109 protein-coding genes, 1 tRNA gene and 5 pseudogenes (2 of these 115 only partly in view) are annotated in these 115,343 nt (G+C 38.8%); 89 read left to right on the forward strand and 26 right to left on the reverse strand.

Annotation, left to right across the window (positions count from 1 at the left end; all coding sequences use genetic code 11):
* Window positions 1-268 carry the 3' portion of a hypothetical protein gene (locus LG369_RS01120; protein ID WP_225749986.1) on the forward strand. It extends 209 nt beyond the left edge of the window, so the window shows 268 of its 477 coding nt (coding positions 210-477); the start codon falls outside the window, past its left edge; it ends in the stop codon at window positions 266-268.
* Between the two features lie 38 nt (window positions 269-306).
* Here the strand turns inward: LG369_RS01120 and LG369_RS01125 are convergent, their stop codons facing one another.
* Window positions 307-840: a hypothetical protein gene (locus LG369_RS01125; protein WP_225749987.1), complete on the reverse strand. Its 534-nt coding sequence runs from the start codon at window positions 838-840 to the stop codon at window positions 307-309.
* 237 nt (window positions 841-1,077) lie between these two features.
* Between LG369_RS01125 and LG369_RS01130 the strand changes: the two are divergent.
* The 3 genes and pseudogenes from LG369_RS01130 to LG369_RS01140 all read left to right on the forward strand — a co-directional run bounded on the left by LG369_RS01130 (window position 1,078) and on the right by LG369_RS01140 (window position 4,771).
* Window positions 1,078-1,737 (forward strand): annotated as a pseudogene (locus LG369_RS01130) (hypothetical protein).
* A gap of 646 nt (window positions 1,738-2,383) precedes the next feature.
* The gene (locus tag LG369_RS01135; protein WP_225749988.1) at window positions 2,384-3,673 is read left to right on the forward strand and encodes a DUF308 domain-containing protein; all 1,290 of its coding nucleotides are present in this window, start codon (window positions 2,384-2,386) and stop codon (window positions 3,671-3,673) included.
* Between the two features lie 9 nt (window positions 3,674-3,682).
* The gene (locus tag LG369_RS01140; protein WP_006150832.1) at window positions 3,683-4,771 is read left to right on the forward strand and encodes an AI-2E family transporter; all 1,089 of its coding nucleotides are present in this window, start codon (window positions 3,683-3,685) and stop codon (window positions 4,769-4,771) included.
* Between the two features lie 662 nt (window positions 4,772-5,433).
* Here the strand turns inward: LG369_RS01140 and LG369_RS01145 are convergent.
* Window positions 5,434-6,579: a low temperature requirement protein A gene (locus LG369_RS01145; RefSeq protein WP_225749989.1), complete on the reverse strand. Its 1,146-nt coding sequence runs from the start codon at window positions 6,577-6,579 to the stop codon at window positions 5,434-5,436.
* 163 nt (window positions 6,580-6,742) lie between these two features.
* Window positions 6,743-7,585 (reverse strand): aldo/keto reductase, encoded by an 843-nt coding sequence (locus LG369_RS01150; protein ID WP_070888836.1) that lies wholly within the window; start codon window positions 7,583-7,585, stop codon window positions 6,743-6,745.
* Window positions 7,586-7,687: 102 nt separating this feature from the next.
* Between LG369_RS01150 and LG369_RS01155 the strand changes: the two are divergent.
* Window positions 7,688-8,029 (forward strand): annotated as a pseudogene (locus LG369_RS01155) (T6SS immunity protein Tdi1 domain-containing protein); the annotation flags it as partial.
* A 531-nt stretch (window positions 8,030-8,560) separates the two neighbouring features.
* Here LG369_RS01155 and LG369_RS01160 read toward each other — a convergent pair.
* The 4 genes from LG369_RS01160 to LG369_RS01175 all read right to left on the reverse strand — a co-directional run bounded on the left by LG369_RS01160 (window position 8,561) and on the right by LG369_RS01175 (window position 11,413).
* Window positions 8,561-9,076, reverse strand: coding sequence for an HdeD family acid-resistance protein (locus tag LG369_RS01160; protein ID WP_003004261.1), 516 nt, complete (start codon window positions 9,074-9,076; stop codon window positions 8,561-8,563).
* Window positions 9,077-9,294: 218 nt separating this feature from the next.
* Window positions 9,295-9,711, reverse strand: coding sequence for a helix-turn-helix domain-containing protein (locus LG369_RS01165; protein WP_225750479.1), 417 nt, complete (start codon window positions 9,709-9,711; stop codon window positions 9,295-9,297).
* A gap of 95 nt (window positions 9,712-9,806) precedes the next feature.
* A tRNA-Lys gene (locus LG369_RS01170) sits at window positions 9,807-9,879 on the reverse strand.
* A gap of 262 nt (window positions 9,880-10,141) precedes the next feature.
* The gene (locus tag LG369_RS01175) at window positions 10,142-11,413 is read right to left on the reverse strand and encodes a replication-associated recombination protein A (RefSeq protein ID WP_225750480.1); all 1,272 of its coding nucleotides are present in this window, start codon (window positions 11,411-11,413) and stop codon (window positions 10,142-10,144) included.
* Between the two features lie 115 nt (window positions 11,414-11,528).
* Here LG369_RS01175 and LG369_RS01180 point away from each other — a divergent pair, with 115 nt between their 5' ends.
* The 7 genes from LG369_RS01180 (at window position 11,529) to LG369_RS01210 (ending at window position 17,475) form a co-directional block, all read left to right on the forward strand.
* Window positions 11,529-11,999, forward strand: coding sequence for a DUF3013 family protein (locus tag LG369_RS01180; protein WP_225749990.1), 471 nt, complete (start codon window positions 11,529-11,531; stop codon window positions 11,997-11,999).
* A gap of 9 nt (window positions 12,000-12,008) precedes the next feature.
* Window positions 12,009-12,437, forward strand: a complete 429-nt coding sequence (locus LG369_RS01185) for an NUDIX hydrolase (RefSeq protein ID WP_225749991.1) — start codon at window positions 12,009-12,011, stop codon at window positions 12,435-12,437.
* Complete coding sequence (locus LG369_RS01190; RefSeq protein ID WP_225749992.1) at window positions 12,438-13,337, forward strand: GIY-YIG nuclease family protein; 900 nt, start codon at window positions 12,438-12,440, stop codon at window positions 13,335-13,337.
* 10 nt (window positions 13,338-13,347) lie between these two features.
* Complete coding sequence (prmA, locus tag LG369_RS01195; protein ID WP_225749993.1) at window positions 13,348-14,298, forward strand: 50S ribosomal protein L11 methyltransferase; 951 nt, start codon at window positions 13,348-13,350, stop codon at window positions 14,296-14,298.
* Between the two features lies 1 nt (window position 14,299).
* The gene (locus LG369_RS01200) at window positions 14,300-15,043 is read left to right on the forward strand and encodes a 16S rRNA (uracil(1498)-N(3))-methyltransferase (RefSeq protein WP_225749994.1); all 744 of its coding nucleotides are present in this window, start codon (window positions 14,300-14,302) and stop codon (window positions 15,041-15,043) included.
* 10 nt (window positions 15,044-15,053) lie between these two features.
* Complete coding sequence (gene pepF, locus LG369_RS01205; RefSeq protein ID WP_225749995.1) at window positions 15,054-16,850, forward strand: oligoendopeptidase F; 1,797 nt, start codon at window positions 15,054-15,056, stop codon at window positions 16,848-16,850.
* 175 nt (window positions 16,851-17,025) lie between these two features.
* A complete protein-coding gene (locus LG369_RS01210) occupies window positions 17,026-17,475 on the forward strand; it encodes a thioredoxin domain-containing protein (protein ID WP_225749996.1) in 450 nt (149 codons plus the stop codon).
* 101 nt (window positions 17,476-17,576) lie between these two features.
* On the opposite strand, the gene LG369_RS01215 is transcribed toward LG369_RS01210, so the two are convergent.
* A complete protein-coding gene (locus LG369_RS01215) occupies window positions 17,577-18,341 on the reverse strand; it encodes a (S)-acetoin forming diacetyl reductase (RefSeq protein WP_225749997.1) in 765 nt (254 codons plus the stop codon).
* 179 nt (window positions 18,342-18,520) lie between these two features.
* On the opposite strand from LG369_RS01215, the pseudogene LG369_RS01220 reads away from it, so the two are divergent.
* Window positions 18,521-18,703, forward strand: a pseudogene (locus LG369_RS01220) (oligoendopeptidase F); the annotation flags it as partial.
* A 41-nt stretch (window positions 18,704-18,744) separates the two neighbouring features.
* Here LG369_RS01220 and LG369_RS01225 read toward each other — a convergent pair.
* Window positions 18,745-19,134: a nuclear transport factor 2 family protein gene (locus tag LG369_RS01225; protein ID WP_225749998.1), complete on the reverse strand. Its 390-nt coding sequence runs from the start codon at window positions 19,132-19,134 to the stop codon at window positions 18,745-18,747.
* Between the two features lie 151 nt (window positions 19,135-19,285).
* Here LG369_RS01225 and LG369_RS01230 point away from each other — a divergent pair, with 151 nt between their 5' ends.
* Entirely contained in the window at window positions 19,286-19,633 is a 348-nt protein-coding gene (locus LG369_RS01230) for a winged helix-turn-helix transcriptional regulator (protein WP_225749999.1), read from the forward strand.
* Window positions 19,634-19,778: 145 nt separating this feature from the next.
* Window positions 19,779-20,447, forward strand: coding sequence for an MIP/aquaporin family protein (locus LG369_RS01235; protein WP_049503253.1), 669 nt, complete (start codon window positions 19,779-19,781; stop codon window positions 20,445-20,447).
* Window positions 20,448-20,536: 89 nt separating this feature from the next.
* On the opposite strand, the gene trxA is transcribed toward LG369_RS01235, so the two are convergent.
* From trxA to LG369_RS01250, 3 genes are all read right to left on the reverse strand, one after another.
* Window positions 20,537-20,851, reverse strand: a complete 315-nt coding sequence (gene trxA, locus LG369_RS01240) for a thioredoxin (RefSeq protein ID WP_001029584.1) — start codon at window positions 20,849-20,851, stop codon at window positions 20,537-20,539.
* A gap of 14 nt (window positions 20,852-20,865) precedes the next feature.
* Window positions 20,866-21,087, reverse strand: a complete 222-nt coding sequence (locus LG369_RS01245; RefSeq protein WP_225750000.1) for a DUF4649 family protein — start codon at window positions 21,085-21,087, stop codon at window positions 20,866-20,868.
* A 101-nt stretch (window positions 21,088-21,188) separates the two neighbouring features.
* Window positions 21,189-21,563, reverse strand: coding sequence for a MarR family winged helix-turn-helix transcriptional regulator (locus LG369_RS01250; protein ID WP_225750001.1), 375 nt, complete (start codon window positions 21,561-21,563; stop codon window positions 21,189-21,191).
* Window positions 21,564-21,742: 179 nt separating this feature from the next.
* Here LG369_RS01250 and LG369_RS01255 point away from each other — a divergent pair, with 179 nt between their 5' ends.
* The gene (locus LG369_RS01255) at window positions 21,743-22,117 is read left to right on the forward strand and encodes a CidA/LrgA family protein (protein WP_004250774.1); all 375 of its coding nucleotides are present in this window, start codon (window positions 21,743-21,745) and stop codon (window positions 22,115-22,117) included.
* Window positions 22,114-22,809 (forward strand): LrgB family protein, encoded by a 696-nt coding sequence (locus LG369_RS01260; RefSeq protein WP_225750002.1) that lies wholly within the window; start codon window positions 22,114-22,116, stop codon window positions 22,807-22,809. The genes LG369_RS01255 and LG369_RS01260 overlap by 4 nt, the downstream gene beginning before the upstream one ends.
* 69 nt (window positions 22,810-22,878) lie before the next feature.
* On the opposite strand, the gene LG369_RS01265 is transcribed toward LG369_RS01260, so the two are convergent.
* The 3 genes from LG369_RS01265 to LG369_RS01275 are packed head-to-tail and all read right to left on the reverse strand — an operon-like array spanning window position 22,879 to window position 24,690.
* On the reverse strand, window positions 22,879-23,610 hold the full coding sequence (locus LG369_RS01265) for a hypothetical protein (RefSeq protein ID WP_225750003.1): 732 nt from the start codon (window positions 23,608-23,610) through the stop codon (window positions 22,879-22,881).
* 15 nt (window positions 23,611-23,625) lie between these two features.
* A complete protein-coding gene (locus LG369_RS01270) occupies window positions 23,626-24,321 on the reverse strand; it encodes an ABC transporter ATP-binding protein (protein ID WP_225750004.1) in 696 nt (231 codons plus the stop codon).
* 3 nt (window positions 24,322-24,324) lie between these two features.
* Window positions 24,325-24,690: a GntR family transcriptional regulator gene (locus LG369_RS01275; protein ID WP_006149409.1), complete on the reverse strand. Its 366-nt coding sequence runs from the start codon at window positions 24,688-24,690 to the stop codon at window positions 24,325-24,327.
* Window positions 24,691-24,832: 142 nt separating this feature from the next.
* Between LG369_RS01275 and nrdR the strand changes: the two genes are divergently transcribed.
* From nrdR to LG369_RS01395, 24 genes and pseudogenes are all read left to right on the forward strand, one after another.
* Window positions 24,833-25,306, forward strand: coding sequence for a transcriptional regulator NrdR (nrdR, locus tag LG369_RS01280; protein WP_004250782.1), 474 nt, complete (start codon window positions 24,833-24,835; stop codon window positions 25,304-25,306).
* Window positions 25,307-26,476 (forward strand): DnaD domain protein, encoded by a 1,170-nt coding sequence (locus LG369_RS01285; RefSeq protein ID WP_225750005.1) that lies wholly within the window; start codon window positions 25,307-25,309, stop codon window positions 26,474-26,476. It abuts the gene before it with no gap.
* Window positions 26,477-27,373 carry a primosomal protein DnaI gene (dnaI, locus tag LG369_RS01290; RefSeq protein WP_070678776.1) on the forward strand — a complete coding sequence of 299 codons (897 nt, stop codon included), beginning with the start codon at window positions 26,477-26,479 and terminating at the stop codon, window positions 27,371-27,373.
* A pseudogene (locus LG369_RS01295) lies at window positions 27,370-28,082 on the forward strand (nitroreductase family protein). Before dnaI ends, LG369_RS01295 begins: the two are co-directional and overlap by 4 nt.
* 13 nt (window positions 28,083-28,095) lie before the next feature.
* Window positions 28,096-29,406 carry a ribosome biogenesis GTPase Der gene (der, locus tag LG369_RS01300; protein ID WP_004250788.1) on the forward strand — a complete coding sequence of 437 codons (1,311 nt, stop codon included), beginning with the start codon at window positions 28,096-28,098 and terminating at the stop codon, window positions 29,404-29,406.
* 192 nt (window positions 29,407-29,598) lie between these two features.
* Entirely contained in the window at window positions 29,599-30,438 is an 840-nt protein-coding gene (locus LG369_RS01305) for a TPM domain-containing protein (RefSeq protein WP_070678782.1), read from the forward strand.
* Between the two features lie 38 nt (window positions 30,439-30,476).
* Window positions 30,477-31,070 (forward strand): LemA family protein, encoded by a 594-nt coding sequence (locus LG369_RS01310; protein ID WP_070678788.1) that lies wholly within the window; start codon window positions 30,477-30,479, stop codon window positions 31,068-31,070.
* A gap of 179 nt (window positions 31,071-31,249) precedes the next feature.
* Window positions 31,250-33,763: a preprotein translocase subunit SecA gene (gene secA / locus LG369_RS01315; RefSeq protein WP_070678790.1), complete on the forward strand. Its 2,514-nt coding sequence runs from the start codon at window positions 31,250-31,252 to the stop codon at window positions 33,761-33,763.
* An 80-nt stretch (window positions 33,764-33,843) separates the two neighbouring features.
* Window positions 33,844-34,875 (forward strand): 3-deoxy-7-phosphoheptulonate synthase, encoded by a 1,032-nt coding sequence (locus LG369_RS01320; protein ID WP_004250795.1) that lies wholly within the window; start codon window positions 33,844-33,846, stop codon window positions 34,873-34,875.
* 1 nt (window position 34,876) lies between these two features.
* Window positions 34,877-35,908: a 3-deoxy-7-phosphoheptulonate synthase gene (locus tag LG369_RS01325; protein ID WP_070678792.1), complete on the forward strand. Its 1,032-nt coding sequence runs from the start codon at window positions 34,877-34,879 to the stop codon at window positions 35,906-35,908.
* Window positions 35,909-35,953: 45 nt separating this feature from the next.
* On the forward strand, window positions 35,954-36,316 hold the full coding sequence (gene acpS, locus LG369_RS01330; protein WP_025170401.1) for a holo-ACP synthase: 363 nt from the start codon (window positions 35,954-35,956) through the stop codon (window positions 36,314-36,316).
* Window positions 36,306-37,409, forward strand: a complete 1,104-nt coding sequence (alr, locus tag LG369_RS01335; RefSeq protein WP_225750006.1) for an alanine racemase — start codon at window positions 36,306-36,308, stop codon at window positions 37,407-37,409. The genes acpS and alr overlap by 11 nt, the downstream gene beginning before the upstream one ends.
* Window positions 37,410-37,433: 24 nt before the next feature.
* Window positions 37,434-39,449, forward strand: a complete 2,016-nt coding sequence (gene recG / locus LG369_RS01340; RefSeq protein ID WP_225750007.1) for an ATP-dependent DNA helicase RecG — start codon at window positions 37,434-37,436, stop codon at window positions 39,447-39,449.
* Window positions 39,450-39,758: 309 nt separating this feature from the next.
* Window positions 39,759-40,742, forward strand: a complete 984-nt coding sequence (locus tag LG369_RS01345; protein ID WP_225750008.1) for an acetylxylan esterase — start codon at window positions 39,759-39,761, stop codon at window positions 40,740-40,742.
* A 353-nt stretch (window positions 40,743-41,095) separates the two neighbouring features.
* Window positions 41,096-44,884: an SIALI-17 repeat-containing surface protein gene (locus LG369_RS01350; RefSeq protein WP_225750009.1), complete on the forward strand. Its 3,789-nt coding sequence runs from the start codon at window positions 41,096-41,098 to the stop codon at window positions 44,882-44,884.
* Window positions 44,885-45,175: 291 nt separating this feature from the next.
* The gene (locus LG369_RS01355) at window positions 45,176-45,874 is read left to right on the forward strand and encodes an N-acetylmannosamine-6-phosphate 2-epimerase (RefSeq protein ID WP_006152943.1); all 699 of its coding nucleotides are present in this window, start codon (window positions 45,176-45,178) and stop codon (window positions 45,872-45,874) included.
* A gap of 116 nt (window positions 45,875-45,990) precedes the next feature.
* Complete coding sequence (locus LG369_RS01360) at window positions 45,991-47,307, forward strand: ABC transporter substrate-binding protein (protein WP_049494260.1); 1,317 nt, start codon at window positions 45,991-45,993, stop codon at window positions 47,305-47,307.
* Between the two features lie 237 nt (window positions 47,308-47,544).
* On the forward strand, window positions 47,545-48,411 hold the full coding sequence (locus LG369_RS01365; RefSeq protein ID WP_033630848.1) for a carbohydrate ABC transporter permease: 867 nt from the start codon (window positions 47,545-47,547) through the stop codon (window positions 48,409-48,411).
* A gap of 16 nt (window positions 48,412-48,427) precedes the next feature.
* Window positions 48,428-49,267: a carbohydrate ABC transporter permease gene (locus tag LG369_RS01370; RefSeq protein WP_004250812.1), complete on the forward strand. Its 840-nt coding sequence runs from the start codon at window positions 48,428-48,430 to the stop codon at window positions 49,265-49,267.
* Window positions 49,268-49,523: 256 nt separating this feature from the next.
* Window positions 49,524-49,976, forward strand: coding sequence for a YhcH/YjgK/YiaL family protein (locus LG369_RS01375; protein ID WP_225750010.1), 453 nt, complete (start codon window positions 49,524-49,526; stop codon window positions 49,974-49,976).
* Between the two features lie 20 nt (window positions 49,977-49,996).
* Window positions 49,997-50,647: a YesL family protein gene (locus LG369_RS01380; RefSeq protein WP_225750011.1), complete on the forward strand. Its 651-nt coding sequence runs from the start codon at window positions 49,997-49,999 to the stop codon at window positions 50,645-50,647.
* Between the two features lie 163 nt (window positions 50,648-50,810).
* Window positions 50,811-51,728 (forward strand): dihydrodipicolinate synthase family protein, encoded by a 918-nt coding sequence (locus tag LG369_RS01385; RefSeq protein ID WP_006149428.1) that lies wholly within the window; start codon window positions 50,811-50,813, stop codon window positions 51,726-51,728.
* 15 nt (window positions 51,729-51,743) lie between these two features.
* A complete protein-coding gene (locus LG369_RS01390; protein ID WP_004250819.1) occupies window positions 51,744-52,628 on the forward strand; it encodes an ROK family protein in 885 nt (294 codons plus the stop codon).
* 194 nt (window positions 52,629-52,822) lie between these two features.
* Window positions 52,823-54,955 (forward strand): annotated as a pseudogene (locus LG369_RS01395) (alpha-L-fucosidase); the annotation flags it as partial.
* 94 nt (window positions 54,956-55,049) lie between these two features.
* Here LG369_RS01395 and LG369_RS01400 read toward each other — a convergent pair.
* Window positions 55,050-55,901, reverse strand: coding sequence for a MurR/RpiR family transcriptional regulator (locus LG369_RS01400; RefSeq protein ID WP_004250821.1), 852 nt, complete (start codon window positions 55,899-55,901; stop codon window positions 55,050-55,052).
* A gap of 192 nt (window positions 55,902-56,093) precedes the next feature.
* Between LG369_RS01400 and pbp2b the strand changes: the two genes are divergently transcribed.
* From pbp2b to rpsI, 8 genes are all read left to right on the forward strand, one after another.
* Window positions 56,094-58,136, forward strand: coding sequence for a penicillin-binding protein PBP2B (gene pbp2b, locus LG369_RS01405; protein ID WP_318779989.1), 2,043 nt, complete (start codon window positions 56,094-56,096; stop codon window positions 58,134-58,136).
* 10 nt (window positions 58,137-58,146) lie between these two features.
* Window positions 58,147-58,743 (forward strand): recombination mediator RecR, encoded by a 597-nt coding sequence (gene recR, locus LG369_RS01410; RefSeq protein ID WP_006152788.1) that lies wholly within the window; start codon window positions 58,147-58,149, stop codon window positions 58,741-58,743.
* 165 nt (window positions 58,744-58,908) lie between these two features.
* Window positions 58,909-59,952 carry a D-alanine--D-alanine ligase gene (locus LG369_RS01415; protein WP_225750013.1) on the forward strand — a complete coding sequence of 348 codons (1,044 nt, stop codon included), beginning with the start codon at window positions 58,909-58,911 and terminating at the stop codon, window positions 59,950-59,952.
* Between the two features lie 53 nt (window positions 59,953-60,005).
* The gene (locus tag LG369_RS01420; RefSeq protein WP_225750014.1) at window positions 60,006-61,379 is read left to right on the forward strand and encodes a UDP-N-acetylmuramoyl-tripeptide--D-alanyl-D-alanine ligase; all 1,374 of its coding nucleotides are present in this window, start codon (window positions 60,006-60,008) and stop codon (window positions 61,377-61,379) included.
* Window positions 61,366-61,977: an NUDIX hydrolase gene (locus LG369_RS01425; RefSeq protein WP_225750015.1), complete on the forward strand. Its 612-nt coding sequence runs from the start codon at window positions 61,366-61,368 to the stop codon at window positions 61,975-61,977. Before LG369_RS01420 ends, LG369_RS01425 begins: the two co-directional genes overlap by 14 nt.
* Before the next feature lie 122 nt (window positions 61,978-62,099).
* Window positions 62,100-62,807 carry a TIGR02206 family membrane protein gene (locus LG369_RS01430; protein WP_070460365.1) on the forward strand — a complete coding sequence of 236 codons (708 nt, stop codon included), beginning with the start codon at window positions 62,100-62,102 and terminating at the stop codon, window positions 62,805-62,807.
* Window positions 62,808-62,965: 158 nt separating this feature from the next.
* Complete coding sequence (gene rplM / locus LG369_RS01435; protein WP_001044622.1) at window positions 62,966-63,412, forward strand: 50S ribosomal protein L13; 447 nt, start codon at window positions 62,966-62,968, stop codon at window positions 63,410-63,412.
* An 18-nt stretch (window positions 63,413-63,430) separates the two neighbouring features.
* Window positions 63,431-63,823, forward strand: coding sequence for a 30S ribosomal protein S9 (gene rpsI, locus LG369_RS01440; RefSeq protein ID WP_000075969.1), 393 nt, complete (start codon window positions 63,431-63,433; stop codon window positions 63,821-63,823).
* Window positions 63,824-63,929: 106 nt separating this feature from the next.
* Here rpsI and xerC read toward each other — a convergent pair whose 3' ends face one another.
* The 7 genes from xerC to LG369_RS01475 all read right to left on the reverse strand — a co-directional run bounded on the left by xerC (window position 63,930) and on the right by LG369_RS01475 (window position 68,887).
* Window positions 63,930-65,147: a tyrosine recombinase XerC gene (gene xerC / locus LG369_RS01445; RefSeq protein WP_225750016.1), complete on the reverse strand. Its 1,218-nt coding sequence runs from the start codon at window positions 65,145-65,147 to the stop codon at window positions 63,930-63,932.
* A 66-nt stretch (window positions 65,148-65,213) separates the two neighbouring features.
* On the reverse strand, window positions 65,214-65,477 hold the full coding sequence (locus tag LG369_RS01450; protein WP_061418099.1) for a helix-turn-helix domain-containing protein: 264 nt from the start codon (window positions 65,475-65,477) through the stop codon (window positions 65,214-65,216).
* Window positions 65,478-65,490: 13 nt separating this feature from the next.
* Window positions 65,491-66,144, reverse strand: coding sequence for a replication protein (locus tag LG369_RS01455; protein WP_225750017.1), 654 nt, complete (start codon window positions 66,142-66,144; stop codon window positions 65,491-65,493).
* A gap of 203 nt (window positions 66,145-66,347) precedes the next feature.
* A complete protein-coding gene (locus tag LG369_RS01460; RefSeq protein WP_225750018.1) occupies window positions 66,348-66,878 on the reverse strand; it encodes a hypothetical protein in 531 nt (176 codons plus the stop codon).
* 72 nt (window positions 66,879-66,950) lie between these two features.
* Window positions 66,951-68,039, reverse strand: a complete 1,089-nt coding sequence (locus tag LG369_RS01465) for a cell division protein FtsK (protein ID WP_225750019.1) — start codon at window positions 68,037-68,039, stop codon at window positions 66,951-66,953.
* Complete coding sequence (locus tag LG369_RS01470; protein WP_225750482.1) at window positions 68,039-68,353, reverse strand: hypothetical protein; 315 nt, start codon at window positions 68,351-68,353, stop codon at window positions 68,039-68,041. The genes LG369_RS01465 and LG369_RS01470 overlap by 1 nt, the downstream gene beginning before the upstream one ends.
* Before the next feature lie 87 nt (window positions 68,354-68,440).
* Window positions 68,441-68,887, reverse strand: coding sequence for a sigma factor-like helix-turn-helix DNA-binding protein (locus LG369_RS01475; protein WP_225750020.1), 447 nt, complete (start codon window positions 68,885-68,887; stop codon window positions 68,441-68,443).
* A 437-nt stretch (window positions 68,888-69,324) separates the two neighbouring features.
* On the opposite strand from LG369_RS01475, the gene LG369_RS01480 reads away from it, so the two are divergent.
* The 6 genes from LG369_RS01480 (at window position 69,325) to LG369_RS01505 (ending at window position 75,287) form a co-directional block, all read left to right on the forward strand.
* Window positions 69,325-69,711, forward strand: a complete 387-nt coding sequence (locus LG369_RS01480; RefSeq protein ID WP_061455664.1) for a hypothetical protein — start codon at window positions 69,325-69,327, stop codon at window positions 69,709-69,711.
* 614 nt (window positions 69,712-70,325) lie between these two features.
* Window positions 70,326-71,216: a helix-turn-helix domain-containing protein gene (locus LG369_RS01485; protein WP_061455663.1), complete on the forward strand. Its 891-nt coding sequence runs from the start codon at window positions 70,326-70,328 to the stop codon at window positions 71,214-71,216.
* Window positions 71,217-71,661: 445 nt separating this feature from the next.
* Complete coding sequence (locus LG369_RS01490; protein WP_061455662.1) at window positions 71,662-72,495, forward strand: ABC transporter ATP-binding protein; 834 nt, start codon at window positions 71,662-71,664, stop codon at window positions 72,493-72,495.
* The gene (locus LG369_RS01495) at window positions 72,488-73,225 is read left to right on the forward strand and encodes an ABC transporter (protein ID WP_225750021.1); all 738 of its coding nucleotides are present in this window, start codon (window positions 72,488-72,490) and stop codon (window positions 73,223-73,225) included. Before LG369_RS01490 ends, LG369_RS01495 begins: the two co-directional genes overlap by 8 nt.
* Before the next feature lie 854 nt (window positions 73,226-74,079).
* The gene (locus LG369_RS01500; protein ID WP_128861608.1) at window positions 74,080-74,277 is read left to right on the forward strand and encodes a hypothetical protein; all 198 of its coding nucleotides are present in this window, start codon (window positions 74,080-74,082) and stop codon (window positions 74,275-74,277) included.
* Between the two features lie 512 nt (window positions 74,278-74,789).
* Window positions 74,790-75,287, forward strand: coding sequence for a DUF6287 domain-containing protein (locus LG369_RS01505; protein WP_225750022.1), 498 nt, complete (start codon window positions 74,790-74,792; stop codon window positions 75,285-75,287).
* Between the two features lie 40 nt (window positions 75,288-75,327).
* On the opposite strand, the gene LG369_RS08480 is transcribed toward LG369_RS01505, so the two are convergent.
* A complete protein-coding gene (locus LG369_RS08480) occupies window positions 75,328-75,459 on the reverse strand; it encodes a hypothetical protein (protein ID WP_261674156.1) in 132 nt (43 codons plus the stop codon).
* A gap of 125 nt (window positions 75,460-75,584) precedes the next feature.
* Between LG369_RS08480 and LG369_RS01510 the strand changes: the two genes are divergently transcribed.
* The 7 genes from LG369_RS01510 (at window position 75,585) to LG369_RS01540 (ending at window position 81,677) form a co-directional block, all read left to right on the forward strand.
* Window positions 75,585-76,097 carry a GNAT family N-acetyltransferase gene (locus LG369_RS01510; RefSeq protein ID WP_225750023.1) on the forward strand — a complete coding sequence of 171 codons (513 nt, stop codon included), beginning with the start codon at window positions 75,585-75,587 and terminating at the stop codon, window positions 76,095-76,097.
* Between the two features lie 143 nt (window positions 76,098-76,240).
* On the forward strand, window positions 76,241-76,927 hold the full coding sequence (locus LG369_RS01515; protein ID WP_225750024.1) for an XRE family transcriptional regulator: 687 nt from the start codon (window positions 76,241-76,243) through the stop codon (window positions 76,925-76,927).
* Window positions 76,928-76,930: 3 nt separating this feature from the next.
* Window positions 76,931-78,346, forward strand: coding sequence for a Y-family DNA polymerase (locus LG369_RS01520; RefSeq protein ID WP_225750025.1), 1,416 nt, complete (start codon window positions 76,931-76,933; stop codon window positions 78,344-78,346).
* Complete coding sequence (locus LG369_RS01525) at window positions 78,343-78,705, forward strand: hypothetical protein (RefSeq protein WP_225750026.1); 363 nt, start codon at window positions 78,343-78,345, stop codon at window positions 78,703-78,705. The genes LG369_RS01520 and LG369_RS01525 overlap by 4 nt, the downstream gene beginning before the upstream one ends.
* Window positions 78,698-78,988, forward strand: a complete 291-nt coding sequence (locus LG369_RS01530) for a DUF5960 family protein (RefSeq protein WP_225750027.1) — start codon at window positions 78,698-78,700, stop codon at window positions 78,986-78,988. The genes LG369_RS01525 and LG369_RS01530 overlap by 8 nt, the downstream gene beginning before the upstream one ends.
* 248 nt (window positions 78,989-79,236) lie before the next feature.
* Window positions 79,237-81,045 (forward strand): glutamine--fructose-6-phosphate transaminase (isomerizing), encoded by a 1,809-nt coding sequence (gene glmS, locus LG369_RS01535; protein ID WP_225750028.1) that lies wholly within the window; start codon window positions 79,237-79,239, stop codon window positions 81,043-81,045.
* A gap of 104 nt (window positions 81,046-81,149) precedes the next feature.
* Complete coding sequence (locus tag LG369_RS01540) at window positions 81,150-81,677, forward strand: hypothetical protein (RefSeq protein ID WP_070678996.1); 528 nt, start codon at window positions 81,150-81,152, stop codon at window positions 81,675-81,677.
* Between the two features lie 77 nt (window positions 81,678-81,754).
* Here the strand turns inward: LG369_RS01540 and LG369_RS01545 are convergent, their stop codons facing one another.
* Together LG369_RS01545 and LG369_RS01550 are read right to left on the reverse strand one after the other, a co-directional pair.
* Window positions 81,755-83,230: a M protein trans-acting positive regulator PRD domain-containing protein gene (locus tag LG369_RS01545; protein WP_225750029.1), complete on the reverse strand. Its 1,476-nt coding sequence runs from the start codon at window positions 83,228-83,230 to the stop codon at window positions 81,755-81,757.
* Between the two features lie 157 nt (window positions 83,231-83,387).
* Window positions 83,388-84,872 carry a DUF1846 domain-containing protein gene (locus tag LG369_RS01550; RefSeq protein ID WP_074324987.1) on the reverse strand — a complete coding sequence of 495 codons (1,485 nt, stop codon included), beginning with the start codon at window positions 84,870-84,872 and terminating at the stop codon, window positions 83,388-83,390.
* Between the two features lie 148 nt (window positions 84,873-85,020).
* On the opposite strand from LG369_RS01550, the gene LG369_RS01555 reads away from it, so the two are divergent.
* The 27 genes from LG369_RS01555 to LG369_RS01685 all read left to right on the forward strand — a co-directional run.
* Window positions 85,021-86,631, forward strand: coding sequence for a glycoside hydrolase family 13 protein (locus tag LG369_RS01555; RefSeq protein ID WP_225750030.1), 1,611 nt, complete (start codon window positions 85,021-85,023; stop codon window positions 86,629-86,631).
* Window positions 86,632-86,799: 168 nt separating this feature from the next.
* Window positions 86,800-88,767 (forward strand): peptide ABC transporter substrate-binding protein, encoded by a 1,968-nt coding sequence (locus LG369_RS01560; protein WP_049496038.1) that lies wholly within the window; start codon window positions 86,800-86,802, stop codon window positions 88,765-88,767.
* 161 nt (window positions 88,768-88,928) lie between these two features.
* Window positions 88,929-90,887, forward strand: coding sequence for a peptide ABC transporter substrate-binding protein (locus LG369_RS01565; RefSeq protein WP_225750031.1), 1,959 nt, complete (start codon window positions 88,929-88,931; stop codon window positions 90,885-90,887).
* A gap of 192 nt (window positions 90,888-91,079) precedes the next feature.
* On the forward strand, window positions 91,080-92,528 hold the full coding sequence (locus tag LG369_RS01570; protein WP_225750032.1) for an LCP family protein: 1,449 nt from the start codon (window positions 91,080-91,082) through the stop codon (window positions 92,526-92,528).
* Window position 92,529: 1 nt separating this feature from the next.
* Window positions 92,530-93,261, forward strand: a complete 732-nt coding sequence (gene cps4B / locus LG369_RS01575) for a capsular polysaccharide biosynthesis protein Cps4B (RefSeq protein WP_225750033.1) — start codon at window positions 92,530-92,532, stop codon at window positions 93,259-93,261.
* Between the two features lie 8 nt (window positions 93,262-93,269).
* Window positions 93,270-93,962: a CspC family polysaccharide chain length determinant protein gene (locus LG369_RS01580; RefSeq protein ID WP_225750034.1), complete on the forward strand. Its 693-nt coding sequence runs from the start codon at window positions 93,270-93,272 to the stop codon at window positions 93,960-93,962.
* A gap of 10 nt (window positions 93,963-93,972) precedes the next feature.
* Window positions 93,973-94,674, forward strand: a complete 702-nt coding sequence (locus tag LG369_RS01585; RefSeq protein ID WP_070679010.1) for a tyrosine-protein kinase — start codon at window positions 93,973-93,975, stop codon at window positions 94,672-94,674.
* 15 nt (window positions 94,675-94,689) lie between these two features.
* The gene (locus LG369_RS01590) at window positions 94,690-96,060 is read left to right on the forward strand and encodes a sugar transferase (RefSeq protein WP_225750035.1); all 1,371 of its coding nucleotides are present in this window, start codon (window positions 94,690-94,692) and stop codon (window positions 96,058-96,060) included.
* Between the two features lie 4 nt (window positions 96,061-96,064).
* Window positions 96,065-96,850, forward strand: coding sequence for a LicD family protein (locus tag LG369_RS01595; protein ID WP_225750036.1), 786 nt, complete (start codon window positions 96,065-96,067; stop codon window positions 96,848-96,850).
* A gap of 19 nt (window positions 96,851-96,869) precedes the next feature.
* Window positions 96,870-97,592: a WecB/TagA/CpsF family glycosyltransferase gene (locus tag LG369_RS01600; protein WP_225750483.1), complete on the forward strand. Its 723-nt coding sequence runs from the start codon at window positions 96,870-96,872 to the stop codon at window positions 97,590-97,592.
* Window positions 97,567-98,652, forward strand: coding sequence for a glycosyltransferase family 4 protein (locus tag LG369_RS01605; RefSeq protein WP_225750037.1), 1,086 nt, complete (start codon window positions 97,567-97,569; stop codon window positions 98,650-98,652). The genes LG369_RS01600 and LG369_RS01605 overlap by 26 nt, the downstream gene beginning before the upstream one ends.
* Complete coding sequence (gene wecB, locus LG369_RS01610) at window positions 98,649-99,743, forward strand: non-hydrolyzing UDP-N-acetylglucosamine 2-epimerase (protein WP_225750038.1); 1,095 nt, start codon at window positions 98,649-98,651, stop codon at window positions 99,741-99,743. Before LG369_RS01605 ends, wecB begins: the two co-directional genes overlap by 4 nt.
* A complete protein-coding gene (locus tag LG369_RS01615; protein WP_225750039.1) occupies window positions 99,743-100,708 on the forward strand; it encodes a glycosyltransferase family 2 protein in 966 nt (321 codons plus the stop codon). The genes wecB and LG369_RS01615 overlap by 1 nt, the downstream gene beginning before the upstream one ends.
* Window positions 100,709-100,714: 6 nt before the next feature.
* Window positions 100,715-102,130, forward strand: a complete 1,416-nt coding sequence (locus LG369_RS01620; RefSeq protein ID WP_225750040.1) for a flippase — start codon at window positions 100,715-100,717, stop codon at window positions 102,128-102,130.
* Window positions 102,131-102,347: 217 nt separating this feature from the next.
* Window positions 102,348-103,496, forward strand: coding sequence for a polysaccharide polymerase (locus LG369_RS01625; RefSeq protein ID WP_225750041.1), 1,149 nt, complete (start codon window positions 102,348-102,350; stop codon window positions 103,494-103,496).
* A 129-nt stretch (window positions 103,497-103,625) separates the two neighbouring features.
* Window positions 103,626-104,723, forward strand: coding sequence for a UDP-galactopyranose mutase (gene glf / locus LG369_RS01630; protein WP_225750042.1), 1,098 nt, complete (start codon window positions 103,626-103,628; stop codon window positions 104,721-104,723).
* 15 nt (window positions 104,724-104,738) lie between these two features.
* Window positions 104,739-105,794 (forward strand): galactofuranosyltransferase, encoded by a 1,056-nt coding sequence (locus LG369_RS01635; protein WP_225750043.1) that lies wholly within the window; start codon window positions 104,739-104,741, stop codon window positions 105,792-105,794.
* 392 nt (window positions 105,795-106,186) lie between these two features.
* The gene (gene ftsA / locus LG369_RS01640) at window positions 106,187-107,554 is read left to right on the forward strand and encodes a cell division protein FtsA (RefSeq protein WP_070679027.1); all 1,368 of its coding nucleotides are present in this window, start codon (window positions 106,187-106,189) and stop codon (window positions 107,552-107,554) included.
* A gap of 16 nt (window positions 107,555-107,570) precedes the next feature.
* A complete protein-coding gene (gene ftsZ, locus LG369_RS01645) occupies window positions 107,571-108,824 on the forward strand; it encodes a cell division protein FtsZ (protein ID WP_004254133.1) in 1,254 nt (417 codons plus the stop codon).
* A 5-nt stretch (window positions 108,825-108,829) separates the two neighbouring features.
* A complete protein-coding gene (locus tag LG369_RS01650) occupies window positions 108,830-109,501 on the forward strand; it encodes a YggS family pyridoxal phosphate-dependent enzyme (RefSeq protein ID WP_004254131.1) in 672 nt (223 codons plus the stop codon).
* A 9-nt stretch (window positions 109,502-109,510) separates the two neighbouring features.
* The gene (locus tag LG369_RS01655) at window positions 109,511-110,059 is read left to right on the forward strand and encodes a cell division protein SepF (protein ID WP_006149540.1); all 549 of its coding nucleotides are present in this window, start codon (window positions 109,511-109,513) and stop codon (window positions 110,057-110,059) included.
* Window positions 110,059-110,319 (forward strand): YggT family protein, encoded by a 261-nt coding sequence (locus LG369_RS01660; protein ID WP_004254129.1) that lies wholly within the window; start codon window positions 110,059-110,061, stop codon window positions 110,317-110,319. The genes LG369_RS01655 and LG369_RS01660 overlap by 1 nt, the downstream gene beginning before the upstream one ends.
* Window positions 110,316-111,101, forward strand: a complete 786-nt coding sequence (locus tag LG369_RS01665) for an RNA-binding protein (RefSeq protein ID WP_225750044.1) — start codon at window positions 110,316-110,318, stop codon at window positions 111,099-111,101. Before LG369_RS01660 ends, LG369_RS01665 begins: the two co-directional genes overlap by 4 nt.
* 6 nt (window positions 111,102-111,107) lie before the next feature.
* Window positions 111,108-111,362 carry a DivIVA domain-containing protein gene (locus LG369_RS01670; protein WP_178894633.1) on the forward strand — a complete coding sequence of 85 codons (255 nt, stop codon included), beginning with the start codon at window positions 111,108-111,110 and terminating at the stop codon, window positions 111,360-111,362.
* Between the two features lie 16 nt (window positions 111,363-111,378).
* On the forward strand, window positions 111,379-112,191 hold the full coding sequence (locus LG369_RS01675; RefSeq protein WP_178894634.1) for a DivIVA domain-containing protein: 813 nt from the start codon (window positions 111,379-111,381) through the stop codon (window positions 112,189-112,191).
* Between the two features lie 256 nt (window positions 112,192-112,447).
* Window positions 112,448-115,240: an isoleucine--tRNA ligase gene (gene ileS / locus LG369_RS01680; protein WP_225750045.1), complete on the forward strand. Its 2,793-nt coding sequence runs from the start codon at window positions 112,448-112,450 to the stop codon at window positions 115,238-115,240.
* Between the two features lie 101 nt (window positions 115,241-115,341).
* A protein-coding gene (locus tag LG369_RS01685; protein ID WP_225750046.1) for a hypothetical protein crosses the window boundary here: on the forward strand, window positions 115,342-115,343 show a 2-nt sliver of it. 367 nt of this gene lie beyond the right edge of the window; just 2 of its 369 coding nucleotides fall inside the window; its start codon straddles the right edge of the window (only 2 of its three bases are visible, at window positions 115,342-115,343); its stop codon lies beyond the right edge, outside the window.

Consider the following 115,343-nt stretch of genomic DNA (forward strand, 5'->3'; position numbering starts at 1 on the left):
AAAAATCAAATTATCTGGAAGAAATGTTTGGTCTGAACAATTCAGTGGCCTGTATTTTGAAGTAACAGAAAATAAAATCATCCAGTTAGGAAATGATACTGAGCTTCCCAACAATCAACAGGATATTCAGTTGGTAGAAGATGGGATTGTGGTCACCTATCTAGGTGAAAAAGTTTTTGATGTAACCAAAAGCAAGCCCTACACCATTACCGTAACAAATGTAGATGACAAACCAGCCCACTTTGAAGCGCAAGTGGTGAATCGCTAACAACACAAAAAGCCCTACATCAGGACTTTTTTAACTTGCTAATATAAGAAATCAATGCCGTAGTTTTCTTTTAGATAGGTCGCTAACTCGGCTTTTTCTTCCTCTCTAAATCGACAAAGGCTAAGGGCGAGACGTAATTTCAAGGAGGTTGTATCGATGATGACGTTTGATTTAGAAATATCTTCTAGCTGGGTCACCTCTCTCAGATCGAAGTCTAAATAGTAAGCCTTGCTGTTAACGTGGTCGGGGTCACTGACATCCACTTCAACATAAGATGCTCGCAACAATTCTTCTTTTGGGATGAAGATTTCCTTGGAAAAGAAGAGTCCGGGATAGACATAAATACCTTCAAAGGTGAATTCAAAGGAGAGTCTGTGGCTAGAAAGTCTTTTGATGCCTGCAATCGTTGAATAGATAGCAGCGAAAAAGAGAATGGTTGGGACCACTGTGAGAAGATTCAGTTGAGAAAAGTCGATCAATCCATGTGCGAGAAAAAAGAAAAATTGAAAGAATACACCCGTCGCAAAAACTAGATAGCCGACACCGACAAATTTTGAATAATAGATTTTCATAGAAACCTCCATCTATAGAATTGAACTCGCCAACGCTTTTTCAGTAGAAGGCGTATAGGTCGTGCAGAGTTAAAATTCTAGGTATTCCCATCATATCCTATGGAGCGAAGTTCTGTCAACCTTTTAGCAAGTTGCCAATCTTAGTCGTAGTATGATGGAGCAGTTGGTTTGTGGTATAATGGGATTTAGGCATTCCAAACTTTGAGAACTTATTTTCACAAATAGAAAGAGGTCAATATGTTTTTTCTTAGACGACGTCGTGTCTTTATCGGCGAATGTGATGGACAAGCTGTTTATTATGACTAAAAGACGAGAGAGGCTTTAGCCGCTCCAAAGAGTAAGCTGCTCAATACTGAAGGTGCTGGTGACACGAATTCCTTTATTCCAGGATGGGTGATTCTCCTACTGGCAGGTGGACCTGCAATTTCGGGCTTCTTTTCCCTCAAGTTTATTGGGCTCTATAATTGGTTTAGTCTAGCTTGTATTTTTCTGTTTTGGTTGATGCAGTTTTTCTCGTTGGTTGCTTTACTCGAACGAGCTCTCTATAAAAATGTTCGCAAGGCACAGCCGACGACAGAGAAAGTCTTTTACTATGCAGCATCTCATAATTTGTTTGTGAAAAACCAGTTTGATCCCAGACAACTGGGTACTCTAGTTTTTCGATTTGCCCGCTTTGTAGTAAATATAGTGTCTATCTATTACTTTTTGTATTTCTTGATTCTTCCTCTAAAATTTGGCCAACCGATTGGTGATGAAGGCTATGGTTTGTGGTTTGCTGGCTTGTTATTCTTTTCAGTATTTCTTTTGTATAACCAAAACAATCCAGTTCGCTTTGTGAAGATTATGAGATTATACAGCCAAGGAAAAGTACGATTTAAGGAAGAAGTGGAACATTGAGAAACTATCTTGGGATTCTGCTAAATATCTAGAGAAAATCTTTTAGAAAAACAAAAAAGCCTTGTAAATCAAGGCTTTTTCCTGTTGTTTAGATGCCCCCTGCAGGCTCTTTGAAAGAAACTTAGAAAAATCTAAAATGAAATTATTTCAAAATGGGGTAAAAGCAAAATTTCCCTCCCTACTTTCTCAATTATTCCTAATTTTAGTTCCAAAAAGCTTCAATTCATAATCTAATTATAATATGGGTAATGGGTACTATCTTATTACATTCAGATTTTTGTTCTCTTCAAAGAGTTATGTAGGCTTTATGGTTTTAAATAGGTAAAAAGTTGAATTATAGTGAGTATTGTGTCACAATAGGTAATATATAAATAATTAATGGAATGGATATAATTCTTTCCTACCTTTACAAGAAGGATTGGTTGCACCTTTTTTATCTAGCAATTATGGTTAGCTTTCAAGTTTAGCTAGTTTTTAAAAGCTCTGATTTCGACTCAATAAAACAAATTTCAGAAGTGCAAAAGACAAGATGGTGACATTGCTACAGTCAGTCGCCATGTCTTGCTGGCACAGGCTGTTTGTGCCGTCAGCTATTTACCAGTCAATTTGATCAAAGGGCTTAATTATTATTTTTGAAAGGTCTTTTATGGAAAAAATTCTTTCTTTAGGTCTGACAGGTAAGAAATTACTTGTTCAGGGTTTCTTGTTTGTTCTGCTAGGTCTTATCTTGATGGTCACGGGAACTTGGTTGCCAGTGACGGTTATTCGACTGGTTCTGTTTTTAGCTTGGATAGCAACGGTCTTAGATTTAGTATTACGTATTTTCAAAAAAAGTCAGTCAACGGACACCTTGGGAGTTGCACTGGTTAAATTGTTAGTGATGGGATATTTGCTAGGCTCGAATCTTGCTACTGATGTGCCAATTTATATTTTGGCTCTTGTGATTGGAATTTCTCAGATTTTTCATGCTAGTATCAACCTTGTCACCTATGTTCTCTACCGCAAAAACAAAATTCGACCTCGTTTTCGTTTCTTACTAGATGGTCTCGTACTAGTTTTTCTTGGTGGGACTAGTCTTTTGTCCTCTACGGGAAATTCTGTCTTTCAACTCTTTGTTTTAGGGGCTTATTTTTGCCTTTATGGTGTGTCCAATATCCGTGACGGTTTCTTATTTGAAAAGGAAATTGGGAAAAACCATCTCAAACGTCGTGTCAGAATGAGCTTACCTATTGCCCTAGCCGCTCTCATCCCTGCAAGTACTTTAGCAAAAATCAATAAATTCATGCAGGAAAATGCTGATGAGGAAGAGGAAATCTATCTTGGAATGGTGAAGTTTGGTAAGACAGCAGATCTTGAAATTTTCGTTCATACAGCGGAGACTTCTCTATTTTCAGCTATTGGTCATGTGGACCTTTGTTATCAAGGACGTGTGATTTCTTATGGAAACTATGATCCGTCATCTGAGACCTTATTTGGTATGGTTGGAGATGGTGTTTTATATTTTTGCGACCGTGATAAGTACATTGACTTATGTAAACGGGAGAGTCAAAAAACGCTATTTGGTTACGGAATAGATTTGACACCGGAAATGGAAGAAGCGGTTCAGGAAAAATTAGCTGAATTAAAACAACTAACGATTCCTTGGGAGCCAAGCGCAGATAAAATTAAAACGGAAGATGGTAAGGAAGACTACACCTACGCTTATAAAATCAGACATGAGACGGATGGGGAACTTTATAAATTTATCAAATCTAAGTTTAAATCCTACTTTGTCTTGTCCACAAACTGTGTGCTCTTGGCTGATACCATAGTCGGTCAAGCTGGAACAGATATCCTCTCACCAAAAGGATTTATCGCTCCAGGAACTTACCAAGCCTACCTTGATCGAGAGTTTGAAAAACCAAATAGTATAGTCGTATCTAAACATGTTTATTAAGGAGAATTTATGAACTTAGTTAAAAAATATACCCCGTTAATCCTTTTTATAGGGCTGGTTGCTCTTGTAATTCTGAATGCATCGAGCTTTATATCAGGAGCAATCTCTCTCTTTGATGTAACATCAACCTTGATTTATGGTGCTGTTATTGCTTTTGTGCTTAATGTTCCTATGAAAAAAATTGAACAGTACTTAGTTAAATTGAAGGTAAAGGCAGAGTTGCGTCGTCCGATTGCCATGGTACTTGTTTTCCTAGCTCTTATCTTAATCGTGATTGCTCTTTTGGTTTTGGTGCTGCCAACCCTAGCTCAGACTATTAGTCAGCTGGGAACAGTCCTTTCAACAGTCCTTACTCAACTTGGGAAATTGCTAGGCAGCTCGGAATTTGTAACCAAAGACATGTTGTCAACTATCGTATCAGGCATACAGGGACAATCTAGTTCTATTAGCCAAGCTTTGATAGGTTTTTTATCAGGTCTGACTAGTAATATCGGCAATATTTTTTCAAGTTTGATGAATGCCTTTTTGATTATAGTCTTCACCTTTTTATTTTTATCCAGTAAGGAACATTTGGCAGCGATGACGAGTCGACTTCTAAAAGTTTTTCTTCCAGAGAAGGTGGTGATAAAGTTGACTTACATTGGACAAGTAGCACTAGAGACTTATGACCAATTTTTGATGAGTCAGCTGATTGAAGCAGTTATCATAGGAGTTATGATAGCGGTTGGTTACAGCCTGTTTGGGATACCCTATGGAGTAATGACAGGTATATTTGCAGGAGTGCTATCGTTCATTCCTTATGTAGGGCCTATGATTGCTTGTGTTGTGGGAGCGATTTTTATCTTCACAGTGAGTCCTACTCAAGCCTTACTTTCTCTTCTTCTATATCAAGTTATACAGCTGATTGAAGGAAACCTTATTTATCCAAAAGTTGTAGGTCAGTCTATTGGTTTACCAGCTATTTTCACGCTTGCGGCTGCTAGTATTGGAGGCAATCTCTTTGGCTTACTTGGGATGATATTCTTTACCCCCGTATTTGCTGTTATCTATCGACTGGTTAAAGAATTTGTCGTTGCAAAGGAAAATCAGGTAGATTAAGAAAAACTAAATTTAATAAGATATACTGAGAAGAGAGTGAGAGATTCTCTTCTCTTTTATTTCTAAATGACTTGCTCTTGTTCTGTTGCGAAAATTTATGAATTCATAATAGCCCATTTTAATCTCTATGCGGATTGGCCATGTAATATGGGCACAAATTAGTATAGTTTAGTTAATTATAGACTAGCTCTGTACTGTAAAAAACAGTTGGTCTTATCAAATATTGCTAGCAATTGATTGAGAATAAATGATAAGTTTGATAAGGTTGGAAAACCTTTATAATGATTTGCTACAAAAAGTTATTTGACATCAAAAAAGCCTTGAAATCAAGGCTTTTTCCTGTTGTTTAGATGCCCCCTGCATGAATTTGTAAGAACTTTTCATATTGAAAATAAACAAAAGTGTTGAAATATAGCTGATTTTAGGGAAATACTTTTAGGTGTTTTCAATGTCAGGATTTAAAAATGGGGCAAAAGTGGGGCAAAAACGAATGACTCACATTTGGTTTGAAAACCTATAATACCTAATGATTATGCCATACTAGATATATAGTGTTGTTATAAATAAATGTCAGTGCGAGTTCAAATCGGAGGATAAAATGGAAAAACAAATTAATGAAAAAAAAGCCTTGGTTCCCAAAGCTTTTTAATGTTATAAACTCATTAAAATATCCCCCAGTTAGATTTGGAATATTTTTTATTCTGTGTCATATAAAAATAAATAAAATGAATGGTTATAGCTAGAGCTAAAATGGTTGTTATACTCACTACTATTATAGGATTAGAAGCAAAGATTAAAGAGAGAATCAAGGCAGCCAGATAGAGTGTCGCTTGGACACAGTAGTAACTTTTCGAATAGCGAAGATAGTGTTTGTTATGGGGCCCATTTACTAGGACAGCAGCTTGAAAGAGGCCAAATCCGATATAAGAGAAGCTGGTTGCAAAGAGACGATTAGCTTCAGGATTCAGAAGAAAACTCATCGATACAGTCATCATCATAAGCCCAATGAAAATAGGATAGTGACTGTAAATTAGAAATAGCCCCTTTTGATTAGATTTTTCATCAATAGCATGGTCGAATTGACCAAAATAAAACAAGAACAGAGAAATCATAATAATGAAATAAAGAACCGAATAAATCGAGAAATTCTCGATTGTAAAGAAGTTAGCTAGCTCCGTAATCATCTCTCCAAACATAATAATGACAAGAAGGGAGATGCGCTCGATTAAATGGGGGAGATTTACCTGGTAATGCTTATCTTTATTAAGCAAGATACTTGGCATAATAAATGTTAGCAGAATACTAGCAAATAAGACAGAGACTCCAACGTAAATAGGAAGAAGAGCTGCTAAATAGACTCCTAAACTTCCTAGACCTGTTATCCATAGAAAACCTTTGATACTTTCCCGATGAACATCATCGGTTGATTTTCTAAAAAATTCAACCAAATATTGAAAAAATAAGGTAAGGGTTAATGTACCAATAGCCCAACAGAGATAATGAAAATATTGTTGCCAATCAGGTCCAATCATATTGGCTATAAAGAGTAAAATTCCCATTTTGATAAACATGATTACTATGTTAAATAAAGAGTTCTTTCCATAGCGATTGGTATAATCGGTTTGAATCATCCAGGAATCGATGAGAAGCAAAGAAGCAATGAAAAAATCAAGGAAAGAATTCCAAGTCAAAATACCGTTATGAAGATGGTCAATTAAAGTAGTTACTTTTGAAATTGCAAAAACAAAAACTAAGTCATAAAAAAGTTCTGAAAATTCTACACGTTTATGCTTAATAAGAGTTGTCATATTAATACCTTTCTACTTTAGAAATACAATACATTATAACAGAAAATGGTAATGAAAGAAAAGGATATGCTTAAATAATTTCATGTGGCGCGAATTGTCAAAACCTTGACTTCTTTTGTCATTTACTTGAAAAAGCAACCCTGACGAGTTGCTTAAAATCCTATTAAAAATTAACTGTGTCAGGATCATTCTGAGTTTTGATGCCTTGAATCTTATCCAAGACTGCCATATCTTCCTCTGATAAGTCGAAGTCGAAGATATCCAAGTTGGCTTCAATATTTTTAGGTGTCACAGACTTAGGTAGTGGCAAGAAACCTTTTTGAAGGCTCCAACGCAGAGCAACTTGTGCTACAGATTTACCGTTACGTTCAGCCACTGCTTCAACATCTTCATTTCCAAAAATGCTACCTGTACCTAGTGGACTATAGGCTTCAAGAAGGATATCGCGCTCTTGGCAATAGGCAACTAAGTCTTTTTGGTCACAACCTGGAGCCAAGAGGATTTGATTGACATGTGGCACAATTTCAGCCGTTTCAAGAAGAGCTTCTAGGTGATGTTGCATAAAGTTAGACACACCGATAGCACGCACCTTACCTTCTTTGTAGGCTTCTTCCATTGCCTTCCAAGCGCCTGCATTACCAGACTTCCAAGCATCATTCTCACGAAGTGCCTTTGGATTTGGCCAATGGATAAGCAAAAGATCCAAATAATCCACACCGAGTCTTTCGAGAGACTCATCGATAGAAGTCTTAGCCAACTCGTAATCGTGCTTATCATTCCAAAGTTTGGTAGTTAGGAAAATATCCTCACGTGCCAAATTACTATCAGCAATCGCCTTACCTACAGAAACCTCGTTACCGTAAATTTGTGCGGTATCAATATGTGTGTAACCAGCCTTAAGTGCGAAGCTAACGCTGTTATAGGCTTCTTCGCCTTCAGCAATTTGCCAAGTTCCAAAACCAATTTTAGGAATAGCAACCCCATTTGCAAGCGTATATGTTTCCATGATTTTCACCTTTTCTTTTTTTAATAGTACTATCTTAAATAAGATAAGGCAAAAATGCAAAGATTTGCTACGGCTATTATTATGAATAGTTCCTTACTTCTTTTTCCGATGTTCGTAACAGCCTTTGGAGATATTATTACTTGGGAAGAGAATGAATTTGTTGGTATTGTAAAATACAATCTTCAAAACTGCGACATTATTATCAAGAGCTTGAAATATTTTCTTCAGTATTTAGATAACTCATATGTGACTGATAACTTTGAACTGGATTTATATAGACAGGCTGTGTTAAAAGATGGTCCCTTGTCTTATAACCAATGTTTCGGTTTTGTTCCTTTACTAGCATTAGGTGCCTTTAAAGATGTGGAACATATGGATAAGCTAAAAACCTTGGAGCACATTTATCTCATGTACCAACTTACAGGCGGAGTAATGGACGATTGATAATAAGTAATCACCGTGAGGTGTTTTTTTCTATTAAATCGAGGTGTTAGATAAATAGCGAGTCTTTGATGAGAGTCGCTTATTTTGTGAATATAAACTTTTTGGTACAAAAAACAAAATGACAAGCAAAAAAGCCTTATAAATCAAGGCTTTTTCCTGTTGTTTAGATGCCCCCTACATGGATTTGTAAGAACTTTTCATATTGAAAATAAACAAAAATGTTGAAATATAGCTGATTTTAGGGAAATACTTTTAGGTATTTTCAATGTCAGGATTTAAAAATGGGGCAAAAGTGGGGCAAAAACGAATGACTCGTATTTTGTTTGAAAACCTATAATACCTAATGATTATGCTATTCTAGATATATAGTTTTGTTATAAATAAATGTCAGTGCGAGATCAAATTGGAGAATAAAATGGAAAAACAAATTTCTACGTAGAATGGAATGCGAAAAAGTGATAATTAAAGAGACGAAAAAGCTGAGAATATGATTTCCCAGCTTTTTTGAATGCGATAGAAATAGCAACTAGACTATTTACGAAAGGCCTCAATAATGTAGGTGAAGCCAGTAACTAAAAATGAAAAGGCAATGACATAAACGACAAAGACACCTGTAGCCACTGGATTGAACAGAATCACTAGACCTAGTAAAAATTCAAGCAAGGCTACCCACATGATATTGCTACCAATAATAGGGAAAATCAATCTTAGACGATTGCCTTTAAAGAAAGCAATAATGGCTTCTACAATTAACCAAATTCCTACAATGGTCGGAATGACGACCGGCAGGGTCACAAAGCCATAAGCAACGAGGTAAAGAGCTAAGAGAAGACTAACAAATCCTTGGAAAAGATAAACAGGTGAGCGAAGCTCTTTTGGTGCAGAGAAATAGCCTAAAATAGCTGCTATAGAAGAAACCAGTAAACCAAATGAAATCCACCAGCTGTAAGCAACAAGATTAGCTACTGGGTTTGTAAATAGGAAAAGTCCTAAAAGGACAAAAACAACTCCTGCAAGGAATAGCAGTAAACGATTAGAAAATTTCATTTCAATACCCCCTATATAGTATAGTTTGCTAATAAAACTATTATACTTATTTTTATAGAAAATGTCAATAAAATAAATAAACAATTTGGAAGTTTCAGTCTGACTTACAAAAAGAAAAGGAGTTTTCACTCCTTTTCACAGATTGAAGACAAAGTCCTTATAAAAGTGTCTTCTAAAGATTTTAACTTCAATCTGAAGCGAGGTTATCCTCGCTTTTTCTATTTATCAAACAATTCCTTATTTTCAATTAAGAGTTCTAGTGGAGATTTATCCCTTGCTTCAATAAAACCAGGTTCATATTGGGTATGAAGTGTTCTTTTCTGAGAAGTTGGATCAATATACAACTCATCTCCATCTTCTGTGTATAGTTGGTTGCCTCTTGTTAGGTAAAGTAAATCCTCTAAGTACTGTCCATCAGTATGTAGGAAATGCTCGATGTATTTGACAGCTTTTAAGATTTCACTTACTTTATCAGAGTATTCATTAGATTCAAGAACACTCTTTTCTAACTCAATCTCTTTACTCGTTCCAAAGAGTTGGGTTGGAGTTGCATTAAAATATTCTGCTATCTTATCCAAATTTGCAAAGGTAGGATAGCTTTTTTGTTTTTCGTAATCAGAGATGTCTGGAAAGATTGCTCATAAAAAAATGTGGGGCAAATGATGGGGCAAATCAGTTATAGACAAGCAAAAAAGCCTTATAAATCAAGGCTTTTTCCTGTTGATTTAGATGCCCCCTACAGGGCTCGAACCTGTGACCCATAGATTAAGAGTCTACTGCTCTACCAACTGAGCTAAGGAGGCAAATAAAAAGCTGTATTGGTGCCGAAACTTCACGGTTTGTATTGAACCCGCGCAATTAAGCAGGTGGGCAACTCGCTCTAACTGAAGCTGTTTCCGTGTGAGACGGCCTACATGCTGTTAGAAGACTTTTGTTTCCCTAATAATACAAAAAATAGTCGGTCAACACTTAAATGTGAAGTCGTACACCACAGCGTTTCTATGATTATATGATACCACTTTTTCAAAAAAAATCAAGGGAAAATTAAAAATTTTGAAAAGGATTTCATAAGTTTCGTAATTTATCAATGGTTTCCTTGCGTTGAGCCAGGGCACGTTCGTATTTTCCACTATCTTCTGGTGAGAAGTAGCTATGGTTGCGGATTTTTTCTGGCAAGTACTCTTGTTTGACCCAGTGACCTGGGTAGTTGTGTGGATAGAGGTAGTTTTGGGCATTGCCTAGTTCCTTGCTACCACTATAGTGACCATCACGCAAGTGACGTGGGATTGGTAGGTGACCGGATGATTTAAGATCAGCCAGAGCCTTATCCATAGCCACATAGGCTGAGTTGGATTTTGGAGAAAGGGCCAAATCAATCACAACATTGGCAATGAGGATGCGGGCTTCGGGGAATCCAATCCTCTGTGCTGCATCCAAAGCAGTTACAGTATGAATCTGGGCTTCAGGATTGGCTAAGCCAATATCTTCATAAGCAATCACAGTCAAACGACGAGCTAGGCTAGGAAGGTCACCGGCCTCTATCAAGCGAGCAGCATAGTGAAGACTGGCATCCACATCCGAGCCACGGATGGACTTTTGAAGGGCAGATAGAACATCATAGTGTCCATCTCCATCCTTGTCCATAGTGATATAGCTTCTCTGGAGACTATTTTCCATGATATTCAGCGTGATATGACGGATACCGTCATTATTTTCTGGAGTGGAGAGAACTGCCAAGTCCAGTGAGTTAAAGGCAGAACGGAGGTCTCCGTTGGTAGATGTTGCGATAAAATCAAGGGCATCATCATCTAACTCGACAGGGAAATCAAAGCCTCGTTCAGGGTCAGTCAGGGCGATTTGAATGGCCTCTTTGACATCTTGGTTAGACAAGGGTTCCAACTCAAAAATCTGAACACGGCTACGAATGGCTGGCGTGACAGAAAAGAAAGGATTTTCAGTCGTCGCTCCAATCATAATGACCAGTCCACTTTCCAAGAGAGGCAAGAGGAAGTCTTGTTTAGTCTTGTCAAGACGATGAATCTCGTCCAGTAGCAGTACAAGGCCACCTGAGAATTTAGCTTCTTCAGCAATTTCTTGGAGACGTTTTTTACTATCAACTGTCGCATTAAAGGTCCGAAAGGCATACTTGGTCGTTCCAGCGATGGCTGAAGCGATACTGGTTTTTCCGATGCCTGGAGGTCCGTAGAGTATCATAGAGGATAGGCGATTGGCTTCCACCATACGGCGGATAATCTTGCCAGGTCCAACTAGATGCTCCTGACCGATGACCTGGTCGATGGTTTTGGGGCGCATACGAAGCGCGAGATTGTCTGGCATAGCAGTCCTTTCTAACATGGATTTTCTGATACGAATGTGGTAAGATGGTAGTATCTATTTTAGCATATTTCCGAGTATTCGGGGCGATTGAAGAGTCGTATAGAAAGAGGACAAAATGGCAACATATGGATTTTTAGATGTTTTACAAGAAGAGTTGAACAAGAACTTTCCTTTTGATTATGAGATTAGCTGGGACAAGCGCAATCATGCGGTTGAAGTGAGTTTTCTATTAGAGGCACAAAATGCTGCAGGGGTGGAGATGTTAGATGAAGACGGAGAGGTTTCGTCAGATGATATCCTTTTTGAAGAAGCGGTACTTTTTTACAACCCTGCCAAGTCAACAGTTAATGCAGAAGACTATCTCACAGTCATCCCTTACCTACCGAAGAAAGGTTTTTCTCGTGAATTTTTAGCTTATTTTGCGCTATTCCTTAAAGATACTGCAGAGGTTGGACTAGATGCCCTCATGGACTTTTTGGAAGACCCAGAAGCAGAAGAATTCGTCATGGAATGGAACCAAGAAGTCTTTGAAGAAGGGAAAGTTGGCTTGGAAGAGGGAGAATTTTACCCTTATCCTAGATACTAGGAGCTTGTAGTGGACGTAGATATTTTAGATTTCACAGGCTGCAAAATTGCTCTATTTTGCGGAGATAAGCTACTAACCATCTTGCGTGATGACAAGGAAAATATTCCTTGGCCCAATATGTGGGAGTTGCCGGGTGGTGGTCGTGAAGGGGACGAAAGTCCTTTTGAGTGCGTGGCGCGTGAAGTTTATGAGGAACTAGGCATTCACTTGACCGAAGATTGCCTGCTCTGGAGCAAGATCTATCCCAGCATGCTCTATGAAGGCAGACAGTCAGTATTTATGGTCGGTCAGTTAAGTCAGGATCAGTTTGACAGTATCACCTTTGGAGATGAAGGGCAAGCCTATCAACTGATGAGCATTGAGGAATTTCTCAATTCTAAACAAGCAGTGCCTCAGCTACAGGGGAGATTGAGGGATTATTTGGAGGAAGTAAGGTAGATGCCAAATCGTAGTAAGAATATCAATATGTTTCTCATGGATGGAGAAGTTACTGGGATAATTAAATGTACCTTGTCGAATTGGACAGGGGTGATTTATAAAATTCCTCGAATTCAATTGGCAGATTTAAAATCACGTGATGAAATGAAGCAAAGCGGCATTTATTTCCTATTTGGTCGTAATGAGGATAAGCAAAAGGATGTTACCTACATCGGGCAGGCGACGAATCGCAAAAATGGTGAAGGTGTCTTTTTACGTGTTCAGGAACATACTCGTGACAACCATGCAGATTATTTTAATGATGTCATTATTTTGACGACGCAGAATAACTCCTTTGGACCCACGGAAATTAGTTACTTAGAAAATAAATTTACACAACTAGCAAAGGACGCGGGGCGCTTCATTGTAAAAAATGGGAATGAGCCCAATTCTGGGAATGTAACAGAAGAAAAGCAATCTGAGTTGGATGAGGTTGTAGAAAATACTTTGATGATTGTAGGAACCTTAGGGTATCGACTGTTTGTTCCTATGACCAAGAAAACAGGTCAGAATGTTTCTGATGAAAATTCAACTTATCTCTATTTGAAGCGAAAAACCAAGAAATCAAATCGAATGATTGAAGCCATCTGTGAACAGACTTCGGAAGGTTTTGTTGTTTTAGAAGGTAGTCAAGTGGATGTGGTCGATTCACCCGCAATACCTGCAAGTCTAAAAGAATTGCGTAAGGAATTAATCAAATCAAATGTGATTAAAGATGGTGTTTTACAAGAAAAACAACTGTTCTCCAGTCCATCTTATGCAGCTGCTTTTGTGCTAGGAATGAATACGAATGGACGAACTGATTGGAAAAATAAGGACGGCAAGACTTTAAAAGAATTAGAAGAAACAATGGATTGTTAAGGAGAACCAGATGGAAACATGGCAAGAGTTAAAAGTAACAGTGAAACGTGAGGGGGAGGAATTAGTTTCCAATCTTTTGATTGAACTAGGCGCCCAAGGTGTTGCGATTGAAGACAGTATGGACTATGTAGGGAATGTGGATCGTTTTGGTGAAATTTTCCCAGAGGTTGAGCAACAGGAAGATATCGTGGTGACGGCCTACTACCCGGACACGGTTGATGTAGCCGTTGTTGAAGCGGATTTGCAGGCGCGTCTAGCAGAATTGACGGACTTTATGGATTTGGGTGAAGTCAAGTTTGGCACCACTGCCTTAGCTGAGGAAGATTGGGCAGATAATTGGAAGAAATACTATGAACCAGCTCGTATCACCCATGACTTGACCATCGTACCGTCATGGACAGACTATGAGGCGACTGCTGGCGAGAAGATTATCAAGCTGGATCCAGGGATGGCCTTTGGGACAGGAACCCACCCAACAACCAAGATGAGTCTCTTTGCCTTGGAGCAGGTTCTTCGCGGTGGGGAAACGGTGCTAGATGTGGGGACAGGTTCAGGCGTCCTTTCTATTGCTAGCTCGCTTTTGGGTGCCAAGGAAATCTTCGCCTATGACTTGGATGATGTGGCAGTTCGGGTGGCTCAGGAAAATATTGAACTCAATCCGGGCATGGAGAACATCCATGTAGCCCCAGGAGATTTGCTTAAGGGTGTGGAGATTGAAGCAGATGTCATCGTGGCTAACATCTTGGCGGATATTCTCATCCATCTGACAGATGATGCTTATCGTTTGGTTAAGGACGAAGGCTATCTCATCATGAGTGGTATTATCAAGGACAAGTGGGACATGGTGCGTGAGTCAGCAGAAGCGGCTGGATTCTTTCTTGAAACCCACATGATTCAAGGGGAATGGAATGCCTGCGTCTTCAAGAAGACCAAGGATATTTCTGGTGTGATTGGAGGCTAGCATGCAACAGTATTTTGTAAAAGGTTTGGCTAGCTCACCTGTCACTATCGAGGATAAGGAGACCAGCAAGCACATGTTTCAGGTCATGCGTTTGAAAGAAGAGGACGAGGTTACCTTAGTTTTTGATGATGGGATTAAGCGCTTGGCGCGCGTGGTCAATGTGGAAGCACGTCGATTGGAGCTGGTTGAGGAATTGGCTGACAATGTGGAACTGCCAGTCCAAGCGACCATCGCATCAGGCTTCCCTAAGGGAGACAAGCTCGAGTTTATCACCCAGAAAGTAACTGAACTTGGCGCTAACCAGATTTGGGCCTTTCCTGCAGACTGGTCAGTCGCCAAATGGGACGGCAAGAAATTGGGCAAAAAGGTTGAGAAGCTAGAAAAAATCGCCCTTGGAGCAGCAGAACAAAGCAAGCGGAATTTGGTACCGAGCATTACCCTTTTTGAAAAAAAAGCAGACTTTCTAGCTCAGTTCGACCAGTTTGACCGCATCGTGGTAGCTTACGAAGAGTCAGCTAAAGAAGGAGAATCAGCAGCGCTCCTACAAGCAGTCTCTAATCTTGAAAAAGGAGCTAAACTTCTCTTTATCTTTGGACCAGAAGGTGGCCTTTCACCTACGGAAATCGAATCTTTTGAAGCTAAAGGAGCTGTTCTAGCAGGACTTGGCCCTCGCATCCTACGAGCTGAAACAGCGCCACTTTATGCCCTGTCAGCCCTTAGTGTTTTATTAGAATTAGAGAAATAAGAGGAGAAAGATGGAACAAAAACACCGTTCAGAATTTCCTGAAAAGGAGCTTTGGGATTTGACAGCCCTATACCAAGATCGCGAGGATTTCTTGCGTGCGATTGAGAAGGCGCGTGAAGATATCAATCAATTTAGTCGTGACTATAAGGGCAATCTTCACACTTTTGAAGATTTCGAGAAAGCTTTTGCGGAATTGGAGCAAATCTACATCCAGATGAGTCATATCGGTAATTACGCCTTTATGCCTCAGACGACAGACTATGCTAATGAAGATTTTGCCAATATCGCCCAAGCTGGAATGGACTTTGAGACAGATGCCAGTGTCGCCTTAACCTTCTTTAATGATGCCTTAGTGGCTGCAGATGAGGAAGTCTTGGACCGTTTGGGTAACTTACCACATTTGACGTCGGCTATTCGTCAGGCAAAAATCAAAAAAGTCCACTATCTTGGGGCTGATGTGGAGAAGGCCTTGACTAATCTGGGTGAAGTTTTCTATAGTCCACAGGATATCTATACTAAAATGCGAGCTGGCGACTTTGAAATGGCTGACTTTGAAGCCCATGGGAAGACTTACAAAAATAGCTTTGTGACCTATGAAAACTTCTACCAAAATCACGAGGATGCTGAAGTCCGTGAAAAATCTTTCCGTTCCTTCTCAGAAGGACTTCGTAAACACCAAAATACGGCAGCCGCAGCTTATTTAGCCCAAGTAAAGTCTGAAAAACTCTTGGCAGACATGAAGGGATATGACTCAGTATTTGACTATCTTTTAGCTGAGCAAGAAGTAGATCGTTCCATGTTTGATCGTCAGATTGACCTCATCATGAAGGACTTTGCGCCAGTTGCTCAGAGATATCTCAAGCATGTTGCCAAGGTGAATGGTCTTGAGAGGATGACCTTTGCTGATTGGAAATTGGATTTGGATAGTGCGTTGAATCCAGAGGTTAGCATTGATGATGCCTACGATTTGGTCATGAAGTCAGTAGAACCTTTGGGACAAGAATATTGTCAGGAAGTTGCTCGCTATCAAGAAGAGCGTTGGGTGGACTTCGCTGCCAATAGTGGCAAGGATTCTGGCGGTTATGCGGCGGATCCATATCGCGTGCACCCTTATGTCCTTATGAGCTGGACAGGCCGTTTGAGCGACGTCTATACCTTGATTCATGAAATTGGTCACTCTGGTCAATTTATTTTTTCTGACAATCACCAAAGTTACTTCAATGCCCATATGTCGACTTACTACGTCGAAGCGCCGTCAACCTTCAATGAATTGCTTTTAAGTGATTATTTGGAACATCAGTCTGACGACCCTCGTCAAAAACGCTTTGCCCTTGCACATCGTTTGACAGACACCTACTTCCATAACTTTATTACCCACCTCTTGGAAGCAGCCTTCCAGCGTAAGGTTTATAAATTGATTGAAGAAGGAGAAACCTTCGGAGCAAGCAAACTTAACAGCATTATGAAGGAAGTCTTGACGGATTTCTGGGGAGATGCCATTGAAATTGACGACGATGCGGCTTTGACTTGGATGCGTCAAGCTCACTACTATATGGGCTTGTATAGTTACACCTACTCAGCTGGACTAGTCATCTCGACAGCGGGTTACCTTCATCTGAAACATTCAGAAACTGGAGCTGAAGATTGGCTCAATCTCCTCAAATCAGGTGGTAGCAAGACACCACTTGAATCAGCCATGATTATCGGAGCGGATATCTCAACGGATAAACCACTCTGTGATACCATCCAGTTCTTGTCTGATACAGTTGATCAGATTATAGCTTACAGTGCCCAGTTGGAAGAATAAAATCATAAAAGTGCAACAATAGAGTTATATTGTTGAGATTTTAGAATGACATTTATTTAATAAAGTTTACTGAAGACTTTGTCTTCAGAATGTGCGTTATTATAGGTCTATCGGTTGGATTTTATATCTTGTCGTGGGCGATTAGACTAGGGAAAATACTTAGAAAAGGACGGAGATGATAGTGCGTTTCAATAAAAAACTTAGCTTGCTTATCATTGGAATTGCTATGCCGATTTTGTTTATGATTTGGAAATTCAGTCAGCCTGTTCTTCCAAAAACTTATCAGGAAGCTGTTCAGTACACGAAAGCAATCAATATGAAAGAAATGCGCTCCAAACTTGCAAATGGCGACGAGTTTGTCGTCTACATTGGAAGAGAATCCTGTCCCTACTGTCAAAAGTTTGTGCCCAATTTGGCTCTAGCGATTCAAAAAAGTCACCAGACGGTCTATTATTTGGATAGTGATTCTGATGAAAAGGATGAGATTACAGCCTTTGCAAAAGAAATGGATATCCAAACTGTTCCGAATCTTTCAGTCTATCAAAATGGTAGTAAATCACGTTATTTAGAGCAAGGAAGTTCCGCTAGTCTTGAAGAAATCCTTTCATTTCTGAAGCATGAATAGGACAGAAAGATTATTTTAAATGACAAAAAACGACTCCGAAAATTGGAATCGTGGAGATGATAAAAGAGGTTGGATCATTTTCCAACCTCTTTTTATGTATCTTAATGGAATTGCATACCACCATCAACGATAATGGTTTGCCCTGTAATGTAGTTTGAATCTGGTCCAGCAAGGAAGCTAACCGCTGCAGCGACATCTTCTGGTTCAGATAGGCGTTTCAATGTAATATCTTTTGCGAATGTTTGCATACCCCATTCGTCGTCTTTTCCTGCATTTTTCCCAACTTCGTGAGCGATATCATACATCATTGGTGTTTTAACGATACCTGGAGCATAAGCGTTAACAGTGATGCCTGAGTCAGCTAAATCACGCGCCAATGTTTGAGTAATACCACGAACAGCGAATTTTGTACCACCATAAACAGTCAAGTTTGGATTTCCAACAACACCTGCTTGAGAAGTAGCGTTGATGATTTTACCACCGTGACCAAGTGCTTTGAATTGAGCTTGAGCAGCTTGTGCTCCCCAGATTACCCCACCGACGTTAATAGCAAAGGTACGATTGAACTGTTCTTCTGTAATCGTATCTAGAGGTGTAGTCGGAGCGACACCAGCGTTGTTTACCACAACGTTCAAGTCTCCGAAATGGTCTACAACTTTTTGGAAAGCTGCAGCAACCTCCGCTTGTTTAGACACATCAGCCACAATAGCAAAAGCCTTGCCTGCTGACAATTCAGCAACTGCTTTTTCAGCTGTTTCAGCATTATAGTCTAATACCCCAACCTTAAAACCATCTTGGACCAAGCGTTTTGCGATTGCAAAACCGATTCCTTGACCTGCACCTGTAACAATAGCTACTTTAGACATATGACTCCTCCTTTGGTATCCGTGATACCATTCAAACGTTCATAAAAGAACAGCAAAGGGTTATAAGTGAGTTGTGATAGATTCTAAAAGAAGTCCTATCACTTTTTAGTATATACCTTTGTGAAATTTGTGTCAAACAAAGACTGGTTTTTGGGGAAATTAACCCTCTAAGAGTGAAAAAACTATCTGAGACTGGAGCTGAAGACTGGCTCAACCTCCTCAAATCAGGTGGTAGCAAGACACCACTTGAGTCTGCTATGATTATCGGAGCAGATATCTCAACTGACAAACCACTTCGCGATACGATTCAGTTCTTGTCTGATACGGTTGATCAGATTATCGCTTATAGTGCAGAGTTATGAGTATAAGCAAAAACAGATTGGATTTTTCCAATCTGTTTTGCTTATCCCCAAAAGCTATCTTCTTCAGCTTGATCTGAAGAGAAGAGCCAAACTTCTTTGATTTTCCCGTCTTCAATACGGAAGAGGTCAATCCCGTTCATATTGAGTTCAGTACCATCAGCACGTGTTCCAAGAAAAGTAACATTGGCTGCGATTAAATCCTTATTGTCAGAAACCCAATTTGTTATCACCTTAAAGGTTCCATTAGTTTTCTCAGCAAATGTAGCTAGGTGAGATCCTAGTTGGTCCTTACCAACAACTGTACCAGATATACTATGAGTACCAGGTTGATGCCAGACAATATCGTCTGCCATCGTTTCAAAGACACCAGGAAAGTCACCAGCAATTAAAGCTTGGTTATAAGCATTGAAAATTTCTAAGTTTGTTGACATATATTTTCTCCATTTCTTTTTTATGATATAATTGTAACAGTTACAATCAAAAAAACAAGTAGATACTTTTTCGATAGCTGGTATCAAAAGTAGTACTATTGTTGATACTAAAAGATAAAATTTTTTTAAAAAAATAGAAAGAAGGTATTTTATGCCCAATAAAGTGAGTGAGTATGGTATTTGTCCATTCGCGACAACGCAGAGGGTTTTAACGGGGAAATGGGCACTGGTAATCATTTATCAGTTGAGTACGGGTACTAAACGATTTAAAGAATTGCAGAGATTATTGCCTGGGATTACTCAAACTATTTTGACACGTCATCTCCGTCAATTAGAAAAGGATAAGATTATTCAACGAAAGGTCTATGCGGAAGTTCCCCCACGAGTTGAGTACAGCTTAACCGAAATGGGGCAGGAATTCAAAGTTGTATTAGATGCTGTCGAGAAATGGGGTCTGGATTATATCAAGTTGCTAAATGCTAGTGAGATAAGCGACTGATAAGCTCTATAGAGGAAATGTATTTTTCTGTTTAATTCCTCAATTAAAAGATAGTAAGGCAAACCATTATTTTCCAAGCACTTTTCTTGAAACCCTTTCCTTCTTCTGATAGACTAATACATAGTTTGAAAAAAGGAGACTTAACATGAAAAAATTTGTTGCTGAATTGATCGGTACTTTTATGCTTGTGTTCATCGGAACAGGAGCTGTTGTTTTTGGAAATGGTGTTGAAGGTCTTGGACACCTTGGAATTGCTCTTGCCTTTGGTTTGGCAATCGTAGTCGCAGCTTTCTCAATCGGAACTGTTTCAGGTGCCCACTTGAACCCAGCTGTTTCTATCGCTATGTTTGTGAACAAACGTTTGTCATCTTCAGAACTTGTAAACTACATCCTTGGTCAAGTAGTCGGTGCTTTCCTTGCATCAGGATCTGTGTTCTTCCTCTTGGCAAATTCAGGTATGTCAACTGCAAGTCTTGGTGAAAATGCCTTGGCAAACGGTGTAACTGTCTTTGGTGGTTTCTTGTTTGAAACAATCGCAACATTCTTGTTTGTTTTGGTGATCATGACTGTAACATCAGCAAGCAAAGGAAATGGCGCAATTGCTGGTTTGGTGATCGGTTTGTCATTGACAGCTTTGATCCTTGTGGGATTGAACATCACTGGACTTTCAGTAAACCCAGCTCGTAGCTTGGCTCCTGCTGTATTGGTAGGTGGCGCAGCTCTTCAACAAGTTTGGATTTTCATCCTTGCACCAATCGTTGGTGGAGTTCTTGCAGCTCTTGTTGCTAAAAACTTCCTTGGAACTGAAGAATAATTGAAACGCAAAAAGCCTACTCTTCACATTGGAGAGTAGTTTTTTTGTATATTAAAATCCCCCATGATAAGAGGTGGGGGATTTTATAATTAACTCAATTCAGCAACGATGGCTTTGATTTGTTCTGCAGTGTGGACACCTGCAACTTGTTTGACGACTTGTCCATCTTTCTTGAAAAGAAGAGTAGGGATAGACATGATACCAAATGAACGAGCTGTATTTGGATTTTCATCAACGTCCATTTTAACGATTTTCAAAACATCTTCTGAAAGTTCTTCAGACAATTTGTCCAAAATTGGACCTTGCATACGACATGGACCACACCAAGTTGCCCAGAAGTCTACTAAGACCAATCCGTCTTTAGTTTCTTGTTCAAATGTTGCATCTGTAATTGCTTTTGCCATAGTATTTCTCCTTTTTAGTTATATTGGCTTAAATCTTGTTTCATGAGATAGAAGAAAACATCCCCATAAGTCCCATGGTAGTCCAGAACATGACCATTGTAGGTTAGTTTTTGGACAGGGTAGTAGTCTGCGACACCAATCAGGCAGGCATGTTGAGAACGTTCAAATTCTTCGTATGACTCGAAGCTCATGGTTCTCTCTTGCTTGCTGGCATCAAGATAAGTGATTTCAATCATAGGATTCTCCTTTGTTAAATCATGTTTTCATTTTACTCCTTGGAAAAAGGAATGTCAAGAAAATTGATTGCGCACGCAAGTTTTTTTGTAAAAAATTAAAATTACCAGTCTGTATTTGTAGACAGGCTTTCTTCTACAGCCTTTTGTAGATAGGCAAGAGTTGTCTGACCCTCCTTAGTGAGGCAGATAAAACTAGCTCGCTTATCCTGGTCACAACATCTCCGACTGAGTAAACCGCAGTTTTTGGCTTCTAGGCGTGCCACCATTCGTGATACAGCACTTGGACTTAGATGGAGTTTGTCAGGCAGGTCAATCTGTCTCAAAGATTTTTCTTGAGCCTGATTTAAAAAGTGCAAGAGGTAAAATTCTTTGAGCGTTAGACTTTGTTCGCTTTGCTCAGCGATCGTTTGCTCTAAAATAGCTTCTAGCTCTACTTGTCGGCGGTTGAAGTCAAACCATTTTTCTAAGTAAGTCATATCAATCTCCTTTCTATATGTAGTTATAAACAGATTTGCCTATCTGAGATGCTTGCGCACGCAATTAGTATACAACTTTTTAGATTAGATAGCAAGAAGGAAGTTTCTTGTGTATTTCCTTGAAATTTTCTGAAAAAAGAGTAAACTGGTATGCAGAAAGTCTATTTGTGGAGTAAACGATGAAGTTATATGTACAATTAATGATTCTCTTTGTCATTTCACTGATTGGTGAGGGAATCTCTAGCTTTTTCCATTTGCCTATTCCTGGAAGCATTATCGGTTTGATTATTTTATTTTTAGCCTTGCAGTTCAAGTGGTTGCGGGTACGTCATGTAAACATGGTTGGGAATTTTCTCCTAGCTAATATGACTATCCTCTTTCTACCTCCTGCAGTTGGGATTATGGAGAAATTTGATGTGATTGCTCCCTATTTATTGCCCATTGTCTTGATTGTCTTTTTTGCAGCAGTTATCAATATTATCTTGATTGCGCTTGTAGTTCAGTTTATCAAAAAGCGTTATGAAGGAGATTACGAAGAAAGAGGTGCCAAATGAGCGAATTTGTATCTAATCCACTTTTTGGGATAGCCTTGTCTATTTTGGCTTATCTTGGAGGCATGATTATCTTTAGACGGTATCCTCATCCTCTGACCACTCCCTTGCTGCTAGCAACTTTATTTATCATTGTTTTTCTAAAACTGACTGGTATTTCTTATGTTGCCTATTATCAAGGCGGGGTCTACCTCAATAACTTGATTGTTCCCTCAACGGTAGCTTTAGGAATTCCTCTTTATAAGAGTTTTCACCTCATGAAACACCATGTTAGAAGTATTCTACTCAGTAGTTTCCTTGCTGTTGTTGTAAATACAGTTTTTACAGCTTTAGTTGCAAAATTTTTCGGTATGGATTTCTTCTTGGCGATTTCGCTTTTCCCAAAGTCTGTAACGACGGCCATGGCAGTTGGAATTACGGATAAGCTACAAGGGATAGCGACGATCACCTTGGTAGTTGTGGTAGCAACTGGTATTTTGACTAGCGTTATTGGACCAACACTTTTAAAATGGCTCAAGATTGACGACCCAGTAGCTGTTGGTCTTGCTCTTGGAGGAACTGGTCACGCAGTTGGGACTGGAACAGCTTTTAGCTATGGACCAGTTGCAGGTGCTATGGGAGGACTAGCCATCGGTGTCACCGGTATTCTCTATGTATTTGTAAGTCCCATCGTAGCAGGTTTGATATTGAGTTAAAAAATAAGAATGTTATATTTCTTTGTGTAAAAAGAAGCCCCTAGCTTTATTTGCTAGGGGCTTCATTCATTATTGTAAGTTTACTTTGTTCTTTAAAATATAGTAGGTTCCGAGATAGAAGCCGACGCTAAGGATTATGTCTTTGAAAATTTCAAAGGATAATACCCAATTGTAGTCGAAATCGATGCGAAGATTGAGGGTGATAAATCCAAGAACAACTTGGATGGCGATGTAGGCGACGACCGCAAGAGCTGTACGGTATTCATTAAAGAGTTGGCCGATAGAGATAGACAAGTAGATACAAAGAATACCTGCAAGAGTGTTAAAAATATAGGAAATCAAGGCTAACCAGAAATTATCTGTATAATTTTTTAGCATATACTCGGCAAAACTAGATAGGAAGGCGTCTGGTTGAATCATGGAAATGATAATATAAAGGCTAAAAAGGAAGACCACTGTACTTGCCAAAGACCAAACAAAGGCTCCAAGAAGTTTAGCGGAGAGGATCTGGTGTTCAGATACTGGCAGGGTGAGTGTTAGATAGCCACGACGATAATAAACACTTCCCTTAAATCGTTGAATAATCAAAATCAAGGTTGAGATACTCAAAGTAATAACCAGACCACCAAAAACCAGAGATAGAAATACTAACATGACAACGCCCTTATCTTGATAATAGGTGCTTGAGAGGCTACTGCCCTGAATACCGATGATGACAGATAAGGATAGTACAGCTGCATAGAGGGCTAAAAACCATTTGTTGACATTTTTAAATTCATAACGAACTAAATTCCAAAACATAACAATCTCCTTTAACTAGGCTTTGAATTCGTGACGGAAGAGCTGGTCGATAGACTCTCCAGATTCATAGCGAATATCATCCACATTTCCTTGACGGATGACTTTTCCGTCCTTGAGGAAGACAATCTCATCCAAGATTGGTTCGATGTCCGAAATCAAGTGAGTTGAAATCAAGACAGTCGAAGTTGGAGAGTAATTGTTGATGATGGTGTTCAAGATGTAGTCACGAGCTGCGGGATCGACACCACCGATTGGTTCGTCAAGGACGTATAGACGAGCGTCACGACTCATGACAAGAATCAACTGAACTTTTTCTTTGTTTCCTTTTGAGAGTTTCTTGAAACGGCTATTCTCGTCGATACCAAGGTCACGAAGAAGACCTTGAGCACGTTCCAGATTAAAATCTTTATAGAAGGTCTTGAAAAAGGTAAGAGCTTCTTTGACCTTCATCTGTTCGTTGAGATAGGTCGTATCAGGTAGATAAGAAACGATAGCCTTAGTTGCAGGACTTGGTTCCATGCCATTGATGAGGATACGCCCTTGCTCTGGTTGGAGTAAACCGTTGATTAGTTTAATCAGGGTTGTTTTTCCGGAACCGTTTGGGCCAAGGAGACCCACAATCTTTCCTGCCGGGATTTCAAGGGAAACATTTTGAAGAGCAGGGCTTGCTCCATAGAATTTTGAAACATTTTCAAACGTTAACAAGGTCATAGTCTAAACTCCTTCAATATAATCTCTCAAAACAGTTGGTAGTTCTTCTTTTTCATATCCAAATTCTACCATGCCTGTTACAAACTGCTGCAACTGTTCTTCTGATAGTTGCTTCCGGGATTGGAGGATTAGGTCCAAATCCTCGGTGACAAAACGCCCTGCAGTCCGCTTTGTGTATACGAAGCCTTCTCTTTCTAGGTCTGATAGGGCACGTTGGATGGTATTAGGATTGACGCCAGCCTCACTAGCCAGTTCTCTAACAGTCGGGAGTTGTTGGTTGGGTTCGAGTTTATGGGAAACGATTTGCAGTTTGATCTTATCCATGATCTGCAAATAAATGGGTTTGTTGTTATCAAATGTCCAGGACATCACGGTCTCCTTTCAACAACTTCTTTTTGTGTCACTTAAATAATACAACTAAACAAAAAACTTGTCAAGCTAAAAGGAGAATTATTTTGGGAATTGCTTAAAAAATGGTATAATGAAAAGAAAACGACAAGGAGGGGAAGGCATGCGTTGTCCAAAATGTGGCGCTACTAAATCAAGTGTTATCGATAGCCGTCAGGCTGAAGAAGGAAATACGATTAGAAGAAGACGTGAGTGTGAAGAATGTCAGCATCGTTTTACGACCTATGAACGTGTAGAAGAAAGAACGCTGGTTGTAGTCAAGAAGGATGGCACACGGGAGCAGTTCTCCAGAGATAAAATCTTTAACGGGATTATTCGTTCGGCTCAAAAACGTCCGGTGTCTAGTGATGAGATTGGCATGGTGGTCAATCGTATCGAACAAAAACTCCTCAGTCGTAATGATAATGAAATTCAAAGTGAAGATATTGGTTCTCTGGTCATGGAAGAATTGGCTGAACTGGATGAAATCACTTACGTTCGTTTCGCCAGCGTCTATCGTAGCTTTAAAGACGTGAGTGAGCTCGAAAATCTACTCAAACAAATTACGCAATCTTCAAAGAAGAAAAAGGAAAAATAAATGAAGCCTAATGATCGTTTTTCTTTTCTAAAGAATAATCGGGTGTCGCAAGATCCCACAACTTTGGTGCAGTGCTACCTCCCGATTATCGGTCAGGATGCGCTGAGTCTTTATCTTTATACCTTATCTTTTTGGGATGATGGACAAAAAGAACACCTGTTTGCAGCTATCCTCAATCATCTCAATTTTGGGATGGACAGGCTGTTAAAGGCTTTTAAAATCTTATCAGCCTTCAATTTAGTTACCCTCTATCAAAAGAGTGACGGCTATGAACTTGCTATTCATCCAACGCTTTCTAGCTCAGATTTCTTGCGTCATATAGTTTATCGTACCTTATTGGAGAAAAAAATCGGTGAGCCAGCAGTTTCTGATTTGCGCCAAGAACAGGCAGGCGGAGAGCCTTTGACTGTTCCTTTGAGTCAGGCCTTTCCAGAGATAGAAGAATTGGCTAGTCATGATGAGACACCAGTAAAAGCTGATTTTAAAAATGATTTTGATTTGGAGCATTTTCGTCAGCTCATGGCGAGAGATAATCTCCGTTTCCAAGATGAACAGTCAGATGTCTTGGAGTTATTTAAAATTGCTGATGAGAAAAAATGGACCTGGTTTGAAACCTATCAATTAGCTAAAGGAACAGCTGTTTCGCAAGTAATTTCTGTCAAGCGTATGCGTGAAAAATTAGCGCAAGAGTCTGTTTCATCGGACTTTAGTCCCCAAGAAGCGGCCATTATTCGAGAAGCTAAAAGTAAAACTGCCTTGCAATTTTTAGCGGGGATCAAACAAACCCTAAATGCTGGAATTATCCAATCTGAACGCGATTTGCTAAAACAGATGGCAGACTTGGGCTTGCTTGATGAAGTCATTAATGTTGTTATACTTTTGACCTTCAACAAGGTTGATTCGGCCAATCTCAATGAAAAGTATGCCATGAAAGTGGCTAATGATTACTCTTATAACAAGATTCGTTCTGCTGAGGAAGCTGTACTTCGAATCAGAGAGAAGAATCAAAAGGGGCAAGAACAAAAATCAGCGAAGCCAAGCCAAGCCAAAAGCAATGTCCCGAAATGGAGTAATCCAGAATATAAAAATGAAACCAGCGAAGAAACTCGTTTGGAGTTAGAACGTAAGAAAAAAGAAATGTTAGATCGATTAGGAAAAGGAGGAGACTAGATGGAAAGTGTAGGAGATGTGCTTAAGGGTCATCCCAGTCGTTTTCAATACCAGGACCTGGTCCAGCAGATTGTAAAAGATCCTGATGTTGCGGCTTTTATCCAGAAGGAATCTCTCAGTCAAGAGGAATTGAATCGTAGTATCTCTAAGTTTAACCAATACATCACCGAGCGAGATAAGTTCCTTCGTGGAGATACCGACTATATCGCGCGTGGCTATAAGCCAATTCTAGTTATGAATCATGGTTACGCAGATGTATCCTATGAGGAAACTCCGGAACTGATTGCGGCTGAAAAAGAAGCAGCTATCAAGAACCGTCTCAAACTGATTAATCTTCCAGCTAGTCTTAAAAAAGCTAGTTTGGCTCAAGTTGATTTGGATGATTTGGGACGTTTGCCAGTTTTTGAAAAGCTCTTTACCTTTGTTGAGCAATATCCAGAAGTCCGTAAAGGTCTCTATCTCTATGGAGACTTTGGAGTTGGAAAGAGCTTTATGGTGGCTGCCCTTGCCCATGATTTGTCAGAAAAACGTGGGGTTTCATCAACCCTTCTTCACTATCCTAGCTTTGTTATTGATGTCAAAAATGCTATCGGAGATGGGAATGTTAAGAATTTGGTGGATGAAATCAAGCAAGCTGAAGTCTTGATTTTGGATGATATTGGTGCGGAGCAATCAACGCCTTGGGTGCGTGATGAAGTCTTGCAAGTCATTCTCCAATATCGTATGCAGGAAGATTTGCCAACCTTCTTTACCTCAAATTTCAATTTTGAAGATTTGGAAAAACATTTTGCTAAAGGCAAGAACGGAAACGATGAAACATGGGAAGCTAGACGCGTTATGGAGCGTATCCGTTATTTAGCAGAAGAAACACGACTAGAAGGAGAAAATCGCCGATGAGTGAAACAATCACCTTAATGAAATCTCATACCTCGGTTCGCAGATTTAAAGAAGAAGCGATTCCTCAAGAGGACTTGAATGAGATTTTATCAGCTGCCCAAATGGCTTCTTCTTGGAAAAATTTCCAATCTTATTCTGTGATTCTAGTCAGAAGTCAAGAAAAGAAAGATGCTCTTTTTGAACTGGTTCCTCAGGAAGCGATTCGTCAGTCTGCCGCCTTCCTCCTCTTTGTAGGAGATTTAAATCGTGCAGAAAAAGGGGCTCGTCTCCATACCGATACTTTCCAACCTCAAGGGGTGGAAGGACTCCTCATTACTTCAGTAGATGCAGCCTTGGCTGGACAGAATACCTTGCTAGCGGCAGAAAGCCTTGGCTATGGTGGAGTAATCATCGGTTTGGTGCGTTAAAATCTGTTGAAGTGGCAGAATTGTTCAACCTTCCTGACTATACCTATCCAGTTTTTGGGATTGCACTCGGTGTGCCGAACCAAAAACATGATGTAAAACCAAGATTGCCACTAGAGAATGTTGTTTTTGAGGAAGAATACCAAGAACAAACAACTGAGGCTATTGAAGCCTATGACCGTGTGCAGACCGAATATGCAGGAGCTCGTGCGACTACCACTTGGAGTCAACGTCTTGCAGAGCAATTCGGTCAGCCTGAACCAAGCTCAACTAGAGAAAATCTTGAACAAAAGAACTTATTATAGAAAGTGAGAAAACATGGCCTTACCAACTGTTGCCATCGTAGGACGTCCCAATGTTGGGAAATCAACCCTGTTTAACCGTATTGCAGGGGAACGCATCTCAATCGTAGAAGATGTCGAAGGAGTGACACGGGACCGTATCTATGCTACTGGTGAATGGCTTAACCGTTCTTTCAGTATGATTGATACTGGAGGGATTGATGATGTTGATGCTCCATTTATGGAACAAATCAAGCACCAGGCAGAGATTGCCATGGAAGAAGCTGATGTCATCGTTTTTGTAGTTTCCGGTAAAGAAGGAATTACGGATGCGGATGAATACGTAGCACGTAAACTATATAAAACTCATAAACCTGTTATCCTCGCTGTCAACAAGGTTGACAATCCGGAAATGCGAAATGATATCTATGATTTTTATGCTCTTGGATTGGGAGAACCATTGCCAATTTCATCTGTGCACGGGATTGGTACAGGGGATGTATTAGATGCCATCGTCGAAAATCTTCCACATGAAGTCGAAGATGAAAATCCAGATGTCATTAAATTCAGCTTGATTGGTCGCCCGAATGTCGGAAAATCTAGCTTGATTAATGCCATTTTGGGAGAAGATCGCGTGATTGCCAGTCCTGTTGCTGGTACAACTCGTGATGCCATTGATACACATTTTACAGATGCGGATGGCCAAGAGTTTACCATGATTGATACGGCTGGTATGCGTAAGTCTGGTAAAGTCTATGAAAACACGGAAAAATACTCAGTTATGCGTGCCATGCGTGCTATTGACCGTTCAGATGTAGTCTTGATGGTCCTCAATGCTGAAGAAGGCATCCGAGAGTATGACAAGCGTATCGCAGGATTTGCCCACGAAGCTGGTAAAGGGATGATCATCGTAGTTAACAAGTGGGATACTCTTGAGAAAGATAATCATACTATGAAAAACTGGGAAGAGGATATCCGTGAACAGTTCCAATATCTACCTTACGCACCGATTATCTTTGTTTCGGCTTTGACCAAGCAACGTCTCCACAAACTTCCAGAGATGATTAAACAAATCAGCGAGAGTCAAAATACCCGTATCCCATCAGCAGTCTTGAATGATGTCATTATGGATGCTATCGCCATCAACCCAACACCGACAGACAAAGGGAAACGTCTCAAGATCTTCTATGCGACTCAAGTGGCAACTAAACCGCCGACCTTTGTGATTTTTGTCAACGAAGAAGAACTTATGCACTTCTCTTACTTGCGTTTCTTGGAAAATCAAATCCGCAAGGCTTTCGTCTTTGAAGGAACGCCAATCCATCTGATTGCAAGAAAACGGAAATAAGATGATAAAAAGAAGAAGGTTCTCAGACCTTCTTTTTTTGTAGATGATACCAAGAGCGTAGATCTAATTTGTCATCAAATTAACATCATTTTCCTAGTTCCTGTCACGATTTTGTAATGGAAACGTACTTTCTTTGTAAGATTCAAAATGCTATAATGCTCTAAACAATTTTCCTTGCATAAGGAGGTTATTATGAAAAAAGATAGATTGTTAAAGCATCCTTTCTTGGTGCGTCTACTTGGTTTGCTGATGGCATTTTTCTTCCTATCAGCATTCACTGCACCTGAAAAACCAGACTATGGTATCTATGATCCAAATCATTATTTGACAGAGGAAGTAGTTACTCAGATTCGTGATTTGAATGAAACTAATAGTCAAAAGGCAGAAAAGCTTCAAATAGGTGTCTATATCGTAGATAGTCTGGAAGGAGAAAGCATTGAAACGGTGGCTAATGAAACTGCCAGGGCTTGGAAGATTGGCTATTCAGGAGATAATTTTGGAAGTCTCATTGTAGTAGCCGTTCAAGACCGTAAATCAAGAATTGAAACCAGTAATAACACCGCCATTAGAATAACGGACTATCAAACCAAGCAGATCTTGGCAACCAGCCGTACAGATTTTAAAACTGGTGACTATGGTAAAGGAATTCTAGCGGTTGCCAAAGCCTTGGACAATCAGTTTTATAGAGGAAGTGGAACATTTCCATCTGATGAATCCTCTGAAATCAAACGTTATTCTGATAGCATCAGTGGGAAAAAATCGAGTCGCAATAGTAGCTCGTCTAGTCATCGTAAGAACAGTGACCCTATGGACAATGTGTTCGGAGTCGGGATAATCATTTATTTCATTATCGTATTTATAGCTATTATTAGAGGAGGCGGCGGTGGCCGAGGAGGAGGTTCCTCTGACGGAGGATGGTGGTTTAGTGACTCATCCGACTCAGGTTCATCTTGGTCCGATTCAGGCTCAGACTCTTCTAGTAGCTGGGACGGTGGTGGCTTCGATGGCGGTGGTTCATCAGATGATTGGTGATGCTCGTATAAAATTTAAGGAAATAAGTAGGTTTAGATATGAAAAATAAAGGAATTATTTATGTGTTGGGCATTTTGCTGGCTATTATCTTGCTTGGCGGTTGCTCAGTAGTAGGCACTTATAACGGACTTGTCTCTGAACAAACCAAGGTCGAACAAGCGCAAGCTGATGTAGCGACAGCTCTTCAACGTCGTTCTGACTTGATTGGAAATTTGGTAGAGTCTGTAAAAGGCCAGATGAACCATGAGACAGAGGTTTTTACCAAGATTGCGGAAGCTCGTGCTAAAATTGGGAATGGCTCCGTGACTTCAAAAGAAAACCAAGAGGCTCAAGGAGAGTTAAGTTCAGCTATTTCACGTTTGATATCGCTAACAGAAAATTATCCAGAACTCAAGAGCAATCAAAATGTGGAACAACTCATGACAGAATTGGCTGGAAGTGAAAATCGTATCTTTGTAGCCCGCAAGGATTACAACAAAGTGGCAACAGAATACAATCAAAAATTAAGAAGCTTCCCAACAGTTCTTTTTGCTAATATGATGAATTTTAAAGAGGCAGAAACCTTTAAAGAAAGCGAAGAAGCTAAGACAGCTCCAAAGGTTGACTTTAGTACTTCTACAACCAAAGAGTAGGCTTGAATTTTTTAAAAGAAAATCAATGATTAGCAATAGTTTGAACATTTACAAAAAAAGGCTCTAAATGAGCCTTTTTTAGCTTGTATAAACACGGATTCTTTCTTGAAAAAGCTGAGCAAATATGCTACAATAAAAAGAACATTCTAAAATATTCAGAATTTAAAGTAAGGAAAAAAATGGCAAATTTATTAAAAACAATCATCGAAAATGATAAAGGGGAACTTCGTCGCTTAGAAAAGATGGCTGATAAAGTCCTCAAATACGAAGATGAAATGGCTGCTTTGACAGACGAGCAGTTGCAAGCTAAGACAGAAGAATTTAAGCAACGTTATCAAAATGGTGAAACGCTTGATCAACTCTTGTACGAAGCCTTTGCGGTTGTACGTGAGGGAGCTAAGCGTGTTCTTGGACTTTTCCCATACAAGGTTCAGGTTATGGGTGGTATTGTTCTTCACCACGGTGACGTTCCAGAAATGCGTACAGGTGAAGGGAAAACCTTGACAGCGACAATGCCGGTATACCTTAATGCCCTTTCAGGAAAAGGTGTACACGTAGTTACCGTCAACGAATACCTTACAGAGCGTGACGCGACTGAGATGGGTGAATTGTACTCATGGCTTGGTTTGTCAGTAGGGATCAATTTGGCTGCAAAATCTCCAATGGAGAAAAAAGAAGCTTATCTCTGTGACATTACTTACTCAACGAACTCAGAAATTGGTTTCGACTATCTTCGTGACAACATGGTTGTTCGTGCAGAGAACATGGTTCAACGTCCGCTCAACTATGCCTTGGTCGATGAGGTTGACTCTATCTTGATCGACGAAGCTCGTACACCATTGATCGTTTCAGGAGCTAATGCAGTTGAAACAAGCCAACTTTATCATATGGCTGACCACTTTGTGAAGTCTTTGGATAAAGATGACTATATCATTGATATTCAGTCTAAGACAATCGGTTTGTCTGATTCAGGTATTGACAAGGCTGAAAGTTTCTTCAAACTAGAAAATCTTTATGATATCGAAAATGTGGCTTTGACTCACTTTATCGACAACGCCCTTCGTGCCAACTACATCATGATTCTTGATATTGACTATGTGGTCAGCGAAGAACAAGAAATCTTGATTGTCGACCAATTTACAGGTCGTACCATGGAAGGTCGTCGTTACTCTGATGGTTTGCACCAAGCGATTGAAGCTAAAGAAGGTGTGCCAATCCAAGATGAAACTAAGACATCAGCATCGATTACCTACCAAAACCTTTTCCGTATGTATAAAAAATTGGCAGGTATGACAGGTACTGGTAAAACAGAAGAAGAAGAATTCCGCGAAATCTACAACATTCGTGTTATTCCAATTCCTACTAACCGTCCGATCCAACGTATCGACCATTCAGACCTTCTTTACGCTAGTCTTGATGCAAAATTCAAGGCTGTAGTAGAAGATGTTAAGGCGCGTTACCAAAAAGGTCAGCCTGTCTTGGTAGGTACTGTTGCCGTTGAAACCAGTGATTTTCTTTCTAAGAAATTGGTTGAAGCAGGCGTGCCTCACGAAGTATTGAATGCTAAAAACCACTATAGAGAAGCGCAAATCATCATGAATGCTGGTCAACGTGGTGCGATTACAATCGCAACCAACATGGCTGGTCGTGGTACCGATATTAAGCTTGGTGAAGGGGTTCGTGAACTTGGTGGTCTTTGTGTCATCGGTACAGAACGTCATGAGAGCCGTCGTATCGATAACCAGCTTCGTGGACGTTCAGGTCGTCAAGGTGACCCAGGTGAGTCACAATTCTACTTGTCACTCGAAGATGATTTGATGAAACGTTTTGGTTCAGAACGCTTGAAGGGTGTCTTTGAACGTCTCAATATGTCTGACGAAGCCATTGAATCTCGTATGTTGACACGTCAGGTCGAAGCAGCGCAAAAACGTGTTGAAGGAAATAACTACGATACTCGTAAACAAGTCCTTCAATATGATGATGTCATGCGTGAACAACGTGAGATCATCTACGCACAACGCTATGATGTTATCACTGCAGAACGTGACTTGGCTCCTGAAATTCACGCGATGATTCGCCGTACGATTGGACGAATTGTCGATGGGCATGCTCGTTCTAAACAAGATGAAAAACTAGAAGCAATCTTGAACTTTGCCAAGTACAACTTGCTTCCAGAAGATTCGATTTCACTTTCAGACCTAGAAGGTTTGTCAGACCAAGCTATCAAGGATGAATTATACCAACGTGCATTGAAAGTCTATGATAGCCAAGTTGCAAAACTGCGTGACGAAGAAGCTGTAAGAGAGTTCCAGAAAGTCTTGATTCTACGTGTTGTAGATAACAAGTGGACAGACCACATCGATGCTCTTGATCAGTTGAGAAACGCTGTTGGTCTTCGTGGCTATGCTCAGAACAACCCTGTTGTAGAGTATCAAGCAGAAGGCTTCCGTATGTTTAACGATATGATTGGTTCGATTGAGTTTGATGTGACTCGCTTGATGATGAAAGCGCAAATCCATGAACAAGAACGTCCACAAACAGAACACCATATCAGTACGACAGCAACTCGCAATATCGCTGCGCAACAAGCAAATCTTCCAGCTGATTTGGACCTAAGTCAAGTGAAACGCAATGATTTGTGCCCATGTGGATCTGGTAAGAAATTTAAAAACTGTCACGGTAAACGACGTTAAGAATGACTAATTTTCAGGCGGATGCCTAGTGAAAAGTGAATTTTCGCTTGGCGTCCGTTTGCTTTATAAGGAGATGGATAATGGTATTTACAGCAAAAAGCCCTAAAATTAATATTGATGAAGTTCGTAGTTTGTCTAAACTAGAAGGACAAGTACTTGCGAACAAACTCCAACGTGATCAAGAGCTTGAAGCAATTATTCGTGGGGAAGACCAACGCATCTTATTAGTGATTGGTCCTTGCTCGTCTGACAATGAAGAAGCAGTCCTAGAGTACGCTAAGCGTTTGTCAAAACTTCAGGAAGAAGTCAAAGACCGCGTCTTTATGGTCATGCGTGTCTATACTGCTAAACCACGTACTAATGGTGATGGCTATAAGGGCTTGATTCACCAACCAAATGCCAAAGAAGCGCCTAGCCTCATCAATGGAATCAAGGCGGTTCGTCATCTGCACTACCGTGTTATTTCTGAAACAGGAATGACAACAGCAGATGAAATGTTGTACCCAGAGAACCTTCCCTTGGTAGATGATTTGATTTCTTACATGGCAGTTGGGGCTCGTTCAGTCGAAGATCAACAACACCGTTTTGTAGCCAGCGGAGCAGATTTTGCGACAGGTTTTAAAAATCCAACCTCAGGAAATCTCAATGTCATGTTTAACGGTATTTATGCAGCTCAAAACAAGCAAAGTTTCCTTTTCCTAGGGAAAGAAGTCGAGACTACTGGAAATCCTCTATCGCACGCTATTCTCCGTGGAGCTCTTAACGAGTACGGGAAAAACATTCCTAACTACTACTACGATAATTTGATGGATACTATTGCTCAGTATGAAAAGATGGGACTTGAGAATCCATTCATTATTATTGATACCAACCATGATAACTCAGGGAAACAGTATATGGAGCAGATTCGTATCGTTCGTCAGACTTTGATTAACCGTGATTGGAATGAAAAGATTAAAAAATATGTTCGTGGTTTCATGATTGAGTCTTATCTAGAAGACGGTCGCCAAAACGAACCTGAGGTCTTTGGAAAATCTATCACCGATCCATGTCTAGGATGGGAAAATACGGAAGCTCTTGTTCGCGAAATCTATCAAAGACTAGGAGAATAATATGGCATTTATCGAGAAAGGTCAAGAAATAGATATTGAAGCAATTAAGGCGGAAACACGGCTATCTGCAGAAACCTTGCAACATAAGGAAAATCGTGATCAAGAATTAGCAGATATCCTTTCAGGTAAGGATGATCGTATCCTTTTGGTCATTGGGCCTTGTTCGTCTGATAATGAAGAAGCAGTCCTAGAGTATGCTCGTCGTTTGGCAGACTTGCAGAAAAAAGTGGCAGATAAGATTTTCATGGTTATGCGTGTATATACTGCAAAGCCACGTACCAATGGAGATGGCTACAAGGGCTTGGTTCATCAGCCAGATACTTCTAAAGCTCCAAGCTTAATCAATGGTTTACAGGCTGTACGTCAGCTTCATTATCGGGTGATTACAGAAACAGGATTGACTACAGCGGATGAAATGCTTTATCCAGCCAATCTTGTCTTGGTTGATGACTTGGTGAGTTATCATGCAGTGGGTGCGCGTTCAGTAGAAGACCAAGAACACCGTTTTGTAGCTTCAGGAATCGATGCACCAGTGGGAATGAAGAACCCAACATCTGGAAACCTATCTGTGATGTTTAATGCCATCTATGCTGCACAAAACAAACAAACCTTTCTCTTTCATGGTCAAGAAGTTGAAACTTCAGGAAATCCCTTGGCTCACGTTATCCTTCGTGGAGCTATGAATGAATACGGGAAAAATGAACCTAACTTCTACTATGAAACTCTTCTAGATGCTATTGGGCGTTACGAGTCTATGGGGCTCGAAAATCCCTTTATCATGATTGATACCAATCATGATAATTCAGGGAAACAGTATATGGAGCAAGTTCGAATTGTTCGCCAAACTCTTCTCAACCGTGCCTGGAATGAAAAGATTAAGAAGACAATTCGAGGCTTCATGATTGAATCCTACTTAGCGGATGGCCGCCAAAACCAGCCAGAAATCTTTGGATGTTCCATTACAGACCCATGTTTGGGCTGGGAAAACACAGTAGCTTTAGTAGAAGAAATCTATTCTACCTTAACAAAATAAGTGAAAAGGATGGAGTTGGGGGAATCTCAACTCCTTTTGATGAAAATGATAGTTGGACACGGAATCGATATTGAAGAATTAGCTTCTATACAAAATGCAGTTGAAAAAAGAGAAGGCTTTGCGCAGCGTGTCTTGACAGACAAGGAAATGGAGCGCTTTGCTAGTCTCAAAGGTCGCAGACAGGTCGAGTATTTGGCTGGTCGTTGGTCAGCTAAAGAGGCTTTCTCAAAGGCTATGGGAACGGGAATTGGGAAGCTAGGTTTTCAGGATTTGGAAGTCTTGAACGATGAGAAGGGAGCTCCCTACTTCAGCAAATCCCCATTTTCAGGAAATGTTTGGTTATCGATTAGCCATACAGAACAGTTTGTGACAGCTAGTGTTATTTTGGAGGAAAATCATGAAAACTAGTCCACATAGACCAACCAAGGCCCTCATTAATCTAGAAGCAATCCGATACAATATTCAACAAATGGGAGCACATATTCCTAAAGACACCCTCAAATGGGCGGTTGTGAAAGCCAATGCTTATGGACATGGAGCGATAGCTGTTGCAAGAGCTATACAGGATGATGTAGATGGCTTTTGTGTGTCAAATATTGATGAAGCCATTGAACTCCGTCAGGCAGGGATTTCTAAGAAGATCCTCATTTTAGGAGTATCTGATGTTGAATCATTTTCATTGGCTAAGGATTTTGATATTACCTTGACAGTGGCAGGATTGGAATGGATTGAGAATCTCCTTGATACTGAGTCAGACTTATCAGGTTTAGCCGTTCACCTTAAGATTGACTCAGGCATGGGACGAATTGGTTTTAGAAGTGCAAGCGAGGCAGCAAAAGCTCAAGCTTTACTCAAGGAACATGGAGCCAATGTTGAGGGAATCTTTACCCACTTTGCTACTGCAGATGAAGAGTCAGTTAGCTACTTTAAACAACAGCTAGATTGTTTCAAGGGAATCCTAGATGATTTGCAAGAAGTACCAAAATTGGTTCATGCTAGTAACTCCGCAACGACTCTATGGCATGCGGAAACGATTTTCAATGCTGTTCGCATGGGGGACTCTATGTATGGTCTCAATCCAAGTGGACAAGTTTTGGAATTGCCTTATGAACTAAAACCAGCCTTAACTTTGGAGTCAGCCATCGTTCATGTCAAAACAGTAGAGGCTGGTGCTTGTATGGGCTACGGAGCGACCTATCAGGCAGAGAGTGAGCAAGTCATTGCTACTTTGCCAATCGGTTATGCAGATGGTTGGACACGAGACATGCAGAATTTCTCAGTTCTGGTAGATGGTCAATTGTGTCCCATTGTAGGGCGTGTATCCATGGACCAAATCACCATTCGCTTACCTAAGCTTTACCCATTGGGTACCAAGGTAACTTTAATTGGCTCAGACGGTTATAAAGAAATTACTGCAACAGACGTAGCAGTTTACCGAGGAACCATCAATTATGAGGTGGTTTGTCTCCTCAGTGATCGAATTCCAAGAGAATATTATTAAGAAATAGAAGGAAAGGAGAAGAGCATGAATTTACATCAACCCTTGCATGTCTTACCAGGAGTAGGACCTAAATCAGCAGAGAAATATGCCAAACTAGGAATTGAAAACTTGCAAGATCTCTTGCTCTACTTCCCTTTCCGTTATGAAGATTTTAAGACTAAGCAGGTGCTAGAGCTAGAAGACGGAGAGAAGGCAGTCCTGTCTGGCCAGGTAGTGACACCAGCCAGTGTTCAATATTATGGTTTTAAGCGTAATCGCCTACGTTTTAGCCTCAAGCAGGGGGAGGTTGTTTTTGCAGTGAACTTCTTTAACCAACCCTACCTGGCAGACAAGATTGAACTAGGAGCAACCTTGGCTGTCTTTGGCAAGTGGGATCGTGCCAAGGCAAGCCTCACAGGAATGAAGGTTTTAGCCCAAGTCGAGGATGACCTCCAGCCTGTCTATCGCCTAGCGCAAGGCGTCAGTCAAGCAGGACTTGTTAAGGTCATCAAGACCGCCTTTGATCAGGGGCTGGACCTCTTGATAGAAGAAAACATCCCCCAGTCCTTGCTAGAAAAATACAAACTCATGCCCCGTAGTCAGGCTGTTCGTGCCATGCACTTTCCTAAAGATTTGGCAGAATACAAACAGGCTCTCCGTCGAATCAAATTTGAGGAACTCTTTTATTTCCAAATGCAATTACAGACCCTCAAGTCTGAAAATAAGGTTGATGGAAGTGGATTGATTCTGAATTGGTCCCAGGAAAAACTAAGGGCGGTTAAAGAAAATTTGCCCTTTGCCCTGACTCAAGCTCAGGAAAAGAGTTTGCAGGAAATTTTGACAGATATGAAGTCGGACCATCACATGAATCGACTCTTACAAGGGGATGTTGGTAGTGGGAAGACAGTGGTTGCAGGTCTTGCCATGTATGCTGCTGTAACGGCAGGGTATCAGGCTGCCCTCATGGTTCCTACAGAGATCCTTGCAGAGCAACATTTTGAAAGTCTAGAAAGTCTCTTTCCTGATTTGAAACTAGCTCTCCTAACAGGTTCATTAAAAGCTGCAGAAAAACGTACGGTTTTGGAAACTATTGCTAAGGGTGATGTTGATGTAATTATCGGTACCCATGCCCTTATACAGGATGGGGTGGACTATGCTAAACTCGGTTTGATTATCATCGACGAGCAACACCGTTTTGGAGTCGGACAAAGGCGTATTTTACGTGAAAAAGGAGAAAATCCAGATGTCCTCATGATGACGGCAACTCCCATTCCACGAACCTTAGCCATCACAGCCTTTGGAGATATGGATGTTTCCATTATTGACCAGATGCCAGCAGGGCGTAAACCAATCGTAACGCGTTGGATTAAGCATGAGCAACTGCCACAGGTTTTGACTTGGTTGGAAGGTGAGATTCAAAAAGGTTCTCAAGCCTATGTTATTTCGCCCTTGATCGAAGAATCTGAAGCCCTGGATCTTAAAAATGCCATTGCACTCTCAGAAGAGTTGACGACTCATTTTGCAGGGAAAGCAAAAGTTGCCCTCTTACATGGAAAGATGAAGAGTGATGAAAAAGACCAGATTATGCAGGATTTCAAAGAGAGAAAGACAGATATCCTGGTCTCTACAACGGTTATCGAAGTTGGGGTCAATGTGCCAAATGCGACAGTCATGATTATCATGGATGCTGACCGTTTCGGACTTAGTCAACTTCACCAGCTCAGAGGTCGTGTCGGTCGTGGAGACAAGCAGTCCTATGCAGTTCTAGTGGCCAATCCAAAAACTGACTCCGGGAAAGACCGCATGCGTATCATGACGGAAACGACCAATGGTTTTGTCCTTGCAGAAGAAGATTTGAAAATGCGAGGCTCTGGTGAAATTTTTGGAACTAAACAGTCAGGTCTACCAGAGTTTCATGTGGCTGATATCATCGAAGATTTCCCAATTCTTGAGGAAGCTAGAAAGGTAGCTAGCTATATCAGCTCCCTCCCAAATTGGCGAGAGGACCCAGAGTGGCACATGATTGCCTTACATCTAGAGAAGAAAGAATATCTGGATTAAGCTTTTTCTAAGATATTGTTAAGTTTGCTTTTAGGGTGAGTATCTATACTAGAGTCATCAAAAGAAACGAGGACTCTCTCATGACTATTAAAGTAAATTACCAAAAGACATTTCAAAAGGAAACTCAACCTTCTCCTAAATACTAAGAAAAGAGCGAAATCGCTCTTTTTTATTTTTTTAAAACTACTTTCAGAGGGATTCTTGCTGGGATCGGACATTAAATCCACTTTCCGTTTCCCTTTCTTTCTTGCATTGATTTCCTATATGTGCTACAGTTATGATAACGATTACAAAATAAAGGAGAATTCTATGAGAAATCCAGCATTAGTAGAAGAAATGAAAACATATAAAGGAAGAGATGAAGTGCCTCAAGATTTTGATGCTTTTTGGGATGGTGAGATTGACAAGGTTTCGGTCTTGCCAGACTACCAACTAGAGGGACGTGACTTTCATATTCCAAATGTTAAGTGCTATGAGTTAACCTTTAAAGGTACACGTGATGGACTTGTTTATGCACGTGTAGTCTTACCAAAATTAGATAAGAAAGTACCGGTCATTTTCCACTTCCATGGGTATATGGGACGTTGCTGGGATTGGACAGATATGCTAGCCTTCACCGTCGCTGGTTATGGGGTTGTATCTATGGATGTTCGTGGGCAATCTGGTTACTCACAAGATGGCTTGCGTTCGCCTCTCGGAAATACAGTTAAGGGTCAAATCATCCGTGGTGCAGTAGAAGGAAAAGAGCAACTCTTCTATAAGGATGTTTATCTTGATATTTATCAATTGGTTGAAATTGTCGCTAGCTTACCACAAGTGGATGAGGAGCAGTTGGCTAGTTATGGAGCTTCGCAAGGAGGAGCCTTGGCTCTAGTGGCTGCTGGTCTCAATCCACGTATCAAGCGAACAGTGGCAATCTATCCATTCTTGTCAGACTTTAGACGAGTGCTAGAAATTGGCAATACCAGCGAAGCTTATGATGAGCTTTTTCGTTACTTTAAGTTCCATGATCCTTTCCACGAAACAGAAGAGCAGATTATGGAGACGCTTGGTTATATCGATGTGAAAAACCTTGCCCATCGCATTAAAGGTGAGGTGAGAATGATTACAGGGCTTGATGACGATGTCTGCTATCCAATCACCCAGTTTGCTATTTACAATCGTTTGACTTGTGAAAAGAGCTATCGTCTCATGCCAGAATACGCCCACGAGGCTATGAATGTCCATGTCAATGACCAGGTTTACAACTGGTTATGTGGTAGTGAGATTCCCTTTACCTATGTAGGTCGTTAGAAATATGTAAAAAGAGCCCTGCTAAAACAGGGCTTTCTTTTTGAGAGATTAAAGAAAGTAGTTTCGAAAAGTTTGAAGCATAGAAATATATATGAAAGTAAATTCTATTATAGATTACTAAGGCTATTATTTAGAATATTTATTATATAATAAGTGTAGTATCAATTTGAAAGGAGTAAAATTGTTGCTTGCTTTAAGATATAAAGTATAAAAATGCAACAGAAATTCAGATGAAAAGAATGGGAAAAACCCATCAACAATACAGTTTCTTTACATGATTTATGCCCTGGAGGCAAAAAAATTTCAATAAAAAAGAAAGCGCTTTATTTTTTGTGAAAGACGGAAGGAAATATATGACACAGAGAGATTTTGAACGGAAACAACGTTTTGGAATTAGAAAATTTACAGTAGGAGCTGCATCAGTTGTCATTGGAGCAGTTGTTTTTGGTGCTTCACCAGTTTTAGCCCAAGAAGCCCCAGCAACCGGTGGTGAAACAACTGGACAAGCTTTGCCAGAATTGCCAAAAGAAGTAGAATCAGGAAATCTGGCTAACATAGATAAGGAACTTGCTGATAAGTTGGCAGCAGCGACAGATAAAGGAACTGAGGTAAACCGTGAGGAGCTGCAAGCAAATCCAGGTTCTGAAAACCCAACAGAAACTGAAACTCCATCAGCTGAAACTGATAAGACAGAAGAAACTGAGAAACAAGAAGCTATCGCTCGTGATTATTACTCAAGAGAATTGGAAAATGCCAATGTTGTCGTTGAAAAAGAAGATGTAGAGACCAATGCAACAAATGGTCAACGAGTTGATTTGAATGATGAACTTGATAAACTGAAAAAACTTCAGAATGCTACCGTTCATATGGAGTTTAAGCCAGATACGTCTGCTCCACGTTTTTACAACCTCTTCTCAGTCTCCAGTGATACCAAAGTAAATGAGTACTTCACAATGGCCATCCTTGATAACACGGCTATCGTTGAAGGTCGTGATGCAAATGGAAACCAATTCTATGGTGATTATAAAACTGCTCCTTTGAAGATTAAGCCAGGTCAGTGGAACTCTGTAACCTTTACAGTTGAAAGACCAAATGTAGACCAACCAAAAGGTCAGGTTCGCGTCTATGTAAATGGTGTCTTGTCTCGAACAAGTCCTCAGTCTGGTCGTTTTATCCAAGATATGCCAGATGTTAATCATGTTCAAATCGGTACAACAAAACGTACAGGCAAAAACTTCTGGGGATCAAATCTTAATGTTCGTAATCTAACTGTTTATGATCGTGCCCTTTCTCCAGAAGAAGTTAAAAAACGTAGCCAACTTTTTGAAAGAGGAGAGTTAGAGAAGAAACTTCCTGAAGGAGCAAAAGTTACGGATAAACTGGATGTATTTGAAGGTGGTGTGAACCGCAAGCCAAATAAAGATGGTATTGCAAGTTACCGTATACCTGCACTTCTTAAGACAGATAAAGGTACCTTGATTGCCGGAACGGATGAAAGACGCTTGCATCACTCTGACTGGGGTGATATCGGTATGGTCGTTCGTCGTAGTGATGACAATGGGAAGACATGGGGAGATAGAATTACCATCTCTAATCCTCGTGACAATGAGAAAGCTAAAAATCCAGAATGGCCATCACCAGTTAATATTGACATGGCTTTAGTCCAAGATCCTGAAACTAAGAGAATCTTCTCAATTTATGATATGTTCCTCGAAGGGAAGGCAGTATTCTCTCTACCAGGGAAAGCACCACAAGCCTATGAGCAAATCGGTGATAAGGTTTACCAAGTCTTGTACAAACAAGGTGATGCGGGACGTTATACTATCCGTGAAAATGGTGAAGTTTTTGACCCTGAAAATAGAAAAACAGAATACCGTGTTGTAGTTGCTCCTAAACAACCAGCTTATAGCGATAAGGGTGATTTATACAAGGGTGAAGAACTAATTGGTAATGTCTATTTCGAATACAGTGACAAGAATATCTTTAGAGTTTCAAATACCAACTATCTCTGGATGTCTTATAGTGATGATGATGGAAAAACATGGTCTGCACCTAAAGATATTACATACGGTATCCGCAAGAACTGGATGCACTTCTTAGGTACTGGACCTGGTACAGGGATCGCCTTGCATTCAGGACCTCACAAAGGTCGTCTCGTTATACCAGTCTATACTACAAATAACGTATCTTACTTGAGTGGTTCTCAGTCTTCACGCGTCATTTACTCGGATGACCATGGTGAAACTTGGCAAGCAGGTGAAGCTGTCAATGATAACCGCCCAGTAGGTAACCAAACAATTCACTCTTCAACTATGAATAATCCAGGTGCTCAAAATACTGAGTCAACTGTTGTTCAGTTGAACAACGGAGACCTCAAACTCTTCATGCGTGGATTGACAGGAGATTTGCAGGTTGCAACAAGTAAAGATGGCGGAGCGACTTGGGAAAAAGATGTAAAACGCTATTCAGATGTCAAAGATGTCTATGTTCAAATGTCAGCTATTCATACTGTACAAGATGGTAAGGAATATATCGTCCTCAGTAACGCAGGTGGACCAGGACGTTACAACGGTTTGGTACACTTGGCACGTGTGGAAGCTAACGGAGAATTAACTTGGCTTAAACACAATCCAATTCAAAGCGGTAAATTTGCCTATAACTCATTGCAAGATCTTGGTAATGGTGAATTTGGCTTACTTTATGAGCATGCAGATGCCAATCAAAATGAATATACTTTGTCTTATAAGAAATTCAACTGGGATTTCTTGAGCAAGGATATGATTGCTCCAACTAAAGCAAAAGTAAAAAGTGCAGTAGATATGGGTAACAATATTGTTGCACTAGAATTTGATTCAGAAGTCTTGGTAAACCAAGCTCCTGTTCTTAAATTAGCGAATGGAAACCTAGCAACCTTCTTAACTCAGTACGATACAAAAACACTGCTATTTGTTGTCAAAAAAGAAGATATTGGCCAAGAAGTTACAGAGATAGTTGATGGTGCGATTGAGAGCATGCATAATTTGCCAGTTAGCCTTGATGAGGCAGGAATTCCTGGTGGAATTAATAGTAAAGAACCTGCTATTCATGAAGTTCCAGAGTTCACTGGAGGCGTCAATGGTGACGAAGTGGCTGTAACAGAGGCGCCTGACTATACAGAAGCCATTGGAACAGCGGGTGAGGAAACAGCACCAACAGTGGAAGTTCAAGAATTCGAAGGTGGCGTCAATGGTGACGAAGCGGCTGTAACAGAGCTCCCTGAGTACACTGAAGCTATTGGGACAGTAGGTGACGAAGCAGCACCAACAGTGGAAGTTCAAGAATTCGAAGGTGGCGTAAATGGCGACGAAGCAGCTGTAACAGAACTTCCTGAGTACACTGAAGCCATTGGAACAGTAAGTGACGAAGCAGCACAAACAGTGGAAGTCCCAGAATTCGAAGGTGGTGTCAATGGTGACGAAGCGGCTGTAACAGAGCTCCCTGAGTACACTGAACCTAGTGCAACAGTAGGTGATGAAGCAGCACCAACAGTAGAAGTCCCAGAATTCGAAGGTGGTGTCAATGCAGTCGAAGCTGCAGTTCATGAGCTTCCAGAATTCACAGGCGGAGTAAACGCAGTTGAAGCGCTCAAAAATGAGCTTCCAGAATTTGCAGGTGGAGCAAATGCAGTTCAAGCCCTTAAGCATGAGCTTCCAGAATTCACAGGCGGAGTAAATGCAGTTCAAGCCCTTAAGCATGAGCTTCCAGAATTCACAGGCGGAGTAAACGCAGTTGAAGCGCTCAAGAATGAGCTTCCAGAATTTGCAGGTAGAGCAAATGCAGTTCAAGCCCTTAAGCATGAGCTTCAAGAATTCGAAGATGGAGCAAATGCAGTTCAAGCCTTTAAGCATGAACTTTCAGAATTCACAGGCGGAGTATATGCAGTCGAAGCAGCCAAAAACGAACTTCCGGAATATAAGGTTGAAGAAAAACCGCTTGTCACTTTAGTAGCACAGCAAGACAAGACCTATCAAGCTCCAGCAGCTCAACCACAACAACCAACTCTCCCTGCAACAGGAAGTGAGGTTTCAACTCCTCTAGTATCTGTAGGAATGGTTGGAATGCTCCTCGGTTTGTTTGGAATGGCTAAGAAAAAAGAAGATTAATGGCAACATTGAATCTAAAAAGTCTCTATAAAAAAGGTTTAGACTTATATTAGAAGGGCCTGTAACGTTTATTCGTTACAGGCTCTTTATTTGCAGAAAGCGAAGATTTTAGTGGAAATAAGCGGATGGAAGGTGATTCAAAGTCGGGTATTTCTCCCTGAAACTACTTTCAGGAGATTCTGTTTCATAAAATTGTTTTGAAACTTCAATCTATTCTAGCACAAGTTATTGAAAGCGCTTTAAAAATGATATATAATAGGATCATAAGAAAAAAGAAAAGGAGGAAAGTGGATGCCACAGATCAGTAAAGAAGCCTTGATTGAGCAGATTAAAGATGGAATCATCGTTTCTTGTCAGGCACTTCCTCACGAACCGCTTTATACAGAAGCGGGAGGTGTAATGCCCTTGCTAGTCAAAGCGGCTGAGCAAGGTGGAGCAGTCGGTATCCGAGCAAATAGTGTTCGAGATATTAAGGAAATCAAAGAGGTCACAAATCTTCCGATTATCGGAATTATCAAACGTGATTATCCACCACAGGAACCATTCATCACAGCTACTATGAAAGAAGTTGATGAACTAGCAGCTTTAGATATTGAGGTAATCGCTCTAGATTGTACAAAGAGAGAACGCCATGATGGCCTAGAGATTCAAGAATTTATCCGTCAAATCAAGGAAAAATATCCAAACCAACTCTTGATGGCTGACACAAGTACCTTTGAAGAAGGACTAACAGCAGTTGAGGCGGGAATCGACTTTGTCGGAACAACCTTGTCAGGCTACACATCTTATAGTCCAAAAGTGGATGGTCCAGATTTTGAACTCATCAAGAAACTATGCGATGCAGGTGTAGACGTCATCGCAGAAGGAAAAATTCATACACCAGAACAGGCTAAGCAAATCCTAGGTTACGGAGTACGAGGCATCGTAGTTGGTGGCGCTATTACTAGACCAAAAGAGATCACGGAACGATTTGTTGCAGGTCTCAAATAAGACAATTAAAACACGAGGAGAGTGGTTGATTAGTAAAATAAAATGTAAACGTATACAAAGTTGTCAATACTCAATATCCATTTCGGATACGCATATCATCATTTAGGAGAATACTAATGAAATTTAGAAAACTAGCTTGTACAGTACTTGCGGGTGCTGCTGTTCTATCTCTTGCTGCTTGTGGCAAATCAGACGCTAAAAAAGACGCTGCAAGTGATGCAGGGAAAACTGAAATCACTTGGTGGGCTTTCCCAGTCTTCACTCAAGAAAAATCTGGTGACGGTGTAGGAACTTATGAAAAATCTATCATCGAAGCTTTCGAAAAAGCAAACCCAGATATCAAAGTTAAACTAGAAACAATCGACTTCAAATCTGGTCCAGAAAAAATCACGACAGCTATTGAAGCTGGAACTGCTCCAGATGTACTTTTCGATGCACCAGGTCGTATCATTAATTACGGTAAAAATGGTAAATTAGCTGAGTTGAATGACCTCTTTACAGATGAATTTGTTAAAGATGTTAACAATGAAAACATCATTCAAGCAAGTAAAGCTGGTGATAAAGCATACATGTATCCAATCAGTTCTGCACCATTCTACATGGCTATGAACAAGAAAATGTTGGAAGATGCTGGTGTAGCTAACCTTGTTAAAGAAGGTTGGACAACAGATGATTTTGAAAAAGTCTTGAAAGCACTTAAAGACAAAGGATACACTCCAGGTTCATTGTTCAGTTCTGGTCAAGGGGGAGACCAAGGAACACGTGCCTTCATCGCTAACCTATACGGCGGTTCTGTAACAGACAAAGAAGTTACTAAATACACAACTGACGATCCTAAGTTCGTCAAAGGTCTTGAAAAAGCAACTAGCTGGATTAAAGATGGTTTGTTGAACAACGGTTCACAATTTGATGGTGGAGCAGACATCCAAAACTTTGCAAACGGTCAAACATCATACACAATCCTTTGGGCACCAGCTCAAAACGGTATCCAAGCTAAACTCTTGGAAGCAAGTAAAGTTGAAGTGGTAGAAGTTCCATTCCCATCTGATTCAGGCAAACCAGCTCTTGAGTACCTTGTAAACGGATTTGCAGTATTTAACAACAAGGATGAAAAGAAAGTTGCTGCAGCTAAGAAATTCATCCAATTCATCGCTGATGATAAAGAGTGGGGTCCTAAAGACGTAGTTCGTACAGGTGCCTTCCCAGTTCGTACTTCATTTGGAAAACTTTACGATGACAAACGTATGGAAACAATCAGTGGTTGGACTCAATACTACTCTCCATACTACAACACAATCGACGGATTTGCTGAAATGAGAACTCTATGGTTCCCAATGTTGCAATCAGTGTCTAACGGTGACGAACAACCTGCTGCAGCTTTGAAGACATTCACTGAAAAAGCGAATGAAACAATCAAAAAAGCAGCTAAATAATAAGCCCTAAATAAAAAGTAAAATCCCCCCTTTTCCCTGTGCACATCTGTGTACGAAAAGGGGGAGTTTTGTTTAAAAAAATGTAAGGAACTGACAGGTCAAAATTAAAATGAAGTTCTTACATAGGCTTTTCTTGGAAAAAATTTCATTTTGATTTTACATCAATGTCAGATAACAATCAAAAAACAAAAACTATTTGAAAGTGAGGTGCCGACTGTGAAAGTCAATAAAATTCGCATGAGAGAAACAATTGTTTCTTATGCATTCTTAGCACCAGTATTAATCTTCTTTATCGTCTTTGTCCTAGCTCCAATGATCATGGGATTCATCACTAGTTTCTTTAACTACTCGATGACTAGCTTTGAGTTTGTGGGACTTGACAACTACATCCGCATGTTTAAAGACCCTGTCTTTACAAAATCTTTGATTAATACCGTAATCTTAGTTATCGGTTCTGTACCAGTCGTTGTACTCTTCTCACTATTTGTGGCATCACAAACTTACCAACAAAATGCAGTTGCTAGATCCTTCTATCGTTTCGTATTCTTCCTTCCTGTTGTAACAGGTAGTGTTGCCGTAACGGTTGTATGGAAATGGATTTATGATCCTCTATCAGGTATTTTGAATTTCGTACTTAAGTCAAGCCATATCATTAGCCAAAACATTTCTTGGTTGGGTGATAAAAACTGGGCTTTGATGGCGATTATGATTATTCTTTTGACAACATCAGTTGGTCAGCCAATCATCCTTTACATCGCTGCAATGGGTAATATTGATAACTCACTTGTTGAAGCGGCGCGTGTCGACGGAGCTACTGAGTTACAAGTTTTCTGGAAGATTAAATGGCCAAGCCTCCTTCCAACAACTCTTTATATCGCAATCATTACAACCATCAACTCATTCCAGTGTTTCGCTTTGATTCAGCTTTTGACTTCAGGTGGTCCAAACTACTCAACAAGTACACTTATGTACTACCTATACGAGAAAGCCTTCCAATTGACTGAGTATGGCTATGCCAATACTATTGGTGTATTCTTGGCAGTTATGATCGCAATTGTCAGCTTTGTTCAATTTAAAGTACTTGGAAACGACGTAGAATATTAATAGAAAGGAGACAGCTATGCAATCTACACAAAAGAAACCTTTAACAGCTTTCACTGTTATTTCAACCATCTTCTTGCTTTTATTGACTGTACTGTTTATCTTTCCATTCTACTGGATTTTGACAGGTGCATTCAAATCACAACCAGATACCATTATGATTCCACCACAATGGTTCCCTAAAGCTCCAACAATGGAGAACTTCCAACAATTGATGGTGCAAAACCCAGCCTTGCAATGGATGTGGAACTCAGTCTTCATTTCATTGGTAACTATGTTCTTGGTTTGTGCAACTTCTTCCCTAGCAGGTTATGTATTGGCTAAGAAACGTTTCTATGGACAACGCATTCTATTCGCTATCTTTATCGCTGCCATGGCTCTTCCAAAACAAGTTGTCCTAGTACCATTGGTACGTATCGTCAACTTCATGGGAATCCATGACACTCTTTGGGCGGTTATCTTGCCTTTAATCGGATGGCCATTTGGGGTCTTCCTCATGAAACAGTTCAGTGAAAACATTCCAACAGAATTGCTCGAATCTGCTAAGATTGATGGATGTGGTGAGATTCGTACTTTCTGGAGCGTAGCCTTCCCAATCGTGAAGCCAGGATTTGCAGCTCTTGCAATCTTTACCTTCATCAATACATGGAATGACTACTTTATGCAGTTGGTTATGTTGACATCTCGTAACAACTTGACCATCTCACTCGGGGTTGCGACTATGCAGGCTGAGATGGCAACCAACTATGGTTTAATTATGGCAGGGGCTGCTCTTGCAGCTGTGCCAATCGTAACAGTCTTCCTTGTCTTCCAAAAATCCTTCACTCAAGGGATTACTATGGGAGCGGTCAAAGGTTAATACTCTGCGAAAATTGAATTCAAACCACGTCAGCGACTCCTTGCCGTACTCAAGTACAGCCTGCGGATTGCTTCCTAGTTTGCTCTTCAATTTTAATTGAGAATAGGAAAATCTATTTATTGAAAACGATATAGTATTATAAGTGTCTACAAAATGGATAGGAGTTGGTTGCTTCATGAAGTTTTGTTAGACACTTATAAACTTACTGGCTAGACATTTTGTGTCTGAAGATAACAATCAGGTAAAGGAAATTACTATGATTTTTGATGATTTAAAAAACATTAGCTTTTACAAGGGAATTCACCCAAATCTGGACAAAGCTATAGATTATCTCTATGAGCATCGTAAGGATACTTTTGAATTAGGTAAATACGATATTAATGGGGATAAGGTCTTTCTAGTTGTACAGGAAAATGTTCTCAACAAAGAAGAAAATGATCGCTTTGAGCATCATAAAAACTATGCAGATTTGCATTTGTTAGTTGAAGGACATGAGTATTCTAGCTACGGTTCTCGCATCAAAGATGAGGCTGTAGCCTTTGATGAAGCCAGTGATATTGGCTTTGTTCATTGTCACGAACAATACCCACTTTTGTTGGGATATCACAATTTTGCAGTTTTCTTCCCAGGAGAACCTCACCAGCCTAACGGTTATGCAGGTATGGAAGATAAAGTTCGCAAATATTTATTTAAAATTTTAATCGATTAGTCAGTTAGGAGGAGCAAACAATGGCACATAAAGGATCTGGATTGATAAAAGCGGCATTTGATACGGATAACTTTCTGATGCGTTTTTGCGAGAAGGTTTTAGATATTGTGACGGTTAACCTACTCTTTGTTGTGTCTTGTTTGCCTATTGTGACTATTGGAGTAGCTAAAATCAGTCTCTATCAGACAATCTTTGAAGTGAAGCGCAGCCGTCGTATTCCTGTTTTCAAAATTTATATTAGAGCCTTTAAGCAAAATTTGAAATTAGGTTTTCAGTTAGGTTTGCTGGAATTAGGAATCTTTTTGATCAGTTTGGTTGACTTATCACTATTTTGGAGTCAAACTGGTGTTGCCTTTCAGCTCATTAAAGCTATTTGCTTGGGAATTCTGATATTTTTAACCTTAGTTATGTTGGCTAGCTATCCAATTGCTGCACGCTATGAATTAACTTGGAAAGAAGTTCTTCAAAAGGGCTTGCTTTTGGTCAGCTTTAACTTCGTATGGTTCTTCTTGATGCTTGCAATTATTTTGTTAATCATTATGCTTCTTTATCTATCAGGCTTTACTCTAGTGCTTGGTGGTTCAGCATTTCTACTCTTTGGCTTTGGTCTTCTTGCCTTTTGCCAAGCTGGATTAATGGAAAAATTGTTTGCTAAATATCAAGCAGATTGAAAACGATATGAAACTACTTTCAAACAAGAAAAGCTATGGGAGATGAATAGAAATTAAAATCTAAGTGGCTAAGATGTATTGAAAGCGCTTTTTACAAGGTGTATACTAAAATAGTAAAAAATCATCTGCTCAAAGCAGAAAAAAGAAATCTTAGGAGAAATCTATGTCAGATTTAAAAAAATATGAAGGTGTCATTCCTGCCTTCTACGCATGTTATGATGATGCGGGTGAAGTTAGCCCAGAACGTACTCGTGCCTTGGTACAATACTTTATTGATAAAGGTGTTCAAGGGCTTTATGTCAACGGTTCTTCAGGTGAATGTATCTACCAAAGTGTAGAAGACCGTAAATTGATCTTAGAAGAAGTTATGGCAGTTGCCAAAGGTAAATTGACCATCATTGCTCACGTAGCTTGTAACAATACCAAAGATAGTATTGAACTGGCTCGTCATGCAGAAAGTTTGGGAGTAGATGCTATCGCAACAATCCCACCAATTTACTTCCGTTTGCCTGAGTACTCAGTTGCTAAATACTGGAACGACATCAGTGCTGCTGCACCAAACACAGACTATGTTATCTACAACATTCCTCAATTGGCAGGTGTTGCTTTGACTCCAAGTCTTTACACAGAAATGTTGAAAAACCCACGTGTCATTGGTGTTAAAAATTCTTCAATGCCAGTTCAAGATATCCAAACATTCGTTAGCCTTGGTGGCGATGACCATATCGTCTTTAACGGTCCAGACGAACAATTCCTAGGCGGACGTCTCATGGGTGCAAAAGCTGGTATCGGTGGTACTTATGGTGCTATGCCAGAACTCTTCTTGAAACTCAACCAATTGATTGCGGATAAAGACCTAGAAACAGCGCGTGAATTGCAATACGCTATCAACGCTATCATCGGTAAATTGACTGCAGCTCATGGGAATATGTACTGTGTGATTAAAGAAGTCTTGAAAATCAATGAAGGACTTAACATCGGATCAGTTCGTTCTCCACTTACACCAGTGACCGAAGAAGATCGTCCAGTTGTAGAAGCAGCTGCTCAATTGATTCGTGAAACTAAGGAGCGTTTCCTCTAATCAATAGGAGGCTTTATGACTAATTACGTTGCAATTGATATTGGTGGAACTAATATCAAATATGGTTTAATTGATCAGGATGGACAACTTGTAGAGTCTAACGAAGTAGCGACTGAGGCTCACAAGGGTGGTCCACACATCTTACAGAAAACAAAAGATATCGTAGCTAGCTATCTAGAAAAAGGACCAGTGTCAGGTGTAGCAATTTCCTCGGCGGGAATGGTTGATCCTGATAAGGGTGAGATTTTCTATGCTGGTCCACAGATTCCAAATTATGCTGGAACTCAATTTAAGAAAGAAATTGAAGAAAGCTTTAACATTCCTTGTGAAATTGAAAATGATGTTAACTGTGCAGGGCTTGCTGAAGCTGTCTCTGGTTCAGGAAAGGGTGCAAGTATTACCCTTTGCTTGACGATTGGGACTGGTATCGGTGGTTGCTTAATCATTGATGGGCAAGTTTTCCATGGCTTTAGTAATTCTGCCTGTGAGGTTGGTTATCTGCACATGCAGGATGGAGCCTTCCAGGACTTAGCGTCTACGACAGCTCTTGTTAAGTATGTGGCTGATGCACATGGAGATGAAGTGGAACAGTGGAACGGTCGCAGAATTTTCAAAGAAGCTACCGAAGGCAATAAACTCTGTATGGAGGGGATTGACCGTATGGTGGATTACCTTGGTAAGGGTCTCGCAAATATTTGTTATGTTGCCAATCCAGAAGTTGTCATCCTTGGTGGTGGTATCATGGGGCAAGAAGCAATTTTGAAACCAAAAATCCGTAAGGCTTTGAAAGATTCGCTTGTTCCAAGCTTAGCAGACAAGACTCGACTTGAATTTGCCCACCATCAGAATACTGCTGGCATGCTCGGTGCTTATTATCATTTCAAAACAAAACAATCCTAAATTGGCCTTGCCAATTTAGGATTTTTAAATAAAGACAAATACTAACTTGCTTACTGCTGGCAAGGTATCTTGCATTTTTGACTTCGATATAGTATATTTAAGTTAATTCAAATATATATCAGTAACACCAATAGATATGGACTAAAGGAGAGCAATCATTGACCTATAATCAACAAGAAAAATATAACAGTAAAGTAAGCTCCCCTGAGGATCAAGAAACAGAAATTGCTGCTTATGGACCACTTCCAAGCAAGGCTCAATTGGACTACCACAAGGAAGAATTGGCTGCCTTCATCCACTATGGTATGAATACTTATACCAACTCTGAGTGGGGGAACGGTAGAGAAAATCCTCAATACTTCAATCCAACAAATCTTGATACAGATCAGTGGATTAAGACTTTGAAGGATGCTGGTTTCAAACGAACAATTATGGTTGTAAAACATCATGACGGATTTGTAATCTATCCTTCTCAATACACAAAACATACGGTCGCTGCTAGTCCGTGGAAAGATGGTAAGGGTGACCTTCTCGAAGAAATCTCTAAATCAGCGACTAAGTATGACATGAATATGGGTGTTTACCTATCACCATGGGATGCCAACCATCCTAAATATCATGTTGCAACTGAGAAAGAGTACAACGAATACTACCTCAACCAACTCAAGGAAATTTTTGGCAATCCTAAATACGGAAACAATGGTAAATTTATCGAAGTATGGATGGACGGTGCGCGTGGTAGTGGAGCTCAAAAAGTAACCTACACCTTTGACGAATGGTTCAAGTACATCAAGGAAGCTGAAGGAGATATCGCTATCTTCTCTGCACAACCGACAAGTGTCCGTTGGATCGGTAATGAACGTGGTATCGCTGGAGATCCAGTTTGGCATAAGGTTAAGAAAGCTAAAATCACTGATGATGTGAAGAATGAATATCTCAACAATGGAGACCCAGAAGGAGATATGTACTCTGTCGGTGAAGCAGACGTTTCTATCCGTTCAGGTTGGTTCTACCATGATAATCAACAACCAAAATCAATCAAAGATTTGATGGATATCTACTTTAAGTCTGTTGGTCGTGGAACACCGCTTCTTCTCAATATTCCACCAAACAAAGAAGGTAAATTTGCAGATGCAGACGTGGCTCGCTTGCAAGAATTCCGAGCAACCTTGGATCAAATGTATGCAACTGACTTTGCTAAGGGTGCAACTGTAACTGCAAGCTCTACTCGTAATAATCACTTGTATCAAGCAAGTCATTTGACAGATGGTAAGGATGATACGAGCTGGGCACTAGCAAATGATGCTAAGACAGGTGAATTTACTGTCGATCTTGGACAAAAGAGACGCTTTGACGTAGTCGAACTCAAAGAAGATATCGCTAAGGGTCAACGTATCTCTGGCTTCAAGGTTGAAGTTGAACTCAATGGTCGTTGGGTTCCATATGGTGAAGGGTCAACTGTTGGTTATCGTCGTCTTATCCAAGGTCAACCAGTAGAGGCACAAAAGATTCGTGTAACTATTACTGGTGCACAAGCGACTCCAATCTTGACAAACTTCTCTGTTTATAAGACACCAAGCAGTATCGAGAAGACAGATGGTTACCCTCTAGGACTAGATTACCATTCAAATACAACTGCTGATAAAGAGAATACAACTTGGTATGATGAATCTGAAGGCGTCCGCGGAACATCTATGTGGACTAACCAAAAAGATGCTAGCGTAACCTACCGTTTCACTGGAACAAAAGCATATGTAGTGTCTACAGTTGATCCAAACCACGGTGAAATGTCCGTTTACGTGGATGGTCAAAAGGTTGCAGACGTACAAACGAATAATGCAGCTCGTAAACGTAGCCAGATGGTTTATGAAACTGAAGACTTGGCTCCAGGTGAACATACCATCAAACTCGTTAACAAAACTGGTAAAGCTATTGCAACGGAAGGTATCTACACGCTCAACAATGCTGGTAAAGGTATGTTTGAGATGAAAGAAACGACCTATGAAGTTCAAAAAGGTCAACCGGTTACTGTAACCATTAAGCGTGTTGGTGGTAGCAAAGGAACAGCAACAGTCCATGTTGTAACAGAACCAGGAACAGGGGTTCATGGTAAAGTGTACGAGGACACAACAGCTGACTTGACCTTCCAAGATGGTGAAACTGAGAAAACAATCACGATTCCAACTATCGACTTTACAGAGCAAGCTGATTCAATCTTTGACTTCAAGGTGAAAATGACCAGCGTTTCTGACAATGCCCTTCTTGGATTCGCAACTGAAACAACTATTCGAGTAATGAAAGTAGACTTGCTTTCAAAAGAGAATTGAGTTTTGATACATTTGTTATAACCACATTTGAATGATAAAAAATCCTAAATTGTTAAAATCAATTTAGGATTTTCCCTTAATTGTTAAAATCAATTTAGGATTTTCCCTTTCTGTGATTTCTACGATAACCATTCAGTCTATTATTCTCCCAATAGCTATTAAAGATTTTTTCTTTACTTTCGCGATCAATCTCTAGGAAATAAGCGTAGAGTAAATCAATGATAATCAGCATTGGAATCTGAGCAGAAATTCGTTGAATATAAGATGCTTGGTTTTGGCTTGCGACCAAAATGGTTTCTGTAAATGCTTGAGTATCCTTATTCGGTGAACTTGTAAATAGAACTGTCTTAGCTCCCATATCCTGGGCATCTAATAGGCTATCGATGATAGATGGTGTTGTTCCTGAGAGAGAAAAACCAAACACCAAACATTTTTCATCAATAATGCTAGTCGTCCAGGCAAAACCGTCTGGATCTGTTAAGGCTTCACAGACGACACCCAATCTCATAAAACGTAGCTTCATCTCACGTGCGACTAGACCAGAACTCCCAGTTCCGAAAAAATACACGCGTTCGGATTGGTCAATCATCTGAGCCACGCGTTCCAGCTGCTCATCGTCAATCAATCCTTGAGAAATTTCTCGCAGGTTTGCATAACTTCTAAGGACTCTCTGAGTCAAAGGATTCATATCCTGTTGAGGAGTAGAAAGAGTGTCTTTTTGTTGTTGGTATTTGAAGATGAACTCTCGATAGCCCTTAAAACCACATTTCTTGGCAAAACGAGTGAGCGCTGCCTGGGAAATATGAAGTTTTTGAGTAACTTGCTGAGAGGATAAGTCATCGTTTATGGTATCTGCCTGCAGAAAATAGCGAGCAATTTCTTGCTCTAAATCGGTCATTTCTTCAAAGTGAAGCTCAATGATTGTAGAAATATCTTGCTTATTCATGGGACTCCTTTGATAGCTATTTGCCAGAATTTATTTGATAAATCTAACAAATAAAATAGCGCTTACCTCCATTATATCATAGAAAATAATTTTTGGACCAAAAAGGAAAAGTCTTTTCTTTTTCCATAATTTTCTACCTAAATTATGGTACAATGAAGAGTGTGATTTTGATTAGAAATGAGATTGATGTGTATGAGAAAATTCAATAGCCACTCGATACCGACTCGGCTTAATTTATTGTTTGCAATTGTTATTTTGCTCTTCATGACAATCATTGGTCGCTTGCTCTATATGCAAGTCTTAAACAAAGATTTTTATGAAGCTAAGTTGGCATCTGCTAGCCAGACACGGGTTACAACGGGTTCTGCTCGTGGGGAAATCTACGATGCTACAGGAAAACCTTTGGTAGAAAACACAGTCAAACAAGTGGTTGCTTTCACACGAAACAACAAGATGACGGCTGCAGATTTAAAGGATATTGCTACTAAACTTTTAACTTATGTAACGATATCCTCACCAGATTTGACGGAACGTCAAATTGCTGACTATTACCTAGCTGATCCAGCAGTTTATAAAAAAACGGTAGAGGCCCTACCAAAAGATAAGCGTTTTGATTCTGATGGTAATCAACTTTCTGAATCGGATCTCTATAACAATGCTGTTGAGAGTGTTAGCTCTAGCCAAACTAATTATACAGAGGATGAAAAGAAGGCTATTTATCTCTTTAGTCAGCTCAATGCAGTTGCTAATTTTGCGACCGGGAATATTCAAACCGATCCTTTGAGCGATACACAGGTAGCTGTGATTGCTTCTGCTTCTAAGGAATTACCAGGTATTTCCATCTCTACTTCATGGGACCGAAAAGTCTTAGAAACCTCTCTTTCATCTATTGTCGGAACTGTTTCTAGTGAAAAATCCGGTCTTCCAGCAGAAGAAGTAGACACTTATTTGAAAAAAGGCTATTCGCTCAATGACCGAGTCGGGACTTCCTATCTTGAAAAGCAATACGAAGAGGTCTTGCAAGGGAAACGGACCGTCAAGGAAATCCATTTGGATAAGCACGGAGACATGGAGAGCGTAGAAAATATCGAAGAAGGTAGCAAGGGGAAAAACATCAAATTAACCATTGATTTGGCCTTCCAAGATAGCGTAGACAACCTCTTAAAGAACTATTTCAACTCAGAACTTGCAAATGGTGGAGCTAGATATTCAGAGGGTGTGTATGCAGTCGCCCTTAACCCCAAAACAGGTGCTGTTTTGTCTATGTCAGGACTCAAACATGACCTGAAAACGGGAGAGTTGACTCCTGATTCCTTGGGAACGGTAACCAATGTCTTTGTCCCAGGTTCGGTTGTTAAGGCCGCTACCATCAGCTCAGGTTGGGAAAATGGTGTTTTATCAGGAAACCAAACCTTAACAGATCAGCCTATTGTTTTCCAAGGTTCAGCTCCAATTTATTCTTGGTATAAATTGGCATATGGATCTTTTCCTATTACAGCTGTGGAAGCCTTGGAGTATTCATCCAATGCTTACATGGTTCAAACCGCGTTAGGAATGATGGGTCAGACCTATCAACCAGAGATGACAGTCAAAACCAACCAACTTGAGTCTGCCATGGGAAAACTCCGTTCAACCTTCGGTGAGTATGGTTTAGGAGTTTCTACAGGAGTCGACCTACCGGATGAGTCAACAGGATTTATCCCCCAAAAATTTGACTTGGCTAATTATTTAACTAATGCTTTTGGCCAGTTTGATAACTACACACCGATGCAATTAGCCCAGTACGTTGCAACTATTGCAAATGATGGTGTTCGTCTAGCTCCACATATTGTCGAGGGAATATACGACAACAATGATAAGGGTGGCCTTGGGGAATTAATCCAAGCAATAGATACCAAGGAAATCAACAAGGTCAATATTTCTGAATCAGATATGGCAATCTTGCACCAAGGATTTTACCAAGTATCGCATGGAACTAGTCCCCTTACGACAGGACGGGCGTTTTCAGATGGCGCCACTGTTTCTATCAGTGGTAAGACCGGTACAGGTGAAAGCTATGTAGCTGGTGGTCAAGAAGCTAATAATACCAATGCCGTGGCCTATGCTCCAACAGAAAATCCTCAAATTGCAGTTGCAGTAGTCTTTCCTCATAATACCAATTTAACCAAAAATGTTGGGCCAGCAATTGCTCGCGACATTATCAATCTATACAACCAACACCATCCAATGAATTAGAAAGGAAGCCATGCTTTATCCAACACCTATTGCTAAGTTGATTGACAGTTATTCCAAACTTCCTGGTATTGGGATTAAGACAGCAACCCGACTGGCCTTTTATACTATTGGGATGTCGGATGATGATGTCAATGAATTTGCAAAAAATCTCCTTGCAGCCAAGCGAGAATTGACCTATTGCTCTATTTGTGGACGTTTGACAGATGAGGATCCTTGTTCTATCTGTACCGATCCTAGCCGTGATCAGTCTACGATTCTGGTCCTGGAGGATAGCCGAGATGTTGCTGCTATGGAAAATATCCAAGAATACCATGGACTATACCATGTCTTGCACGGCCTCATTTCACCAATGAATGGGATTAGCCCTGACGATATCAATCTTAAAAGTCTCATGACTCGTCTCATGGATAGCGAAGTTTCAGAGGTTATCGTGGCCACCAATGCAACAGCAGATGGTGAGGCGACCTCCATGTATATCTCTAGACTTCTTAAACCTGCAGGGATTAAGGTCACTCGTCTAGCACGAGGTCTGGCAGTAGGAGCTGATATCGAATATGCGGACGAAGTAACGCTCCTAAGAGCCATTGAAAATCGTACCGAACTTTAGTCTGTAAGGATATCGAACAGGCAATTAGTTAGCAGATAAGACTTTAAGAAATCAAGAGACTGGATTTATTTTTAATCCAGTCTCTTTTGTGCTATTCAAGTTTAAAAAAATAAACAAATGTGATATACTAAAAAGCGAGTATTCTAGTAGAAATAGGACAATCATATGAAACAAACAATTATTCTATTATATGGTGGACGCAGTGCAGAGCGTGAGGTGTCTGTATTATCAGCTGAGAGTGTCATGCGTGCGGTTAACTATGATCGTTTCGCAGTCAAAACTTTCTTTATCAGCCAGTCTGGTGATTTTATCAAAACCCAAGAATTTACCCAAACTCCTGGCCAAGATGAACGTCTCATGACCAATGAAACGATTGATTGGGACAAGAAAATTGCTCCAAGTGCCATCTACGAAGAAGGCGCAGTTGTTTTTCCAGTTCTTCATGGACCTATGGGAGAAGACGGTTCCGTTCAAGGTTTCCTAGAAGTCTTGAAAATGCCTTATGTCGGTTGCAACATCTTGTCTTCAAGCCTTGCTATGGACAAAATCACGACTAAACGTGTCTTGGAATCTGCTGGGATTTCCCAAGTCCCTTACGTAGCCATTGTTGAAGGGGATGACTTAGCTTCTAAGATCGCAGAAGTTGAAGAAAAATTAAGGTATCCAGTCTTTACCAAACCATCTAATATGGGTTCTAGTGTTGGTATTTCTAAGTCTGAAAATAAAGAGGAACTCCATCAAGCTCTCGAACTCGCCTTTAAATATGATAGCCGTGTCTTGGTAGAGCAAGGTGTCACTGCGCGTGAAATCGAAGTTGGGCTTTTAGGAAACTATGATGTCAAGAGCACTCTACCTGGTGAAGTTGTCAAGGACGTAGCCTTCTATGACTATGATGCCAAGTATATCGATAACAAGATCACCATGGATATTCCAGCCAAGATTAGTGATGATGTAGTAGCAGTCATGCGTAAAAATGCAGAAACTGCCTTCCGTGCTATTGGCGGGCTTGGTCTCTCACGTTGTGACTTCTTCTATACAGATAAGGGAGAAGTTTTCCTAAATGAGCTCAACACCATGCCAGGATTTACCCAGTGGTCTATGTATCCCTTGCTTTGGGACAATATGGGAATTTCTTATCCAGAATTAATTGAACGTTTGGTTGATCTTGCTAAGGAAAGTTTTGACAAGCGTGAAGCGCACCTATTGTAAAGACAAACATAAGGGCGGGGCAAGACTCCCTGCCCCTTTTTAAAGGAGTAAACATGAAACTTACGATTCACGAAGTTGCACGTGTTATCGGTGCAAAAAATGATGTGACAAGCTATGCGGACAGCCCGCTAGTCAAGGCTGAGTTTGATAGTCGTTTGATTGGACCTGGTGATCTATTTGTGCCGCTCAAGGGGGCGCGTGATGGTCATGACTTTATCGAGACGGCTTTTGAAAACGGCGCTGCTGTAACCTTGTCAGAGAAGGAAGTAGCAGATCATCCTTACATTTTAGTAGAGGATGTTTTGACAGCCTTTCAAGCTCTTGCAGCTTATTACCTTCAAAAAACAGGAGTAGATGTCTTTGCTGTTACAGGTTCAAATGGGAAGACAACGACCAAGGATATGTTGGCTCATTTACTTTCTACAAGCTACAAAACCTACAAAACGCAAGGAAATTACAATAACGAGATTGGATTGCCTTATACAGTTCTCCATATGCCGGATGATACTGAAAAGTTGGTCTTGGAGATGGGACAGGATCACTTGGGAGATATTCATCTTTTGTCTGAACTGGCTCATCCGAAAACAGCTATTGTGACTCTGGTCGGAGAGGCACATTTGGCCTTCTTCAAAGATCGTTCAGAGATTGCCAAAGGTAAATTACAGATTGCTGATGGAATGGAGAAAGGGAGCTTGCTCTTGGCGCCAGCTGATCCCATTGTAGAGGATTATCTACCTGCTGACCAAAAGGTAGTTCGTTTTGGTCCGGGTGCAGAACTCGAAATTACAGACTTAATTGAGCGCAAGGATAGCTTGAGTTTTAAGGCTAATTTCTTGGAGAAATCCCTTGATTTACCAGTAACAGGTAAGTACAATGCGACTAATGCTATGATTGCTTCTTATGTTGCCCTGCAAGAAGGAGTGACTGAGGAGCAGATTGCTCAAGCCTTCCAGGATCTAGAATTGACCCGCAATCGTACCGAGTGGAAAAAAGCTGCCAATGGTGCGGATATCTTATCAGATGTCTACAATGCCAACCCAACAGCCATGAAGTTGATTTTAGAAACTTTCTCTGCTATCCCAGCAAATGAAGGTGGTAAGAAAATCGCAGTTCTGGCGGATATGAAAGAACTTGGAGACCAGTCTGTTCAACTCCATAATCAAATGATTTTGAGCCTGTCACCAGATGTCCTTGATACCGTTATTTTCTACGGTGAAGATATCGCTGCCCTAGCCCAATTAGCCAGTCAAATGTTCCCAATCGGTCATGTTTATTACTTTAAGAAAACAGCTGAGGAAGACCAGTTTGAAGCTATGCTTAAGCAGGTCAAGGAGAGTCTTGGTGCACATGACCAAATCTTGCTTAAAGGTTCGAACTCTATGAATCTAGCTAAGCTAGTAGAAAGCCTAGAAAATGAGCACAACTGATTTCGCCAAAGCTATGCAGAGAATGTTAGCGATTACCGATACTGGGTTGACCTATACAAAGGATCCATTTGATCGTGAACGTTATGAGGATTTACGTCAGATTTTATGGAGTGTTTTGCAGGATCAAACAGAGCTCAATCAAGAGGAATTGACTGCAATTTTAAAACCAACAGGTAGTTATGCAACTCCCTTGATGGATGTGCGGGCTTGGATTGTTCAAGACCAGAAGATTTGTTTGGTTAGGGGACAAGGAGAAGATACTTGGGCATTACCTGGTGGCTTTGGTGAAGTAGGCTATTCGCCTAAGGAAAATATCCGAAAAGAAGTTCAGGAAGAAACAGGCTTTTCTGTAGAAGTAGGCTCTTTATTGGCTGTTTTTGATACCAATCGCTTTCAACTTCAGAACAAGCAGTATGCAAAATTCGTCTTTGACTGTCAGTTATTAGATGGATGCTTTCAGGAAAATCAAGAAGTTGCAGAATTAGGATTTTTTGATATTGTAAGTCTCCCTCCCCTATCTGAAAAAAGAATAACCAAGGAACAAATGGATATTCTATGGCAGGTTTATCAGGGTGAGCGGGAACAATATATCGATTAGAAGCTTTGCTTTATCTTAAGGCCGATAGCTTCTTTTGAACACAAAACTATAAGAAATAAATGTAAGCTAGGCTCTATGGAGATAAGTAAGAGGCCTGCTTATATGAAAATGAGGAAAATTATATGAATATTTGGGATGCTTTATTTACCACCCATCCGACGGAACCACCCCAATTTGGATTTACTTGGTACGCAAGCACATTTGCCTTACTGTTTTTGACAATTTATCTTGCTTATCGCTATCGTGATAATAAGGTTTGTCAACGATTCTTCCAGATTATACAGGCAATACAGTTAATCTCGCTTTACAGCTGGTATTGGATCAATCAGTTCCCACTGTCAGAAAGCTTGCCTTTTTATCATTGTCGATTAGCCATGTTTGTAGTTCTACTACTGCCAGGTGTTTCAAAAACCAAACAATATTTTGCTTTGCTTGGAACCTTCGGGACGATTGCAGCCTTTGTTTATCCAATACCAGACGCTTACTCTTTCCCACACATCGTTATTTTGTCCTTTATTTTCGGACATCTAGCCCTTCTTGGAAATTCCTTGATTTATCTTTTAAACAACTACGATGCTCGTCTGTTGGATTTCAAAGGTATTCTTATACTGACCTCTTTACTTAATGGTTTGATTTTTATAGTCAATTTATTGACGGGTGGAGATTACGGTTTTATGACAAAACCACCATTGGTGGGAGACCATGGTCTTGTGGTTAATTATATCATTGTCACTCTATTTTTGACTTGTGCTATTTTCCTCTTCTCTAAAGGTTTTCAAGTCATCACTCAGGAGAAGGCAGAAAGAAGATTGAAAATCTGGCAGAAATAAAAAATATTTTCCCAACCGCTTGACTTTTATCTGATAATTTTGATACAATAGTAGGCGGTATTGTTTACCCCATTTGTAAGGCCCCGGAACCTTTCAAATACCCTGCGGACCGGAACATCCGCCCTGTAAACAAAAACGACATTCATATAGGAGAAATCATGAACAAAACTACATTCATGGCTAAACCAGGCCAAGTAGAACGCAAATGGTACGTTGTTGACGCAACTGATGTACCTCTTGGACGCCTTTCAGCAGTTGTTGCTAGCGTACTTCGCGGAAAAAACAAACCAACATTCACACCACACACTGATACAGGTGACTTCGTAATCGTTATCAATGCTGAAAAAGTTAAATTGACTGGTAAAAAAGCATCTGATAAGATCTACTACACTCACTCAAACCACCCAGGTGGATTGAAATCAATCTCTGCTGGTGAACTTCGTTCTAAAAATGCAGTTCGTTTGATCGAGAAATCAGTTAAAGGTATGCTTCCACACAATACTCTTGGCCGCGCTCAAGGTATGAAATTGAAAGTATTCGTTGGAGCTGAGCACACTCACGCTGCACAACAACCAGAAGTTCTTGATATTTCAGGACTTATCTAAGGAAAGGAACAATAAAGTATGTCACAAGCACAATATGCAGGTACTGGACGTCGTAAAAACGCTGTTGCACGCGTTCGCCTTGTTCCAGGAACTGGTAAAATCACTGTTAACAAAAAAGATGTTGAAGAGTACATCCCACACGCTGACCTTCGTTTGGTCATCAACCAACCATTCGCAGTTACTTCAACTGTAGGTTCATACGACGTTTTCGTTAACGTTGTAGGTGGTGGATACGCTGGTCAAGCAGGAGCTATCCGTCACGGTATCGCTCGTGCCCTTCTTCAAGTAGACCCAGACTTCCGCGATTCATTGAAACGCGCAGGACTTCTTACACGTGACTCACGTAAAGTTGAGCGTAAGAAACCAGGTCTTAAGAAAGCTCGTAAAGCATCACAATTCTCAAAACGTTAATCAACACGATTATATCAACGTTTCAAAGCACTCAAGAGTTTACCTCAAGGGTGCTTTTTTTATGTTTTTTGAAAAAGTTCACCTCAAAGTTCACCTTATTTTAACCTTATTGTTTTAGAGACTTTAAGGCAAATTCACCGACTGCCATAGGGACTACATTAGAAGTATTGACATAAATCTGTGTTGTACCTGTGTCGCTATGTGTTAGAGCTTCGGAAATAGCTTCTAAGCTCATTCCTGCCTGTTTAGCGAGTGTTGCTCCCGTATGACGTAGTTTATGTGGTGTAGCGTGTGTAAGCTCTGGGTGTCGCTTTCTGATAGTTTTCATCTTATTATTGAGATAGTCAGAGTGTAAAGGTTTATTGATATATCCTCTGGTATCTATGTAAGTGAAGATGAATTGTTCTGGATTAGTGATGATACCAAACTTTGCTAGTTCATATTTTTGTTGTTTTTTCCATAAGGTTAGAAGTTGAAGCAAGTCGCTAGAAATAGAAAAGATAGTTTTTTTATTTCCTTTGGTAGATTTTACTTGTCCATATCTATCTAAAGCCTGAATTAACTGAATCTGAGATTTTGAAAAGTCGATATGTTTCCACTGGAGAGCATATGTTTCTGATTTTCTATCTCCAAGGAAAAAAGTGAGATAGAAAAGGACGTAATCTTTGAGTGATATTTTATCGTTTTCTAAATCTTCTTTAAAAGCTGAGAACCATTCTTGGAGTTGCTCATGAGTTAAATATAAATCTTCATCACGTTTTGATTCTGCAAGTTGAATTTTTTTAACAGCCTTAATTCGTCTTAAAGTTTTTGCAACTCTATTTGCTTCAATATATTCAAGTTCTTCTGCCCAATCAAAAATAGAAATAACGTAACTTCGTAAAGTTTTGAAGTTGGCATATTCGTTGGCTTTTGCCGTCATCAAATTTAGAATAACCTGTTTATTTTGGTTTAAAAATTGAATCGTATAGTTGCCAAGAAGTGGTAGTATATGCTTTTCAAAACATGTTTTGGTATTAGCAATTGTTGACCTGCTTGGTGGCTTAGAAGTTGATGTAGTTTGTCCTGCTTTATAGGATTCCCACCAAATATTATTATAGAAGTCTGAGAAAAGAATATCTTCTTTTCCTAGTCCCGAAAACGCATTGTCTTCAATTTGGTTTAACTTCGTGAGTAAGTCTATCTCTGCTTGTCGTGCCTCCTTTCTTGTTTTGAATCGTTTATCGTAGTAGTTGTTGCTGACGATTCCAAGTGGCATTCGAGCTTCTATTGGAATGTAGATTTTTAAACGATAAGTACCATTTTTTGTTTTAGTGATAGTCATGATATTCTCCTTATGTATCGAACCAGAAAATATCATGACTATTATAAAACAAAAATCTTGATATTTCTAGTTATGTGAGTTTAGCCATTGGTCGATAGCGTCTTTATGGAATCGAATCGTTTTACCGATTTTGATTTTGGGTAGGCCTTTTACAATCCAAGAATCCAGTGTATTGTTTGATATACCTAAATAGTTACAAGCTTGTTGCTTGTTCAAATAGGGGCTATCGATACCGCTCTTGTCTAATTGCTCTCTGATTTCTTTATTTATAAGATTAGAGAGTAAAAGTTGAATTTGATGAATTTGCTCATCTGGTAAGATTACTTGCATAGCTTTTCCTCCATTATACTTCTATTGAAGTAGTGCTTGATATGACGTCACTAGTTTCATTAGGAGTATTCGTCAAAGAATTTTCTGATGAAGTTATTTTGCTTTTGTCTGTGCTATACCTTCGTGAATCTAAATACTTAGCAAAAAAGTAAGTTTTGTCTACGATAAGCCTTAATAAGGTAGGATTTTCTTCTCTCGCATATCTAACCAAATGATTAAACTCTGTGAAATTCTTCTTATCTATCACGTCAATAATAGTTGATAGAAAATCATCGTTGTTATTGTTTATGAGGAATTTGTCTAATTCAAATCCGCATCCTATTTCTATATCATCAATTTTGTATTGAGTCTTTTCAGGATTCTCTGCATGAACAAAGTAGTCATACATCCCCTTGGGAGACATAATAGGCTCTACATGAGCAGGACCCTTTAATTTATCCTTGATTAGCTCAGATACTTGATTATAGCTTTTTAGTGAATCAAAGAAAAAGGCGCCATGCTTATGAGCTTTTTTTAGCTCACCTGTTTTTCGATTGATATCTCTATCATGCCAAGGGGATAAGATGAAGGGGATATGAAAACTCTCAAGGATTTCTAAATAGTTTTCTGGGGCGCTTTCTCTGTAGAAAAGAAAAGCCCACTTGTTAGAACGTTGTTCTTTTGCCATGTGCAATATGTCTCGCTTTCAGTTGTATTTCTATCTATAAGGAGATTTAGAAGGGTGTCTTCGGAAGGTGGGACACGCTTTATTTGATATTTTTGTGATTATTGATTATTGGACTAACGGGGTCGTAGTAACCCGTTAGTCCGTAGACCAAAACAGAAGGGCGCTAGGTGGCGCTCACTTCGTGCGCCAAAGCGCCCTTCCAATCATTTGCGTCTTGTTCCGATAAAGTAGAAGTCCATGCCCTTTCTTTCAGGTCTTGAAAAATAATAGTCTGGATTGCGACTAGAAACTTCTTCACTGATGATTGTTTCCAAATCCTTTAAGATTTTAATGGCTTGTTGGGATTTGGGAACAGGAATAATCAAGGTTGCGCTTCCTTCTCTTATATCTACAACCACTTTCTGAATTGCTTTATTGAACTGTTTATTGACAGGACTGTATCTTTTTACATTCCCTTGCTCGCTTGTGCTTACAGATTCTGAGTGTTCTCTTTGAATAAGAAAAAGGCGAAGTGAAAAGGTCTGTATGATGGATTTAAAGAGGTTAACTATTCTGTCTTCACTCTGGCGTATCTTGATTTCATAGCCAAATAATCCAAAGAATAAGAGAAGGGACAAGAAAGAGATAGATGAGCTGATAAAGTGAAGCAAGCGCAGGAACTCAAACAGAGATGTGAAATAGATACTGTTTTCCAAGGGGTTCATCCCAAACCTCAATAGAATTGCAATAAACATGGATAGGATTCCCACTATAAAAAGGGTAGTTGCGGGATGTATGTTTTTTTGAAAGTTCGTTTTTCTCATAATCTATAAAATTCCTTTCTTAGTGTAATAGGTTGGACATAGCAAAGGCAAAACCTGATAAGGGTGCTCATTATCAATAACCTGGATAAGTCCTGTTCCTTTGCCAATGGGAATGACAATTCCTTTTGGGTCGAGGTCAGGAAATAGAAATTGTGTAGTTTTCTGATTGATGTTCCCAACCTGAATAAGTACATTAAGTTGTTCTCGAACCGAAACTGGTATAGTATTGTGGTCAAATCGTTGACTGACTAAAAGTAAGTGAACCTTTGTTGCTCGTCCTAATAAAGCAATTTGCGATAACAAGGAGAAGAAGGAATCCTTAATATTTTTATTGACTCCCTCAGATAAGGCGAGCACTTCATCAATGACGATAGTTAGATGTTTAAAGTTGTGTCTAGGGTTTTCAAAAAGTATGGCTTGCCTTTTATGAATAATAGATAGACATTGACTTAAACTTTCATTGATTTCTGACACAAAATCAGATTTAGAACGGTTTTCGTGTGGATGAATGACGGAGATTTGGTTCTCTCTTGCCCATCGTGAAGGAGTATCGAATTTTGGGTCAACGATAATCAAATCAGAAAAATTTTTTAATACGCTTAACAAATACGTCAAAGCATAACTTTTCCCACTTCCTGAGTTACCAGCAATTGCGATAGATGTCACCTTATCATAATTAACGACTAGATTTTCCATGATAGGAACAGCGTCTCCTTTGATTGATGATGTAAACTGTTCAAGGTCTGAAATCACTAGACGTTGAGAAATTCCCTTCTTCCACGGAAAAAATAATCCGCGTTGCACATGGATGTCATCTGTTTTTAATGCGACAAAGTACGCAGAATTTTGCTTTAGTAATGTATACTGTGGATATAATGATGCATTAGCAATTAAGAAAATCTTTTGATACAAATCATCATCAATGATAAATCCAGATGGCAGACGAGGAATAAAGATAAATCCTTCTTCTTGAACATTAATGTCAAAAGAGTTGGTATATGATGTTTCACCCTGTAGAGCAGAGCCTAAAGACATATTTAGGCTCTGTAGCAGGTATTGTTCCAACTCTCTTTTAATGAGAGATTGAACCATTATTTCACCTCTTTCAATGAGTCAGCTTTAAAGTAAACATTATAATTCACTTCACATGCCTGTAAGTTATCAAAGGTGACAAGAGAAAGATATTCAGGAAGCTCAGGTTGTTCAAGAAATTTAACCTGAAAAGGAGGTAATCCTTTTTGCCCGAACCAAGCCTTGTAAGCGACAATTTCACCGGTTGGCTTTCCATCCTCGAATTTTTGTTGTGGCTCAAGCTCATCACTGAGCAAGTGAATAGGTGCTTGAAGATTCACGTATTGTTCTGCTGTTTGATTTGAGTATCCGCCTTTGCGGTTTTGTGGTTTGATTTTCATATGGTTATACCTTTCTATATGAAGCTTAAAAAATGAAAAGGGACAAGCTCGGTTTCATGTCATGAGCTGGACAGTCTTTATTTACTCTTCTAGTTTTTCCCTCAGAAGTTTGAGTGATTTTTCTAGCCTTCTTTTGACTGTTTTATCACTGAGGTGAACTTCTTCAGCTAATTGAGTAAAATTCTTATCTTCAAAGAAGTAACCATAGATAATGCTTTGTACGATATCGTCAAAATTATCAATTGTCTGATAGACTATTTGGATATCTTCTTGATAAATGAGCATTTCAAGAGGATTGGAGTGTCTGAAGTTATCTGGTAGAAAGTCAAGCATTTCTTTCCTCTTATAGATGAAATTGAGGCTGAGTTTTCCATGATACCTGTCTTTCCTTTCTGCGTTATCAAATGGTAATGATAAAAGATGGACAACTCTTTTCCAGTCGCCACGTTCAGCCGCTTCCTTAATTTCTTTTTCTCTTCGGATAGCGACCTTGTCAGGTTTGGGTTGTTTTGAATTTTCTTTTGCCATGAACCTTTACCTTTCTTATGGATAAAAATAGTGAACGTGTTCTTGCTCGGTTTAACATCATGAGCTGGATGGTTGTTCTTGTTTATAAGGAGATTTTTTGAATGTTCTCGGACAAAAAGTGAAAAAAGTTTAGAAAAAACAAAAAAATCCCCCACAGCACTTGTGGGGGAGGGAAGATAGGGTAGATTTGTAACGGAAATTTAACTTGACAGAATCTTAATTTTGGAGTATAATTCCCTTTAGGGAATAAACAATTGAAAATAAATTTTTATGAATAAATTGGTGTTTGAGGTGAAACCTCATTATTCTTATAATTCGTGTATACGAATTATAAGTTTGAAGTAGGAGAGATTTCAACATTTTAGGAATTTTTGACTAAGCCTCAGGCTTTTTTTTTTTATAAATTTTAACTATATAAAGTTTTTAAGGGGGAAAATATGAAAAATATAAGTTATGAAAACTATTTAAAGTGTAAAGATGCTCTCTCTTTTGAATATTGTCAAAAAATTCATCAAGCAATTTTACTTGAGTTGGGAACTGAACCAGATATTTTAGAAATATGGCATGATTTTCTAAAAGCAAGTATGGATTACGCATATACCCGCAGTCAGTGGTTATTATGGGAAAGTGCAGAACGTAGAGAAAAAGATGAAGGTCGCACAGCTCAACATGAAATAGTTATATATAATTTTAAGCTACTTAGTCGTAACATGGAGCAGTCGAGTGAAGTAGTGAAATACCTAAAAGAAATAGAAAAAAATCGAAAACAAATTGGAGATTTCGTGTCTTACCTTGCATATATCTATGCAATAAATTCAAGATAAATACAATAAGTTATTTCAAGAACCTCATATAGTGAAAATATACAAAAAAGGAGCTTTATCTTCCGATAAAGCTCCTTTTACTTTTTATTGTCCGAATCAATAATCTTATTTCAAAAAAGGTAGTGAGCCGGTTGATTTATATTGCAATGTATTGAAATTTAAAATTTTAAGAATCACTTAAAATCAAGGTTTCTCACGTCTGTTGGTGTGTAGTGAATACCTATTTCACTTCTGTAAAAATCAACTCCTACACCTACAAAGCTTATTATGTCAGACTTTATAACCGTCTGCGGAAAAAAGTAGAGAAAAAGGTAGAGATTCATACAGTATCTAGATTTTCCAAAAATTCTTAATAAACTTAAAACCTGGTTTGGAAAGTATGAATTTCAGTTGGATTAAAAACAGCGTAATATCAAGGATTTTCAGAACGATATCTACTTTTTAATTTCATAAAATTTGAATCAATATTTTTTAAATAGGGGAATAGTTCGGTGATGAATATCTTCTCCAAGGATTTTAGTTTTGTATTTATAATTAAAATTGGAATTTATTCTTAATGATATTTTTGTTGAAATGTGATAAGATAAATAAAATCAAAATATTTGGATAGATATATGGAAAATTTAAAGAAGGAAATTGGTAAAAAGATAAAAATAGCTCGGTTGAACCACGGGCTAACTCAAGCAGATATTTGTGATGATGAGTCAGAATTGACTGTTCGACAATTAGCTCGTATTGAAAATGGTCAGGCTATGATTACATTACCTAAAATGATGTTTTTAGCAGAAAAATTAGGAGTTCCAATTCAAAATTTAATAGATGTTGATAAAATGGAAATTCCTAAAAGATATTTGGAATTGAAAAATAAGTTGATAAAATCGCACACATATGGTGATCAAGAAAGAATTAAGCAACATGAGTTGATATTCGATGAAATTTATAAAGATTTTTTTGATAATTTGCCAGAAGACGAACAATTACTAGTTGAAATGTTACAAGTTAGATTAGATGTTTGGGTATCGCAAGACTCTGGCTTTGCCCTAGGTTTATTTGAAGAATATTTTCATCAAATTCTTAAGAAGAAAAAGTATAGTTATAATGATTTGGTATTAATTAATTTGTATTTTTTCTGTTGTGCAATTGGATTAGAGGATAATTCATATTTTGATGAACTGGCTAAGAAGATTCCTTTATACATTGATTATAGCGATCTTGAACGAATGTACTTATTTGAGAGAATTTTACTCACCATCTTGTCTAAAATTGAACCAGAGCATTATTTAACCTATACTACTCTATTTAGAGAAGTGATTGCCGAAACAAATAATTTCCAGCATAAACCAGCTATTTATGCTTTTGAGGCTAAATATTACCTCCAAATAGAAAAAAATTATGATAAATCTAAAGAATCTTATCATAAAGCTATTCTTTTTGCTGAAATGCTTAATGATAATGTTTTAGTAGCTAACTTAAAAAAAGAAAGAGACGAAGACTTAGCAACCTGACTTCCACGTCATGTTGCTTTTTTTATGTTTGTTTTATACTTAAACCATAAAGACAGAGGTCTTAAAGATTAAGTAAAAAAATGGAGGATAGTGCTATGGTAATTGTTGCAACTCTTTTAACCGCTCTAGTTTGGATTACGTTATGAGATATTCCCTAAAATCTGAATATGTAGAACAACACAAAATAATAATAGAAAATGAAAAAAATGAAGGGTGTCTATGTAGAGTTGAGGTTAATCATAGACTATACAAAATTGTTTACTTAGAACCTCTGTCAATCATTGAAATTTTCTATAATCAAGAAGAGATAATCGATTATTTATCGGTTTCAGTTTTAAGAGAATTCTAAATAGGAGGACTAAAATATGTGGTTTATAGGACCTGTTGGTATGCCACTAATTATGTGGCTGTTTAATCATTAAGAAAGTAAAAAGGAGAAATAGCGATGGAGCAAGTAGTAAAGGTTAAAAATGTTAAAAAAAAATTCGATGAAAAATTTGCTTTAAAAAATGTTAGTTTTGACATTAATGAAGGAGAGATTTTTGGTTTTTTAGGGCCATCTGGTTCTGGAAAAACAACAATGATTAAAATTATCACTGGGCAATTATCATCTGATCATGGCGAGACTTACTTACTAAATAAAGAATCATCACTATTATCTCCAGAGGATTTTGAAAGAATAGGAATCGTTAGCGATACAAGTGGTTTTTTCGAAAAAATGAGTTTGGAAAAAAATCTTAATCTATATGCAAAATTACATGGGGTCGATTTTATAAAGGTCAATGAAATTTTGGAAAAAGTTGGTTTACAAAATAGTAAAAAAGTTATAGCAGAAAAATTATCAACGGGAATGAAACAACGTATGCTTCTTGTTAGAGCTTTAATTAATTCCCCTAAAGTTTTATTTCTTGATGAACCTACTAGTGGGTTAGATCCAACAACATCTAAACAGATTCACGAACTATTACTTGAATTAAAATCTCAAGGAACAACTATTTTCTTAACCACGCATGATATGCATGAAGCAACTCTTCTATGTGATAACCTTGTTCTTCTAAATCAAGGTTGCCTCATCGAGCAAGGTACTCCTAAAGATATAATCAATAAATATAATAATAACAAGAGAGTGAAAATTACTTTTAAAAATCATGAAGAAATCGAGTTAAATTTTAACGAACTTCAGAATTACGATTTGTCAGAATCAGTCACTATACATTCTTGCGAGCCAACACTTGAAGATGTTTTTATTCAAAGAACAGGAGTAAAATTAAATGTTTAAAAGATTATCAGCCTTGATTTGGTTACGAACTCAAATTTTTATCACTAATAAGAATATTCTGATCCCAGTATTAATGCCATACTTTATGGTATTACTGTTAAAGTTTGTTATGAACACAGACAGTTCTAAAGGGTTGGATCTTATGTCTCTGTGCTTTTCAATGGCTATAGGAATGGCTGTAGGAAGTCCTATTTCTGCTATGATTGCAGAAGAAAAAGAAAAGAATAATTTGACAACATTACTTTTAAATGGAGTTCGCCCTGTAGAATATGTAATTTCAGTTTTATTTTATCCAGTTCTGATTTCTATGGCAAATCTCATTTTGTTCCCTTTGATTACTGAAACAAATTTGTCTGGAATCTGGGAAAGCTATTCTATCATTATGATTATGACATCAGTAGCTTCAATTTTGATAAACTTTTTAGTAGGAACTATTTCTCAAACTCAATCAAAGGCTCAAATTTTTTCGATGATAGTCACGATGGTCATTTCTTTAGGGCCTAGTTTAGCAATAGTTAATGAAACTGTTGGCAAAATTCTAGAATATAGTTTTATTGGAGCTTATATTGAGTTTTATAGAAACCCTTATTTTGATATTTTTAGCAAATCTACTTATTACTTGTTAGCATGGTGTGGTGTCGTTAGCTTACTTCTTGTTCTATCTTTAAAGACAACCAAAAAATCATTTATGAAGATGAATATTTTAAAATTATTATTATTTTGGAAATAAGTAGATATATTAAGGAGAATTTAAATGAATAGTGTTTTTAATTTCATATTTTGGTTGAATATAGTAGTCCAAATTATCTTTATTTCATATATGCTAATTTCACATGGAACTATCGAGAATACCTATCTCATTATAGCTTTTAGTTCTCTTATTAGTACTACTTTGATTAAACTATCATTAAAAAATAATCAGGAGAATAAAAAATAAATAGGATGAAGCGGAGGATAACACCTCCACTTTTTGTGCCCTTAAGTTTTGTATAGATGCCCCGATTTTTGTTTTAATCACGCAAAAATAACGTTTATTTGGTATTGAGACGGTGATTCTGAGCGTTTTTTAAGTACTTTCTTTAGAGTAAGTATTTTTCAGAAAACAAGCATTTTCGGAAAGTTTTGTGAAATAAAGGAGAGGGGTTTTAGGAGATTTCACAATAAAAGACACCAAATTATTTAGTTTTGGTGTCTTTTATCTGCTCTCTAAATATTTTAAAGTTATTTTTTCTTAAGATTTTTTACTATTAAAAAAATTATGACTAGAGGGAGAGTTATAATAAGAGCAACTGTAATCAAACCAACGCTTCCCATTTCACATCACCTCCTATCTTTTTTAAAAGCATAGAATATTTAGAGAGTTTCTTGTGTTTACGTTTACATTTTACCATAAAAATTGTAAAACATAAATTCAAATGATAATTGCACCGACCTCTGTCCGTTTCGACGATCGGTCGGCCAACGGGCGACAAGCTGGCGAAGCCCCTTTTTAATCGAGTTCAGGGCATTGGACTATTGAGCTGAAATTCCCAGCATTTCAGGAGTTTTCCTCACTTCAAGAACTTTTCAAGATATAATCTAAACATGAAAAATATAAAAGAAAATAACATTCAAAAAGCATTATGGCATATCAAACGCCATTGTTACCATATAGAAAATAACCACTCTCATAGTGATATGAAAGTTGAACTATTCCATTTAAAAGCAAGTATTGAAACCTTACTGCGAGTTTTAAATAATGAAAAACCCTATCCAAATTCGGACAGGGAGGAAGTGTTTTAAATCAATATACCATTTTATTGGAATGGGGAGCTCACTATATCTGTAAAAACCAAATAAGGTAAACTTTTGATATTCTGGTTCGATTTTATCTTATTTTTAATGAAAGTTTACCTTATTTAAATGAAAGTGATTGAACTTAATTGAAATTTTAATTTTTAAAAACTTATGAAAACGTTGATTTTAAAGCATTTTGAAATTGGATAAAATAAGTGATGCCCCAACCAGGTCTTAAGAAAGCTCGTAAAGCTAGCCAGTTCTCTAAACGTTAAGAACCAGCTACAATACAGCATTTACAACACTTCATGGTTCACACCATGGGGTGTTTTTTTGATGATTTTTAGCAAAAATTACACCAATAGTCTTTGTCTTATACAAATTCTTCCTAGTATGAATTTAGTATGATATAATTAAATAAAAATAATATAAAGGAGTTATAAATGAGAATAGGAAAAGGTATCAATTGGATTTTGATTCTGTTAAGTTGCTTAATTGCTATAGTACTGATAAGTTTTATGTTTTTCTTTAATCATAAGAAGCATGATGCAGAAGCAGTAAATACTACAACAGAACAGGTCTCTACTACTAGTACGACAACGACTAGTACAACAACCACTAGTTCAACGACTACTCAAGATAGTGTTACGACTACTGAGGAAAAAATCTCGACACAAGAAGAGCAAACGAATGCTAAATCACAAAAAATAGATGAGCAAGCCCTTCTAAATGGAGATTTCTCTACTCTAGTTGGAACGTGGAGAAATGGACTTGGCCAAGAGTTTACATTTGATAAAAATGGATTAGTAAACAGTGGGAGCATTGAGAAAGTGAGCATGGGTAACCATGGAACTATTGAATTCAGTGTTAGATCTGGTTTTACAGGGTATGGAATGAGTGTTTACCCTGCTGGACTTATTATAGATGGGTTAGATTCTGACTTAAGTAAAAACAGACTTACTGCTGGTCAAGCTGCTCCAACTAGCTCAGAACAAGTTTTTTATAAAGTAGACTAAATGATTAACCATCTCATCAAATTTGAGGTGGTTTTCTTCTTTATTTGTGAGTTGTGATCATTTTATGAAGGTTAATCAAGTATGCTTCAAAAATAGCTTCCATAGGCGTTCCAGCCTGTTTAGCAAGATGTTGGAATTTATGAGGACCTTGACGGGTATTATTTTTCTTCATAGTATGTTGTGTTATAATGTAGATACGATATGAATAAATTAAGATATCTCTGTAAATTCTGTAAATGTCACTTTGTGTGAACATGAGTACATTTGAATTTATAGAATGATAGGAGGTGGTTTACAATGATAAGTTTAGAGCTGATGTCTGAAGAAAATAGCATAGATGTTTATTCTTTTGAAAAAGAAAATCGGGAGTATTTTGAGCGGAATTTACCTCCTAGATCAGCTACCTATTTTGATTCAGAAGGTTTTAAAGAAATTACAAGGGAATTGTTAAGGGAACAAGAGAATCATGATGTCTACATGCATCTTATTAGAGATGCACAAGGTACTATGGTCGGAAGAATCAATTTAAGTGTCTTAGAGGATGATCGAAAAACAGCAGAACTTGGATATAGGATCGGAGAAAATGTTACTAATTTAGGTTATGCAAGTGAAGCGGTTAAACTCGTTTTAGAAAAGGCCTTTACTACTTATGGTTTACATAAGATTATCGCAGGGACGGCAACGGACAATCTGATCTCTCAGAGAGTGCTTTTAAAAAATGGTTTCACCTTTAGTAGAATCATAGAGAATGACTTTCAAATGCATAACGAGTGGATTCATACGGCAGTATTTGAGATAAGGAATCTATAGCATCATCATTACCAGTCGTTTGCCAAAACTCAACATTTCTAGTAGACATTCGTCTACTTTTTTTATATAATAAAAATAAACCAAAATGGTTGAGTTTCAAAAAAAGTCAACCTACGATGAAATATCCCACTAGGAGGTAAACCATGTACCAACCAGAAAAACTCAAGGCTCGAAGAAAAGAGTTAAAGTTAACACAAAAAGAGATTGCGGAGCAGCTTGGCATTAGTTTTCAGGCCTATTCGGCTTGGGAGCGTGGAGTCAAGGAGCCTTCTAAAGAAAAAGTTAAACAGCTAGAAGAGATTTTAAAAGTACCAAAAGGCTATTTTACTCAAATCGAGATTGTCCGTCTCTATAATAACCTTTCCAATAAAGGAAAAGAAAAGGTGATAGTCTATGCTCGCGACTTGGCTCAAGAAGAACAAGCCAAGAAGGTGACTGCTATTTCAGAAAAACTTTTCGAGTATCATGTCTATGAACGCATGTCAGCTGGGATTGGTGCTTCGGTTTATGATGATCGAAACTTTGATACGGTTTACTTTAATGAGGAACTAGCTCACGATTTTGCTTCATGGGTCTCTGGAGATTCCATGGAACCCAAATATCAAAATGGATCAGTAGCCCTGATTCGAGAGACCGGATTTGATTATGACGGTGCTGTCTATGCAGTTGTTTGCAATAACCAGACCTATATTAAACGGGTCTATCGAGAAGAAGATGGTTTACGTTTGGTCTCCATCAATCCTAAATATAAGGATATTCACATTTCTTACGAAGAAGATCCGCGGATTGTGGGTATTATCGTGGGCAATTTCGTACCCATGGAGGGCTAGTCTATGGGCTACTTTGATTATTCCAGAGAGCCCAAAAGTGATATTGCCTTTGTCGATATGAAGTCCTTTTATGCCAGTGTTGAGTGTGTGGAAAGAGGACTCCATCCCCTCAAAACCTCCCTTTGTGTTATGAGTCGGGCGGATAATTCTGTTGGGCTTATTCTTGCCTCCTCACCGATGTTTAAAAAGGTTTTTGGGAAAGCAAATGTCGGACGTGCCTATGACCTCCCCTTTGATATCAAGACACGTAAATTTTCCTACTACAATGCCAAGAAACAAGGTTTACGGATAGACCCAGCCTATGTGAAATTTATCGAAGACTGGGCTCGGGTGACCGTGATTGTCCCTCCTCGGATGGATAAGTATATCGCAGTCAACATGGAAATTCAGCGCATTTTCCAGAATTATGGAAGTCCAGATGATATTTATCCTTATTCAATTGATGAAGGCTTTATTGACCTAACCAGTTCGCTCAATTATTTTGTCCCGGACCAGCAGATTTCTCGTAAAGATAAGCTGGACATGCTTTCGGCTCGTATCCAGAGAGATATCTGGCGGCAGACCGGGATTTACTCAACAGTCGGTATGTCGAATGCCAATCCCCTGCTTGCTAAGTTAGCCTTGGATAATGAAGCCAAGCACACACCGACCATGCGAGCCAATTGGTCTTACCAAGATGTGGAGGATAAGGTCTGGTCCATTCCAAAGATGACCGACTTTTGGGGGATTGGGCATCGGATGGAGAAGCGCTTGAATAGCTTGGAAATCTATTCGATTAAGGAATTAGCCAATAGCAATCCTGATGTCCTGAAGAAAGAACTTGGCCAAGCTGGACTTCGCTTGTGGTTTCATGCCAATGGAATAGACGAGAGTAATGTTCATAAGCCCTATAAAGCCAAATCTCAAGGCTTGGGCAATTCGCAAATTTTACCGAGAGATTATGTCAAGCAGCGAGACATCGAAATTATCCTTCGAGAGATGGCTGAGCAGGTGGCTATCAGGCTTCGACGGGCCAGAAAGAAGACGACAGTTGTGTCTATTCATCTTGGTTTTTCTAAGCAGGAACAAAAACGCTCCATCCATACCCAGATGAAGGTGGATCCGACCAATAATACCGGTCTTTTGGTCAGTTATGTACTGAAATTATTCCATAGCAAATATACTTCTGGGGCTGTCAGGAGTGTTGCCGTTAGTTATTCAGGGTTTGTGGATGAATCCTTTGGTTTGATTTCCCTTTTTGATGATGTTGATAAAGTAGAAAAAGAAGAAAGGCTCCAGACTGCCATTGATTCTATTCGAGAGCAATTCGGCTTTACTTCCCTTTTGAAGGCGACTGCCTTAGAGGACGCATCGAGAAGTATTGCCAGAAGTAAGCTCATCGGAGGGCACTCTGCTGGAGGATTAGATGGACTAAAATGATTGATCGCTCTTATTTGCCCTTCCAATCCGCGAGGGATTATCAGGATCCAGGCATGCAGAAGTGGATGGGCTTTTTTCTATCGGAGCATACCAGTTCACTCGGTGCAGAAAAAAATCGTGTCGCTTTATCAACAGATTTGAATCCAGTCGAGAAGTTGTTGCTACTTTCCCAGCTCTACGTTGGACGCCTAAAAGGCTCTTTTATGGTCAAGGAGAAAAATCATAAAAGCACGATATTGGGTGAAGTAAGAGAATTATCTCCTCAAGAAATCTCTGTTAGAACGGATGAAGGCTATCGATTAATCAGACTAGATGATATTCTCACAATCCAACTTTGTCAGGAGGAAGTTGATGACTAGAAAAGAGTTATATGAAAACAAATTGCAGATGGATTACTTCTCAGATGACTATATTCGTTTTGAGGAAGATTTCCAAAAATACTCTGCCATGAATGTACCCTTGACTTTCTTGATTGACGACATTCTACGAACCATGGCTATGAACCAAAAGGACTACTTTGTCTTGAACAAGGAAAATTCCAAGGACGGTAGGGAACATCGGTTTTATTTTAGAGTGAAGATGGAAAAAGATTGTCCACGTACTCGAACCTATACCTATCTTGGACTGGGGCGAAATCATTAGTAAAAATTCTTATCTTAGATATATTTGTTGCAATAATAACACTGAAAACAACTATAATTTCCAGCCGTTCAAGAGCTGTTTCTTGAATGGTTTTTTGTTTGCTGTTTAAAAGCAATTGAACTATACCAATTTTTATTCTTGACAAGTAAAAGAAACAAGTATATACTGTTTTCGCTGATTCTAAAAACAGAAAATCAGACTATACCAATTTTAAGGAGAAAGCACAGCTGGTCTGTGTCGTATATACTATGTGTGGAATTGTTGGTGTTGTTGGAAACACAAATGCAACTGACATTTTGATTCAAGGACTTGAAAAACTCGAATACCGTGGTTATGATTCTGCGGGGATTTTTGTTCTAGGTGGTGCTGAGAGCCATTTGGTCAAGGCTGTTGGTCGTATCGCAGAATTGTCTGCTAAGACAGCTGGGGTTGAGGGAACAACTGGTATCGGACATACTCGTTGGGCCACTCACGGAAAACCAACAGAAGATAACGCTCACCCACATCGCTCTGAGACAGGACGTTTTGTCTTAGTCCACAATGGGGTGATCGAAAACTATCTTGAAATTAAGGAAGAATACCTTGCAGGACACAACTTCAAGGGACAAACAGATACAGAAATCGCTGTTCACTTGATTGGAAAATTTACAGAAGAAGACGGCTTGTCAGTACTTGAAGCCTTCAAAAAAGCTCTTCATATCATCCGTGGTTCTTATGCTTTTGCCTTGATTGACTCTGAAAATCCAGATGTCATCTATGTAGCGAAAAACAAATCACCACTCTTGATTGGTCTTGGAGAAGGCTATAACATGGTCTGCTCAGATGCTATGGCTATGATTCGTGAAACCAACCAATACATGGAAATCCATGATCAAGAGTTAGTAATAGTGAAAGCTGATAGCGTTGAAGTTCAAGACTATGATGGCAATCGTCGTGAGCGTGCTAGCTACACTGCTGAACTTGATTTGTCTGATATCGGTAAGGGAACTTATCCTTACTACATGCTCAAGGAAATCGATGAGCAACCAACGGTGATGCGTAAGTTGATCCAAGCCTATACTGATGAGGCTGGTCAAGTAGTCGTAGATCCAGCTATCATCAAGGCTGTTCAAGATGCAGACCGCATCTATATTCTTGCAGCTGGAACATCTTATCACGCTGGATTTGCATCTAAGAAGATGATAGAAGAGTTGACGGATACACCAGTTGAACTTGGAATTTCATCTGAGTGGGGCTACGGTATGCCACTTCTCAGCAAAAAACCACTCTTTATCTTTATCAGCCAGTCTGGTGAAACAGCTGATAGCCGTCAGGTTTTGGTCAAGGCCAATGAAATGGGGATTCCAAGCTTGACAGTGACAAATGTGCCAGGATCCACTCTTTCTCGTGAAGCCAACCATACTATGCCGCTTCATGCAGGTCCTGAAATTGCCGTAGCTTCAACCAAGGCTTATACGGCGCAAATCGCAGCCCTTGCCTTTCTTGCAAAAGCAGTCGGTGAAGCAAATGGGAATGAAAAGGCCAAAGCTTTTGACCTGGTTCACGAATTGTCAATCGTAGCTCAGTCTATCGAATCAACTCTTTCAGAAAAAGAATTGATTGATAGTAAAGTTCGTGAGCTTCTTGAAACAACACGTAATGCCTTTTACATCGGACGTGGTCAAGATTACTATGTAGCCATGGAAGCCAGTCTCAAACTCAAAGAGATTTCTTACATCCAATGTGAAGGTTTTGCGGCTGGAGAACTCAAGCACGGAACCATTGCCTTGATTGAAGAGGGAACACCTGTTTTAGCCCTCTTGTCAGACCCAGTTCTTGCTAACCACACTCGTGGAAATATCCAAGAAGTGGCAGCGCGTGGTGCTAAGGTACTCACAATCGCAGAAGAAAATGTTGCCAAAGATACAGACGATATCGTTCTTACGACCGTACACCCTTACCTCTCACCAATCTCAATGGTCGTACCAACGCAACTAGTCGCTTACTTTGCAACTCTACACCGTGGACTCGATGTGGATAAACCACGTAATCTTGCTAAGTCTGTAACGGTAGAATAAGGAAGTCCTGTTACTAAATGCCAACATTTCTTGTCATCCTATAAAAATCTTGTTATACTATAGAAAAGTCGTTAATAGTGAAGTATAAGGAGATTGGAGCGGAAATGAAAAAGGGGAAAATTTCATCTATCATAGGACTCTTGTTAGCAAGTTCGTTTTTGATTCGGACTGTCATTATTCATCAAATGAGAGCTGCAAAGAAACAAGAGAGTGAAAAGATTGCTGCAGTTCAGGAATTTATCAAATCTCAAGAACAGGCAGAGTCAGAAAAACAAAAAAGTACTTTTAAAAGTATTCTTGGAAATGGATCAGGGACTTCTGAACCAAGACCTAGCTACGACAAAACCATATTTGTGAATCAACAATACGATATTGGTGTTCGAGACGGAGCCTATTATCTACTGACACTCAGTAGCAACAAAGAACTCTTGCTAGAAGGGGTCGATGACGCCTATGCCTTGGCTGTTAAGAATGAAGATAAAAACAAACAAGAAGTTGCTATGGTGGTTCATAAAGATGGAGCTTGGCATATTATAAATGGTGAAGGGGAAGTTACAACAACCCTTGACCGACAATATATAACAGCTCATACCAAGCTTGTGATTAAGAATAATACTGTTGATTTTGAATAATGTGATTGGCTCATGATTCTTTAGAAAAACATAGATTACTAAAAACCTCCTAGATTCTTTCTAGGAGGTTTTTAAAATTATAAATCTTGCATAGAAATCTTATTGAGTTCGTTGACAACTTGCAGAATAGATAGTCGGCTAATGTTCATGATTCGCTTATTATCGATTTCTTTAATATCAAAATTAGTGATAATAGCGTCATAGTCACTTTGCCTAATTTCTTCGATATTTAGGGTTTCTTTATCCCAAGTTTCATACTGGATGTTATTTGAAGTATGGAATTCGTAGAGAGATATCAAGAATTCTGGATGAGCAAAGTCATACTCACTGAGAACTAAGACTTTGACTTTCTTTTTATGTTCAAATAATTGATCTGTAAGCCCCTCTGCGTGAGTGAACAGCGTGTAGATCAGGTGAGAAAGAGCAGGTATCTTCTCCTTTTGTCCCATAATATTCTTATAGCGCATCATTTCAAAGACTGTTGCTTCATAAAAATTAGGGAAGAATTTTTTAATCTTTCCAAGTGTATAGTCTTTATTTTGTGAAATGATCGATTCGGAGTTGATTTCTCTTCGCTCGAGTAAGGCAGTATTGTGCAAGTTCCAAATTAAAGTATCCGTATTTGAAAATTGAACACTAAATCTTCGAGTTAAGTTGTCCAGAATGTCTCGTGCAGCATGATAGGACAAATTAACTTTTTCGTCAGATTGACGAGCAGCTAGAAAGTCTTCGACTGTGAAGAAGAGACTAGGTTCAGCAAATGGACTGAAGATTTGATAGAGATTTTCCGGATTGATATCAATGTTAAGTGCTTGGGCCAATTCTTGTAACTGATGTTGAAAATCGGGTAGTTGGTCGAAAATAGGATTTAACCAGGAAATGTTTTGTTTTGATAACTGAACGAAATATCCTCTCTTCATTCGGTGCAAATCGACTGTAGCCTGCGTTCTGATTTGGTAAAGATTTTGATATTTTGCAGGGAATTTCGCCAAATTGATGAAGAAAGAGACAAAATCATTTATTTTTTCTTCCTTAACCTCCTCAAAGGGCCAGTCCAGAAAATTATAAGCTTCGTGGAAAAATTGGGAGAAGAAAAATCGAATATCTTTTTCATTTCCAATAATAGAGATTGGGGTTACCTTGAGCTTGAAGCGGTAAGTTCCATCAAGTGTCTTATTGATATCCGCAATTTTCTTTCTCAAAGAAGGAAGGGAAATATCCAGAGATTCGGCAAGATGCTCATAGGTAAAGGGGCTGTCCAAAAGGAAAAATGCTTTTAAAATTTGAAAATACTCAGACGTCTGTAAAAAATATTGGTAAATTCGCTCGATGCCATTATTTTTCGTATTCACCATCATAATCCCCGCAGTTGAGTGTCGAATATCAAAATCAGGAAAGATTTCACGTAATTCTTTGATATCACTTTTAATGATGCGAGCGTTGTGTCCAATGGTTTTAGATAAATCATCTAGGTAAATCCAATCAGGATTTTCAAACAAATATTCTAAAATCGTTAATTGCCTTTGCTCTTTTTGACTGAGTAATTCTCTCATTTTTAATAAACTCCCGAAGTAATGTTAGAATAATTAGAAAAGAAGATAATTGGAGATTGTCAGAATTCTAGCATAAAAGAAAGTCACCCCTTAAGAGAGATTCGAAGTCTATCGAAGAGGGGTGATACTTGATAAGAAGTTCTTACTAGTCTTCAATCTACTTACGATATAAACGATCGTATTGGTAGTATGGATCAAAGGTTACGTTAATTCCCAATTTACGGAGAACATTCTTGTCTTCATCTGTTAAGATAATCGTAGAATGAGCTTCGCTTCCTTTGAGGTTCCCGAGTTCTTTCATAGCACGGTCTGCATCAGGATTCTGCATAGCTGTGATTGCAAGAGCGATGAGAATCTCGTTAGAATGAAGACGTGGATTGCGACTACCTAAGTGATTGATTTTCAAACCTTGAATCGGTTTCACCACTTCTGGTTCAATTAATTTTGTTTCAGCATCGATGTTTGCTGACTTTTTGATAGCATTAATCACAGCAGCTGCTGTTGGACCGAAGAGTTCCGAGTTCTTACCAGTGACAATTTCACCAGAAGGTAACTCAAGTGCTAGAGCAGGCCCGTCTGTTTCTTCAGCTTTTTGTCGAGCGGCAACAGCAACCTTGCGGTCAGCTGGCGTGATGCCGAGATCATTCATGAGAAGTTCGATTTTCTTGACAGCAGACTCAGCAACTTTTTCAGCCTTGAAGTCGAGAACTGTTTGGTAGTAGCGACGGATAATCTCTTGTTTCGATGCTTCAATTGCAGCATCGTTATCAGTGATTGCAAAACCAACCATATTTACACCCATGTCAGTTGGAGAGGCATAAGGAGATTCACCCAAGATACGTTCGAGCATACGCTTGAGAACAGGGAAAATCTCGATATCACGATTGTAGTTGACTGTAGTTTCTCCGTAAGTTTGGAGATGGAATGGGTCAATCATGTTGACATCATCAAGGTCTGCTGTAGCAGCCTCATAAGCCAGGTTAACTGGATGATGGAGAGGTAGATTCCAAACTGGGAAGGTTTCAAACTTAGCATAACCAGATTTGATACCATTCAGTTGGTCGTGGTACATGTTGGACATACAAGTTGCCAACTTACCTGAACCAGGCCCAGGAGCAGTCACAACAATCAAGTTACGACTAGTTTTGATATAGTCGTTTTTCCCCATACCTTCAGGAGAGATGATGTGATCCATATCTGTCGGATACCCCTTGATAGGGTAGTGAAGATAAGAGTCGATCCCATTTTTCTCTAATTGATTACGGAAGGCATCAGCTGCCGGTTGGCCTGCATATTGAGTAATGACAACTGAACCAACAAAGATACCGAGTTCATTGAATTTATCAATCAAACGAAGCACTTCTTGGTCGTAAGAAATACCCAAGTCACCACGAGCTTTTGAGTGCTCGATATTGCTAGCGTTAATGGCAATAACAACTTCGACTTGTTCTTTCAACTCTTGCAAGAGTTTGATTTTGTTATCTGGCTCATATCCAGGAAGGACACGGGCAGCGTGGAAGTCCTCCAACATCTTGCCTCCAAACTCCAAGTAGAGTTTGCCGTCAAACTGGTTAATACGCTCCAAAATATGGTCGCGTTGTAAATTTAGATATTTTTCAGAACTAAAAGCTTGTTTTTTCATTTTTTTACCTCTATTTCTATTATATAAAAAAAATAGAAGATAAGAAACTAGAGAGTAATAAAAGTAAGAAAAAAGATAAAGCAAACGCTTGCACAAAACATAAAAAAAGTCTATGATGGAGTAAAGTGAATTTAAAAGAGGTGAAAATATGCAAGAAGAATGGTGGCATAATGCAGTTGTTTATCAAGTTTATCCAAAAAGTTTCAAGGATAGTAATGGAGATGGGATTGGTGATTTACCTGGAATTACTAGCAAGTTAGATTATCTAGCTAAGCTTGGAGTTACAGCAATTTGGCTTTCACCAGTTTATGATAGCCCTATGGATGACAATGGTTATGATATTGCCAACTACCAAGACATCGCTTCTATCTTTGGAACTATGGAAGATATGGACCAGCTGATTGCTGAAGCCAAAAAACGAGATATTCGAATCATTATGGATTTGGTTGTCAATCATACATCCGATGAGCATGCTTGGTTTATCGAAGCGCGTGAAAATCCCCAAAGTCCAGAGCGAGACTACTATATTTGGCGAGATAAACCCAATGATTTAACCTCTACTTTTAGTGGTTCTGCATGGGAATATGATGAAAAATCTGGTCAATACTATCTACACTTTTTCAGTAAGAAACAACCAGACCTTAACTGGGAAAACGAAGAGCTCCGCCAAAAAATCTATGAAATGATGAATTTCTGGATTGATAAAGGGATCGGTGGATTTCGTATGGACGTTATTGACATGATTGGGAAAATTCCTGATCAAAAGATTGTCAACAATGGTCCCATGCTCCATCCCTACCTCAAGGAAATGAATCAGGCTACTTTCGGCGACAAAGAGCTCTTGACAGTAGGGGAGACATGGGGAGCAAATCCAGAAGAGGCCAAGAAATATTCGAATCCAGAAGGTCAAGAGTTGTCTATGGTCTTCCAGTTTGAACATATCTGTCTTCAGTATCAGGAAGGACAACCTAAGTGGCATTACCAAAAAGAGCTAAATGTTGGGAAATTAAAAGAGATTTTCAACAAGTGGCAGACAGAATTAGGAGTTGAGGATGGCTGGAATTCCCTTTTCTGGAATAATCACGATCTTCCACGAATCGTCTCTATCTGGGGAAATGACCAAGAATACCGTGAAAAATCCGCCAAAGCCTTTGCAATCTTACTTCATCTTATGAGAGGAACACCTTATATTTACCAAGGCGAAGAAATTGGTATGACCAATTTCCCATTTGAAAGTTTAGAGCAAGTAGAAGATATTGAATCTATCAACTATGCCAAAGAAGCGCTAGAACAAGGTGTACCGCTAGAGCAAATTATGGATAGCATTCGTGTGATTGGACGTGATAATGCGCGTACCCCAATGCAGTGGAATACTACAGACTACGCTGGTTTTTCAAGCTCGAAACCATGGTTAGGAGTCAATCCAAACTATGCGAAGATTAATGTAGAAGAGGCTTTAGCAAATCCAGATTCCATCTTCTATACTTATCAAAAATTAGTTCAGATTCGCAAAGAAAACAGCTGGCTAGTTCAAGCTGACTTTGAATTATTAGAAACGGCTGAGAAAGTCTTTGCCTATATTCGCAAGGACGGGGAACGTCGTTTCCTAGTAGTAGCTAACCTCTCAAATCAAGAACAAGAATTTCACTTTAATGGGGTTCTCAAATCAATCTTGGTTGCTAACACCGAGGTTCAAGAAAAGCTCGAGCAACTAACACTAGCTCCTTGGGATGCATTCTGTGTCGAATTGGCCAATTAAACTTAAAAAACTCAAGTATCCAAGATGCTTGAGTTTTTTCTAAAATAAGTGTAGAAATTTCTTAAAAAAATATTATTTTGAATTTTCTAAAAAATTGCATGAAAACCCTTGCTTTTATAAAAAAATAGGGTATAATGGTGAAAAATAGTATTTTAAAGGAGAATACCGATGAAATCGAAAAAGTTGCTCGCAGTAGCAGGGATAACGATGAGTGCAGCTCTTCTTTTAGCGGCTTGTGGAAAGACAGAGAAAAAAGCAGATGCTCCTACAACATTTTCATACGTATATGCCATTGATCCATCAACATTGGACTATAGCGTTACTAGTAAGAGTTCAACATCGGACGTCATTGCTAACTTGGTCGACGGACTCTTGGAAAATGACAAATACGGAAACTTGATTCCATCTCTTGCTGAAGACTGGTCGGTTTCACAAGACGGTTTGACCTATACTTACAAACTACGTAAAGGTGTTAAATGGTATACTTCTGAAGGTGAGGAGTACGCCGAGGTCAAAGCCCAAGACTTTGTGACTGGTTTGAAGCATGCTGCTGATGGTAAGTCAGATGGCTTAAGTCTGATCCAAGATTCTATCAAAGGTTTAGCAGAATATGTCAGTGGTGAAAGCAATGACTTCTCAACAGTTGGAGTTAAAGCAATTGATGACTACACTGTTCAATACACCTTGAACCAACCAGAAAGCTTCTGGAATTCTAAGGTAACAACAGCGACTATGCTCCCAGTTAACGAAGAATTCCTGAATTCTCAAGGTAAAGATTATGGTGCAGCAACACCTTCAGGTATTCTCTATAATGGACCATATATTTTGAAGAACTTCACTTCAAAATCAGTGATCGAGTATGAAAAAAATCCAAATTATTGGGATAAAGACAATGTTAAGATTGACCACGTCAAACTTACTTTCTACGATGGATCTGACCAAGAATCATTGATTCGTAGTTTCTCATCAGGAGCCTATACAACAGCTCGTCTCTTCCCAACAAGTTCAAACTTTGATTCAACTAAGCAAGAATATGGGGATAAGATTGTCTATAGTCCGCAAGAAGCGACCAGCTATTACTTTACTTTCAACGTGAATCGTCAGTCTTATAATAAAACAGCAAAGACAGATGAAGCACAAAAGACTTCTACAAAAGAAGCGCTTCTCAACAAAAACTTCCGCCAGGCAATCAACTTTGCTCTTGACCGTCATTCTTACTCTGCTCAGATGAATGGTGAAGAAGGAGCGGACAAGATTATCCGTACCAGTCTTGTACCTTATGACTATGTTCAGGTTGGTGAAAAGACCTTCGGTGAATTGGCTCAAGAACAATTAGTAACATACGGAGACCAGTGGAAAGATGTAGCTTTGACAGATGGTAAAGACACTATTTACAATCCAACAAAAGCAAAAGCTGCCTTTGAAAAAGCAAAATCAGAATTGCAAGCTAAAGGTGTAACCTTCCCAATCCATTTGGATATTCCAGTTGAACAGACAGATGTCATTGCTGTTCAACAAACCAACTCCCTCAAACAATCTGTCGAAGCAGCGCTTGGAACTGAAAATGTTGTCATAGATGTGCTTCAAATGACAGATAATGAGAAAATGAGTATTACTTCTCAAGCTAAGGTTCCTTCTCAAAAAGACTATGACTTGAACGGAACTGGTTGGGGACCAGACTATCAAGATCCAGCTACCTATCTAAATATTTTGGATGCTAAGAAGGGTTCTGCCCTTAAACACTTGGGTATCACAAAAGGTAAAGATCCAGAAGTCATGGCACAAGTTGGTCTTGATGAGTACAAGAAACTCTTGGATGATGCAGCATCAGAAACAACCGACCTTAACAAACGCTATGAAAAATATGCGAAAGCACAGGCTTGGGTATCTGATAGTTCACTCCTCATTCCTGTAGCATCTTCAGGAGGTTCTCCTACAGTTAGTCGTACAGTACCATTTTCGAAAGCCTACTCTCAAGTTGGTATCAAGGGAGATCCGTTTGTATTTAAAGGTTTAGAGTTGCAAAATGATATTGTAACCACTAAAGAATACGAAGAAGCTCTCAAGAAATGGCAAAAAGAGAAACTTGAAACAAATGCTAAATATCAAAAAGAGTTAGCGAATCACGTTAAATAATCTTAAACAACGATGAAGGAAATCCTGATTTTATGAGGGATTTCTTTCTTTTTTTCATATACTGACGAGAGGGCAAATAATTAAATAACTTTACTTTTGGGGCGAAATTTGATAGAATAACTATATGTCATAAAACCTAACATTTAAGGAGAAAATGAATCATGAAACTCAAAAAACGACTGATTGGAGCGGGGTTGACGCTTGCTGCGGCGGTCTTATTGACAGCGTGTGGGAAGTCAGCGTCAGATGTTAAAACCTACTCGTCAACATTTGGTGCCGATCCAACAACCTTCAACTACCTGTTGGACTACTCTGGTGATAATACCGCTGTTGTAACCAACTTGGTAGATGGTTTGCTTGAAAATGACAATTATGGAAATCTCATTCCTGCTCTTGCAGAAGATTGGAGTGTTTCAAAGGATGGTTTGACTTACACTTATAAACTTCGTCAAGATGCTAAATGGTTCACGGCTGACGGGGAAGAGTATGCCCCAATTAAAGCACAAGATTTCGTCACAGGTATCAAGTATGCAGCTGATAACAAGAGTCAAGCTCTCGATTTGATTCAGAACTCAATCAAGGGATTAGATGATTATGTGACAGGCGCAAACACTGACTTTTCAAATGTTGGTGTGAAAGCTGTAGATGATTACACTGTCCAATATACTTTGACACGTCCAGAACCATTCTGGAACTCTAAAACAACCAATAGTATCCTCTTTCCAGTCAATGAAGAGTTCTTGACTTCTAAAGGTAAAGAATTTGGAGAATTAAAACCAGATGGTATTCTTTATAGCGGTCCATATCTGTTAAAAGAATTTACATCAAAATCATCTCTTGAGTACATGAAGAACCCGCATTACTACGACCAAGAAAAAGTAACGATTGAAAAAGTTAAATTGGCTTATGTTGATGGTTCTGACCAAGATATGACGATCCGCAATTTCGAAAGCGGAGCTTACTCGTCTGCTGGTGTCTACCCAAATAGTTCAAACTTTGCTAAGACAAAGGAAAAATACAAGGAAAACATCGTCTATAGCTTGCAGGATGCGACTTCTTGGTACTATAATTTTAACGTTAATCGCCAAACATACAATCATACAGCTAAGACTAGCGATGAGCAAAAACAAGCTACCCAAGCTGCGATTTTAAATAAAAATTTCCGTCAAGCAATCAACTTTGCAATTGACCGTACAGCTTATTCGGCTCAGTCTAATGGAGAGGAAGCAGCTAAAAACACTCTTCGTAACACACTTGTGCCACCAACTTTCGTGCAAGTAGGTGACAAGACTTTTGGTGAGACCGTTTCATCTAAGTTGGTAAACTACGGTACACAGTGGGCAAATATGAATCTTGAAGACGCCCAAGATGGTTACTTCAACAAAGAGAAAGCACAAGCTCAATTTGCAGAGGCTAAGAAAGAATTAGAAGCACAAGGTGTAACTTTCCCGATTCATTTGGATTTGCCTGTAGACCAAGTTAACAAAACCTTGCTTCCAAAGATTCATTCGCTTAAACAATCTGTCGAATCAACTCTTGGGGCAGAAAATGTAGTGATTGATGTCGTTCAAATTTCAACAGAAGACTATGCTAATGCGACATTCCAAGCGCCAACCACAGCTGATCATGACTATGACTTGAACTTGGATGGTTGGTCTGCAGACTACCAAGATCCATCGACTTATCTCAATCCTTTCAATGCTGAGGATGGATTCTATCTTAAGATTTTAGGACTTGATCCAAGCAAGGATACTGATAAGATTGCAAATATCGGATTGGACCAATATACTAAAAAATTGAAAGCGGCAGATGCAGAAAATACAGACGTAGCCAAACGTTATGAAAATTATGCAGACGCACAAGCTTGGCTGATTGATAGTTCGCTATTGCTCCCTGTAAATTCAAATGGTGGTGGGGCATCAGTGACACGTGTGACACCTTTCACTCGTGCCTACTCACTTGTCGGAATCAAAGGGACTGGAAGCAACTATAAGTACATGAAATTGCAAACCGAAGTGGTAACGACCGCTCAATTTGACGAAGCCAAAGCCAAGTGGGAACAAGAACGTAAAAAATCAATTGAAAAGAGTCAAAAAGAATTCGAAAGTCACGTTAAATAATAAAAATAGAGCTTTTAAAAGCTCTATTTTTATTTTGATTGTGTTTTGGAAACACAAAACATAGAGAAATGATAATAAATATGCACTAACTAAAAATATTTACAAAAAACAAGTGCTTCCTTGGATTATGTAGATAGTCTTTAGAGGTGCTTTATGATATAATTAAACTAAAATGTTTTGAAGAGGTATTCCATGAAGAATAGGCGTATAAAAAAAAGTCAATCTGGTAAATTTCAGCAAAGTTTAAATGTAGGTTTGTTGCTAATCTATGCTGTTCTAGCTTCTTTTTTATTGTTTTTGATTTTTAAATATCATATTTTAGCGGTCAGCTATTTTAATATTATCTTGGCAGTAGCTTTAGTGCTCATAGCATTATTATCCCTCTTGTTGATAGTTAAGCGCAAAGCCAAGGTGTTCACCTTGATAGTCCTATTGCTCTCAGTTTTATTTAGCTCGGTAGCATTAGTAGCTGTCAATCGATTTGTAGGGCTCGCCAATCAATTTAATGCAACTTCAAATTATTCAAGCTACTCTATGAGTGTGGCAGTGCTAGCAGACAGTGAGATTAATAACGTTTCTCAACTTTCTAGTGTAACTGCTCCAACAGGAACAGATGCTGAGAATATTCAAAAATTGATAGATGACATTAAAACAACTCAAAGCAAGGAATTGACAGTTGAGGAAGCTTCTTCTTACCTAGCATCCTATAAGAGTTTGTTAGATGGAGAAACCAAAGCAATTGTCTTAAACAGCGTTTTTGAAAATCTGATTGAACAGGAATATCCTGACCATGCTAAAAAGATCAAAAAAATCTATACCAAGGACTTGACCAAGAAAGTGGAAGCGCCTAAGGTAGCTACAGGAAATTCTTTCAATGTCTACATCAGCGGGATTGATACCTATGGTCCTATCAGTTCTGTTTCACGCTCAGATGTCAATATCATCATGACAGTGAATCAAGATACCAAGAAGATTCTCTTGACGACAACTCCTAGGGATGCTTATGTCCCTATCGCGGATGGCGGGAATAACCAAAATGATAAGTTGACGCATGCGGGTATCTATGGCGTAGATGCTTCTATCCATACCTTAGAAAATCTTTACGGTATCGACTTGAACTACTATGCTCGACTTAATTTCACCTCTTTCTTGAAGTTGATTGACCTTCTCGGAGGTGTTGATGTCTATAACGACCAAGAATTCACATCGCGTCATGGACAATATCATTTTCCAGTCGGAAATGTTCATTTGGATTCTGAGCAAGCTTTGGGATTTGTTCGTGAACGCTATTCGCTTGCTAATGGTGACGGGGATCGTGGTCGTAACCAACAAAAAGTCATTGCGGCGATTATCCAGAAATTAACCTCGACAGAATCATTGAAAAACTATGACAGTATTATTCAAAGTTTGCAGGATTCGATTCAAACCAATATGCCGCCAGAAACAATGGTTAGTCTTGTCAATACTCAGTTGGCAAGCGGTGGGAAATATACCGTTACTAATCAAGATTTGAAAGGGACTGGACGTATGGATCTTCCATCTTACGCTATGCCAGATAGCAATCTTTACATGTTGGAAATCGATCCAACAAACTTGGAGACTGTTAAGGTGGCCATTAAAGATACCATGGAAGGAAACTAAGATGATTGATATTCATTCACATATTGTTTTCGATGTTGACGATGGACCTAAAAATAAAGCTGAGAGCAAGGCCCTCCTTGAGGAAGCTTACGCACAAGGTGTACGTACTATTGTTTCGACCTCTCATCGTAGAAAAGGGATGTTTGAAACACCAGAAGACAAAATTGCAGCTAATTTTAGCGAAGTCAAACGGTTGGCTCAAGAAATTGCACCAGATTTGAATATCGTGTACGGAGCTGAGATTTACTTTTCTAGTGATGTTTTAGAAAAACTTGAACAAAATATCATCCCAAAACTCAATGACACTCGTTATGCTTTGATCGAATTTAGCATGAATACACCTTATCGTGAGATTCACAGCGCCTTGTCTAAGGTTCTCATGTTAGGAATAACGCCTGTGATTGCTCATATCGAACGCTACCACGCCTTGGAAAATGATGAAAAAAGAGTGAGAGAGCTTATCAATATGGGATGTTACACGCAAATTAATAGTTCAAGTATTCTAAAGCCAAAACTATTTGGTGATACCTATAAGTTTATGAAAAAACGAGCTCGCTATTTTCTAGATAGAGATCTAGTTCATATCGTGGCAAGTGACATGCATAACCTAATTGATCGACGACCTTATATGAAGGAAGCCTACGAATTGGTTAGTAAAAAGTACGGCCAAGAAAAAGCCCGTGAGCTTTTCACAACCAATCCTGCAAAAGTGATTAAAAATCAAATATTATAGGAGTTATAATGAAAGACAAAGATAAAATCGAAATTGATGTAGTACAAATGTTAAAAGTATTGTGGAAGCGTAAATTATTTATCGCTCTAGTAGCTATTGTTGCTGGAGCTATTGCTTTTGCCTATAGTTCGTTTGTGGTTAAACCTGAATATACAAGTACTACACGTATCTACGTTGTTAATAGAAATCAAGCTGATAAACCTGGATTAACTAATCAAGATTTGCAAGCAGGTTCTTACTTAGTAAAAGACTACCGTGAGATTATCCTTTCTCAGGATGTATTAGAAAAAGTAGTGGCTGAGCAAGGATTAAATTTTGATGCGAAAGCTCTTGCTAGAAAAGTTCAAGTAACAGTTCCGGCAGATACACGTATTGTGTCAATTTCTGTACGTGACAGTAAACCTGAAGAAGCAAGCCGTATTGCCAATGCCCTCAGAGAAGTAGCTGCTCAAAAGATCATTTCAGTAACACGCGTGTCAGATGTAACGACCTTAGAAGAAGCTCGTCCTGCTGTATCACCATCTTCTCCAAACATTCGTCGCAACACAATCTTGGGTGTAGGTGCAGGAGCAAGTGTTGTGATTCTATTGGCTCTATTAGTTGAACTATTGGATGATCGAGTGAAACGTCCAGAAGATATTGAAGAAGTAATGCATCTCTCACTTTTGGGAGTTATTCCAAATCTAGAGAAATTAAAGTAAGGGAGTAAACATGGCAAAGTTAGAATTATCAGAAAAACGCCAAGCGTTAGTAAAAAAAGCAGAAGAATACTACAACGCTCTACGCACAAATATTCAATTGAGTGGAGATAAGTTAAAGGTTATTGCGGTGTCTTCAGTTAGACCTGGAGAAGGAAAATCTACGACATCAACCAACATTGCCTGGGCTTTTGCGCGTGCTGGTTACAAAACACTCCTTATTGATGCAGATATTCGAAATTCTGTTATGTCTGGGGTCTTCATGTCAACCGAAAAAATCACTGGTTTGACAGACTACTTGTCAGGTACAAAAGATTTGTCACATGGTTTGTGTGAGACAAATGTGGAGAATTTGTTTGTTATCCAGTCTGGAGCTATTTCTCCTAATCCAACAGCCCTTCTTCAAAGTGAAAAATTTGAAGTCATGATAGAAACACTACGTAAGTATTTTGACTACATTATTGTAGATACAGCTCCGATTGGAGTAGTTATCGATGCTGCGATTATTGTTCAAAAATGCGATGCTTCTATTTTAGTAACGGAGGCTTCTGCTACGAAACGTAGAGAAGTTCAAAAAGCTAAGACACAATTAGAGCAAACAGGTGTACCGTTCTTGGGAGTTATTTTGAATAAATTCAATATCCATCTTGAAAAGTATGGTACATATGGTACATATGGTGGATATGGGAATTACGGTGCCTACGGTAAAAAATAAGTTTAGGGAGGAAATATGGAAGGAAGGGGTTTCTATAACGTAACTCTAGCGTTTTTGCAGAGTATACTCGTTAGTGTATTAGCTTATATACTGATTTCTGTTACAGAGACAGAGATTGTTGCAAAAACTGTGTTTGTCCTTTATTTTCTTCACTTTGCTGCCTTCTACATTAGTGGCTATGGTAAAGATTTTTTCAAGCGAAGTCAGTCGGTTGAATTGATAGAGACAGTAAAATACATCATCTTTTTTGCCTTGTTAATTAGTTTCTCTAGTTTTTTCCTGAAAGACCAATTTGTTATTTCTAGAAGGGGAATGATTTATTTCCTCTCTTTATACGGAATTCTAAATTATATTCTTAGTTTTGTTATTAAAAAATATTGGGTTCAATTTAATCATAATTTAAAAGGGAGCCGAAAGATTCTTTTGATAACAGCGACAACTCGTATTGAGAAGGTAATAGAGCGTCTTTTAACAGCCAGTGATGTCACGGGTAAGTTAGTCGCTGTAAGTGTACTAGATAAACCTGATTTTAAACATGATAAAGTTAAGTCTGTTCTACCTAAAAATCTTATTAATTATGCAACTCATGAGGTAGTAGACGAAGTCTTTGTGAATCTACCTAGTGAGGATTATGATATTGGTAGCATTATTTCGCAATTTGAAACAATGGGAATTGATGTTACTGTAAATTTAAATGCCTTTGATAAGAATTTAGGTAGAAATAAACAGATCCATGAGATGGCTGGATTGAATGTAGTAACTTTTTCTACAAACTTATATAAACCAAGTCACATAGTTGCCAAACGAATTATTGATATTTTAGGGGCAATTGTTGGGCTAATCATCTGTGGACTGGTAAGCATAGTCCTTGTTCCAATGATTCGAAAAGATGGTGGACCAGCAATCTTTTCTCAAACCCGAGTCGGTAAAAATGGTCGCTATTTCACTTTTTATAAATTCCGATCTATGAGGGTAGATGCAGAAGAAATCAAGCAGCAATTGATGGATCAAAATACCATGCAAGGTGGTATGTTTAAAATGGATAATGACCCTCGCGTTACAAAAATTGGACACTTTATTCGAAAGACAAGTTTGGATGAATTGCCCCAGTTTTGGAATGTACTGATTGGGGACATGAGCCTAGTTGGAACTCGTCCTCCAACTGTGGACGAATACGAAAAATACACACCAGAGCAAAAACGTCGTTTGAGTTTCAAACCAGGAATTACTGGCTTGTGGCAAATTAGTGGTCGTAGTGGAATTACCAATTTTGATGATGTTGTCAAACTAGATGTGGCCTATATCGATGATTGGACAATTTGGAAAGACTTCGAAATTTTATTAAAAACAATAAAAGTAGTGCTGATGAGAGATGGAGCAAAATGATTCTATGAATAAAGTGAGAGAAATTCAATTAGGGGAGTTAACTCTTTTAGAAATTTATATTGATCTTTGTAAAAGACATAATTTGCGTTATTACGCCTTAGGTGGGACATTACTAGGTGCCATTCGTCATAAAGGATTTATCCCATGGGATGATGATATGGATTTAGGAATGCCTAGAAAAGATTATGAAAAATTCTTGTCAATCTGTGATCAAGAGCTTCCTGAAAGTGTTATTTTAAGACTTCACGACGATAATCTAGGTAATACTTCGATTATGGATACTTCAATCCAAATTCAATTTGGTAATGAATGGTGTAGTCCTTTTATTGATATTTTTCCTTTAGATGGTTATCCAGAAGATGGCTTCCATTACTGGTTGCATACAAATAAAATCAAACTTTATCGTGCCTTGTCTAAAATTTCTGTCATCGATCGTTTGCATGAAAGAGATAGAGGCTCGTTCGAAAATGCAATTGTGAAAGTTTCCAAAGCCTTAAAATTAAATAAGCTCTTAAACACTTCAAAAATTAATAAAAAATTACAAAATATCATTAAACAATATGATTACGAAACTAGTACCATAGTCGGAAATGTCTTGGGTTCCTACCGCGAGCGAGAACTCGCAAGAAAAGAAGTCTTCGGGGAACCGCAATTACTAGAATTTGAAAATTTACAAATAAGTTGTCATGCAAATCCTGATGAATATTTGAAAAAAATATATGGTGATTACATGCAACTACCAAAAGAAGCTGAACGGAAGGGTCATTTTGAGTCTACGTGGGGAGATTAAATTGAATAGTTTTGATTTAATGGGGGTCAGAATTGACCCCTTAACAATGGACGAAACTGTCCAAGCTGTTGAAAAATTTGTTCTTGAGCAACGCCCACTCCATCTAATGGGGGTGAACGCAGACAAAATTAATCAATGTCAGACAGATGAATCGATTAAAAAGATAGTGAACGATTCTGAGATCATTAATGCAGATGGAGCTTCAGTTGTTCTAGCTTCCCGCTTTTTGGGTTATCAAGTTCCTGAGAGAGTTGCTGGGATTGATTTGATGCAAAAGTTGCTCCATTTAGCCAATGAAAAGTCATATTCGGTTTATTTTTTTGGTGCCAAGGAAGAAGTTTTAATAGACATGCTAGAAATCTTTAAGAAAGATTATCCAAATTTACGAGTCCTTGGACATCGTAATGGTTATTTTTCTGAAGAAGATGAATACGGTATTCAAGAAGATATCCGAGAGAAAAATCCTGATTTTGTTTTTGTTGGGATTACCTCTCCCAAGAAAGAATACATCATTCAAAAATTTATGGATCAAGGTGTTAATTCTGTCTTTATGGGAGTTGGAGGTAGCTTTGACGTTTTATCTGGCCATATTAAACGAGCTCCTATCTGGATGCAAAATGTGCATCTTGAATGGCTGTTCCGAGTGGCAAATGAACCTAAACGTCTCTTTAAACGTTATTTTGTAGGGAATGCCACTTTTATTAAGCGAGTTTTAGATGAAAAACGAAAATCAAAAAAATAATATTTTACATATTTCACGTACCATGGATATCGGTGGTGCAGAGCGTATTGTTTACCAGTTGAGCTCAGATTTGAAAGATGAGTTTGACAGTGTTCATGTCGCATCTACAGGTGGACTTTGGGAGAGTGAGCTTGCTACTCAAGGGATTCAACATCATAAAATTTTAGATATCGATAGTAAAAATCCTTTGACAATATTAAAGCTTCTATATACTATTCGCCAGATTATCAAAAATAATGAGATTACTATAGTTCACACTCATCATCGTATGGCCGCTTTTTATATCCGTTTATTAAAACTGTTTAATTCAAAATTAATACACGTTTATACTGCCCACAATGTCTTCAAAGATAAATTACCTCTATATAAATTTGCTTTAGGAAATGCTAAAAGTGTAGCAGTAGGAGAAGCAGTAAATAAAAACTTAAAAGAGGACGTAGGCATTACGGATAGTAGGGTTATTTATAATGGAGTCGTCTTCAAAGAAACGGATGACCAAGTCGATGAGATTATCAGTTATAGTGGGATTAAAATAGGGTGTATTGCAAGATTATCTGAACAGAAGGGCTTGATATATCTTATTGAAGCTATGTCTTTACTTACGGTAAAGGATATTCGATTGTTTATCGTCGGTGATGGTGAGCTTAAAAATGAACTTGAGAATAAGGTTGAAGAGCTACATCTTCAAGATTCAGTAACATTTTTAGGATATCGCAAGGATATCGTAGAATGTATCAATAGTTTTGATTTTTGTGTTTTGCCTTCAGTATTTGAAGGATTTGGCTTAGTTGCCATTGAGGCATTTATGAATAGCAAAACCTTAGTTGCCACGGATATACCGGGATTAAACGAAGTTGTTACAAATGAAAATGGAATCTTAGTCCCAGTAAAAGATCCGATTGCCCTAGCTGGTGCTATAGACAAATTAGCAACAGATGTAGCATTAAGAAATAGTCTAGCTTTCCAAGCCAAAAAAACCTATGACGAAAAATTTAGTTATCCTATGTTTTTAGAAAATTATCGAGCGTTGTATAGAGAGATACAGGGAGAACCGAAATGAAAAAAGTAATGTTGGTTTTTGGGACACGTCCAGAAGCAATCAAAATGTGTCCATTAGTAAATGAGTTGAAGAAAAATGATTCAATTAAGACTATTGTCTGTGTAACTGGCCAACACAAAGAAATGCTTGAACAAGTTTTGGATGTTTTTGAAGTAGTTCCTGATTATGATTTAGGAATTATGAAAGCGAACCAAACTCTATTTACAATCACGACTAGTATTCTTGATAAGATTCAAACAGTTTTAGAGCAAGAAAAACCAGATATCGTTCTTGTTCACGGGGATACAACTACGACTTTTGCTACGGCTTTAGCTGCGTTTTATTTGGGTATCAAGGTTGGGCATGTAGAAGCAGGTTTGCGAACTTATAATCTTCAAAGTCCGTTCCCTGAAGAGTTCAACCGCCAAACCACTTCCATTATTGCAGATTATCATTTTGCGCCGACAGAAGTTGCAAAGGAAAATCTTCTAAAAGAGGGAAGAGAAAATATCTTTGTAACAGGGAATACCGTTATTGATGCTTTAAAGACAACTGTTCAGGATAATTACGACCACCCAATTTTAGAGTGGGCTAAGGACAGTAAGTTAATTATGCTGACAGCTCACAGACGTGAAAATCTTGGGCAACCAATGGAGCATATGTTTAATGCCGTTAACCGTATTTTAAATGAATTTGAAGATGTTAAGGTTGTTTACCCAATTCATAAAAACCCTAAGGTTCGAGAGTTGGCAAGTAAAGTATTTGGTGAAAATGAACGCATGAAAATTATTGAACCTTTAGAGGTCATTGATTTCCATAATTTTATGAACCAAAGCTATATGATTTTAACAGATTCTGGTGGAGTTCAAGAAGAAGCTCCATCCTTAGGGAAACCAGTTTTAGTCATGCGTGATACCACAGAACGTCCCGAGGGGATTGCGGCAGGAACTTTGAAATTGGTAGGAACAGAAGAAGAAAATATTTATAGGAATTTTAAGCTTCTTTTGGAAAATGAAGAGGAATACAACAAGATGAGTAAGGCAAGCAATCCTTATGGGAATGGAACAGCTTGTCAACAGATTGTAGAAGTTATCATGAAGGGATTAGTATAATGGGGAAAGTTTCGATTGTTGTTCCAGTATACAACGTTGAAGATTATTTGAAATATTGTGTTGATAGCTTAATTAATCAATCGTACAAGGATATTGAGATTATTTTGGTAGATGATGGCTCTACTGATGATTCTGGAAAAATATGTGATAAGTATGCCCAAGAAGATGACCGTATTAGAGTCTTGCATATTGAGAATGGAGGCCTTTCTAATGCTCGAAATACGGGTGTAAAGTTTGCTTCTGCTGAGTGGATAATTTTCATTGATTCTGATGATTACTATGATCGTAGAACTGTTGAGTATTTAGTGCAACTTCAAAAGAAGTATGATGTTGATCTTGTTGCAACTTCCGTCATCGAAGTTAGGGACTTCCAAAGTGAGGATTTTTTAGGTTCATTAACTAACATAGATTCTTTGAAATTAGATCGCTATACAGCTTTGAAGGAGATGTTTTATGGAAATATAGTTGGAACTCATCCAGGGGGAAAACTATACAAAAAAGAAATCTTGATGAAGTTTCCTTTTCCAGAGGGTATGATCTATGAAGATTTGGCTGTCTCTTTTGAGCATATCGGAGCATGCAATGAAATTGCCGTAGGATGCATCAATTTATACAAATATTATAGAAGACCTGGAAGTATTGTCAATTCTTCTTATAGTGATAAATTTTTAGACTTCTATAAGGCTATAGAGATGAATAGAGAATTTGTTCAGAGAGATTATCCTAATGATAAGGAAATGAAGAAAGCACTTACTGTACGTTATGTCTTTAAGGGGTTACATGTAGTACATGCTATGCTTAGTTCAAAGATGTATTCGGATGTCAATAAAATCAGAAAAGAATACACTAGTTACTTCAACGATATTATTCCTAATCCAAATATAACAGGGAAAAATAAATTGAAGTACGTGATGCTCTTGGTTTCACCAAAATTGTATGAAAAAATCAGAGAGAAGATGGGTTAGGTAAGAATGAAGGTTTTAAAAAATTATGCATATAATCTTTCTTACCAGCTTTTAGTGATAATTCTTCCTATTATAACAACACCTTATGTAACTAGGGTATTTAGTTCAACTGATTTAGGTACTTATGGTTATTTCAATTCAATTGTAACCTACTTTATTTTATTGGCGACATTGGGCGTGGCCAATTATGGTACAAAAGAAATTTCAGGCCATCGTAAAGATATCAGAAAAAACTTTTGGGGCATATACACCTTGCAGTTTGGTGCGACCATTCTGTCGATATGCTTATACATTCTCTTATGTCTGTCCTTGTCATTTATGCAAAATCCCGTTGCATATATTTTGGGCTTGAGTCTGGTATCTAAAGGGATGGATATCTCCTGGTTATTTCAAGGGTTAGAGGATTTTCGCAAGATAACAGTTAGAAATATTACTGTTAAACTGGTCGGTGTCATTTCAATCTTCTTATTTGTAAAATCAGCAAATGATTTATATCTTTATGTGTTTTTGCTAACAATATTTGAATTATTGGGGCAGTTTAGTATGTGGTTGCCAGCCAGAGAATTTATCGGGAAACCACATTTTGATTGGTCCTATGCTAAACAACACTTGAAACCAGTTGTTCTCTTGTTTTTGCCGCAAATAGCTATTTCGCTATATGTTACTTTGGATCGTACTATGCTAGGGGCATTAGCCTCAACTAAAGATGTCGGAATTTATGACCAAGCCTTAAAATTGGTCAATATTTTGCTTACACTAGTGACTTCGTTAGGAAGCGTAATGCTTCCTCGTGTTGCCAATCTCCTATCAACTGGAGATCACAAGGCTGTAAACAAAATGCATCAGATGTCTTTCTTAATATACAATTTAGTCATTTTTCCTATAATAGCAGGAATGTTAATTGTTAATGATGATTTCGTGCAATTTTTCTTAGGACAGGATTTCCAAGATGCTAAATATGCGATAGCAATTATGATTTTTAGAATGTTCTTTATTGGCTGGACAAATATTATGGGTATTCAAATCTTGATTCCACATAATAAAAATAAAGAATTTATGATTTCGACAACTATTCCAGCTATTGTGAGTGTCGGTTTAAATTTATTATTACTACCTAAATTAGGTTATATCGGAGCAGCCATTGTTTCTGTATTAACAGAAGCCTTAGTATGGGCTATTCAACTGTATTTTACAAGAAACTATTTAAAGGAAGTGCCTCTTCTAGCTTCGACTTTTAAAATTATAGGAGCATCAGCTCTTATGTACGGTGTACTATTCGTTGTAAAAACTACAGTGAATTTTACGCCTGTTATAAATGTTATGGTATTTGCTACAATAGGAGCGATACTTTACATTTCTCAAATACTATTCTTAAAAGTAATTAGTCCAAAAGAGTTGAAACAGCAGTTATTGAATAAGTGAAATTGAATGGAATAAATAGAAATTTCAGTAGCTTATAGTCTTATTGTAAAATGAACTCTTGTATAGATTAAATTCGCTTTGGTTGATTAAATAGTTAGGAAAGGGAGGATAGAAGAGTATAAGTGAACTAGAAGATTAAAGAAATATTATTTTTTCTCATTCAATTCGATATTTCTTTTTCTTATAATTCACCCTGTATGATTCTTTTTCAAAAAATATGATAAAAATTAAATTTGAAAACCTACTAGTCAGCATTGTTGTATCTGTAGTGGTGTTTTTTAATACCATATCAACTACGATGCTGGATAGGACTTTTTTTCAAGTCAAAGTAAACTTCCTATTTTTGGTTGTATTGCTTTTAGGGCTTCGTTTTTTGTATAAAATGCGGGTCTCATACAAATATCTAATATTTTCTATTCTATTGTTGCTTTCGGGGGTTTTAGTGTATTTTCAAACGAACAGACTTAATTTTCTAGTTTATTCGATGCTACTAGTCCTCTTGGTTAATGTAGATATGAAAGTAGTTTTGAGGAACTATGTAGTTGTAGCTGGTATTCTCGTAGTTGGAGTTTTTCTTTTATCACTTGTTGGCATGGTTCCTAACTTGCAATATAATCGTGCGGGAGTTATTCGAAATTCGTTTGGGTTTATTTATCCTACGGATTTTGCATCACATTGCTTCTATCTATTTTTAGCAATTTCTTATCTTTTAAAAGATAAATTTATATGGACCAGATCTCTGTTTGGTGTCTTACTATCAGCTTTTATTATAAAATACTGCGATGCACGTTTAAATGCTGTGTCAATCTTGTTAGCGACAGTTATTTTCATTTATTTTTATTACAGCAATGGGAAAAAACTAAAAATATTTGCCTTGTTGCCTTATTCGGCTGTTGTCTTCGCATCAGTTGTTACCTATCTGTCATACAAGTTTTCTTGGTCTAATCCATTTTTGGTATCAATAAACAAATTAATCACAGGAAGGCTAGCTCTAGGTAGGAATGCATTTGATACATTTGAAGTTCATCTATTTGGGACGAGAAATGTTCAGTTTATAGGATCAGGTGGAAAAACAGAATCTGTAATAGGATATAACTATGTTGATTCCTCTTATGTTCAGATGTTGTTTACATATGGAATAGTGCCTGTAGTTCTATTGATAATAATTTATGTTGTTGTCTCAAGGAAACAGTATAAGGATGGTCAATATTTATTAGTTACGATTTTATCATTGATTGCTTTTAACTGTATGATTGAAGCCTTCTGGTTTGTTCCTACATATAATATATTCATGTTTTTACTATTTACAACAAATACTTTTAGCAAAAAAGAGTCAAATGATGTTGTTGCATTAAATGAGACCTAGCTCTAGTGCTAAATTTTATGTGGGTCTAATACATGATATGATACCTTTCTAAAAAACAACTAACTTTTGCTGATCCTGAGTCGGCAATAATAAGAAATGTAAAGTTCATTAACGGAGTTTTAATTTAATATGTATGACTATTTAATTGTAGGTGCAGGTTTGTCTGGAGCAATCTTTGCACACGAAGCTACAAAACGTGGCAAAAAAGTAAAAGTGATTGACAAACGTGATCACATTGGTGGGAATATCTATTGTGAAGAGGTTGAAGGTATCAATGTTCACAAGTATGGTGCCCACATTTTCCATACTTCAAACAAAAAAGTATGGGATTATGTCAACCAGTTCGCTGAATTTAACAACTATATCAATTCACCAGTAGCTAACTACAAGGGCAGTCTTTACAACCTTCCTTTTAACATGAATACATTTTATGCTATGTGGGGAACCAAGACTCCACAAGAAGTCAAGGACAAGATTGCGGAGCAAACGGTTGATATGAAGGATGTTGAGCCAAAGAACTTGGAAGAACAAGCCATCAAGTTGATTGGTCCAGATATCTATGAAAAATTGATCAAGGGATACACTGAAAAACAATGGGGACGTTCTGCGACAGACCTTCCGCCCTTCATCATCAAGCGCCTTCCGGTTCGTTTGACCTTTAATAATAACTACTTTAATGACCGTTACCAAGGAATTCCGATCGGTGGCTATAACGTCATCATCGAAAACATGCTGGGCGATGTAGAAGTAGAACTTGAGGTGGATTTCTTTGCTAATCGTGAAGAGCTTGAAGCTTCAGCTAACAAAGTGGTCTTTACAGGAATGATTGACCAATACTTTGATTACAAACATGGTGAGTTAGAATATCGTAGTCTCCGTTTTGAACACGAAATCTTGGATGAGGAAAATCATCAAGGGAATGCCGTGGTCAACTACACTGAGCGTGAGATTCCTTATACTCGTATCATTGAGCACAAGCACTTCGAGTATGGTACACAACCTAAGACGGTGATCACACGTGAGTACCCAGCTGACTGGAAACGTGGAGATGAACCATACTACCCAATCAATGATGAAAAGAATAATACGATGTTTGTCAAATACCAAGATGAAGCAGCCAAAAATGACAAGGTCATCTTCTGTGGACGCCTAGCAGACTATAAATACTACGATATGCATGTGGTTATTGAGCGTTCCTTAGAAGTCGTAGCAAATGAGTTTGATTGAAAGAAACAATAATCTATGAAATACTACTTAAAAGAAGAATTCCTGCATGATGTCAACGCAAAGAATGCGGGAAATAAAGCGCGCAATGACGTAGAAAGTATTGTGAAAGAAGAAGGCTATCACCCTTTGGTCTTGTCCGTCGACAATTGGTATCAAATGAGTACCCTTGCGGCTCAACGCCATAAGGCAAAGGCTTTTGGACAAGCCTTGGATCAACTAAAGCAAGGAGATGAGTTGTTGATCCAGTTTCCAATGCTTCACCATAGCTTTTTTTCCACCCATTTGGTCAAAAAAGTGCAAAAAAGAGGGATTAAAGTCTATCTTTTGATTCATGACCTAGAAGTCCTCCGCCATGCCAACATGACCTCACTTCCTTTAAAACACAGAATTCGGATGTACCTTCAAGAAGCAAGTTTTCTCAAAACAGCTGATGGTATTATCGCCCATAATCCAATTATGAAGTCTGTTTTGGTGGATAAAGGAATTGTGGCAGATAAGATTGTCAGCCTTGGTATTTTCGACTATCTGATTCCAGATTTCCAAGAGAAGAGCGGTCAAACAAAAGACCAGCCGATGATTGTGGCAGGTAATCTAGCACAAGAAAAAGCTGGTTACTTGTATAAATTGCCGGTAAAACCTGCCTATAATCTCTATGGTGTTGGTTTTGATGAGAGTAGAGCTTTAGAGAATGAAACTTACTTTGGTTCTTTCTTGCCTGACGAGCTTCCTGTAGCCCTTGAGGGTGGATTTGGACTCGTATGGGATGGGGATAGTGCTGAAACCTGTAGTGGTGTTTTTGGTGAGTACCTTCGCTACAACAACTCTCACAAGGCATCCCTTTACTTGGCATCTGGATTCCCGCTTGTAGTGTGGAAGCAGTCAGCTCTCTCTCATTTTGTTCTAGAGAAAGAGTGTGGTGTCGCAGTCGAGTCACTACATGACTTGTCGCAAGTAATAGAGGAGTTAACTTTAGATGACTACCAGACTCTATTAGAAAACACCAAGCGTGTAGGAAAAGAGATTCGAGAAGGATATTATTTACGTACTGCATTAAAACAGTTGAGCCTTTAAAAGAAGTTAGAAACCCTGGCTTCTTTTTATTGTTCTGTAATTAGTTACTTTAGGACACATTTCTAAAAAACGAATAATTTCAAAAATAACAGCTGAAAGTTACGTAAAAAACAAGATCAAAAAAAGAGGCTCCCCGCAGTTAGAAAAACCGAACTTTAATCCAATTGATAATAATTTGACACATTTTAGTATTATTTTTAAATTAAGTTTTATAATAAAGTTTCATTTTAAGAAATTTTTACCTTTTTTTCTTCAAAAAGATGCTATAAAATCACAAAAAATTAGGCACGAATCGGATTTTTGTGATATAATATTCTGTGAATAGCTATGCCTTCTTGTAGCTGTTAAAAAATCAAAGTGTGAAACTTGGAAGATAGAGAGGACGCAATGTAATGACTAGAAATGGTTTTTTTACAGGCTTAGATATTGGAACAAGCTCAATTAAAGTGTTAGTTGCTGAGCTTGTAGATGGTGAAGTAAATGTAATCGGTGTTAGTAACGCCAAAAGTAAAGGTGTCAAGGATGGGATTATCGTTGACATCGAAGCCGCAGCAACGGCTATCAAATCTGCTATTTCTCAAGCAGAAGAAAAAGCAGGAATTTCAATTAAATCAGTGAACGTTGGACTTCCAGCAAACTTGTTGCAAGTGGAACCAACTCAAGGAATGATTCCTGTAACATCAGATACAAAAGAAATTACAGATCAAGATGTCGAGAATGTAGTCAAATCAGCTTTGACCAAGAGCATGACACCTGATCGTGAAGTGATTACGTTTGTGCCAGAAGAATTTGTAGTAGACGGTTTCCAAGGTATTCGTGACCCTCGTGGAATGATGGGTGTTCGTTTGGAAATGCGTGGACTTCTCTATACAGGCCCAAGAACCATTCTTCACAACCTTCGTAAAACTGTAGAACGTGTTGGAGTTCAAGTTGATAACGTGATTATTTCACCACTTGCGATTGTAAACTCTGTTCTTAACGAAGGCGAACGTGAGTTTGGAGCGACTGTTATCGATATGGGCGGTGGTCAAACAAGTGTTGCTACTATCCGTAATCAAGAGCTACAATACACAAATGTTTACCAAGAAGGTGGCGATTACGTCACTAAAGACATTTCAAAAGTTCTTAAAACTTCTAAGAAGATTGCAGAAGGTTTGAAGCTTAACTACGGTGAAGCTTATCCGCAACTTGCAAGCAAAGAAACTTTCCAAGTTGAAGTGATTGGTGAAGTAGAACCTGTAGAAGTTACAGAAGAATACTTGGCTCAAATTATTTCAGCTAGATTGAAACACATCTTTGAACAAATCAAACAAGATTTGGAAAGAAGACATTTGTTGGACTTGCCAGGTGGTATTGCTCTGATTGGTGGGAATGCTATTCTACCAGGCATCGTTGAGCTTGCCCAAGAAGTACTTGGAGTTCGTGTGAAACTTTATGTTCCAAACCAAGTAGGTATCCGCAATCCTGCATTTGCTCATGTGATTAGTTTGTCAGAATTTGCTGGAAGTCTTACAGAAGTGAATGTTTTGGCTCAAAGAGCTATCAGAGGAGATCAAGTTCTACGTCAACAACCAATTGATTTCAGAACTTCAAGTCAGGAAAAACCTGCAGCTTCTCAACGTTCAGTGTTTGGTACAACTTCAACTGAATCAGCAGAACCAACTTATACTGCTGAATCAGCAACTCCAAATCAATCAGAAGAAAAACCAAAATTGACTGACCGATTCCGTAGCTTAATCGGAAGCATGTTTGATGAATAGGATAGAGGAATAAAATATGACATTTTCATTTGATACAGCAGCAGCACAAGGTGCAGTAATTAAAGTAATTGGTGTCGGTGGTGGCGGTGGAAACGCCATTAACCGCATGGTTGACGAAGGCGTTTCAGGTGTTGAGTTCATCGCAGCCAACACAGATGTACAAGCCTTGAGCAGTACAAAAGCTGAAACAGTTATCCAACTTGGTCCAAAATTAACTCGCGGACTTGGTGCTGGAGGACAGCCTGAAGTTGGTCGTAAGGCTGCTGAAGAAAGCGAAGAAGTAATTACTGAAGCTATCAGTGGTGCAGATATGGTCTTCATCACTGCTGGTATGGGTGGTGGTTCTGGTACAGGTGCTGCACCAGTTATCGCTCGTATCGCTAAAGGTTTAGGTGCTTTGACTGTCGGTGTTGTGACACGTCCATTCGGTTTCGAAGGAAGCAAACGTGGCCAATTCGCAGTCCAAGGGATCAACGAACTTCGCGAACATGTTGATACTCTCTTGATTATCTCAAACAACAATTTATTAGAAATTGTTGACAAGAAAACTCCACTTCTTGAAGCTTTGTCTGAAGCAGATAACGTTCTTCGTCAAGGTGTTCAAGGAATTACAGATTTGATTACAAATCCTGGTTTGATCAACTTGGACTTCGCAGACGTGAAGACAGTAATGGCCAATAAAGGGAATGCCCTTATGGGTATTGGTATCGGTAGCGGAGAAGAGCGTGTTATCGAAGCGGCTCGTAAAGCTATCTACTCACCACTTCTTGAAACAACTATTGATGGAGCAGAAGATGTTATCGTTAACGTAACTGGTGGTTTGGATATGACTTTGATTGAAGCGGAAGAAGCTTCTGAAATCGTCAATCAAGCTGCTGGGCATGGCGTAAATATCTGGCTCGGTACTTCTATTGATGAATCAATGAAAGATGAAATCCGTGTAACTGTTGTTGCTACTGGAGTTCGTCAAGATGCAGTCGAAAAAGTTGTAGCGCCACAACCAAGACAAGCGTCATTCCGTGAACCAGTAAAATCTGGACATACACACACTTATGACCGCCATTTTGATTTGGCAGAAACAGCTGAACTTCCAACTCCTTCACAACGTCACACTGAAGCGCCTAAAGCATCAGCTTTTGGTGATTGGGACTTGAGACGTGATTCAATTGTTCGTCAAGGTGAGTCAGTCGTATCACCAGTTGAGCGTTTTGAAGCACCATCTTCTGACGAAGATGAGTTGGAAACACCACCATTCTTTAAAAACCGTTAATAGAGATGGATTTAAAAGAAAATACAAATCAGGTATTTCAACAGGTTACAAAAGCAATTCAAGAAACCGGCCGTGAAGACGGTTCGGTTTCTGTAATTGCTGTAACAAAATATGTTGATATTGCAACTGCAGCAAATTTGATTGACCAAGGAGTCAAACACATCGGTGAAAACCGTGTTGACAAATTTCTTGAAAAGTATCATGCTTTAAGTGATAAAGATGTTACTTGGCACTTGATTGGTAGCTTACAAAGAAGAAAAGTCAAGGATGTTATTCCTTTTGTTGATTATTTTCACGCTTTAGATTCTTTGAAATTAGCTCAAGAGATTCAAAAACGTGCCGATCGAACAGTTAAATGTTTTTTGCAGGTCAATATTTCTGGAGAGGAAAGCAAGCATGGTTTTTCAAAAGAAGAACTATTGACAGTCTTGTCCGACTTGTCTAGCTTGGATCAAATCGAGTATGTTGGTCTCATGACCATGGCTCCCTTTGAGGCCCAAACAGAAGAGTTGCAAAAAATCTTTAAAGAAACGCAAGAGTTGCAACAATACATTCGTGAACAACAATTCCCCAATATGCCAATGACAGAACTAAGTATGGGAATGAGCCGTGACTATAAAGAAGCGATTCAGTGTGGCTCAACTTTTGTTCGAATTGGTACAGCATTTTTTAAATAGGAAATAATCATGTCATTAAAAGATAAATTTGATAAATTTATAGATTACTTTACAGAAGATGGAGATGAAGTTGCTTCAGAAGTTGTAGCTGCACAACCTGAACGTTCACTAGCTTCGGTTCCTCAAAAAAGAGAATTGCCACAGCAAGCTGCTGCTCAAGATTCTTCTTCAGTCGGAGCAAAAGAGAAAAATATTACAAAACTTCATGCCCGTCAGCAACAACTAGCAATTGAAAGTCATCACTCTACTGAAAAAGTAACCATCGATGTTCGTTACCCACGCCGTTACGAAGATGCAACAGATATTGTTGATTTGTTGGCTGGAAATGAAAGTATCTTGATTGACTTCCAATATATGACAGAAGTTCAAGCTCGTCGTTGTTTGGATTACTTGGATGGAGCACGTCATGTCCTTGCTGGTGAGTTAAGAAAAGTAGCGAACACAATGTATCTTTTGACACCTGTTGGTGTTGTGGTAAACATTGAAGATATTCGTTTACCTGAAGAAGCTCAAAGCGAAGAATACGACTTTGACATGAAGAGAAATAGAGTACGTTAATGTTTCTAATAATTCGTTTTATCCAAAATGCTACAGATATCTATTCACTGATACTTGTAGCTTTTGCTCTATTATCATGGTTTCCAAATGCCTATAACACACAGTTGGGGAAATTTTTAGAGACTTTGTGTAAACCAATTCTTGAACCTCTAAAACGTCTACCTCTTCAAATCGCAGGTTTGGATTTCTCTGTTTGGATAGCTCTAATTCTCTTGCGCATGATTAGTCGCTATCTTATCAATTTGCTAGTCATATTATGAGCAAGGAACTTTACCAACATTTCGCAACGGAGGATATTCCATTCATCGATAAGGGCTTGGAATGGTTGAATCAAGTCGAGGAGCACTATGCACCGATTTTATCTCCTTTTATAAATCCTCACCAAGTATTTATCTTGGAAACTTTGGGAAATAATAGAGGGGTAAAAGTCTTCTCTAGTACGAGTTATATCTCTTCGGAATACGCTAGGGTTATTTTAGCGCCCGAATACTTCACGCCAAGTTTGGAAGATTTTGAAATGACCTTGCTTGAGATCGTGTATCCCAGCAAGTTTCAGCAACTGACCCATTCAAAGATATTGGGTACAGTTCTCAATCGATTAGGTATTGACCGTAAGTTATTCGGAGACATTCTGGTGACAGAAGATAAAGCCCAAATTATTGTCGATCGAAGATTTACCACTCTTTTCCAAGATGGAATTCAAAAGATTTCCAAGTTGCCTGTAAGTTTAGTAGAACGTCCTTTTTCAGATATGATAGAATCCAAAGATGACTATCAAGAAAAAGAAGTCTTGGTTTCAAGTCTTCGTCTGGATACCTTCTTATCTAGCATATTGAAATTATCTCGTTCCCAAACTTCGGCCCTGGTTGAAAAAAAGTTGGTTCAAGTCAACTATCATATAGTTGAAAAATCGGACTATCCGGTAAAAATTGGTGATTTAATCAGCGTCAGACACTTTGGTCGAATTATCTTACTTAAAGAAAACGGTCAAACCAAGAAAGATAAGATAAAACTAACAGTCCAACTACTTTTAAGCAAGTGAGAAAATATGTCAATTACACCACAAGATATTACTGACAAGGAATTCTCAAGAAAATTCAGAGGCTACGATCAGGAAGAGGTTGACCTATTTCTAGATAAGATTTATTTTGAATTAGAGGAATTAATCCGATACAAAGAGGAAACTGAACTCTATATCAAAAAACTAGAAGAACGTCTTTCCTATTATACGACTGATATTCCTAAAAGAACAGTAACAAACGAGCAAGAACCAGAAGCAATTAATGATTCTATTTTTTATTAAATAAGTGAGGGAAAATATGCCAATTACATCGTTAGAAATTAAGGATAAAACCTTTGGTGTTCAGTTTAGAGGTTTTAACCGTGAAGAAGTTGATGAATTTTTAGATATTGTTGTTCGGGACTATGAAGATTTAGTTCGTAGCAATCATGAAAAGGATCAACATATCAAAAATTTAGAAGAGCGTCTATCTTATTTTGACGAAATCAAAGATTCGTTGAGTCAGTCAGTTTTGATTGCCCAAGACACAGCTGAACGTGTAAAACAAGCTGCGAATGACCGTTCTAATAACATCATTAAGCAGGCTGAGCAAGATGCTCAACGTTTACTTGATGAAGCTAAGTATAAAGCCAATGAAATTTTGCGACAAGCTACAGATAATGCTAAAAAAGTTGCTGTGGAAACTGAAGAGTTGAAGAACAAGAGTCGCGTCTTCCACCAACGTTTGAAATCAACAATCGAAAGTCAGTTGGCTATTGTTGATTCATCAGATTGGGAAGAAATTTTGCGTCCGACTGCAACTTATCTTCAAACGAGTGACGAAGCTTTCAAGGAAGTTGTCCGAGAGGTTCTAGGTGAAGATGTATCGTCATACCATGAAGAAGAGCCGATTGACATGACTCGTCAATTCTCTCCAGAAGAAGTTGCAGAACTTCAAGCACGTATTGAAGCAGCTAACAAGGAATTGTTGGAAACGCAACAAACTGCTGAAGAGTCAACTGAAACTGAAGTTGAAGTTCAGCCAGTTGCTGAAACTCCTGTTGAACCATCGCATGAGGAAGGATCTCAAGACGATCCTAACACTCAACAAGAGTCAGTTCTAATTTTATAAGAATCTCATTAGAGAACAAGAATTTATCAAACACATTTCTAGCGAGTAGGAGATGGTGGAAGTCCTACAATCCCTGTTGGTAAATTTATCCTCTCAAGTTATCAAGTCTGAAGTTAGTAGGATTTGACGTTACCCACGTTACGGGAAAAGAGGGAGAAAGACTAGTTCTTTTTCCGAACAAAGGTGGTACCACGATTTTCGTCCTTTTTAGCGAGTCGTGGTTTTTATATTGTCAATTTACATTAAAGGAGTAAACATGAAACTAAAAGATACCCTAAACCTAGGAAAAACAGATTTCCCAATGCGTGCAGGCCTTCCTACAAAAGAGCCAGTTTGGCAAAAAGAGTGGGAAGAAGCAAAACTCTATCAACGTCGTCAAGAGTTGAATGAAGGAAAACCTCACTTCACTCTTCATGATGGCCCTCCATATGCCAATGGAAATATCCACGTAGGACATGCCATGAACAAGATCTCTAAAGATATCATTGTTCGTTCTAAGTCTATGTCAGGATTTTACGCACCATACATCCCAGGTTGGGATACACACGGACTACCTATCGAGCAAGTTTTGGCAAAACAAGGTGTCAAACGCAAAGAGATGGATTTGGTTGAATACTTGAAACTTTGTCGTGAATACGCTCTTTCTCAAGTCGATAAACAACGCGAAGACTTCAAACGCTTGGGTGTTTCAGGTGACTGGGAAAATCCTTATGTAACCTTGACCCCTGACTATGAAGCAGCGCAAATCCGTGTCTTCGGTGAGATGGCTAACAAGGGCTACATCTACCGTGGTGCGAAGCCAGTTTACTGGTCATGGTCATCTGAGTCAGCTCTTGCTGAAGCGGAAATTGAATACCATGACTTGGTATCAACGTCCCTTTACTATGCTAACAAAGTCAAAGATGGCAAAGGTATTCTAGACACTGATACTTATATCGTCGTTTGGACAACAACTCCATTTACCATCACAGCTTCTCGTGGTTTGACTGTTGGTGCGGATATTGATTACGTCTTGGTGCAACCAGCTGGCGAAACTCGTAAATTTGTAGTTGCTTCAGAATTATTGAATAGCTTGTCTGAGAAATTCGGTTGGGCGGATGTTCAAGTCTTGGCAACTTACCGTGGTTCAGAATTAAACCATATCGTGACTGAGCACCCATGGGATACAGCTGTAGATGAACTCGTTATCCTTGGTGATCACGTTACAACTGATTCTGGTACAGGTATCGTCCATACAGCCCCTGGTTTTGGTGAGGACGACTACAATGTCGGTGTTGCCAATGGTCTTGAAGTTGCTGTAACTGTCAACGAACGCGGTATCATGATGGCTAATGCTGGCACTGAGTTTGAAGGTCAATTTTATGACAAGGTTGTGCCAACAGTTATTGAAAAACTTGGAAATCTTCTTCTTGCTCAAGAAGAAATCTCTCACTCCTACCCATTTGACTGGCGTACGAAAAAACCAATTATCTGGCGTGCAGTACCTCAATGGTTTGCTTCTGTATCTAAATTCCGCCAAGAAATCTTGGACGAAATTGAAAAAGTCAAGTTCCACTCAGAGTGGGGTAAAGTCCGTCTTTACAATATGATTCGTGACCGTGGTGACTGGGTTATCTCTCGCCAACGTGCTTGGGGTGTTCCTCTTCCAATCTTCTATGCAGAAGACGGAACACCAATCATGACAGCTGAAACCATCGAGCATGTAGCTCAACTCTTTGAAGAACATGGTTCAATCATCTGGTGGGAACGTGACGCTAAAGACCTCTTGCCTGAAGGATTTACCCATCCTGGTTCACCAAATGGTGAATTTAAGAAAGAAACAGACATCATGGATGTATGGTTCGACTCAGGTTCATCATGGAATGGGGTTGTAGTGAACCGTCCAGAGCTCAAATACCCAGCTGACCTCTATTTAGAAGGTTCAGACCAATACCGTGGCTGGTTCAACTCATCACTCATCACCTCTGTAGCTAACCATGGTGTCGCACCATACAAACAAATCTTGTCGCAAGGTTTTGCTTTGGATGGTAAAGGTGAGAAGATGTCTAAATCACTTGGAAATACCATTGCTCCAAGCGATGTTGAAAAACAATTTGGTGCTGAAATCTTGCGTCTCTGGGTTACCAGTGTAGATTCAAGCAACGATGTGCGTATCTCTATGGATATCTTGAGTCAAGTCTCTGAAACTTACCGTAAGATCCGTAACACGCTTCGTTTCTTGATTGCCAACACATCTGACTTTAACCCAGCTGAGGATGCCGTCGCTTATGACGAACTTCGTTCTGTTGATAAGTACATGACCATTCGCTTTAACCAACTTGTTAAAACGATTCGTGATGCTTATGCTAACTTTGAATTCTTGACCATTTACAAAGCACTGGTAAACTTTATCAACGTTGATTTGTCAGCCTTCTACCTTGATTTTGCCAAAGATGTTGTTTATATCGAAGGAGCTAAGTCACTTGAACGCCGTCAAATGCAAACTGTCTTCTATGACATCCTTGTAAAAATTACCAAACTCTTAACACCGATCCTTCCTCACACTGCGGAAGAAATCTGGTCTTATCTCGAGTATGAAGCTGAAGACTTCGTTCAATTGTCAGAATTACCAGAAGCTCAAACATTTGCCAACCAAGAAGAAATCTTAGATACCTGGTCAGCCTTCATGGACTTCCGTGGTCAAGCGCAAAAGGCTTTGGAAGAAGCGCGTAATGAAAAAGTGATCGGTAAATCACTCGAAGCTCACTTGACCGTTTATCCAAACGAAGTCGTGAAAACTCTTCTTGGAGCTGTTGATAGCAATGTAGCACAACTCTTGATTGTCTCTGAATTGACCATCGCAGAAGGACCAGCTCCAGAAGGTGCAGTGGTCTTTGAAGATGTGGCCTTCACAGTTGACCGTGCAGCTGGTGAAGTTTGTGACCGTTGTCGTCGTATCGACCCAAGTACAGCAGAACGTAGCTATAATGCGACCGTCTGTGATCACTGTGCAAACATCGTTGAAGAAAACTTTGCGGACGCAGTGGCAGAAGGATTTGAAGCTAAATAATCCAACAAAAATACAGGAGAAATTCCTGTATTTTTTTTAAAAATAAAAACTTTATTAAAAATATGGTATAATATACCTTATTAAAATAAAAGGAGATATTTAT

This window comes from Streptococcus sp. Marseille-Q4154 (assembly GCF_916700545.1).
In the GTDB taxonomy this organism is placed as follows: Bacteria; Bacillota; Bacilli; order Lactobacillales; family Streptococcaceae; genus Streptococcus; species Streptococcus infantis_I.

Coding starts and splice junctions, on each gene's coding strand:
- LG369_RS01125 (WP_225749987.1), bottom strand. CDS start 840: ATGAAAATCTATTATTCAAAATTTGTCGGTGTCGGCTATCTAGTTTTT.
- LG369_RS01135 (WP_225749988.1), top strand. CDS start 2,384: ATGGAAAAAATTCTTTCTTTAGGTCTGACAGGTAAGAAATTACTTGTT.
- LG369_RS01140 (WP_006150832.1), top strand. CDS start 3,683: ATGAACTTAGTTAAAAAATATACCCCGTTAATCCTTTTTATAGGGCTG.
- LG369_RS01145 (WP_225749989.1), bottom strand. CDS start 6,579: ATGACAACTCTTATTAAGCATAAACGTGTAGAATTTTCAGAACTTTTT.
- LG369_RS01150 (WP_070888836.1), bottom strand. CDS start 7,585: ATGGAAACATATACGCTTGCAAATGGGGTTGCTATTCCTAAAATTGGT.
- LG369_RS01160 (WP_003004261.1), bottom strand. CDS start 9,076: ATGAAATTTTCTAATCGTTTACTGCTATTCCTTGCAGGAGTTGTTTTT.
- LG369_RS01175 (WP_225750480.1), bottom strand. CDS start 11,413: ATGCCAGACAATCTCGCGCTTCGTATGCGCCCCAAAACCATCGACCAG.
- LG369_RS01180 (WP_225749990.1), top strand. CDS start 11,529: ATGGCAACATATGGATTTTTAGATGTTTTACAAGAAGAGTTGAACAAG.
- LG369_RS01190 (WP_225749992.1), top strand. CDS start 12,438: ATGCCAAATCGTAGTAAGAATATCAATATGTTTCTCATGGATGGAGAA.
- prmA (WP_225749993.1), top strand. CDS start 13,348: ATGGAAACATGGCAAGAGTTAAAAGTAACAGTGAAACGTGAGGGGGAG.
- LG369_RS01200 (WP_225749994.1), top strand. CDS start 14,300: ATGCAACAGTATTTTGTAAAAGGTTTGGCTAGCTCACCTGTCACTATC.
- pepF (WP_225749995.1), top strand. CDS start 15,054: ATGGAACAAAAACACCGTTCAGAATTTCCTGAAAAGGAGCTTTGGGAT.
- LG369_RS01210 (WP_225749996.1), top strand. CDS start 17,026: ATGATAGTGCGTTTCAATAAAAAACTTAGCTTGCTTATCATTGGAATT.
- LG369_RS01215 (WP_225749997.1), bottom strand. CDS start 18,341: ATGTCTAAAGTAGCTATTGTTACAGGTGCAGGTCAAGGAATCGGTTTT.
- LG369_RS01225 (WP_225749998.1), bottom strand. CDS start 19,134: ATGTCAACAAACTTAGAAATTTTCAATGCTTATAACCAAGCTTTAATT.
- LG369_RS01230 (WP_225749999.1), top strand. CDS start 19,286: ATGCCCAATAAAGTGAGTGAGTATGGTATTTGTCCATTCGCGACAACG.
- LG369_RS01235 (WP_049503253.1), top strand. CDS start 19,779: ATGAAAAAATTTGTTGCTGAATTGATCGGTACTTTTATGCTTGTGTTC.
- trxA (WP_001029584.1), bottom strand. CDS start 20,851: ATGGCAAAAGCAATTACAGATGCAACATTTGAACAAGAAACTAAAGAC.
- LG369_RS01245 (WP_225750000.1), bottom strand. CDS start 21,087: ATGATTGAAATCACTTATCTTGATGCCAGCAAGCAAGAGAGAACCATG.
- LG369_RS01250 (WP_225750001.1), bottom strand. CDS start 21,563: ATGACTTACTTAGAAAAATGGTTTGACTTCAACCGCCGACAAGTAGAG.
- LG369_RS01255 (WP_004250774.1), top strand. CDS start 21,743: ATGAAGTTATATGTACAATTAATGATTCTCTTTGTCATTTCACTGATT.
- LG369_RS01260 (WP_225750002.1), top strand. CDS start 22,114: ATGAGCGAATTTGTATCTAATCCACTTTTTGGGATAGCCTTGTCTATT.
- LG369_RS01265 (WP_225750003.1), bottom strand. CDS start 23,610: ATGTTTTGGAATTTAGTTCGTTATGAATTTAAAAATGTCAACAAATGG.
- LG369_RS01270 (WP_225750004.1), bottom strand. CDS start 24,321: ATGACCTTGTTAACGTTTGAAAATGTTTCAAAATTCTATGGAGCAAGC.
- LG369_RS01275 (WP_006149409.1), bottom strand. CDS start 24,690: ATGTCCTGGACATTTGATAACAACAAACCCATTTATTTGCAGATCATG.
- nrdR (WP_004250782.1), top strand. CDS start 24,833: ATGCGTTGTCCAAAATGTGGCGCTACTAAATCAAGTGTTATCGATAGC.
- LG369_RS01285 (WP_225750005.1), top strand. CDS start 25,307: ATGAAGCCTAATGATCGTTTTTCTTTTCTAAAGAATAATCGGGTGTCG.
- dnaI (WP_070678776.1), top strand. CDS start 26,477: ATGGAAAGTGTAGGAGATGTGCTTAAGGGTCATCCCAGTCGTTTTCAA.
- der (WP_004250788.1), top strand. CDS start 28,096: ATGGCCTTACCAACTGTTGCCATCGTAGGACGTCCCAATGTTGGGAAA.
- LG369_RS01305 (WP_070678782.1), top strand. CDS start 29,599: ATGAAAAAAGATAGATTGTTAAAGCATCCTTTCTTGGTGCGTCTACTT.
- LG369_RS01310 (WP_070678788.1), top strand. CDS start 30,477: ATGAAAAATAAAGGAATTATTTATGTGTTGGGCATTTTGCTGGCTATT.
- secA (WP_070678790.1), top strand. CDS start 31,250: ATGGCAAATTTATTAAAAACAATCATCGAAAATGATAAAGGGGAACTT.
- LG369_RS01320 (WP_004250795.1), top strand. CDS start 33,844: ATGGTATTTACAGCAAAAAGCCCTAAAATTAATATTGATGAAGTTCGT.
- LG369_RS01325 (WP_070678792.1), top strand. CDS start 34,877: ATGGCATTTATCGAGAAAGGTCAAGAAATAGATATTGAAGCAATTAAG.
- acpS (WP_025170401.1), top strand. CDS start 35,954: ATGATAGTTGGACACGGAATCGATATTGAAGAATTAGCTTCTATACAA.
- alr (WP_225750006.1), top strand. CDS start 36,306: ATGAAAACTAGTCCACATAGACCAACCAAGGCCCTCATTAATCTAGAA.
- recG (WP_225750007.1), top strand. CDS start 37,434: ATGAATTTACATCAACCCTTGCATGTCTTACCAGGAGTAGGACCTAAA.
- LG369_RS01345 (WP_225750008.1), top strand. CDS start 39,759: ATGAGAAATCCAGCATTAGTAGAAGAAATGAAAACATATAAAGGAAGA.
- LG369_RS01350 (WP_225750009.1), top strand. CDS start 41,096: ATGACACAGAGAGATTTTGAACGGAAACAACGTTTTGGAATTAGAAAA.
- LG369_RS01355 (WP_006152943.1), top strand. CDS start 45,176: ATGCCACAGATCAGTAAAGAAGCCTTGATTGAGCAGATTAAAGATGGA.
- LG369_RS01360 (WP_049494260.1), top strand. CDS start 45,991: ATGAAATTTAGAAAACTAGCTTGTACAGTACTTGCGGGTGCTGCTGTT.
- LG369_RS01365 (WP_033630848.1), top strand. CDS start 47,545: ATGAGAGAAACAATTGTTTCTTATGCATTCTTAGCACCAGTATTAATC.
- LG369_RS01370 (WP_004250812.1), top strand. CDS start 48,428: ATGCAATCTACACAAAAGAAACCTTTAACAGCTTTCACTGTTATTTCA.
- LG369_RS01375 (WP_225750010.1), top strand. CDS start 49,524: ATGATTTTTGATGATTTAAAAAACATTAGCTTTTACAAGGGAATTCAC.
- LG369_RS01380 (WP_225750011.1), top strand. CDS start 49,997: ATGGCACATAAAGGATCTGGATTGATAAAAGCGGCATTTGATACGGAT.
- LG369_RS01385 (WP_006149428.1), top strand. CDS start 50,811: ATGTCAGATTTAAAAAAATATGAAGGTGTCATTCCTGCCTTCTACGCA.
- LG369_RS01390 (WP_004250819.1), top strand. CDS start 51,744: ATGACTAATTACGTTGCAATTGATATTGGTGGAACTAATATCAAATAT.
- LG369_RS01400 (WP_004250821.1), bottom strand. CDS start 55,901: ATGAATAAGCAAGATATTTCTACAATCATTGAGCTTCACTTTGAAGAA.
- pbp2b (WP_318779989.1), top strand. CDS start 56,094: ATGAGAAAATTCAATAGCCACTCGATACCGACTCGGCTTAATTTATTG.
- recR (WP_006152788.1), top strand. CDS start 58,147: ATGCTTTATCCAACACCTATTGCTAAGTTGATTGACAGTTATTCCAAA.
- LG369_RS01415 (WP_225750013.1), top strand. CDS start 58,909: ATGAAACAAACAATTATTCTATTATATGGTGGACGCAGTGCAGAGCGT.
- LG369_RS01420 (WP_225750014.1), top strand. CDS start 60,006: ATGAAACTTACGATTCACGAAGTTGCACGTGTTATCGGTGCAAAAAAT.
- LG369_RS01425 (WP_225750015.1), top strand. CDS start 61,366: ATGAGCACAACTGATTTCGCCAAAGCTATGCAGAGAATGTTAGCGATT.
- LG369_RS01430 (WP_070460365.1), top strand. CDS start 62,100: ATGAATATTTGGGATGCTTTATTTACCACCCATCCGACGGAACCACCC.
- rplM (WP_001044622.1), top strand. CDS start 62,966: ATGAACAAAACTACATTCATGGCTAAACCAGGCCAAGTAGAACGCAAA.
- rpsI (WP_000075969.1), top strand. CDS start 63,431: ATGTCACAAGCACAATATGCAGGTACTGGACGTCGTAAAAACGCTGTT.
- xerC (WP_225750016.1), bottom strand. CDS start 65,147: ATGACTATCACTAAAACAAAAAATGGTACTTATCGTTTAAAAATCTAC.
- LG369_RS01450 (WP_061418099.1), bottom strand. CDS start 65,477: ATGCAAGTAATCTTACCAGATGAGCAAATTCATCAAATTCAACTTTTA.
- LG369_RS01455 (WP_225750017.1), bottom strand. CDS start 66,144: ATGGCAAAAGAACAACGTTCTAACAAGTGGGCTTTTCTTTTCTACAGA.
- LG369_RS01460 (WP_225750018.1), bottom strand. CDS start 66,878: ATGTTTATTGCAATTCTATTGAGGTTTGGGATGAACCCCTTGGAAAAC.
- LG369_RS01465 (WP_225750019.1), bottom strand. CDS start 68,039: ATGGTTCAATCTCTCATTAAAAGAGAGTTGGAACAATACCTGCTACAG.
- LG369_RS01475 (WP_225750020.1), bottom strand. CDS start 68,887: ATGGCAAAAGAAAATTCAAAACAACCCAAACCTGACAAGGTCGCTATC.
- LG369_RS01480 (WP_061455664.1), top strand. CDS start 69,325: ATGAAAAATATAAGTTATGAAAACTATTTAAAGTGTAAAGATGCTCTC.
- LG369_RS01485 (WP_061455663.1), top strand. CDS start 70,326: ATGGAAAATTTAAAGAAGGAAATTGGTAAAAAGATAAAAATAGCTCGG.
- LG369_RS01490 (WP_061455662.1), top strand. CDS start 71,662: ATGGAGCAAGTAGTAAAGGTTAAAAATGTTAAAAAAAAATTCGATGAA.
- LG369_RS01495 (WP_225750021.1), top strand. CDS start 72,488: ATGTTTAAAAGATTATCAGCCTTGATTTGGTTACGAACTCAAATTTTT.
- LG369_RS01500 (WP_128861608.1), top strand. CDS start 74,080: ATGAAAAATATAAAAGAAAATAACATTCAAAAAGCATTATGGCATATC.
- LG369_RS01505 (WP_225750022.1), top strand. CDS start 74,790: ATGTTTTTCTTTAATCATAAGAAGCATGATGCAGAAGCAGTAAATACT.
- LG369_RS08480 (WP_261674156.1), bottom strand. CDS start 75,459: ATGAAGAAAAATAATACCCGTCAAGGTCCTCATAAATTCCAACATCTT.
- LG369_RS01510 (WP_225750023.1), top strand. CDS start 75,585: ATGATAAGTTTAGAGCTGATGTCTGAAGAAAATAGCATAGATGTTTAT.
- LG369_RS01515 (WP_225750024.1), top strand. CDS start 76,241: ATGTACCAACCAGAAAAACTCAAGGCTCGAAGAAAAGAGTTAAAGTTA.
- LG369_RS01520 (WP_225750025.1), top strand. CDS start 76,931: ATGGGCTACTTTGATTATTCCAGAGAGCCCAAAAGTGATATTGCCTTT.
- LG369_RS01525 (WP_225750026.1), top strand. CDS start 78,343: ATGATTGATCGCTCTTATTTGCCCTTCCAATCCGCGAGGGATTATCAG.
- LG369_RS01530 (WP_225750027.1), top strand. CDS start 78,698: ATGACTAGAAAAGAGTTATATGAAAACAAATTGCAGATGGATTACTTC.
- glmS (WP_225750028.1), top strand. CDS start 79,237: ATGTGTGGAATTGTTGGTGTTGTTGGAAACACAAATGCAACTGACATT.
- LG369_RS01540 (WP_070678996.1), top strand. CDS start 81,150: ATGAAAAAGGGGAAAATTTCATCTATCATAGGACTCTTGTTAGCAAGT.
- LG369_RS01545 (WP_225750029.1), bottom strand. CDS start 83,230: ATGAGAGAATTACTCAGTCAAAAAGAGCAAAGGCAATTAACGATTTTA.
- LG369_RS01550 (WP_074324987.1), bottom strand. CDS start 84,872: ATGAAAAAACAAGCTTTTAGTTCTGAAAAATATCTAAATTTACAACGC.
- LG369_RS01555 (WP_225750030.1), top strand. CDS start 85,021: ATGCAAGAAGAATGGTGGCATAATGCAGTTGTTTATCAAGTTTATCCA.
- LG369_RS01560 (WP_049496038.1), top strand. CDS start 86,800: ATGAAATCGAAAAAGTTGCTCGCAGTAGCAGGGATAACGATGAGTGCA.
- LG369_RS01565 (WP_225750031.1), top strand. CDS start 88,929: ATGAAACTCAAAAAACGACTGATTGGAGCGGGGTTGACGCTTGCTGCG.
- LG369_RS01570 (WP_225750032.1), top strand. CDS start 91,080: ATGAAGAATAGGCGTATAAAAAAAAGTCAATCTGGTAAATTTCAGCAA.
- cps4B (WP_225750033.1), top strand. CDS start 92,530: ATGATTGATATTCATTCACATATTGTTTTCGATGTTGACGATGGACCT.
- LG369_RS01580 (WP_225750034.1), top strand. CDS start 93,270: ATGAAAGACAAAGATAAAATCGAAATTGATGTAGTACAAATGTTAAAA.
- LG369_RS01585 (WP_070679010.1), top strand. CDS start 93,973: ATGGCAAAGTTAGAATTATCAGAAAAACGCCAAGCGTTAGTAAAAAAA.
- LG369_RS01590 (WP_225750035.1), top strand. CDS start 94,690: ATGGAAGGAAGGGGTTTCTATAACGTAACTCTAGCGTTTTTGCAGAGT.
- LG369_RS01595 (WP_225750036.1), top strand. CDS start 96,065: ATGAATAAAGTGAGAGAAATTCAATTAGGGGAGTTAACTCTTTTAGAA.
- LG369_RS01600 (WP_225750483.1), top strand. CDS start 96,870: ATGGGGGTCAGAATTGACCCCTTAACAATGGACGAAACTGTCCAAGCT.
- LG369_RS01605 (WP_225750037.1), top strand. CDS start 97,567: ATGAAAAACGAAAATCAAAAAAATAATATTTTACATATTTCACGTACC.
- wecB (WP_225750038.1), top strand. CDS start 98,649: ATGAAAAAAGTAATGTTGGTTTTTGGGACACGTCCAGAAGCAATCAAA.
- LG369_RS01615 (WP_225750039.1), top strand. CDS start 99,743: ATGGGGAAAGTTTCGATTGTTGTTCCAGTATACAACGTTGAAGATTAT.
- LG369_RS01620 (WP_225750040.1), top strand. CDS start 100,715: ATGAAGGTTTTAAAAAATTATGCATATAATCTTTCTTACCAGCTTTTA.
- LG369_RS01625 (WP_225750041.1), top strand. CDS start 102,348: ATGATAAAAATTAAATTTGAAAACCTACTAGTCAGCATTGTTGTATCT.
- glf (WP_225750042.1), top strand. CDS start 103,626: ATGTATGACTATTTAATTGTAGGTGCAGGTTTGTCTGGAGCAATCTTT.
- LG369_RS01635 (WP_225750043.1), top strand. CDS start 104,739: ATGAAATACTACTTAAAAGAAGAATTCCTGCATGATGTCAACGCAAAG.
- ftsA (WP_070679027.1), top strand. CDS start 106,187: ATGACTAGAAATGGTTTTTTTACAGGCTTAGATATTGGAACAAGCTCA.
- ftsZ (WP_004254133.1), top strand. CDS start 107,571: ATGACATTTTCATTTGATACAGCAGCAGCACAAGGTGCAGTAATTAAA.
- LG369_RS01650 (WP_004254131.1), top strand. CDS start 108,830: ATGGATTTAAAAGAAAATACAAATCAGGTATTTCAACAGGTTACAAAA.
- LG369_RS01655 (WP_006149540.1), top strand. CDS start 109,511: ATGTCATTAAAAGATAAATTTGATAAATTTATAGATTACTTTACAGAA.
- LG369_RS01660 (WP_004254129.1), top strand. CDS start 110,059: ATGTTTCTAATAATTCGTTTTATCCAAAATGCTACAGATATCTATTCA.
- LG369_RS01665 (WP_225750044.1), top strand. CDS start 110,316: ATGAGCAAGGAACTTTACCAACATTTCGCAACGGAGGATATTCCATTC.
- LG369_RS01670 (WP_178894633.1), top strand. CDS start 111,108: ATGTCAATTACACCACAAGATATTACTGACAAGGAATTCTCAAGAAAA.
- LG369_RS01675 (WP_178894634.1), top strand. CDS start 111,379: ATGCCAATTACATCGTTAGAAATTAAGGATAAAACCTTTGGTGTTCAG.
- ileS (WP_225750045.1), top strand. CDS start 112,448: ATGAAACTAAAAGATACCCTAAACCTAGGAAAAACAGATTTCCCAATG.